At 55.8% G+C, this 102918-nt stretch carries 90 protein-coding genes, 2 tRNA genes and 2 rRNA genes (1 of these 94 cut by a window edge); 51 read left to right on the top strand and 43 right to left on the bottom strand.

Annotated elements, in window-relative coordinates:
- Positions 1–321: 321 nt before the first annotated feature.
- From ACQY4Z_RS09590 to ptsN, 12 genes are all read left to right on the top strand, one after another.
- Positions 322–3048 (top strand): 23S ribosomal RNA (locus tag ACQY4Z_RS09590).
- A 445-nt stretch (positions 3049–3493) separates the two neighbouring features.
- Positions 3494–3608, top strand: a 5S ribosomal RNA gene (rrf, locus tag ACQY4Z_RS09585).
- 245 nt (positions 3609–3853) lie between these two features.
- Positions 3854–3930, top strand: a tRNA-Met gene (locus ACQY4Z_RS09580).
- A gap of 559 nt (positions 3931–4489) precedes the next feature.
- Positions 4490–4888, top strand: coding sequence for a Cu(I)-responsive transcriptional regulator (gene cueR / locus ACQY4Z_RS09575; RefSeq protein ID WP_428528738.1), 399 nt, complete (start codon positions 4490–4492; stop codon positions 4886–4888).
- 309 nt (positions 4889–5197) lie between these two features.
- On the top strand, positions 5198–5473 hold the full coding sequence (locus ACQY4Z_RS09570; protein ID WP_428529502.1) for a cytochrome c: 276 nt from the start codon (positions 5198–5200) through the stop codon (positions 5471–5473).
- 136 nt (positions 5474–5609) lie between these two features.
- On the top strand, positions 5610–6230 hold the full coding sequence (locus tag ACQY4Z_RS09565; protein ID WP_428528736.1) for a ribonuclease D: 621 nt from the start codon (positions 5610–5612) through the stop codon (positions 6228–6230).
- Positions 6231–6294: 64 nt separating this feature from the next.
- Positions 6295–6942 (top strand): LPS export ABC transporter periplasmic protein LptC, encoded by a 648-nt coding sequence (lptC, locus tag ACQY4Z_RS09560; protein ID WP_428529500.1) that lies wholly within the window; start codon positions 6295–6297, stop codon positions 6940–6942.
- On the top strand, positions 6939–7520 hold the full coding sequence (locus ACQY4Z_RS09555) for an LptA/OstA family protein (protein ID WP_428528734.1): 582 nt from the start codon (positions 6939–6941) through the stop codon (positions 7518–7520). The genes lptC and ACQY4Z_RS09555 overlap by 4 nt, the downstream gene beginning before the upstream one ends.
- Before the next feature lie 97 nt (positions 7521–7617).
- Positions 7618–8400, top strand: a complete 783-nt coding sequence (gene lptB / locus ACQY4Z_RS09550; RefSeq protein WP_428529498.1) for an LPS export ABC transporter ATP-binding protein — start codon at positions 7618–7620, stop codon at positions 8398–8400.
- An 82-nt stretch (positions 8401–8482) separates the two neighbouring features.
- Complete coding sequence (gene rpoN / locus ACQY4Z_RS09545; RefSeq protein ID WP_428528732.1) at positions 8483–10045, top strand: RNA polymerase factor sigma-54; 1563 nt, start codon at positions 8483–8485, stop codon at positions 10043–10045.
- A gap of 302 nt (positions 10046–10347) precedes the next feature.
- Positions 10348–10935, top strand: a complete 588-nt coding sequence (hpf, locus tag ACQY4Z_RS09540) for a ribosome hibernation-promoting factor, HPF/YfiA family (RefSeq protein ID WP_040451389.1) — start codon at positions 10348–10350, stop codon at positions 10933–10935.
- 68 nt (positions 10936–11003) lie between these two features.
- Positions 11004–11471: a PTS IIA-like nitrogen regulatory protein PtsN gene (gene ptsN, locus ACQY4Z_RS09535; RefSeq protein WP_409685860.1), complete on the top strand. Its 468-nt coding sequence runs from the start codon at positions 11004–11006 to the stop codon at positions 11469–11471.
- A gap of 59 nt (positions 11472–11530) precedes the next feature.
- On the opposite strand, the gene mdoH is transcribed toward ptsN, so the two are convergent.
- Positions 11531–13363 (bottom strand): glucans biosynthesis glucosyltransferase MdoH, encoded by a 1833-nt coding sequence (gene mdoH, locus ACQY4Z_RS09530; RefSeq protein WP_428528729.1) that lies wholly within the window; start codon positions 13361–13363, stop codon positions 11531–11533.
- 97 nt (positions 13364–13460) lie between these two features.
- On the opposite strand from mdoH, the gene ACQY4Z_RS09525 reads away from it, so the two are divergent.
- Genes ACQY4Z_RS09525 through ACQY4Z_RS09510 form a run of 4 tightly spaced genes read left to right on the top strand, consistent with a single transcriptional unit; the run spans position 13461 to position 16763 of the window.
- Complete coding sequence (locus tag ACQY4Z_RS09525) at positions 13461–14504, top strand: zinc-dependent alcohol dehydrogenase (RefSeq protein ID WP_428528727.1); 1044 nt, start codon at positions 13461–13463, stop codon at positions 14502–14504.
- Positions 14505–14513: 9 nt separating this feature from the next.
- Entirely contained in the window at positions 14514–14912 is a 399-nt protein-coding gene (locus ACQY4Z_RS09520; RefSeq protein WP_428528725.1) for a 6-pyruvoyl trahydropterin synthase family protein, read from the top strand.
- Position 14913: 1 nt separating this feature from the next.
- Positions 14914–15972: a glycosyltransferase family 4 protein gene (locus ACQY4Z_RS09515; RefSeq protein WP_428528723.1), complete on the top strand. Its 1059-nt coding sequence runs from the start codon at positions 14914–14916 to the stop codon at positions 15970–15972.
- A complete protein-coding gene (locus tag ACQY4Z_RS09510; protein ID WP_428528721.1) occupies positions 15969–16763 on the top strand; it encodes a methyltransferase type 12 in 795 nt (264 codons plus the stop codon). The genes ACQY4Z_RS09515 and ACQY4Z_RS09510 overlap by 4 nt, the downstream gene beginning before the upstream one ends.
- Before the next feature lie 15 nt (positions 16764–16778).
- Here the strand turns inward: ACQY4Z_RS09510 and ACQY4Z_RS09505 are convergent, their stop codons facing one another.
- From ACQY4Z_RS09505 to ACQY4Z_RS09495, 3 genes are all read right to left on the bottom strand, one after another.
- Positions 16779–17837: a glycoside hydrolase family 5 protein gene (locus tag ACQY4Z_RS09505; RefSeq protein ID WP_428528719.1), complete on the bottom strand. Its 1059-nt coding sequence runs from the start codon at positions 17835–17837 to the stop codon at positions 16779–16781.
- A gap of 130 nt (positions 17838–17967) precedes the next feature.
- Positions 17968–18723: a cobalt-precorrin-6A reductase gene (locus ACQY4Z_RS09500; RefSeq protein WP_428528717.1), complete on the bottom strand. Its 756-nt coding sequence runs from the start codon at positions 18721–18723 to the stop codon at positions 17968–17970.
- Complete coding sequence (locus ACQY4Z_RS09495; RefSeq protein WP_428528715.1) at positions 18713–19807, bottom strand: cobalt-precorrin-5B (C(1))-methyltransferase; 1095 nt, start codon at positions 19805–19807, stop codon at positions 18713–18715. The genes ACQY4Z_RS09500 and ACQY4Z_RS09495 overlap by 11 nt, the downstream gene beginning before the upstream one ends.
- Positions 19808–19927: 120 nt before the next feature.
- Here ACQY4Z_RS09495 and cobA point away from each other — a divergent pair, with 120 nt between their 5' ends.
- Positions 19928–20794 (top strand): uroporphyrinogen-III C-methyltransferase, encoded by an 867-nt coding sequence (gene cobA / locus ACQY4Z_RS09490; protein ID WP_428528713.1) that lies wholly within the window; start codon positions 19928–19930, stop codon positions 20792–20794.
- Entirely contained in the window at positions 20784–22121 is a 1338-nt protein-coding gene (locus ACQY4Z_RS09485) for a cobyrinate a,c-diamide synthase (RefSeq protein WP_428528711.1), read from the top strand. The genes cobA and ACQY4Z_RS09485 overlap by 11 nt, the downstream gene beginning before the upstream one ends.
- Here the strand turns inward: ACQY4Z_RS09485 and ACQY4Z_RS09480 are convergent.
- The 9 genes from ACQY4Z_RS09480 to ACQY4Z_RS09440 form a co-directional block, all read right to left on the bottom strand.
- Positions 22094–22723 carry a class I SAM-dependent DNA methyltransferase gene (locus ACQY4Z_RS09480; protein WP_428528709.1) on the bottom strand — a complete coding sequence of 210 codons (630 nt, stop codon included), beginning with the start codon at positions 22721–22723 and terminating at the stop codon, positions 22094–22096. The two genes, ACQY4Z_RS09485 and ACQY4Z_RS09480, sit on opposite strands and share 28 nt — an antisense overlap.
- 72 nt (positions 22724–22795) lie before the next feature.
- Entirely contained in the window at positions 22796–23569 is a 774-nt protein-coding gene (gene cobM / locus ACQY4Z_RS09475) for a precorrin-4 C(11)-methyltransferase (RefSeq protein ID WP_055672999.1), read from the bottom strand.
- A complete protein-coding gene (gene cobJ / locus ACQY4Z_RS09470) occupies positions 23566–25410 on the bottom strand; it encodes a precorrin-3B C(17)-methyltransferase (protein ID WP_428528707.1) in 1845 nt (614 codons plus the stop codon). The genes cobM and cobJ overlap by 4 nt, the downstream gene beginning before the upstream one ends.
- A complete protein-coding gene (gene cobI / locus ACQY4Z_RS09465) occupies positions 25380–26105 on the bottom strand; it encodes a precorrin-2 C(20)-methyltransferase (protein ID WP_428528705.1) in 726 nt (241 codons plus the stop codon). The genes cobJ and cobI overlap by 31 nt, the downstream gene beginning before the upstream one ends.
- A complete protein-coding gene (gene cbiE / locus ACQY4Z_RS09460; RefSeq protein WP_428528703.1) occupies positions 26102–27301 on the bottom strand; it encodes a precorrin-6y C5,15-methyltransferase (decarboxylating) subunit CbiE in 1200 nt (399 codons plus the stop codon). Before cbiE ends, cobI begins: the two co-directional genes overlap by 4 nt.
- Positions 27298–27528: a hypothetical protein gene (locus ACQY4Z_RS09455; protein ID WP_428528701.1), complete on the bottom strand. Its 231-nt coding sequence runs from the start codon at positions 27526–27528 to the stop codon at positions 27298–27300. Before ACQY4Z_RS09455 ends, cbiE begins: the two co-directional genes overlap by 4 nt.
- A 1-nt stretch (position 27529) precedes the next feature.
- Positions 27530–28195: a precorrin-8X methylmutase gene (locus ACQY4Z_RS09450; protein WP_428528699.1), complete on the bottom strand. Its 666-nt coding sequence runs from the start codon at positions 28193–28195 to the stop codon at positions 27530–27532.
- A gap of 90 nt (positions 28196–28285) precedes the next feature.
- Complete coding sequence (locus tag ACQY4Z_RS09445; protein ID WP_428528697.1) at positions 28286–28546, bottom strand: DUF6732 family protein; 261 nt, start codon at positions 28544–28546, stop codon at positions 28286–28288.
- Positions 28547–29001: 455 nt separating this feature from the next.
- The gene (locus ACQY4Z_RS09440) at positions 29002–30564 is read right to left on the bottom strand and encodes a SpoIIE family protein phosphatase (protein WP_428528695.1); all 1563 of its coding nucleotides are present in this window, start codon (positions 30562–30564) and stop codon (positions 29002–29004) included.
- 248 nt (positions 30565–30812) lie between these two features.
- On the opposite strand from ACQY4Z_RS09440, the gene ACQY4Z_RS09435 reads away from it, so the two are divergent.
- The 3 genes from ACQY4Z_RS09435 (at position 30813) to ACQY4Z_RS09425 (ending at position 33328) form a co-directional block, all read left to right on the top strand.
- Complete coding sequence (locus tag ACQY4Z_RS09435) at positions 30813–31331, top strand: glycine cleavage system protein R (RefSeq protein WP_209179072.1); 519 nt, start codon at positions 30813–30815, stop codon at positions 31329–31331.
- Positions 31332–31433: 102 nt separating this feature from the next.
- Positions 31434–31835, top strand: coding sequence for a DUF2946 family protein (locus tag ACQY4Z_RS09430; protein ID WP_428528692.1), 402 nt, complete (start codon positions 31434–31436; stop codon positions 31833–31835).
- Positions 31836–31921: 86 nt separating this feature from the next.
- On the top strand, positions 31922–33328 hold the full coding sequence (locus tag ACQY4Z_RS09425) for a PepSY-associated TM helix domain-containing protein (protein ID WP_428528690.1): 1407 nt from the start codon (positions 31922–31924) through the stop codon (positions 33326–33328).
- A 52-nt stretch (positions 33329–33380) separates the two neighbouring features.
- On the opposite strand, the gene ACQY4Z_RS09420 is transcribed toward ACQY4Z_RS09425, so the two are convergent.
- Positions 33381–34670 (bottom strand): Hsp70 family protein, encoded by a 1290-nt coding sequence (locus tag ACQY4Z_RS09420; protein WP_428528688.1) that lies wholly within the window; start codon positions 34668–34670, stop codon positions 33381–33383.
- A 511-nt stretch (positions 34671–35181) separates the two neighbouring features.
- Between ACQY4Z_RS09420 and ACQY4Z_RS09415 the strand changes: the two genes are divergently transcribed.
- The 3 genes from ACQY4Z_RS09415 to ACQY4Z_RS09405 all read left to right on the top strand — a co-directional run bounded on the left by ACQY4Z_RS09415 (position 35182) and on the right by ACQY4Z_RS09405 (position 40680).
- Positions 35182–37599 carry a hypothetical protein gene (locus ACQY4Z_RS09415; RefSeq protein ID WP_428528686.1) on the top strand — a complete coding sequence of 806 codons (2418 nt, stop codon included), beginning with the start codon at positions 35182–35184 and terminating at the stop codon, positions 37597–37599.
- A 484-nt stretch (positions 37600–38083) separates the two neighbouring features.
- Positions 38084–39313, top strand: a complete 1230-nt coding sequence (locus ACQY4Z_RS09410) for a GNAT family N-acetyltransferase (protein WP_428528684.1) — start codon at positions 38084–38086, stop codon at positions 39311–39313.
- Between the two features lie 5 nt (positions 39314–39318).
- Positions 39319–40680, top strand: a complete 1362-nt coding sequence (locus ACQY4Z_RS09405) for a polysaccharide biosynthesis C-terminal domain-containing protein (protein WP_428528682.1) — start codon at positions 39319–39321, stop codon at positions 40678–40680.
- 66 nt (positions 40681–40746) lie between these two features.
- Here the strand turns inward: ACQY4Z_RS09405 and ACQY4Z_RS09400 are convergent.
- A tRNA-Ser gene (locus ACQY4Z_RS09400) sits at positions 40747–40836 on the bottom strand.
- 489 nt (positions 40837–41325) lie between these two features.
- On the opposite strand from ACQY4Z_RS09400, the gene ACQY4Z_RS09395 reads away from it, so the two are divergent.
- The 5 genes from ACQY4Z_RS09395 to pabB all read left to right on the top strand — a co-directional run bounded on the left by ACQY4Z_RS09395 (position 41326) and on the right by pabB (position 46606).
- Positions 41326–41652 carry a hypothetical protein gene (locus ACQY4Z_RS09395; RefSeq protein ID WP_428528680.1) on the top strand — a complete coding sequence of 109 codons (327 nt, stop codon included), beginning with the start codon at positions 41326–41328 and terminating at the stop codon, positions 41650–41652.
- Positions 41653–41797: 145 nt separating this feature from the next.
- Positions 41798–42463: a peptide-methionine (S)-S-oxide reductase MsrA gene (gene msrA, locus ACQY4Z_RS09390; protein ID WP_428528678.1), complete on the top strand. Its 666-nt coding sequence runs from the start codon at positions 41798–41800 to the stop codon at positions 42461–42463.
- A 244-nt stretch (positions 42464–42707) separates the two neighbouring features.
- Positions 42708–43028: a hypothetical protein gene (locus tag ACQY4Z_RS09385; RefSeq protein ID WP_428528676.1), complete on the top strand. Its 321-nt coding sequence runs from the start codon at positions 42708–42710 to the stop codon at positions 43026–43028.
- Positions 43028–44518 carry a methyl-accepting chemotaxis protein gene (locus ACQY4Z_RS09380; RefSeq protein ID WP_428528674.1) on the top strand — a complete coding sequence of 497 codons (1491 nt, stop codon included), beginning with the start codon at positions 43028–43030 and terminating at the stop codon, positions 44516–44518. The genes ACQY4Z_RS09385 and ACQY4Z_RS09380 overlap by 1 nt, the downstream gene beginning before the upstream one ends.
- Before the next feature lie 228 nt (positions 44519–44746).
- Positions 44747–46606 (top strand): aminodeoxychorismate synthase component I, encoded by a 1860-nt coding sequence (pabB, locus tag ACQY4Z_RS09375; protein WP_428528672.1) that lies wholly within the window; start codon positions 44747–44749, stop codon positions 46604–46606.
- 8 nt (positions 46607–46614) lie between these two features.
- Here pabB and ACQY4Z_RS09370 read toward each other — a convergent pair whose 3' ends face one another.
- Positions 46615–47271: a nucleotidyltransferase family protein gene (locus ACQY4Z_RS09370; RefSeq protein WP_428528670.1), complete on the bottom strand. Its 657-nt coding sequence runs from the start codon at positions 47269–47271 to the stop codon at positions 46615–46617.
- A 195-nt stretch (positions 47272–47466) separates the two neighbouring features.
- Here ACQY4Z_RS09370 and ACQY4Z_RS09365 point away from each other — a divergent pair, with 195 nt between their 5' ends.
- Positions 47467–47805: a hypothetical protein gene (locus tag ACQY4Z_RS09365; protein ID WP_428528668.1), complete on the top strand. Its 339-nt coding sequence runs from the start codon at positions 47467–47469 to the stop codon at positions 47803–47805.
- A 59-nt stretch (positions 47806–47864) separates the two neighbouring features.
- Here ACQY4Z_RS09365 and pheT read toward each other — a convergent pair whose 3' ends face one another.
- From pheT to ACQY4Z_RS09345, 4 genes are all read right to left on the bottom strand, one after another.
- On the bottom strand, positions 47865–50282 hold the full coding sequence (gene pheT, locus ACQY4Z_RS09360) for a phenylalanine--tRNA ligase subunit beta (protein ID WP_428528666.1): 2418 nt from the start codon (positions 50280–50282) through the stop codon (positions 47865–47867).
- Between the two features lie 56 nt (positions 50283–50338).
- Positions 50339–51004: a phenylalanyl-tRNA synthetase subunit alpha gene (locus ACQY4Z_RS09355; protein WP_428528664.1), complete on the bottom strand. Its 666-nt coding sequence runs from the start codon at positions 51002–51004 to the stop codon at positions 50339–50341.
- Positions 51005–51031: 27 nt separating this feature from the next.
- Positions 51032–52114: a phenylalanine--tRNA ligase subunit alpha gene (pheS, locus tag ACQY4Z_RS09350; RefSeq protein ID WP_428528662.1), complete on the bottom strand. Its 1083-nt coding sequence runs from the start codon at positions 52112–52114 to the stop codon at positions 51032–51034.
- A 328-nt stretch (positions 52115–52442) separates the two neighbouring features.
- Positions 52443–53378, bottom strand: a complete 936-nt coding sequence (locus ACQY4Z_RS09345; RefSeq protein WP_428528660.1) for a LysR substrate-binding domain-containing protein — start codon at positions 53376–53378, stop codon at positions 52443–52445.
- Between the two features lie 101 nt (positions 53379–53479).
- On the opposite strand from ACQY4Z_RS09345, the gene ACQY4Z_RS09340 reads away from it, so the two are divergent.
- Positions 53480–53650: a hypothetical protein gene (locus ACQY4Z_RS09340; RefSeq protein ID WP_409685964.1), complete on the top strand. Its 171-nt coding sequence runs from the start codon at positions 53480–53482 to the stop codon at positions 53648–53650.
- 145 nt (positions 53651–53795) lie between these two features.
- Here ACQY4Z_RS09340 and lepA read toward each other — a convergent pair whose 3' ends face one another.
- A complete protein-coding gene (gene lepA, locus ACQY4Z_RS09335) occupies positions 53796–55601 on the bottom strand; it encodes a translation elongation factor 4 (RefSeq protein WP_209172353.1) in 1806 nt (601 codons plus the stop codon).
- 241 nt (positions 55602–55842) lie between these two features.
- On the opposite strand from lepA, the gene ACQY4Z_RS09330 reads away from it, so the two are divergent.
- Complete coding sequence (locus tag ACQY4Z_RS09330; protein WP_428528658.1) at positions 55843–56361, top strand: N-acetyltransferase family protein; 519 nt, start codon at positions 55843–55845, stop codon at positions 56359–56361.
- Positions 56362–56381: 20 nt separating this feature from the next.
- Here the strand turns inward: ACQY4Z_RS09330 and mepA are convergent, their stop codons facing one another.
- Together mepA and ACQY4Z_RS09320 are read right to left on the bottom strand one after the other, a co-directional pair.
- Complete coding sequence (mepA, locus tag ACQY4Z_RS09325) at positions 56382–57386, bottom strand: penicillin-insensitive murein endopeptidase (protein WP_428529496.1); 1005 nt, start codon at positions 57384–57386, stop codon at positions 56382–56384.
- 149 nt (positions 57387–57535) lie between these two features.
- The gene (locus tag ACQY4Z_RS09320) at positions 57536–58621 is read right to left on the bottom strand and encodes a patatin-like phospholipase family protein (RefSeq protein ID WP_306148200.1); all 1086 of its coding nucleotides are present in this window, start codon (positions 58619–58621) and stop codon (positions 57536–57538) included.
- Between the two features lie 286 nt (positions 58622–58907).
- Between ACQY4Z_RS09320 and ACQY4Z_RS09315 the strand changes: the two genes are divergently transcribed.
- Positions 58908–59951, top strand: coding sequence for a M42 family metallopeptidase (locus tag ACQY4Z_RS09315; protein WP_306148201.1), 1044 nt, complete (start codon positions 58908–58910; stop codon positions 59949–59951).
- 59 nt (positions 59952–60010) lie between these two features.
- Here the strand turns inward: ACQY4Z_RS09315 and ACQY4Z_RS09310 are convergent, their stop codons facing one another.
- The 8 genes from ACQY4Z_RS09310 to ACQY4Z_RS09275 all read right to left on the bottom strand — a co-directional run bounded on the left by ACQY4Z_RS09310 (position 60011) and on the right by ACQY4Z_RS09275 (position 66183).
- Entirely contained in the window at positions 60011–60601 is a 591-nt protein-coding gene (locus tag ACQY4Z_RS09310) for a hypothetical protein (RefSeq protein ID WP_428528655.1), read from the bottom strand.
- Positions 60602–60705: 104 nt separating this feature from the next.
- Positions 60706–61374, bottom strand: a complete 669-nt coding sequence (locus ACQY4Z_RS09305) for an alpha/beta hydrolase (protein ID WP_428528653.1) — start codon at positions 61372–61374, stop codon at positions 60706–60708.
- Positions 61371–62639: a TCR/Tet family MFS transporter gene (locus ACQY4Z_RS09300; RefSeq protein WP_428528651.1), complete on the bottom strand. Its 1269-nt coding sequence runs from the start codon at positions 62637–62639 to the stop codon at positions 61371–61373. Before ACQY4Z_RS09300 ends, ACQY4Z_RS09305 begins: the two co-directional genes overlap by 4 nt.
- Before the next feature lie 128 nt (positions 62640–62767).
- Positions 62768–62968 (bottom strand): cold-shock protein, encoded by a 201-nt coding sequence (locus ACQY4Z_RS09295; RefSeq protein ID WP_008195161.1) that lies wholly within the window; start codon positions 62966–62968, stop codon positions 62768–62770.
- Positions 62969–63239: 271 nt separating this feature from the next.
- On the bottom strand, positions 63240–63692 hold the full coding sequence (locus ACQY4Z_RS09290) for a YtoQ family protein (RefSeq protein WP_428529494.1): 453 nt from the start codon (positions 63690–63692) through the stop codon (positions 63240–63242).
- Positions 63693–63772: 80 nt separating this feature from the next.
- Positions 63773–64633 carry an SDR family oxidoreductase gene (locus tag ACQY4Z_RS09285; RefSeq protein WP_428528649.1) on the bottom strand — a complete coding sequence of 287 codons (861 nt, stop codon included), beginning with the start codon at positions 64631–64633 and terminating at the stop codon, positions 63773–63775.
- Positions 64633–65475, bottom strand: a complete 843-nt coding sequence (locus ACQY4Z_RS09280) for a TrmH family RNA methyltransferase (protein WP_209172366.1) — start codon at positions 65473–65475, stop codon at positions 64633–64635. Before ACQY4Z_RS09280 ends, ACQY4Z_RS09285 begins: the two co-directional genes overlap by 1 nt.
- 93 nt (positions 65476–65568) lie before the next feature.
- Entirely contained in the window at positions 65569–66183 is a 615-nt protein-coding gene (locus ACQY4Z_RS09275) for a TetR/AcrR family transcriptional regulator (protein WP_409685984.1), read from the bottom strand.
- 229 nt (positions 66184–66412) lie between these two features.
- On the opposite strand from ACQY4Z_RS09275, the gene ACQY4Z_RS09270 reads away from it, so the two are divergent.
- Positions 66413–67546: an efflux RND transporter periplasmic adaptor subunit gene (locus ACQY4Z_RS09270; protein WP_428528646.1), complete on the top strand. Its 1134-nt coding sequence runs from the start codon at positions 66413–66415 to the stop codon at positions 67544–67546.
- 3 nt (positions 67547–67549) lie between these two features.
- Positions 67550–70705, top strand: coding sequence for an efflux RND transporter permease subunit (locus ACQY4Z_RS09265; RefSeq protein ID WP_428528644.1), 3156 nt, complete (start codon positions 67550–67552; stop codon positions 70703–70705).
- A gap of 3 nt (positions 70706–70708) precedes the next feature.
- Here ACQY4Z_RS09265 and ACQY4Z_RS09260 read toward each other — a convergent pair whose 3' ends face one another.
- The 3 genes from ACQY4Z_RS09260 to ACQY4Z_RS09250 form a co-directional block, all read right to left on the bottom strand.
- Positions 70709–71662 (bottom strand): class I SAM-dependent methyltransferase, encoded by a 954-nt coding sequence (locus ACQY4Z_RS09260; protein WP_428528642.1) that lies wholly within the window; start codon positions 71660–71662, stop codon positions 70709–70711.
- 144 nt (positions 71663–71806) lie between these two features.
- Entirely contained in the window at positions 71807–74242 is a 2436-nt protein-coding gene (locus ACQY4Z_RS09255; RefSeq protein ID WP_428528640.1) for a methyl-accepting chemotaxis protein, read from the bottom strand.
- A 180-nt stretch (positions 74243–74422) separates the two neighbouring features.
- Entirely contained in the window at positions 74423–75181 is a 759-nt protein-coding gene (locus ACQY4Z_RS09250) for an SDR family NAD(P)-dependent oxidoreductase (protein WP_428528638.1), read from the bottom strand.
- A gap of 124 nt (positions 75182–75305) precedes the next feature.
- Here ACQY4Z_RS09250 and ACQY4Z_RS09245 point away from each other — a divergent pair, with 124 nt between their 5' ends.
- On the top strand, positions 75306–75548 hold the full coding sequence (locus ACQY4Z_RS09245) for a (2Fe-2S)-binding protein (RefSeq protein WP_428528636.1): 243 nt from the start codon (positions 75306–75308) through the stop codon (positions 75546–75548).
- A 17-nt stretch (positions 75549–75565) separates the two neighbouring features.
- A complete protein-coding gene (gene bfr / locus ACQY4Z_RS09240) occupies positions 75566–76051 on the top strand; it encodes a bacterioferritin (RefSeq protein WP_428528634.1) in 486 nt (161 codons plus the stop codon).
- Between the two features lie 12 nt (positions 76052–76063).
- On the opposite strand, the gene ACQY4Z_RS09235 is transcribed toward bfr, so the two are convergent.
- From ACQY4Z_RS09235 to ACQY4Z_RS09220, 4 genes are all read right to left on the bottom strand, one after another.
- The gene (locus ACQY4Z_RS09235) at positions 76064–76741 is read right to left on the bottom strand and encodes an ATP-binding cassette domain-containing protein (RefSeq protein WP_428528632.1); all 678 of its coding nucleotides are present in this window, start codon (positions 76739–76741) and stop codon (positions 76064–76066) included.
- 4 nt (positions 76742–76745) lie between these two features.
- Positions 76746–78446 carry an ABC transporter permease gene (locus ACQY4Z_RS09230; RefSeq protein ID WP_428528630.1) on the bottom strand — a complete coding sequence of 567 codons (1701 nt, stop codon included), beginning with the start codon at positions 78444–78446 and terminating at the stop codon, positions 76746–76748.
- Between the two features lie 4 nt (positions 78447–78450).
- Entirely contained in the window at positions 78451–79668 is a 1218-nt protein-coding gene (locus ACQY4Z_RS09225) for an ABC transporter substrate-binding protein (protein WP_428528628.1), read from the bottom strand.
- 96 nt (positions 79669–79764) lie between these two features.
- On the bottom strand, positions 79765–80220 hold the full coding sequence (locus ACQY4Z_RS09220) for an Lrp/AsnC ligand binding domain-containing protein (protein ID WP_055670504.1): 456 nt from the start codon (positions 80218–80220) through the stop codon (positions 79765–79767).
- A gap of 141 nt (positions 80221–80361) precedes the next feature.
- Here ACQY4Z_RS09220 and putA point away from each other — a divergent pair, with 141 nt between their 5' ends.
- On the top strand, positions 80362–83502 hold the full coding sequence (gene putA, locus ACQY4Z_RS09215; protein ID WP_428528626.1) for a bifunctional proline dehydrogenase/L-glutamate gamma-semialdehyde dehydrogenase PutA: 3141 nt from the start codon (positions 80362–80364) through the stop codon (positions 83500–83502).
- Here the strand turns inward: putA and ACQY4Z_RS09210 are convergent.
- The 5 genes from ACQY4Z_RS09210 to ACQY4Z_RS09190 form a co-directional block, all read right to left on the bottom strand.
- Complete coding sequence (locus ACQY4Z_RS09210) at positions 83499–84281, bottom strand: hypothetical protein (protein ID WP_428528624.1); 783 nt, start codon at positions 84279–84281, stop codon at positions 83499–83501. The genes putA and ACQY4Z_RS09210 overlap by 4 nt on opposite strands.
- 41 nt (positions 84282–84322) lie before the next feature.
- Positions 84323–86794: an ATP-dependent helicase HrpB gene (gene hrpB, locus ACQY4Z_RS09205; RefSeq protein ID WP_428528622.1), complete on the bottom strand. Its 2472-nt coding sequence runs from the start codon at positions 86792–86794 to the stop codon at positions 84323–84325.
- A gap of 14 nt (positions 86795–86808) precedes the next feature.
- Entirely contained in the window at positions 86809–87846 is a 1038-nt protein-coding gene (gene glk / locus ACQY4Z_RS09200) for a glucokinase (RefSeq protein ID WP_428528620.1), read from the bottom strand.
- Positions 87843–88274 carry a methylglyoxal synthase gene (locus tag ACQY4Z_RS09195; protein WP_428528618.1) on the bottom strand — a complete coding sequence of 144 codons (432 nt, stop codon included), beginning with the start codon at positions 88272–88274 and terminating at the stop codon, positions 87843–87845. The genes glk and ACQY4Z_RS09195 overlap by 4 nt, the downstream gene beginning before the upstream one ends.
- A gap of 195 nt (positions 88275–88469) precedes the next feature.
- The gene (locus ACQY4Z_RS09190; RefSeq protein ID WP_428528616.1) at positions 88470–89216 is read right to left on the bottom strand and encodes a DUF1194 domain-containing protein; all 747 of its coding nucleotides are present in this window, start codon (positions 89214–89216) and stop codon (positions 88470–88472) included.
- Positions 89217–89874: 658 nt separating this feature from the next.
- Here ACQY4Z_RS09190 and ACQY4Z_RS09185 point away from each other — a divergent pair.
- The 13 genes from ACQY4Z_RS09185 to ACQY4Z_RS09125 form a co-directional block, all read left to right on the top strand.
- Positions 89875–90858 carry a sugar-binding transcriptional regulator gene (locus tag ACQY4Z_RS09185; RefSeq protein ID WP_209002332.1) on the top strand — a complete coding sequence of 328 codons (984 nt, stop codon included), beginning with the start codon at positions 89875–89877 and terminating at the stop codon, positions 90856–90858.
- A 69-nt stretch (positions 90859–90927) separates the two neighbouring features.
- The gene (locus ACQY4Z_RS09180) at positions 90928–91929 is read left to right on the top strand and encodes a BMP family lipoprotein (protein WP_409686016.1); all 1002 of its coding nucleotides are present in this window, start codon (positions 90928–90930) and stop codon (positions 91927–91929) included.
- An 86-nt stretch (positions 91930–92015) separates the two neighbouring features.
- Complete coding sequence (locus tag ACQY4Z_RS09175; RefSeq protein WP_428528613.1) at positions 92016–93008, top strand: BMP family lipoprotein; 993 nt, start codon at positions 92016–92018, stop codon at positions 93006–93008.
- A gap of 70 nt (positions 93009–93078) precedes the next feature.
- Positions 93079–94632 (top strand): ABC transporter ATP-binding protein, encoded by a 1554-nt coding sequence (locus tag ACQY4Z_RS09170; protein ID WP_428528611.1) that lies wholly within the window; start codon positions 93079–93081, stop codon positions 94630–94632.
- Entirely contained in the window at positions 94629–95735 is a 1107-nt protein-coding gene (locus tag ACQY4Z_RS09165) for an ABC transporter permease (RefSeq protein ID WP_428528609.1), read from the top strand. The genes ACQY4Z_RS09170 and ACQY4Z_RS09165 overlap by 4 nt, the downstream gene beginning before the upstream one ends.
- Positions 95736–95737: 2 nt before the next feature.
- On the top strand, positions 95738–96706 hold the full coding sequence (locus tag ACQY4Z_RS09160; RefSeq protein ID WP_133948830.1) for an ABC transporter permease: 969 nt from the start codon (positions 95738–95740) through the stop codon (positions 96704–96706).
- Positions 96703–97101 (top strand): cytidine deaminase, encoded by a 399-nt coding sequence (locus ACQY4Z_RS09155; RefSeq protein WP_133948828.1) that lies wholly within the window; start codon positions 96703–96705, stop codon positions 97099–97101. Before ACQY4Z_RS09160 ends, ACQY4Z_RS09155 begins: the two co-directional genes overlap by 4 nt.
- Positions 97102–97107: 6 nt before the next feature.
- Positions 97108–97917, top strand: a complete 810-nt coding sequence (locus ACQY4Z_RS09150; RefSeq protein ID WP_209172398.1) for a purine-nucleoside phosphorylase — start codon at positions 97108–97110, stop codon at positions 97915–97917.
- Positions 97914–98690, top strand: coding sequence for a deoxyribose-phosphate aldolase (gene deoC / locus ACQY4Z_RS09145; protein ID WP_428528606.1), 777 nt, complete (start codon positions 97914–97916; stop codon positions 98688–98690). The genes ACQY4Z_RS09150 and deoC overlap by 4 nt, the downstream gene beginning before the upstream one ends.
- Before the next feature lie 2 nt (positions 98691–98692).
- A complete protein-coding gene (gene deoA, locus ACQY4Z_RS09140; protein WP_428528604.1) occupies positions 98693–100009 on the top strand; it encodes a thymidine phosphorylase in 1317 nt (438 codons plus the stop codon).
- Positions 100010–100083: 74 nt separating this feature from the next.
- Entirely contained in the window at positions 100084–101304 is a 1221-nt protein-coding gene (locus ACQY4Z_RS09135; RefSeq protein WP_428528602.1) for a phosphopentomutase, read from the top strand.
- Positions 101305–101324: 20 nt separating this feature from the next.
- Positions 101325–102338, top strand: coding sequence for an adenosine deaminase (locus tag ACQY4Z_RS09130; RefSeq protein WP_428528600.1), 1014 nt, complete (start codon positions 101325–101327; stop codon positions 102336–102338).
- Positions 102339–102349: 11 nt separating this feature from the next.
- Positions 102350–102918: the 5' portion of a DUF1688 family protein gene (locus tag ACQY4Z_RS09125; RefSeq protein ID WP_428528598.1), read on the top strand. The gene runs 685 nt beyond the window's last position; the window shows 569 of its 1254 coding nt (coding positions 1–569); the start codon lies at positions 102350–102352; its stop codon lies beyond the right edge, outside the window.

Here is a 102918-nt window from a genome sequence, read left to right as displayed (position 1 = left end):
GGCCATTGGCCTACTTGAGTGCTTTAAAGGGATCTACGATTAAGTAGGTAGTCAGGCCTGACCGCATGACTGTCGGAAAAATCTCGTGAAACTGGTCTTAATTATCAAGATCTGTTTGTGTTTGAGCCTTTGAAGGCTTGGGTTTTTACAAAGGGGCCCATGCTGGATCTGGTTTGAATCAAACGTATTTGTGCCGTTTGTTTTGGTGTTTGTTGAGTGTTTAACGCGCTCAAGTAATGCGAAGCATGGTAGCGCACAAATAAATGATCTTTTTAAGAGCCTTTGAGGCTCTTGAAAAAGATGAACATTGATAATGAGAGTGATCAAGTGTCTTAAGGGCATTCGGTGGATGCCTTGGCGACAAGAGGCGATGAAAGACGTGATACGCTGCGATAAGCTATGGGGAGCTGCGAATAAGCTTTGATCCATGGATTTCTGAATGGGGCAACCCACTCCGTATGGAGTACCCGCAAGGGAGCAAACCCGGGGAACTGAAACATCTAAGTACCCGGAGGAAAGGACATCAACCGAGACTCCGCTAGTAGTGGCGAGCGAACGCGGACCAGGCCAGTGGCTGTAGATTAAGAACTGGAACCGTCTGGAAAGTCGGGCCTTAGTGGGTGATAGCCCCGTACAGGTAGAAAGATCTATAGTCCTCGAGTAGGGCGGGACACGTGAAATCCTGTCTGAACGTGGGGGGACCACCCTCCAAGCCTAAGTACTCCTTGTCGACCGATAGCGAACAAGTACCGTGAGGGAAAGGTGAAAAGTACCCCGACGAGGGGAGTGAAACAGTTCCTGAAACCGGATGCCTACAAACAGTTGGAGGGCTTTGTGCCTGACAGCGTACCTTTTGTATAATGGGTCAGCGACTTAATTTAACGAGCAAGCTTAAGCCGGTAGGTGTAGGCGTAGCGAAAGCGAGTCTGAATAGGGCGTTTTAGTTCGTTGGATTAGACCCGAAACCGAGTGATCTAGCCATGGCCAGGTTGAAGGTGCGGTAACACGCACTGGAGGACCGAACCCACGCCTGTTGAAAAAGTCGGGGATGAGCTGTGGCTAGGGGTGAAAGGCCAATCAAACTCGGAAATAGCTGGTTCTCCGCGAAATCTATTTAGGTAGAGCGTCGGATGAATACTCTCGGGGGTAGAGCACTGGATGGGCTATGGGGGCTTACCGCCTTACTGATCCTAACCAAACTCCGAATACCGAGAAGTACTATCCGGCAGACACACAGTGGGTGCTAACGTCCATTGTGGAGAGGGAAACAACCCTGACCGCCAGTTAAGGTCCCTAAGTTATGGCTAAGTGGGAAAGGATGTAGAGATCCCAAAACAACCAGGATGTTGGCTTAGAAGCAGCCATCATTTAAAGAAAGCGTAACAGCTCACTGGTCTAAATAAGGGTCTCCGCGCCGAAAATGTACCGGGGCTCAAGCCATACACCGAAACTGCGGGTGTGCACTTTAAGTGCATGCGGTAGCGGAGCGTTCTGTAAGTCTGCGAAGGGAGACCCGTGAGGGCTCTTGGAGATATCAGAAGTGCGAATGCTGACATGAGTAACGATAAAGGGAGTGAGAGACTCCCTCGCCGAAAGTCCAAGGGTTCCTGCTCAACGCTAATCGGAGCAGGGTTAGTCGGCCCCTAAGGCGAGGCCGAAAGGCGTAGTCGATGGGAAACAGGTTAATATTCCTGTACTTGGTGGTAGTGACGGATGCCGTGTGTTGTATCTCCTTATTGGATTGGGGGTGCAGCGAAGGTGTTCCAGGAAATAGCTCCACCGTATAAACCGTACCCGAAACCGACACAGGTGGACTGGTAGAGTATACCAAGGCGCTTGAGAGAACTATGCTGAAGGAACTCGGCAAAATGCTCCCGTAAGTTCGCGAGAAGGGAGACCTGTACTTGGGCAACCAGGTATAGGTGGCACAGAAATGGGGGTGGCGACTGTTTATCAAAAACACAGGGCTCTGCGAAGTCGCAAGACGACGTATAGGGTCTGACGCCTGCCCGGTGCTGGAAGGTTAAGAGGAGGTGTGCAAGCACCGAATTGAAGCCCCAGTAAACGGCGGCCGTAACTATAACGGTCCTAAGGTAGCGAAATTCCTTGTCGGGTAAGTTCCGACCTGCACGAATGGCGTAACGACTTCCCCGCTGTCTCCAGCATAGACTCAGTGAAATTGAATTCCCCGTGAAGATGCGGGGTTCCTGCGGTCAGACGGAAAGACCCCGTGCACCTTTACTACAGCTTCACACTGGTATTCGTAATGACATGTGTAGGATAGGTGGTAGACGTTGAAGCCTTTGCGCCAGCAGAGGTGGAGTCATCCTTGAAATACCACCCTTGTCCTTATGGATATCTAACCGCGGCGCAACAACGTCCGGGACCGTGTGTGGCGGGTAGTTTGACTGGGGCGGTCGCCTCCCAAATGGTAACGGAGGCGCGCGAAGGTGGGCTCAGAGCGGTCGGAAATCGCTCGTTGAGTGCAATGGCATAAGCCTGCCTGACTGCGAGACTGACAAGTCGAGCAGAGTCGAAAGACGGCCATAGTGATCCGGTGGTCCCTCGTGGAAGGGCCATCGCTCAACGGATAAAAGGTACGCCGGGGATAACAGGCTGATGATGCCCAAGAGTCCATATCGACGGCATTGTTTGGCACCTCGATGTCGACTCATCACATCCTGGGGCTGGAGCAGGTCCCAAGGGTTTGGCTGTTCGCCAATTAAAGTGGTACGTGAGTTGGGTTCAGAACGTCGCGAGACAGTTCGGTCCCTATCTGCCGTGGGTGTAGGAGAATTGAGAGGATCTGTCCCTAGTACGAGAGGACCGGGATGGACGTACCTCTGGTGGACCTGTTGTGGCGCCAGCCGCATTGCAGGGTAGCTATGTACGGACGGGATAACCGCTGAAAGCATCTAAGCGGGAAACCCACCTCAAAACCAGTTCTCCCTGAAGAGCCGTGGAAGACCACCACGTCGATAGGAAGCGTGTGGAAGTGCAGCAATGCATGAAGCTTAGCTTTACTAATAGCTCGTTCGGCTTGATCCTCTCATTAGTCAATGTTCATCTTTACTTGTGCTACCGGCCTTCGGCCTACTTGAGCACGAGTTTTAAAAGCGCCAAAAGGCGCTTTGAAAAGATAAGTCTTAGTGCACTAACGGCCTTCGGCCTACTTGAGTGCGTTTTGACTTATCAAACGACCAGTTCTCATGGAAAAAGATCACGAACCAATAGGTTCGCAAGCGCAACGCGCGCCAGCCGGACAGGCTGCGCCGTCCGCAGGTCAGGGCGTCAGCCCGCTCAACCGTGAGGACCAAACAAATAAGACCAGTTTAGATTCTCAAGGGAAATGACGTCGAACCGAAAGGTTCGCAAGCACAAGCGTGCGCCGGCCGGTCAGGCCGCGTTCCCGCAGGCCAGCGCAGTCATGCGCGGTGCGGCCGTGAGGGCTAAACAACAAGACCAGTTTTACAATTTATCTGCCCTTCGCCGGCCTGGTGGCTCTAGCGGGGAGCCCCCACCCGATCCCATCCCGAACTCGGCCGTGAAACTCCCCAGCGCTAATGGTACTGCATCTTAAGGTGTGGGAGAGTAGGTCGCTGCCAGGCCTGCAAAGTGCAGATAAATACATCTTCAAAACGATAAAGCGCTCACGGTTGAGCGGGCCAAGAGGCCCTAACCTCCGCGAGGGCCCCCTGACCGGGTGGCGGCCACTTGGCCTTGCCTCAGCTGCGCTTCGGAACTAACGTCCCAAATCGGCGCAAAAACCCGGTCTTCTTGAATTACTGTGCCGTATCCACATGGAAACGGGACGCGCTCAAGCAGCCCGAAGGGCGATAGCGCAAATGAATAACGCGGGATGGAGCAGTCCGGTAGCTCGTCAGGCTCATAACCTGAAGGTCGTAGGTTCAAATCCTACTCCCGCAACCAAATACAAAAATGGCCGCCCAAAAGGGCGGCCTTTTGTGTATTCAGCCGCGGATATGGGGCACACCCTTAGCCAGCACCAGCACCAGCACCAGCACAGCTAGCAGGACTGCCCCAGACGCAAAAGGCAAAAAACACAAAGCCTACGCCCGCAAACACTAATACAACCCGGCCCCAAAGCCGGGTTTTACATTGGTTAAGCGGATACAGAGCTGAATTTGATTTGGGTTCACGGAAGGACGCCTCCGCCCGACGCAACCGGGCTATAAACTCCAAATTCTGACCCCGCAACAAAATCGTAAAACACCAAGCACTGGCACCCAGTTGGCGATGCCATGTTCCTGGAAAAACGAGATCTGGTACGGATGCTGCCTGCATAAAACAGGCCTTTGATCGGGTGCGACCGGTTGCTGCCGCCAGTTCTGTCCGGTATTGCTGGACCCCTCTGCGATGCACTTATCGGGCCTATTGGTAAGATTAAAACCATTACAATGGTGAGGTCACAAGGGTGCGGAAATAGTCGTGAACATTGGAGATGCTGTTAAACAGTAAGGAAACAGCCATGAATATTGGTGACGCTGCAAAACAGTGTGGGCTGCCAACCAAAACGATCCGATACTACGAAGACATCAAACTGGTTGCTCCGTTGCGCTCTGAAAATGGCTACCGGGACTATTCTGAGACGGATGTCCAGCGGTTGGCGTTCATACAGCGATCGCGAGGTCTCGGTTTCACCATTGATCAATGCCGCGAGCTTTTGTCGCTCTATGATGATCGCAATCGGGCGAGTGCCGATGTCAAAGCGATCGCGCGGCTGAAGATCGACGAGATTGATGCCAAGATCAACGAACTCAAATCCTTGAAGAAAACCCTGAAGTCCCTGGTGGCGAGTTGCCAGGGTGATGACCGTCCGGACTGTCCGATCATTGATGATCTGGCGGGATCTATTTCGACCAAATAGCGGGTCCTCTAATATGGCAAACGAGAGACTGCAACTGTCCTCGTTGTGTGAGTCAATGCGTATAGGTTTCATGGAACTCCGCTTGCAAGTGCGCGGGGTAGCAAAGACACCTGAAGGCTCCTAATTAAGATCAGAAATGTAATATCGAGCTCCGCGACGACGCTGGTTGCAATCATCTTGCTGGCATACGCCACGGGGCGCGACGGGTTTTTCCAAAGAGCGGATTGATGCCATGGAAGAGTTCGGCACGAACATGAAGCAAGTTGGGCAGGAGCTCTTCGAGGCCAAACGCCCTGTGATGCGTCGAAAATTGTTAGTGCTGCTGGGATCATCGCGGGCAACATCGGTGGAAATCTGACACGGAAATTTCCGCTGGGGAGCCGGATTTCGCCAACTGAAGCGAGCTCCCTCATTTTGACACAGTGGAAGAAATTTGCGCTCTATGCCAATGACATGGAAACAGCAGCGCTGAATCTTGCCGGCACAGCTCATGGAAGAGCCGATCTTGACCTTATAGCGGCAGCGTTCGGGCGTCTCGCTAAAACCTCTACGACTTGCCACGAGACGTTTCGGGTTAAAAGCTAACGAACGGGATGCTTGTTACGTTTTACTCAGGCACTTGCGCCGGTTCGCGTCATGATTTACGTGACCAGACGTGCCGGGTTATGCGTACATCGATATACGCATCCCGTCCGAGAGAACTCCAGAAGGAAATGGCTATATGACAATCCGCTACCACAAAGGCGACTTGCCAGACCTGAGTGCCTATGAAATGGCATCCGCTGTGGCAGTAGATTCAGAAACACTCGGGCTGAACCCGCATCGCGATCGCTTGTGCGTTGTGCAGTTGTCTCCAGGAGATGGATCTGCCGATGTGGTCCAAATCGCTCGGGGGCAAACCGAAGCGCCAAATCTGACGACGCTCTTTAGCGATCCTTCCAAGCCCAAGATTTTTCATTTTGCACGGTTTGACGTGGCGGTCCTTCGTCACTATCTGGGGATTGAAGTGAAACCGGTTTGGTGCACGAAAATAGCGTCCAAGTTGGTCCGCACATATACCGACCGCCATGGATTGAAAGACATTACCCGCGAGCTTCTGGGGGTTGAACTGTCGAAGCAGCAGCAGAGCTCAGATTGGGCAGCCGAGACACTGTCCGATGCGCAGTTGGCTTATGCTGCATCAGACGTACTACACCTGCATGATCTGAAGGCGAAACTTGAGATGATGTTGGAACGTGAAGAGCGGACACATATCGCTGATGCCTGTTTTGGCTTCCTGCCGGTCCGAGCAGAACTCGATCTTAAGGGTTGGGAAGAAAACGACATTTTTGCTCATTCCTGAGTAAAGGCCGCCGCCGGCACGCTGCGTGACCGGTTTGGGAGTGCTGGAGTTGCCTTTGAGCGCAGTGAACCAACAGTTCGGCGGACTTATCTCCCGCGACATGGAAAGCAGGGTCCAGCGATCCGCACGCCGGCACAGCTCGCTGGTGCGCGTTCTGCGTTTTCTGTTTCCCGCAATTGGGCTGCTCATTTTGGCCGGCATGATCGGCGCTGTGGTGGTGTTCAATGTGCTGGGGTCTTTCGGTGCGGCCAATCTCGTTTTGACCAGCGATGGGATCGTAATGGACCATCCGAAACTGTCCGGCAATGATGGCGAACGCTCCTATCAAGTGACTGCACGCAAGGCGATACAGCGTCTGACGGATCCGAGGATCATCGATTTGGAGGAAATCCGTGCCGATATCGTTCTTGCCCCAGATGAGGGCGCGCGGATAATTTCCCTCAAAGGCATATATAATAACGCTGAGGAAACCCTGCGCCTCTATGAGGGGGTGCAGCTGAACTGGAGCGAAGGCTATACAGTCGATGTTGAGACAGTGGACGTCGATCTGAAAACAGGGGCTTTGTCATCTGACGATCCGATCACGATCGCTTCTGGTGAAGCTCAGTTGACCGCTGGCAAAATCGACTACGACAAAGACAAAGAGATCGTTTGGTTCAAAGAAGGGGTCAATTTGATCCTCTACCGGGCGAGCAAGGACGAAAGCGAATGATGAAATCGGTCTATAGACGCGGCTTGATCGCAAGTTCGGTGTTGATGCTGGCAATTGCACCTGTATCTGCTCAAACTTTTTCCGATTCATTCGCGGGCTTTGGGTCCAGCAATGGCGAGCCGATTGAAATCGAGTCCAATGAACTCAAGGTCGAAGACCAGACGAAAGTTGCGACGTTCATTGGTGATGTTGTGGTGATCCAGGGGGACACCCGTCTTGAGACATCGCAATTGAAGGTGTTCTACGACGGCGATGGTCAAGCTGCTGGGAATGAGAACAGCACTGGGGGAGCTGTTCCGGCCCAACAGGAAATCTCGCGGCTCGAAGCGACGGGTGGCGTTCATATTTCTTCAAAGGACCAGACCGCGACCGGGGACGCTGCAAACTTCGATATGAAAACGGAAGTCATGGTCATGACCGGCAAGGAAGTCGTCTTGAAACAGGGCGGCAATGTTGTTGTTGGCAATCAATTGACCGTGAACCTGAAAACCGGCCAAGCCAACTTGAATGCGCCGGCGGACAGTGGACGGGTCAAGGTGCGCATCCTTCCCAATTCAGTGCCGAATACCCAGCAATGACGCCGGAAAGTCATCGGTAAGACATTTCAGTGTTTAATGACTTTTGTAGATACCGGCAGCGGTACAAACGGATGGAACACCAGTGAATCGGCCCCCTATGGACAATTACGATTTTGAACATGGCCTTTCAGGTGTGACGGCACCGGCGGACGATCTGTCCAACGCACTTGTGGTTGATGGGATCGGAAAAACCTATGGCCGGCGTCAAGTCGTGAAACACGTCGGTTTAATGGTCCGCCCGGGGGAAGCCGTCGGTCTGCTTGGCCCCAATGGCGCCGGCAAGACAACGACCTTTTACATGATCACGGGCTTGATCCGGCCGGACCAGGGCAAGATCTATCTCGAAGGCTTCGATATAACCCGGATGCCGATGTACCGCCGGGCCCGGCTCGGGATTGGTTACTTGCCTCAGGAAGCGTCCATCTTCCGTGGATTGACTGTGGAAGAGAACATACGTGCGGTCCTTGAGGTGATCGAGCCGAACCGGAAACAGCGCAAGGAAGATTTGGATTCCCTTCTGGCGGAGTTCGGGCTGACCCACCTGCGCAAGTCTCCGAGTATCGCGCTGTCTGGCGGTGAGCGCCGGCGCGTGGAGATTGCCCGCGCTCTGGCAAGCCGTCCATCATTTATGCTGCTCGATGAACCGTTTGCGGGGATTGATCCAATTGCTGTCGGTGACATTCAGCAGCTTGTCCGCCATCTCACCAAACGCGGTATCGGCGTCTTGATCACGGATCACAATGTCCGTGAGACGCTCGGGCTGATCGACCGGGCCTATATTATTGCTGCCGGAGAGGTTCTGACCGAAGGGCTTCCGCGCGACATCGTCTCCAATCCAGATGTCCGCCGACTTTATCTTGGTGAGCAGTTTACCCTTTGATGACAAGGCGCGTGCAAGTTTGTATCTTGTGATCATAAGCAAGAAGCAGACCAACCGAACCTGACGAGCGCCCGGGACATCAATGGCAATATCAACCAAATTGGAGATGCGACAGAGCCAGTCGCTTGTCATGACGCCGCAGTTGATGCAGGCGATCAAGCTGCTGCAGATGTCCAATCTCGATCTGGTTGCCTATGTCGAGGCTGAACTGGAACGCAATCCGCTTTTGGAAAAAGGGGAGGCCGATACAGGTGATAGTGCTCCCAGCGATGCCAATACCCAGTCTGAAGCCCCCGGTGATGTCCGCACGGAACGGCCAGAGACGTCTGCGGGCGGCGATAGCGAGCCTGGCAGCGGCGACTGGATGCAGAGCGATTTGGAAACCGGCGCAGAGGCAATTGCCTCGCGGATGGATACAGATCTGAGCAACGTGTTTCCGGATGAGCCTGGAGTGCCGGCCTCTCCGGATCCGGCTCAGCTGAAGGGTGGCGACAGCTACAAGAATGCGGGGTCGAGCGCGGCCTCCGAAGACTACAATCTTGAAGCTTTTGTCGCCGAAGAGGGGTCTCTAACCACTTCTTTAGAGGAGCAGATGAACCTCTCGATATCCGATGAGGTGGACAAGTTGATTGCCGGTCACCTGATCAACTCAGTGGATGAAAACGGATACCTCTATCTCGATTTGGTTGAAGCCGCTGAGCAACTCGGTGTTGAGCCAGAACGTGTTGAGAGTGTTCTGAGTATCCTGCAAACGTTCGAGCCGGCGGGCGTTTTTGCCCGAAACTTGGCTGAGTGTCTCAAGCTCCAGTTGATTGAGAAGAACCGGTATGACCCGGCAATGGAAGCGTTGATCGTCAATATTGAGTTGCTTGCCAAGCGGGAACTTGCGGCGCTTAAAAAAATCTGTGGTGTCGACGAAGAAGACCTCAAGGATATGATCCACGAGATCAGAGCCTTGGATCCAAAACCCGGCTCTGTATTTGGCGGCGCTTTGGTCCAGCCAATGGTTCCAGATGTTTTCGTGCGCCCGGCCAACGACGGCACTTGGGCGGTCGAACTGAACTCCGATACGCTTCCGAAGGTTCTAGTCAATCAGACATATTTTGCGCGTGTCGTGAAAACAGCCCGCAATGAGACCGAGAAAGAATACCTGACGGAGTCTCTGCAAACCGCAAACTGGCTCGCGAAAAGCCTGGACCAGCGGGCCAAGACAATTCTAAAGGTCGCCACCGAGATCGTGCGTCAACAGGATGGTTTCCTGACTTATGGAATTGCGCACCTCCGCCCGCTTAATTTGAAAACGATTGCTGAAGCGATCGAAATGCACGAGTCGACGGTCAGTCGGGTGACGTCCAACAAATACATGGCGACACCGCGTGGCATTTTTGAACTTAAGTACTTTTTCTCCTCGGCAATCTCCGCGACCGTCGGCGATGATGCGCATTCCGCCGAATCTGTGCGCCACAAGATTAAACAGATGATCGACGCGGAAGATCCAAAGGCGATTCTTTCCGATGACACCATCGTGAAGGTCCTCAAAGATGAGGGCGTGGATATTGCGCGCCGCACAGTCGCAAAATATCGCGAGGCCATGAAAATCGGCTCTTCCGTCCAACGGCGGCGGGAAAAGAACGCAAAGATGTAAACGTCCGGGAATTCAGCCGAACTCTTTCTGGTTTTTTTGGTGTGTACTGTAAGAAACATCGGTTTATTTTGCGTTTTTCGCAATATTACCCCGTTTTCTGTATTGGTTTTATCGGATTCTTTCCCATTTCATGAGACGATTGACTCTCATGCAGGCGCCGATTATAGGACCGCCCTTGTGACTATGAGGGGGATGGCACTTTAGCGCTGACTGGTCCATTGTGTAGGTGTGAAACGTTTCTCGTTTCCGCACCGGCGGTTCCGCCGGTGACCTGTCGGTCAATAGAAAAAGAAGAGGTCCCCATGGCTTTGCGGATTTCGGGTAAAAATGTTGATGTTGGTGACGCAATGCGTGTCCATATCACAGACCGAATCGAAGACGCCCTTTCGAAATACTTCACGGGCGGTTTCACTGGCCACGTCACGCTGAGCAGGGAGGGTACGGGTTTTAAATCCGAGTGCACCGTGCATCTGGACACTGGAATTGTGCTGCAAGTTTCAGCTCAGGATCAGGATCCTAGAAACAGCTTTGATCAAGCTGCTGACAAGATCGAAAAACGATTACGCCGTTACAAGCGTAAACTGAAGGATCATCACAGTCACAACGGCAACGGCCGCGAGGCGTTCGAAGCAGCGTCCTACGTGTTGGCCTCGCCGGAGGAAGACGAGGAAGTCCCGGCAGATTTCAATCCGCTGGTCATTGCAGAGACATCTGCAAAAGTGAAAACGATGACCGTAGGCATGGCCGTTATGGAGCTTGATCTGACGGAAGCTCCGGTTGTCATGTTCAAAAATGCGGCAAATGGTGGTGTCAACGTTGTCTACCGCAGGGCGGATGGCAATATAGGGTGGATAGACCCTGCACTGGTGGCAAACGCCGCCGCAGAATAACACTGATGCGCTAGGGTCCGGCTTCCATGTAAGCGGGAAGCCGGCGCCCGAAACGGATAGGCGAAGGAATGGATCTTAGTGATCTTCTGAGCAAAGACGCGGTTATCTCCAGGCTGAAAGCCAAGAGCAAAAAGCAGGCGATCCAGGAGTTGGCAGCCAAGGCGGCTGAACTGACCGGTCTTTCTGAGCGGGAAGTCTTTGATACGTTGCTGCAGCGTGAGCGGCTTGGTTCCACTGGCGTCGGACAAGGTATCGCAATCCCGCACGGCAAGCTTATCCGTCTAGACCGCCTTGTCGGGGTCTTCGCGCGTCTGGACAAGCCGGTCGATTTTGATTCACTCGACGAAGAGCCGGTGGATCTTGTGTTCCTACTTCTGGCGCCAGAAGGCGCCGGAGCTGACCACTTAAAGGCACTTGCCCGCATTGCGCGGCAATTGCGTGATGCGGCGGTCACTGAAGGGATCCGGTCTGCAGCTGAAGCTGAAGACATTTATGAACTTCTCACCCAGCCAATAGCGTCATCTAACGCTGCCTGATAGGCCAAGCGTTGCCACACTGAGATTACTGAAACCTCTGAGCGTGGCTGTGTGCCTGATCAGCGCGCTTCGACGGGTTCAGGTTCGGCGGCAGCTGTCGGCAAGTCCTGCGGCTGAAACTCGGCCCCTCTGCCTTTTTGCAAAGCCGGCAGTTGAAGCTGCAGTAACTCGGCAGGAGGGGCGGTCTCCTCGGGGATCCGCCAGAGTGTGGACCGGATTGCCAAGGTACCTAGCGTTTTCGTCGAGGTCATAACGGCCAGTATCGTGGCAAGCAGTGGCCCCACCGCGACAGGGATGACCGGCCAAACCAGATCAATGGGTTGCTGAACGATCCAGGCAAGGCCAGCTGCACCGAAAAGGGTCTGCGGCCAGAGTTTGGAGACGACTAGCAAGACCGGCAAGCGCGCAACACCACGTGCTTGCGCACCCCAACCAATAGATTTTCCGAAAGCAAGACCAGCCATGAAGACGGTGTGAGCAACCGCCATGATAGGCGCAAGCATGGCCGCATAGACGATCTCAGCCATCACGCTAAGCAGTATTCGGATGGGGCCGCCAAACGCTTTTCGAAGATCCGTGCGTGCAATGATATCCGCGACAGTTGCCAGCTTCGGTGCAAAAACCATTGTCAGCACGGAGAAAAACAAAACAGCGCCGGTATCCGCCCGATAAGGAGCGTAATCCGTGGTCATTCCAAGGGTTGCAGCCCCCACCATAAATCCGATCCAGGCGGGTGACCCGAGAAACATCAGGATGGCGAGGACCAACTGAGCACGGCTGACGGGCTTAAGGCCCTTTAGACCAAGCAGTTTACGGTACTGCAAATTGCCCTGGCACCAGCGAAGATCGCGGCGGATGAACTCTAAGAGGTGTGGCGGATTGGCCTCATAACTCCCGCATTCTTGCGGCAGGACACGGACTTCATATCCGGCGCGGCGCATCAGAACAGCCTCGACTTGGTCATGTGACAAAACCGGACCGCTCAACGGGCCTGTTCCAGGTAGAACTGGCAGCTTGCAATGCTCCTTGAACGGCTTTAGACGTAAGATGGCATTGTGCCCCCAGTAGGGCCCGCAATCTCCCTGCCACCATGCACTGCCGATCGTGTAGGAGCGCATTCCAAGACGCATCCCAAACTGGAAAATCCGTGCAAAGGCGCTATCTGTCGGCAGCCCAACCACGAGGCTTTGAAGGATACCGATCTGCGGATTGACTTCCATGCGCCGTACCAGATCGATGATCGCTGAGGCGGACATGTAGCTGTCCGCATCCAGCACGATCGCAAACTCGTGACGATCTCCCCAACGTTCACAAAAATCTTCGATGTTGCCGGCTTTGAAAGCAGTGTTTTCAGTCCGGCGCCGATAAATGACATCCATTTGTCCAGAAAACCGGGCAGACAGCCGTGCCGACATTTGCTGTTCTTGCTGCGCTGTTTCGTCCCGGGACGTATCGCTTAAAACGTAGAGTGTGAAGTTAGGCCCGGAGCCTGCACGGATCAGATTGCTGGCCATCGCGGTGAGATTGGTCTCCAGCGAGTCGACGTCCTCATCTTTGATACAGGAAAGGAGTGCTGTGGAGCTGGAGATCGGTTGAGACGCGTCTCCATGCGCGATCGGGCATACGGCCGCCACCGGGTCCTTGGAAAACCGCATGACCAGAAGACCGATCACAGCGTTCCAGAAACCAATAATGGTCCACGGAAGTGTGACCATGAAACAGGCAAGGATAAAGAAGTCCAAAGGCGTGTGACCGCCGGGTGATAATGTCACGAACATTAACGCCGACAAGGCAACGAAACTTGCCGCCAACAGGAAGGCGAACAGAACCCGGCGACCGGTCATGGACGTTTTGGACAATGCCGGGTTAGGTTTATCAATGACTTGCAACATTTTTCGGACTTCCAATCCTTGCAAACATGGCATGAATGGGCGTAGCGATAAGTGGATGTGGTGGCAAAAGCGTGTCACGGTTCGGAGAAATTGCAGAATGCCAACTCCCGCTAAAGAAGCTGATCTCCATGAAGCTCATGCCGTTTGGTATGTCGGCGACGGTGGGTGTGCGGTTAGGCCGGCTGTGCTCTCGAAGCCGCAGCAGGGAGAGGTTCTGATCAAAGCCTTGAACAGTGCGATTAGCCGGGGAACCGAAGGGCTTGTTCTCCGCGGTGCGGTTCCGGAAACAGAACGGCATCGCATGCGTGCGCCTTTTCAGGAGGGACAGTTTCCCTTCCCGGTGAAGTACGGCTACGCCAGCGTGGGAACCGTCATTGACGGAGACGCTGAACTTGCAGGTAAGCTCGTCTTTTCGCTGTTTCCGCATCAAGATCTCTACACTCTCCCGTCGGATGCCTGTGTCCCTGTGCCTGCTTCCATTCCGGCCGAGCGGGCGACGCTTGCGGCCAATTTAGAAACCGCTCTCAATGCTTTATGGGATGGAAAGCCATCACCTGGGGATCACATCTGCGTGGTCGGCGGCGGTGTCGTCGGACTCCTGACAGCTTACGTGTGCAACCGTATCCCCGGATCAACGGTGACTTTGGTGGATATCAATCCGGGTCGCGCTGAGATGGCATCCGCCCTTGGTTTTCGTTTTAGCCTTCCAGGGGATGCACCGCGGGACCAGGACCTCGTGTTCCACACCAGTGCGACCGCAGCTGGGCTGACAACGGCGCTTTCCAGCGCCGGTGACAGCGCCTCGGTCATTGAAATGAGCTGGTATGGCGATTTGACCGTCGGGGTGCCGCTCGGAGCAGATTTTCATAGCCGCCGGATCAAATTGATCTCAAGCCAAGTGGGCACTATTCCGGCCGAACGGCAGGCGCGCTGGACTTACCGGCGGCGCATGGAATTGGCGCTTTCCCTACTGGATGATCCACGTCTGGATCTTCTGATCAGCCACAAAATCCCATTTGAAGACGCGGCAGTGCGCGTTCCCGAAATATTGAACAAGGCATCAGATGTCTTGGCTGCGGTCATCGTTTATGACCAAGCCGACAATGCTGACGCCAGCTTGGCAGAAAACTCAGGAACTTAGGATTATAATATGTTTGCTGTAGAAGTTCGCGATCACGTGATGATTGCCCACTCCTTCAAAGGGGAACTATTTGGTCCGGCACAGGCGCTGCACGGAGCGACATTTGTCATAGACGCGGCCTTTTTGTCAGAAGAACTCGATGAAAACGGTGTTGTGATCGATATCGGCCGTGCACATGAAGCGCTCAAGGAAGTGCTGGCGCCGCTCAACTACAAGAACCTTGATGAGGTGCCCGCGTTTGCCGGGATCAATACGACCACGGAATTCCTGACCAAACACATCCATGATCACCTGGCCGAGGCAGCGCGGCAGGACCGGCTTGGCCGCAAGGGCGGCGAGCTTGCGTCCATCCGGGTGACGATCTCTGAATCTCATGTTGCCCGTGCATGGTACGAGGCAAAGATCTGACATGCCGGACAAATGGCTCGTGTTTGCCTATCCCGGTGATCTTCAAACGCTCACGGGCGGATACGGGTATGACCGGCGCGTAATCGCCGGTCTTGCTGCCAACGGCTGGGATGTAAGGCCGCTGTCGTTTGGACCGGGGTTTCCTTTCCCATCAGGAAATACTCTCCAGGCCGTTGGCGCATCTCTTTCTGCTCTCCCGGACGATACTGTGGTCATTATCGATGGCCTGGCCTACGGCGTTATGGATCAGGCCGCTGAAAAGCACGGCAAGAGACTGAGGCTGATCGCCCTTGTTCACCACCCGCTCTGCCGGGAAAATGGCTTGCCTAGCGACGTCGCCGCGCGGCTGCAAGCTAGCGAAAGCGCAGCTCTCAGTCATGCCCGTCATGTGATCGTGACAAGTCCGGCGACGGCGGTTCAAATCGAGGACCTGTTCGGGATCTCAAAGGATGCGATCAGTACTGCTCTTCCGGGCACGGAGCTTCCCACTCAAAGGAGCAAAGCGTCAGCAGGTGCAACGCGGCTCTTGTCCATCGGAACCGTGACACAAAGGAAAGGCTACGATCTTCTTTTTGGGGCGCTAAGCCAATTGAAAGAGATGGATTGGCATCTCGATGTCGTTGGCGGCCTGGAGGCGGATCCGGGCTGTGTCGCGGCCTTAAAGGAACAGATTAAAAGTCTGGAGCTGACCGGCTGCGTCACGTTCCATGGGGCGGTACCGCAGGAAAAGCTGAGCGATTATTATTGCTCGGCGGACGTTTTCGTTCTGGCGAGCCGTTATGAGGGGTACGGCATGGCCTATGCGGAAGCGCTGGCGCATGGTTTGCCGGTGATCGGCAGCGGTGCTGGAGCGGTTAAGGACACCCTCTCGGTCGGGGGGGCGATCTATTGCGGCGTGGAAGATGTGCAGGCTTTAACCGCTGCCCTTACCACTATTATGTCTAATGCCGAGGCTAGGGAACGCCTTGCCACAGAGGCCCGGCAGGCCGCTCATTCCTTGCCAAGCTGGGAGGACGCGGTGAGGGTTTTCGAGACAGTGATTGAGAAGGTGGCGCAGTGAGCGGATTTTCAGCAACTTGGTTGGCCTTGCGCGAGCCTCTGGACCTTGCGGCCCGCAACAATGATGTCGAAGCTGCGTTTTTCGGAGCCTTGTCGGCTGCCCCCCCAAAAATCCTGGACCTTGCAAGCGGTGCAGGTTCGACCGTTGCTTCTTTGGCAGGTGCAAAACCGGACATTCATTGGTTTTTGTCCGACTACGATGCCGATCTTCTGTCGGTGGCGGCTAGCCGTGACTACGCGACAAAACCTGGGTCGCTTCAAACTCGGGAAATCGATCTAGCGGCCAACCTTAAGGAACTCCCGTTTGACGCGGTCGATGCGATCACGACATCTGCATTCCTTGACTTGGTCTCGGAAAAATTTCTGACGCAACTTGTCGAAGCAATCGTCTCATCCAAAAAGCCGTTTTTGGCCTGTCTGACCTATGATGGCCGGACTGGTTTCAGCCCTGCTGAACCGCTCGATCAGGATCTCTGTGATGCGATGAACCGCGACCAGAAGACTGACAAGGGATTTGGTCCGGCGCTTGGCCCCAAAGCTGCCGAACAGGCAATTACGCTCTTTGAAGCCAGGGGATACAGGGTGGTCAGCGGTACATCCGATTGGATGATTGGCCCACAGCATGCGGACTTTCTGGCTGAATTCCTGCCCGGCTGGGTCGGGATTGGCGTGAAACAGGGCGTTGGGAAATCCAAGGCTGATGATTGGCTGGAAAGCCGCCGCTCGCAGATCGCGGACGGCACGTTCACTATGACAGTTGGCCATCTGGATTTTGCCGCGCTGCCCGCCTGAGGCCGTCTCTCAAACCTAGTTTGAAATTGTGCCGCAAGCCGCGCGGGAGCCATCTGAATTGTTTAGAAACGGCTTGAGGACCGTCATTTGCGGGGTATCGATCCCATCCTTTGGTTGGAGGGACAAGACGTAGTCTCCCCACCAGTCACCGGCGGCCCAGGCTGTCCAACCGATCCAGACGTCGCTCTGGTTATTGATGTAAGCCGCCACTTTCGCAAGACCGTTCAGGCAATCGGGCGACGCTGTCCCGCCGAACTCGCCGAGATGCGCCTGAAATCCGGACTGCCGCATCCATATCGTCACCGCTTCAAGGGCCTTCAGGGCATCTTTGGTTCGCGGACAGGTGGCGTTCCTGCCAGAAAAATCCGTGTCCAGATACTGATGAATGTCGAAGGCGAAGTTGTTTGCCGGGTCTGCGATGCCCTTGAAGACGTCAGCATTGGATCCTCCGGGCATAACATCGAACCAATGAGAGGCCCCGGTCCAAATGGTGCCGGGAACAAGGACGAGGTTGTCCGCACCAACGCCCCGGATCGCATGGATTGCTGCTTGGGCGGCCTTGAACCACGTGGTTGCCGTGACACCCTCCGGCTCATTCATCAAAAGATAGAGGACACGCGGGTCACCGGAAAATTCCGAGCCAAGTTTGCGCCAAAAGTCTGCGAAGGCCTCCACCGTCACTGGTTCCTGACCGATTTTCACATCGCGGTATTCAGCAAAATTGTGCGGATCCAGAATGATTGTTAGATCGTGTTGTTTGGCGTTGGTCACCGTCTGCTTGAGGCGGGCGAGCTCGGCGTGATCCAGTGCCGCATGCAGCTCCGGCTGGAGACGTTCCCAGCGGAACGGAAGACGGATTACGGTCATTTTCCGGGAGGCCGCCCACGCTAGTGTTGCATCTGAAGGGTAGATGTAGCTTTGCCCATAGGGCCCTTCATAGCCGCCAAACTCGGCACCGGCGATATTGACACCGCGCAGGCAGGTCCGTTCCTGAGCGCTTGATGCTGTGATAGTGCCGGTCAATATCAAAAGCAGGATCGAGGCAGTGGCCAGGGCGGCATTGAGCGTGTTCATCAAACATCTGCCGATCGCGTGATCTGGTGCCAGGTTATTGGAGTGCAACTAAAGCGCGATTATTGGTTCGCCTGCAAGAAAAACCTGTTGTTTGCAGCTTGCTGTTTCCCTGGAAATCTCGGCCGCGGGATCACGTGTTTAGAAACTTGTCGGTCCAGTCGAGCACGTCGTTGACCGTAGCTGCAGTATCCGTTGACGGCAGTTCGGGCCGGTCCACTATTATGACCGGGAGCTGCATCTGCCGCGCTGCTTCGATTTTTGCATAGGCTCGCGTTCCGCCGCTGTTCTTGGTCACGACGTGGGTAATGCCTTTTTCCTTGAACAGCTCGACTTCTTCTTCAGCCGACTGAGGAGGGCGGGCGAGCACGAGCGACCAGTGATCCGGCAACGGAACGGGAGGTGGTTCGATCATCCGGGCGGTGCCGATGATATCGCCGCGCCGGTAAAACGTTGCGATTTCCTTTCGGCCGACAGCAAGAAAGGCACGAGCCTCGTCGGGAATGGCATCGGCAGCGTCATCCATGGAGGCAACCGGGTTCCAAAGATCATTCGGCATCTGCTGCCAGGCAGGTCGCTCGAGCCGGAGGATAGCAGTGTTCTTGCGCTCCGCTGCATGGAAGGAGTTCCGACTCATTTGAGCTGCGAACGGGTGCGTTGCATCGATGATGAGCGAAACCTTCTCGGTCTGAAGGTATTGGCAAAGCCCCTCAACGCCGCCAAACCCGCCAATGCGCGTCGGAACACCAAGGTCGGGCAGATCTTTCACAGCGCCCGCGAAGGACGCTGTTAGGCGAACCGTTGGAAATCTACCCAGGAGTTTTTTTGCAAGTGCGCGGGCCTCGAATGTCCCGGCCAGTAACAGAACGTGCGTTTGATCAGCTGTCAAATCCGCACTCCCCGATGATGTGCGCTTGACGGTCGACCACAAGCACTTCCACGTCGACAGGCGCATCCCGCAGAACTGTTCGAACCGCTGTTTTTGCACGCTTTGCAAGAGGCGCGCTCAGATTGATCCCCTCTGCCGCCGCCATATCGAGTACTTCCTTCGCCGTATTCGATGTTCCAGCATGGGCGATGAGGCTGGTTGGGGCGCCGGCCTCACGAAGCAAGTCCTGAAGGAACTCAAAACTGACCGAGCTCCGGGCCGAGTGCAGGTCGAGCGCACCTTGGGCAAGCTTGGTGAACTTGGCAAAGCCCCCGGCCATGGTGATTTTCGGGACCGGGTGACTGCGCAGGTATTTCAGGAGCCCGCCGGCAAAATCGCCCATGTCGAGATAGGCGCTGTCGTCGAGGTCATGACGGGATTGCACGGCCTTTTCCGACATAGAGCCTGTTGCGCCCACGACATGCTCAAGCCCGGTTGCACGCGCGACATCGATCCCGCGATGGATGGATGCGATCCACGCTGCGCAGGAGAACGGGCGCACGATCCCGGTTGTTCCGAGAACCGACAATCCGCCAACGATGCCAAGGCGCGGGTTCATGGTTTTCAAAGCCAATTCCTCGCCGCCGGCAATCGAGATTTCGATCTCGACATCGCCAGTGCCGCCGTAAAGGCGGGTCACTTCCTCAATGGCAGTTTGCAACATCTGGCGGGGCACCGGATTGATTGCAGGTTCACCCGGCGGGATCGGTAAGCCGGGCCGGGTAACGGTGCCAACCCCGACCCCGGCCTTGAACTGGACACCGCTTCCCTCTGGCAGAAGCCTGACAGTTGACGTGATTTCGGCGCCATGGGTCACATCCGGATCATCGCCCGCATCTTTCGTAATCGTGGCTAAGCTGCATCCGTCAGCCAATGCGTGGCGGGTCAGAACGAAGTCCGTGGTTCTGCCTTGCGGTAAGGTTATCTCGACTGGATCCGGAAACGTACCCGTGAGCAAAGCCTGGTAGGCAGCCTTCGCCGCCGCCGTGGCACATGCCCCCGTCGTCCAGCCGCGCCGCAATTCTTTGCCGTCAGGTCTGACCATGAATTGTCTATAACCGAGTTTTTCAAAAATGCGCAGATCGAGAGATGAAATGTCGCATTCGAAGAGCTTTATACCGGCGAAGGACTTGGCGCTTTTCTATCCCCGCTGTAAACAAGATTCATGCAGTCTGAACAACACCTGACATTGCCTGCACAGTCTCTGCCGGAATTCGAAGCCGGATGGGTCTGGCTGGCCGGAGCGGGGCCTGGGGATCCTGGCCTTTTGACGCTGCACGCGGTCAATGGGTTGCGGCAGGCGGACGTGGTTGTTTACGACGCGCTTGTGGATCAGAGCATTCTGAGCTGGGCAAGGCCTGGAGCTGTGCTCGATTATGCGGGCAAACGCGGTGGCAAGCCGAGCCCGAAACAGCGGGACATCACCCTCAAACTCATCGACTATGCGCGGGCCGGCAAACGTGTCTTGCGCCTTAAAGGCGGCGATCCTTTTGTGTTTGGGCGGGGCGGGGAAGAAGCGCTTGGACTGGTCGAGGCCGGGGTTCATTTCCGAATCATACCGGGCATTACTGCCGGAATTGGCGGGCTGGCCTATGCCGGTATCCCGGCGACCCACCGGGATTGCAATCAGGCTGTGACGTTTCTTACCGGACATGATCAGACCGGGCTGACGCCTGATGCGATCAACTGGGACGGTATTGCGCAGGGCTCTCCAGTCATCGTGATGTACATGGCAATGAAACATCTTGAGACAATTGCCGGCAAACTGATTGCCGGTGGACGCTCGGTGGATGAGCCTGTGGGAATCGTGTGCAACGGGTCTTTAGCCGGGCAAGAAGTTCTGGAAACGACACTCGGAAACTGCGCAGAAGAAGCAACGCGCGCTGGTCTCAGCCCGCCCGCCATTGTCTGTGTTGGTGAAGTTGTCCGTTTGCGCGCTGGCCTCGACTGGCTGGGCGCCCTGTCTGGGAAGGTTCTGACACCCGATCCACTTGGGCTGCGCGAGGCTACCCGACAGGCCGATGCAGGTTAATCCAGGCGGACCGAAGGGACTTTTGATCGCAGCGCCATCCTCTGGCGCTGGAAAGACGACCGTGACATTGGCCCTGCTGCGGGCTTTCAAAAACGCGGGCCTTTCCGTTGTTTCGGCAAAGTCCGGACCCGATTACATCGATCCCAAGTTCCATGAAGCTGCAAGTGGTGCGCCCTGCATCAACCTTGATGCCTGGGCGATGGACGGAGGAACAATAGGAACGCTGGCCGGTTCCCACTCTGCTGGACACGATCTTCTGATCGCCGAAGGAGCCATGGGCCTGTTCGACGGCGCTGCAAACGGGAAAGGGTCTGCCGCAGATTTGGCAAGCTTGCTTCAACTCCCGGTGGTGTTGGTTGTCGATTGTGCCAAACAGGCGCAGTCGGTTGCTGCGCTCGTCAGTGGCTTCAAACACTTCCGCTCCGATGTGCGGTTGACGGGTGTCATTCTTAACCGCGTCGGCAGTGCGCGCCACGAGCAGATGCTGCGCGCAGCCCTGAGCGGCCTCGATCTTGCCGTCCTTGGGGCTATCCCGCGCAGCAGCGACTTGCTCTTGCCGGAACGCCATCTGGGCTTGGTTCAGGCTCAGGAACATGTAGAACTTGAGGCTTTTCTGGACGAAGCGGCAAGCATTTGTGAAGATCATCTGGATCTCAATGGAATTCGAACGCTGGCGCAAAACATTGCCACGCCTGATGATGAAGTGCGCCGACTTCCATCACCTCTTGGGCAAAGGATCTCAGTCGCCAGGGACATCGCCTTAGCCTTTTCTTATGTTCACCTGCTGGACCATTGGCGGCGTATGGGGGCGGAGATTTCGTTCTTCTCGCCGCTCGCCAACGAAGCGCCGAGGTCTGATGCCGACGCGATCTATCTGCCGGGCGGGTATCCGGAGCTCCATGCTGGCAAAATCACAGAGGCGCAGACGTTCCTTTCCGGCGTGAAGACAGCAGCTGAAAGCGGCGCACTGATCTACGGCGAATGCGGTGGATACATGATCCTCGGCGACGGGCTGGTTGATGCCGACGGATGCCGGCACAAGATGCTCGGGCTTTTACCGCTGGAAACATCATTTCAAACCCGCAAACGGCATCTCGGCTATCGGAAGATCACCCCAAAATATGGTGTACCGTGGTCAGGCTCGCTGGCAGCACACGAGTTTCACTATGCTAGTGTTGTGAATGAGGGCACCGTCGACCGGCTGTTCTCGGCAAGCGATGCTTCCGGGAACAGTCTTCCCGACATGGGGCTGCGCGTAAACAACGTGATGGGGTCGTTTGCGCATGTGATTTCACGCCATCAAACGACTTCCAGCACGCAGAGCTGACAGAAAACGTCTTCCTTTGTGTGATACGGGCTGAGCTGGATATCGACAATCCGCACCACGCCATCAGTTTCAAGATTCTCGATCTTCTGCGCAAAGCCGTCAGTGTCCCATGTGGTGTCCCGTACCGTGAAGACGATTGGAGCACCGGGCTTGGCAATCCGGATCAGTGCATCGAGCCCATCTGGTCCAACATGGCCACTGGTAAAAACGCCTGCGCTGACGATGCCATCATAACTGTCGTCGTCGATCTCATGCAGCGGGCCGCACATGTCGGCTTCATTCAGTTTCCGATAAGCGCCACTTTTTCGTGATGCAGCCAGCATCTCCGGTGTGATATCGATCCCGTCGATGGTGAGCTCATAGTCGAGTTTTAAAAGCTCCAGCGCGACGAGTCCTGTGCCGCAACCCGCATCCAGTACCAATTTGCCGTCACCAAGATGCCGGACCAAAGCCTCAGCAGCGACTTGCGGAGCGACATATCCGATCGCAAGCAGGAGATCCGTATCGTAGGTCTGCACCCAGTTGGCATAGAACTCCCGGATCGCAAGGGGATCGCCGTTCAGCGACAGCGCATGTTCCAGAAGCGGATTTCGTTCAGCCACGCGGCGTCTCCCGTCAAATGTTCCTAAAGAAAACTACGGGATCAGCCGGGCGAAAGGCAATTGTCGAAGCGCTTAGCCTTTGGCCTTTTTCTTCGGTCGTAGGACATGCACGTGATCTGCATCATACAGCGCGCTGTCTCTAAAATCCTGACCGGGCTTCAAGGCGTGACCAACGAAGATCAACGCAGTGCGTGTGATCTTTGCTGCCCGTACCTTTTCCGCAATCGTGGACAACGTCCCGTGAATGAAGGCTTCGTCCGGCCATCCGACACGATAAGCAACGATAACCGGGCAATCTGCACCGTAATGTGGCGCGAGTTGCCGCTCGACTTCGCGCAGGTTCCGAATGGACAGGTGGATTGCAAGCGTTGCGCCGCTTTTCCCAAGCGTGTCGAGGTCCTCGTTGTTGGGCATCGCCGAGGATTTCATGGCCGTCCGGGTCACAATCACGGTTTGCGCAACTTCGGGTATGGTGAGTTCGGTTTTCAGCGCAGCGGCGGCCGCAGCAAAGGCCGGGACGCCTGGCGTTACATCATAGTCGATACCGAGTGCTTCCAGGCGGCGCATCTGTTCGGCCGTCGCGCCGTAGATCGATGGATCGCCGGAGTGGACACGGGCCACATCCTGGCCGTTCTCGTGGGCGGTCTGGATTTCAGCAATGATCTCGTCGAGGGTCATAGGCGCTGTGTCGATCACCCGCGCGCCTTCCGGCGCTGCAGCGACAATCTGCTCCGGCACCAGCGAGCCTGCATAAAGGCAGACCGGGCAGTTCTGAATGAGCCTCAAGCCACGAACGGTGATGAGATCCGGATCGCCGGGACCGGCGCCAATGAAGTGAACGGTCATGCGGTTTCTTCCGATTTCTGGTCTTTCTGGGCGTCGATACGTTTTGCGTAGCCGCGCGGTGTATAGACAAACTTCCTGCCGTCTCCGCGTTTGACCGCCTTCGAATTGGACGACCCGACCATGACTGTCGTCAGCATGTCGACATCATCCACTTCGAGTTCGGCCAATGTCAGCACACGCAATGTTTCTTCCGGACGGCCAAGATTTACACCGAGCACAACCGGCGTTTCTGGCGGCCTATGTTTCAGCAGAATATCCTTGGCAGCGGCCAGCTGTGTCCTACGCCGCTTTGAAACAGGATTGTAGAAAGCAATCACAAAGTCCCCTTCAGCCGCAGCGTTGAGACGCTTTTCGATCGCTTCCCATGGGGTGAGCAGATCGGACAGCGAGATCGCGCAGAAGTCATGGCCGAGGGGTGCGCCGATTTGTGCAGAACACGCCTGAAGGGCGGAGATGCCGGGCGCGTTGGTGATACTGACTCGTTTAGCGGCATCGGACACGCCGCCGTTGTCTGCGTCGCGATCCAGAAGTTCGTAAACAAGGGCTCCCATCGCGTAGATACCAGCATCGCCAGACGAAATCAGCGCGACATTCTTGCCTTTGCCCGCCTCTTCGAGCGCAAACCGCACGCGGTCTTCTTCTGCACCCAGAGGGAAATTGTGGTGGGTCTTGCCCGTGATGTGAGAAGCGACGATTTCAAGGTAAAGCGAGTATCCCACGACATCGCTCGCTGAGGCGAGAAGACGGGTTGCTTGCGGCGTGCGCCAGTCGTCTTTTCCTGGGCCAATGCCAATCACCGACAAGTGCCCGCGGCCACGGCCAACTGTCATTCCGTCAAGCGGTTCCAGCGAGCGTGTGATGGCACATGTGGCGTTTGCGGTTTTTTGTTTCTCGACAACCAGTCGGCCTTCGCGACCAACGGCTGCAAGAGCTGCGCCTTCGGCCACACCGTGGCAGCGCACTTCAGAGTAGACCACTTCAGACGGGTTCTTGAGGCGCGGCTTTTCCAGCTCCAGCGTTTCAGCCGGGAAGAGACGCAAGGGGGCATCCAAATGGGTGGCCAACGCATTCATCGCAGCCTCATCGGCTTTCAAGTCGATGGTTGCAACACAGGCGACAGCGCCCCTTGCAACGCCTTGAACCGCAAGATGTGTATCAACCAGATCAATCAGTTCCTGCGGATCACAGCCGCGAGCACAGCCGACACCAACCACATAACGCTGCGGGTGATAGACAAGCCGAGTTGGCGTCCCATCAACAGGTTCATCAGTGGCCAGCAACGTGAGTTCGGCATCCTCGGAAATGGTCAGCTTGTCCCGCTTCAGCCAGTCGGCGGATCCCAAAACCTGAACCGGTGCGCCTGAAAGGAGTTCGGCCATGACCGGCTTGGCATCATCCGGATTTGCGAGCTTCCAGCCGTTGGGCGGTGCATCCAGCGCAATGCCGAGGGCAGTGTCACCAGCGGTGGTGATCGCCGCGTGGCCGCCGAGGCCCTTTGCCAGAAGGCGCGCCAATTCGTTGGCCCCGCGATGACCGCCAAGCAGCGGAACGATGCTGGAGCCATCTTCGGACACGGCTACAACGGGCGGCTCGGTCCGCTTGTCAGACAGGATCGGAGCCAGGGCCCGGATCAAAATGCCGCTGGCGCAGAAGCCGATGATCGGATGCCCGGCCTTGAACAGCATTTGAATGTGTTCAATCGTCTCGTTGAACTGCGTGTCGGCGGTCGGCACACGGCCTGCAAGGCCATGGATTCGTGCCGTTGAAAACCGCTTTGCGATGTCTTCGGCCGTGTCCAGGCCAGCCTGGTTCAGGACGAGAAGGATGGGGGAAGCGTCCACGCTTCGTCTCCCTTGTAGATGAGGATCATGGAAAAATACGGAGCCTTGTCCGTATCAAGGTCTTGCAGCCGGTAGACCTTCTGTTCCGGTAGGCTGGCGCGTTCTACATAGCCGGCCCGGTCGAGAAGGTTCATGTCATCAAGAAGTGCTTTCAACCGCGGTAAATGCCGGCCCACCTTCATGATGGCAACGGCCTGGGCCTCTTTGATTTTGGCGCGGATATCGACATCAGCCAGTGGGCCTGGAATGACAGTCAGAACGTCATTGCGGGATGTCAGTGGCCGCATCAGCTGCGCTGCGCAAGCAGTCAAGGAAGTCACGCCTGGCACGACTTCACATGGGAAACGTTCGGACAAGCGGTCGAACAGGTACATGAAGGACCCGAAGAAAAATGGATCTCCTTCACACAGGACGACCACATTTTCACCGGTTTCCAGAACCTCTGCGATTTCTAAAGCGGCCTTGTCGTAGATTTCTTGCGCCGGAAAGCGGTCGACACGCATCGGCACGACAATCGGGATCTCCCGGGTGCCTTGCGGGATCGTGTTAGCTGCGATCGACCGCGCAAAACTCTCGCCGTTATCTGGAGCTGGATAGGCAATCACTTTGGCCGATGAAATCAGCCGATGCGCTTTCAAGGTCATCAGTTCCGGGTCACCCGGTCCAAGACCAATTCCATAGAGCTTTCCGCTCATGACTTCACAAAACTCCACTGGGTGACCGGCATTGCCGGCCGCCATCCGGTTAGCCCGCCAACAGCGCTGGCCCGCTGAACGGACAACCGTTTCAAATCGCCGCCATGTTTTTGATAGGCATCGAGGAGAACCGCTTCGCTTTCAAGCGTGACAGCGTTCGCGACCAGGGTTCCCCCGTGTTTTAATGCTGACAGGCAGAATTCAACCATGTTGTCAGCAGTCAGGCCACCGCCGATAAAGATCGCATCTGGCTCAGGTAGATCGAGTAAGCCGTCCGGTGCGGCGGCATCAATCAGGTCAAGATGCGGAACGCCGAGGGAACTCGCATTTTCCGCTGCCATCAATCGACGTTCTTTATGAGGTTCCAGGCCAATTGCTTTCGTACGATCTGCTGCTCGCAGCCATTCGATCGCGACTGACCCGCATCCGGAGCCAACATCCCACAACAGCGCGCCGGGATACGGCTTGAGCGCCGCAAGGGTCACTGCACGTACTTCCTGCTTGGTCATCTTGCCGTCGTGACGGAAAGCCTCATCAGGAAGGCCAGGAATGCGGGAGCGGATGGCGGTGCTGGGAGCCGCAACAACTTCGATGCCTAGGGTGTGAAAGTCAGCGACGTCATTCGACAATTCCTTGGCGATGCCCGAAACAATCCGTTCTTTTTCACCGCCAAGATGCTCAAGGACGGTCATGCGGCTCGCGCCATAACCTTCATCTTCCAGCAGCTTCGCAACGTCGTGCGGCGCATGGCCATTGCTGGTCAGAACCAACAAACGTGCTCCGGGGTAGAGATGACAGCGCAGCCGGTCAACTGGCCGCCCGTGAACCGAAAGGCATTCGCACTCCTGAACCGCCCAACCCAGACGCGCCGCAGCCAGTTGGAACGCTGATGGAGCAGGGAAAACGGTCATTTCCGCGGACGGGAAATACCGCGCGAGGCTGGAGCCAATTCCGTACCACTGCGGATCACCGGTCGCGAGCACGGCCACAGAGTGGCCTTTCAGAGCTGCAAGGTCCTCAAACACCTTGGAAAAAGGCGAAGGCCATAAACGCTTTTCGCCGGATATTCCCGGAACCAGATCAAAGTGGCGGGCACTGCCATAGACGATGTCTGCCTCGTTAAGCGCCGCGCGTGCGGCAGCCGAAAAGGAGCCGTCTTCGCCCAGTCCGATCAGAGTCAGCCAGGGGGTGTTCATGTGTCCCCCAGTTTGTAGGGCTGGATGGCGACTTTGGTGGTCAAGTTTGCTGGTTTTCCCCCATCCGACAGAACCGGCTGTCGTTTGCCGCGAGACATGTTCGGTTTGCCCGAAGATCCATCTTCGGACGGGGCTTGAACGCCCGGCTGGGTTAGAAATCCATGAGAACGCAAGGCTTTTGGTTTGCTGACGGATTTCATTGCGGACTTGCGATCATCGATGGTCATGTCACCCCTCTTCCGGCAAACCGGCGGCAAGGGCGTTTACGGCAGCGGCTGCCATGGCCGATCCGCCCCGGCGGCCCTTGACGGCAAGATAGGGAACGCCAAACGGATTGCTGGTCAGCGCGTCCTTGGATTCTGCAGCGCCGACAAAGCCCACTGGAAAGCCAAGAATGACCGCAGGTTTCGGTCCGCCCGCAGCAATCATCTCAAGAAGATGAAATAGCGCTGTTGGGGCATTACCAATAGCAATCATTGCCCCGTCCAGCCGGTCGCGCCAGAGCTCGACAGCAGCGGCTGACCGGGTGGTTTTGAGCTCAGATGCAAGGCCGCGGACCGAAGGGTCATTCAATGTGCAGATGACTTCGGAGCCTTCCGGGAGACGGTTCTTGATAATGCCGTGCGCCACCATCTCCACATCGCAAAACACCGGAGCTTCCTTTGCGAAAGCTGCTTGTGCTGCTTCTAGAACGTCATCCGACCACGCCAGATCTTGTGGTAGATCGGTCATGCCGCAGGAATGGATCAACCGAATAGCCGTTGGATGCAAAGCCTTTGGCAAATGCGAAAGGTCTGCTTCTTGCCGCACGATGGAAAAGGATTGGCGGTAGATTGCTGCCGGGTCCGTTTCATATGCGTATTGTGGCGTGTCATCGGCTGGCAAAAGCGTCACTCAGGTGTCCGTGTTATCGGGTTGCGCGGTAACTGCAAGGCTAAATTCGGATGCCGCTGAAACAGCAATCCGTATGAGCTTGGTTTTGGATTATGACGCCGGATTTTCCACAGTTTCGCCCGGCTCAACATCCGCTTCTTCGCTGTCAGCTGTGCTATCCTTGTCTTTCCTGCCAGCCCAAGCAGCGACACCAGCTATGAGCGCCGCGCCTGCAAGCGCAGCGACACCTGCCCAATGGGCATGTCCGGCGAGTTCTCCAAGGTGGCCCGCGTGTGCAAATGCAGCGGAGGCGCCGAAAACGCGAACACGGCAGACAGGATTATCCTGTGGGTCATGGTCTCTTCCAATCATAGTGCCGTTTAGGCAAACAAGAATGCGGCTGTCCGGAAAGGAAGAAAGACACGCCGACTCGGCTGCAGCTTCGACTGCATGCGGGGCGATTTGCCTTCAACAGCTCCGGCATTGGCCCCCGGTATGGGTCAGCCGCATCCAGAATCTCTCTCAGTCCCTATTAGGACGCCGTCAGATCGGCGCACAGTACGGGAGGGTCTTGCGGTGATCAAGCATCAAAACGACACGTTATTGACGGGCACCGCCATACCTACTTGGTGAGGTAACTGAGCCCTGCAATCAGTTGCGTCAAACAGCCAATTTACAACGCCTGTTAAAGGCGGTAGGGGTTTTTACGTAGCCTGTGGAGGGGCTCAGGCCGGCGTCTTGCCGGTATTCCAGCGCTCCGATGCGTTTGGGAAACGGCGGGTGGCTGATTTGGTCATCCGCCACTCCTAAGTCCTCTAATTTTTTCCTTATCTGCGGCGGGCGACGAGCAGAGTGATGTCGTCAAACACCGCTGCCGACCCGATATGCGATCTAAGATCGGCAATCATCGCCTCCAACATCCGTGCGGCGTCGTTGTGGCCATGGTCCTTGGTGCTCGCGATCAACCGATCCAATCCGTACATCTCGCCCTTGGTGTTTTCCGCCTCTGTAACACCGTCCGTATAGAGGACAACCGTGTCTCCGCTCTCAAAGGGCATGGGCAGCGGGCGGACGAATTCCGAGATGTTGTCTTCCAATCCAACCGGAAAACCAAGATCCAGCGTGTCGACCGTTTCCACAGCACCTGAGCGCCGCAGCAGTATCAACTCTTCATGCTGGCCAGTCAGCGTCAGTTTGTCGTGCTCAATATCCAGGAAACACAAGGTCAGGTGCTTGTCGGTCTTTGTGCGTTTGATGTTGCGGCAGATCGCATTGTTGAGCGCAACAAGAAATTGTTTGGGGTCGCTCGGGCCCTGTTCTTGAAGGGCGACGGCAACCGACTGCACCATCAGCATGAGGACGCCGCTTTCAAGGCCATGGCCGGTGACATCGCCGATGCCAATTTTGACGCGGTCCCCAAGTTGCAGAACGTCATAGTAGTCTCCGCCAACTTCATCGGCGGGTTCCATGAAGGCGGCGACTTCCAGCTGATCAATCTCACCCAATTCGTTTTGCGTGGGTAGGACCATCATCTGGATCTGCCGCGCAACTTCAATTTCGGCTCCGAGACGGACATTTTCAGAAGCCAGCTGTTCGTTCAGGTGGCTGATTTCAGAGTTCGCCGCTTCCAGGTCGCCGTTCATCTTGTGGAATCGATACGCCTGGCGCCATTGCAAACCGGCAAATGCAATCCCGAAAGCACCAGCGCCTGCGAAATAGGTCAGCAAGTACTTGAAGGACCAAAGATTTTCCGCGATGGGCTGGTCAATTGTGATGGCTTGGATGCCGCGGATATCGCCGACCACCCAGTCCGTTTTTGGGCTCTCAGGATGCGTATTGTGGCAAGCGACACATGAAGCTCCCATGTAGACAGGGGAGGCGATTTGAACCTGGCGGTCGAACAAGGACCCCGTGAAGCCGATCTCCAGGTCCTTGGGATCCCGGGTCTCCCGGAAGTCAGCCAAGGCCTTTTTCTCAAAACCGGTGAGTTCGTAAGGCTCGCGTTCTGTGAACGGCAGATCGGAGACGAACCGGTATTCAAGCGTACCTTGATCGCCGATGACGTCCCCGAGCTCAATTGACAGCGTTGCTGGAATGGGAATTCCGCCATCCCGTTCGTGGTATTCATGCGTTGGTTGAATGTCACCACTTGCGCTTTGCACGCGCCCGACGACATTGCGGGCGTAGTACGTCCGGATCTCGGTGATTGCCTTGTCGAGATCAATGGCTTGAGAGCGGAGAGACTGGTCGGAAATCGTGCGCAGGTCCATCCAAACGGCGACCGGCAACAAAGCGAGCGCCAGCAGAACAACCACTGCGAAGACAAGCGGGCGGTCCATGAATTTGAGCCAGAAGCGATCCAGTGTTTTCAAACTGTTGTGGGTCTGCATTCTGCGTTTACCGCTCTCTGAAATGCCATCTGAATTTGGCTGTTTTGTACATGTCAGCGCCTCGAAATGAATATAGGGGCGCCCTGGTAAATTCTAAATGACCACTGTTGAAACCGCGGATCCCGGGTCGCATCCGAGACGCTATAGAGACGGACGGTATCCTTAGCTATTTTGCACAGTCACTTGTTTTCTCAATCTTGAAATGTCAACAAGAACTGTAACAACCTCGATCAAACGGGTGCCGTATCATGCAAGACCATCTCGTGTTCACAGTCATTGCCGAAGACCGTTCTGGGCTTGTCGAGAAGATCGCTGACGTCATCGCAGGCGCAGGCGGGAATTGGATCGAGAGTTCCATGGCCCGACTTGGTGGCGAGTTTGCCGGCATCGTGCGCATCTCTGTTCCTGCCGAAAATGCCAGCCAGTTGACTGCGGCGCTGGAGGCGCTTGGATCAGACGGGATCGATATCACGCTGCGGTCCGGCCAGGGCAGCGACAACGAAGCGCTTGGAGCGTCCGCCCACCTCGATCTGGTGTCGCAGGATCATCCGGGTATATTGCGCGACATCACCCACATTCTGAGCGAGCACAAGGTCAGCATCGAGCACCTGGAAACGTCTGTTGAAGCGGGATCGATGCAGGGCGGTTTTCTGTTCAAGGCCTCGGCGGATTTGAGGCTTCCAACCGGACTGACACCTGCTCAATTGAGCGACGCACTGCAAGCAACAGCGGCGGATCTGATGGCCGACATCAGCCTTGCCGAGTAAGGCGACAGGCTGGCTGTTCCGGCACATCTGATTTTTAGAATTGTCTTTGCTCGGGATCTACCTTAAGCACTCAGCCGTTCTGAAGTGAGGGGCATCAGGATCTTGGGCGAACTCCGGCAAAACATCCGGAAATTGAATGCAGCAGTGTTTGTGCTGCTGCTGCCATTCCTGCTGTCTGCCCTTTTGCCGCAAGGCTTCATGCCATCGCTGCAAAAGGATCAGGGCTTTACGGTCGTCCTGTGTACACCGGACGGCATGAGAACCATCACCCTAGATGCCGACGGTAAAGAACTGCCGTCTGGACCGATGGGTGATGATGAAGGCAAAGCATCAAACCACTGTGTATTTTCCGGTGTTGGAGCGGTGGTCGTGCCGGTCTTGGCATCGGACAGCGCCTTACCGGTCTTCGCTTCGCTGGCAATTCCGTTCTTTGCCGAAGCGCCACGGACAAGCTCGCTGAACCGCAGCCAGAACGGGGCCCGCGCTCCGCCTCTTGGGATCTGATCTTCCCGAAATCCATTTTGAAATTGATATGAACCGGACCGCCTCCAACTGTCTTTGAATGGTGGGGCATCCGGTATGGAGATCCCATGAGTGATATCTCACATGACGTTCGAAGTGCATCCGCACCGAACGCGTTCTATCGTGCTGCCTGGCGTTGGCACTTTTATGCCGGATTGTTTGTCGTACCCTTCCTTATGATCCTCGCGGTCACAGGCATGATGATGATGTACATCGGTTACATTGATGGCCGTGACGGCGAAAATATTACCGTGTCTGTCCCTCAAGATGGTCAGCCGCTGAGTGTGTCCGAACAAGCGAGCCAAGCCCTGAAGCAACATCCAAACGGGGTTGTTGTGGAGTGGCTCAAGGGGCGCGCTGACAACAACGTTTCTGTTTTCCGCGTCAAAGCCGACGGTGTTCAGTCGATGGTCGCTGTCGATCCTTACACTGGAGACGTGGTTGAGAGCTGGGACCGGCGCAAGGGCTGGTATGACTTTGCTGACGGCATCCACAGTGATCTCCTGCTTGGAACACCCGGCGACCGTCTTCTGGAGATTGCAGCCGGATTGTCGATCGTGTTGGTGGTAACGGGTCTTTACCTTTGGTGGCCGCGTGACCGGTCCTTTGTCCAGTCCGTCGTTCCAAACTTGACCGCCAGGGGACGCGACTTCTGGAAGGGGCTTCATTCCTGTATCGGGATGTATGTGTCAGTTGTTTTGCTGGCGTTCTTGATCACCGGCATGGCCTGGACCGGTATTTGGGGAAGCAAGATCGTTCAGGCTTGGAACACGTTTCCTGCGGAAAAATGGAACAATGTTCCCTTGTCCGACAGCACACACGCTGCAATGAACCACGGTCCCGTTGGTGAAGTGCCCTGGGCTCTGGAGCAGACACCAATGCCGGCTTCCGGCTCAGGATCCGGGGTTTCCGGAACGCCCGAGGGCGTTCCTGTGACGATCGACAGCATCGCGGATTTGGCGGCGGCAATCGGCTTCAATGCCCGATACCGTATTTCCTCTCCCCAAGGAGACACGGGTGTGTGGACCATCAATCAGGACACAATGAGTTCTGATGCTGAAGATCCCTTCTCAGATCGCACTGTCCACATTGATCAGTATACCGGCAAGATTCTGGCGTCTGTTGGGTTTGCCGACTATTCGCTTGCCGCAAAAGCAATGGCTGTTGGCATACCCCTGCATATGGGATTGGTGGGACTTTGGAACCTGGTGCTCAACACACTCGCGTGCCTGTCAGTGATCTTCCTGTGTGTGAGTGGTGTTGTCATGTGGTGGATGCGCCGTCCGAAAGGTGCTGCGCTTCGGATCATTGCACCCAAGACACCGGAGAACATGCCGCATTGGCGTGGCGCCATGATCTTGATGTTGTTCCTGTCGCTGGCGTTTCCGCTTGCCGGAGTGACCCTTTTGACAGTCCTGGCGCTGGATTATGTGTTGGTCAAGCGCATACCGGTTCTCAGAAAGGCCTTTGGCTAATTGATGGACCGGGCTTTCTTCTGAGAGCCCGGTCTGTCTTGATCAGACCGTTTTATGCTGCCACCGACCAATCTGCCGCATCCTGTCGGGCGCCGATGAGAGCAAGGCCGTTGGCCACTGATGTCAGTTCATTGCCGCCTGAAATCCGGTCAGCACCAAAACGGTCTGCGAACATCTTCCGCACCGCAGGCACGAAAGACGTGCCGCCGGTCATGAACACCCGGTCGATGTCGTCTTCGCTCAACTTGGCGCGTTCCAGTGTGCTGTCGAGTGCGCGATTCATCTTCAAGAGATCCGGAGCGATCCAGCTCTCAAAGTCCTTCCGCGCAACGCTTGCTTTGAAATCAGGGCCGAGTGGTTTGAAGGTAAGTTCGGCCTCTTCGTTTGCTGAAAGAAGTGCCTTTGTCTCCGAAACCGATTTGTAGAGCGGATAGCCTTGATCTTCTTCGACAAGCTCAATGAACAACTCGATCTGGTCTGGGTCGAGGCACCAGCGGAGCAGCTTTTTCATCTCCTTGAAATCATCGGATGTCTTGAAGATGGACAGCATGTGCCAGCGGGCAAAATTTGAAAAAAGGTTGGGTGGAATGTCCAGTGTCTTGCCCATGCTTTTGTATTGAGACCCTTTGCCGAGTTTCGGCAGTACGACGTTATCAATGATCCGGTAGTCAAAGGTGTCTCCCGCGATGCCTATGCCGCCACGCCCCAGCGGGTGCGCGTGCATGTGACCAGCTGAGGTCTCAAACCGCATGAGCGAATAGTCTGTGGTGCCGCCGCCAAGGTCCGCCACTAGAATGGTCGTATCCTGCTTGAGGGACTGAGCATAGGAAAATGCAGCGCCAACAGGTTCCATGACAAAAAGGATGTCGTCGTAGCCGAGTTTGCGGAAAGCTGAGCGATACCGCTTCATCGCGAGCTGTTCATCCGGATTGTGACCGGCGAACTCAACGGGCCGACCAACCACCAATCGGGTTTGAGACGGATTGATCTGAGGATGAGCGCGCTCAAAAGCGGCCGTCAAGAACGTCGCCATCAGGCTTTCAAAGTCAAACGGAACGCCAAAAATGCCCGTTCCTTTAAAGGCCGCGCTCGCCGCAAAGGTTTTAAGTGACTGAATGAAACGAACATCACCGAAACTTTCAAGGAACTGACGGATTGCCCAGGGGCCGACTTCAGGGTGGGGCGCTTTTGCGGCCCCCTTGTCGAGAAAGCTCAGGACGGATGGCAACGAGGTCACGGTTTCCCGGTCGCCGAGAAATGTTACCGCTTCTGCAGTCCCAGACGTGGAAGCTGTCATTGCCACGGTGTTCGATGTGCCGAAATCAAGTCCAATGGTTTGCATGAAAACGGTGTCCTTCTGAAACGCGTAATGAAGACCGATCGCGATAATGACGATCAGTTGCGCAGTCTTCGTGTCAGTAATGTGGGCCGTGCGGAGTACGCTTGTTTGATGCGAAAGGCAAGCGAGGCGTTAACACGTCAATCGGGCACTATGCAGGAGTTGGCGCCGCATAGGCTTTGGCTTTCTAAAAGCCAGTTCTGGTGAAGGATCAAAACATGATTACAACGCCAAAAAAGCCGAATAGATTCGAATATTCGAAATAATAATTGATTTATATTTTGAAATATTCAGAAAAGAACCCGAGAAAATTTTTAGCTAATGTGAATGTGATCGCTTTTGTTCGGGCGCGTTTACGAAGTTGTTCAAAATATTTCGCGTTAACTGAAATTTTTAGCCGTTTAATGGGTTGTTAAGGTTATAAAAGCCCTAACCGCATAGGGACGATGCGGCTCAAATTGGGACTAAGCGAAACCCGGCAGGGGGTAATCGTGTCGAATAACAAAGGAAAAAAATGTCTATCGCGTTCAACGAAGCGTACTACCTTGCGAACAATCCGGATGTAGCTGCCGCAGTCGATGCGGGCCTGTTCCAGTCCGCAGAAGAACACTACAACTTGTTCGGATGGTCAGAAGGGCGTGACCCAAACGAAAATTTCGATACATCGTTCTACCTGTCGGAAAATCCGGACGTGGCCGCCGCTGACGTCAATCCGCTGGACCATTTTTGGGCTTACGGCGCGGCTGAGGGACGCATCCCGAACCAAACAATTGATACATTGTTGGGCCAACCCGAGATTGGTGGTGGCGACGATGCCTTCGATTCAGCGACGTATCTTGCTGCCAATCCGGACGTACAGGCGGCTGTCGATGCCGGATCGTTCACGGCCTATCAGCATTGGGTGCTTTACGGTCAATTTGAGAACAGGGATGGCGCACAAACCTTAAGCGGGACGGATCTGTCGTCCGTAGTACTCGACACGCCTTTGGGGAGCGATGGCGATCCCGATGATGGTGATACTGGTGGCAGTACCGGCAGTGGCGGTGGCGGCGGAGGAGGCGGTGGCAGCAGCCCGACCGGCAATACGATCATTCTCGAAGCCGGAGCATCTGAAGTGTTGGTCGGCGGCGTGCCGGTGAATGCAACAAACTCCGCAACGGATTTGAACGACACGATTTACAGCACATTCGACAACGCGGATCTGAGTGTTATCGACGCCGGAGATGGTGAGGACACACTCATCATTACCGGCTTCAACACTTTCATAATCGACGATGTCCGGACGGACGACGCAACTGACGTGTCCGACCAACTTGATATGAGCTTGACCTCCGTTGAAAACATTATCTTTGAGGATGTGATCGGTGAGGTCGACATCGAGGATAAACACAACGGTGAAAACATAGAAGTTCAGGGCGAATCCGGTGCCTTGGAAGCTCTTACGAAAGCCGATGGCCAGACTTTTCTTGTCCAGAACACGGACGGAAGTTACTATTCCGAGATTTTTCTCTCAGACCATTCCAACCTATCCGTGACGCTTGGGGCGAGTGATGATTTGGTACATGATCTTCAAACGTCCGATGCCTATGTAGACTCCGGCGGCGGAGACGATGAAATTACCGTAATTTCTGAAGCAGCAGAAACCGCGACGATTATCGGCGGCGCTGGAAGTAAAGATGCACTGGTTATCAAAGCTGATATTGATGTCGACACACACTATGTCTTCACCAATGTGAGCGGCATCGAATACCTCGACATTTATGAGGACGATTCCAATTTGACATCAGTCGATCTTTTCGACGGCATCCGGGGTATCGGTATATTGTGCGATGGAATAGGAACAGAAGAAACTAGGGTCTACGGCACCGCAGACCAATGGAACAACATCTTCGAAAACTTTTTCCAAGACACAGGAAATGCAAAAACCCTCGTGCTGTCGGCTGAAGGGGACATCGATTTCACAAGATACGATGTTGATCTTTCCGGTCTGGGCGACGGTGGCAAAGGAGGCGTGTTGCTGTCTTCCGGGAACGATTCGCTGACCTTAGGCGCGGAGAATGCCTTTAATGTCGCCTTTGACGGCGGTCTGATTGATGGCGGCGATGGGAATGACACTCTTGTAATGGTCGATACACTGTTTGAAGCATTCGGTGTGAACGTAGTGGATCTGGATGCTGTCCGAAATTTTGAGACCATCGTTTTGGGAGGTGGTTCTCAGGAACTTGACATTATCGATGAGACCACAGCAGCGGGACAGACCACAACGATTGACGCATCTGGGTTGACCGGAGAATTGGTATTTGACGGCACGTTGGAGCTCGACGGGTCATTGATCCTCATTGGCTCAGACAGTGCTGACACTATGACCCTTGGCGGTGGCGAAGATGTTGTTCGCGTTTTGGAAGTTCAAGACGGCGCACCTGCCTTTGACGCAGACACGATCAACGGCTTTTCTGTCGGCATTAATGCCAGCTCCGGAGATGCGATGTCGTTCTCCATCGGAGACTTGGATGCAAGTGCCGGAGAATTAAGTCTCTCGACTATTAACAGTGTTGGAGCAAATTCCGATATTTCGGCGACGGTCGATCGGGGTGTCGTGTCGGTGTTGAATGTCGCCGTCGATGCAGGTCCTGTAGCTGATCCGGGCGAACACCATGTCATCAACCTCACCGAGACCGGTGCGGCAAGCTTCGCGGACGCAATCGGGACCGGGACCGTCAATGTGAACAATGGTGGGGCACTCACCGCAGACACAGCGGTCCTCATTACGTATTTTGATGCGGCCGAAAACTCGGCAATCGTCGGCTATATCGATGATCTTGGGATCAACAACCTCCTGGACGCCGCTGACACCGTCAACATAATTGCAAGTGTCGGTATGACGGCAGCAGATTATGCCAACTTCGCAGAGCACTCATTGATGTTTGCTTAGGCGGAAAATCGTTGCCCGTCAGGCACCCATGACCTGGCGGGCAAATTCCATTTTTTCTACATTGCAAAGCATGGAGGCCGTCATTGCCGCGGTGTTCGATGTGCCGAAATCAAGACCGATGGCGTTCATGAAAGCGGTGTCCTTTTGAAATGCGTATTCAAACCGATCGCGGCTATGGCGTGCCGCTGCGAAGTCTTCGTGTCAATGGTGTCGGCCGTGCAGGAAGTGCTTGTTTTATGCGAAAGGCAAGTCAAGAGCTCTGTCGTAAGACCGGTGGCCCGGTTCCTCAAAAACGCCATCACATTTCAGTTTAGGTCTCCGATGGAGGCAAAATCGGGCGGCGCGAAATCCTGCAATTCTTTATTGGCATTTGTACTGATTTAAGACTCTCTCTGGTACAAGAGCCCAGACCTTTTCCCGAAGGTGGTCTCAATAAACGGATGGAGGGAGCGCACCTGCCTTCGGTCGCTCAATGACAAATCGCATGAACGGATTTGTACATCAGCATAGGAATATCGATGCCTACGCATCAACTGAAGATGCGGTACCTGTTAGGGAACGTTGCCAACAGAGCCTTGAGGTTGAGCTGCGTGAGCTCTCCAAATGTGAGGATGTTTTAAGCGACTGGCTCCGTCTTTGTGACAGGGCGAAGGATCCAAACCCATACTATTGCCCATCCTTTTTATTCGCGAGTGCCGAACATCTGGTCCGCGGGCTTCAGTGCCACGTTGTTCTGGTTTGGGAAGGCAAGTTCCCCAGAACTCTTGTTGGCCTCTTTCCTGTCGCCATCAAAGGATTGCGGCACGGATACATCCAGCCAATCTGCGAATTGTGGAACGACTGCGTTACTGGGATCAGTGTGCCACTCATTTCCGGTGAGAACGTTGATGCGGTCTGGTCAAGCTTTTTGAAGTTTGTTTCCAATCATCCCAAGTTTCCGGACATCGTACATTGTCCGCAAATCTGCCCGCACAGCCACTCCGGGCAGGCTTTGCAATCACTGGGCCACTGCCAGGAGCTGATCAATGTTGTCGATGAGACCCATGAGCGGGCAATTGCAAGGCCTGTTGCCAGCTACAGGGCCTATGCCAAGCGTTGGTCCAAAAAACGCCAAGTCAACATCAGGACTGCAAAGCGGAAACTCACAGACCGGGGGACTCTCAGTCTTGAAACTGTTTATCCAGGCGAGAAGACCTTTTCCGACGACTTGGACGAGTTGCTGAGGCTGGAAGCATCGGGATGGAAGGGAAAACGAAGGACTGCGTTCAACAGCCGCCCGGAATCGAGAAAGTTTGCCCTAAATGCCTTCAATCCAGAGGGTCTGCCGAGTGCTGCGCAGTTGACGGTTTTGCGTTTTAATGGACAGATTATTGCCGGTCTGTTCAACCTGACATCGCAGGGGCATGTTTTTGGGGTGCGATCCGGTTTTGACGAAGCCTATTCAGCCTTCAGCCCGGGCATTCTTGCCTACGTCGGGTTGCTTGAACATCTTCTGGAATATGACGGGCATCGTGAACTCGATTCCTGCACTGACGGATCCCATCTGCTCAACAAGTACTGGCTCGAACGCAAGACAATTGAGGGCGTCTATGTTACCGCCGAAGTTGAGAGCGGGGCCAGACGCATCGAACGCGTTTTGTCCCTTAGGAATGCTGTCAAACGGGGGCGCGACCACTGTGAGGTTCTTTTGAACCGCATGCGCCAAAAAGGCTAAAGCGGTTGGCAGGCCAAAGTGCGAAGAAAATACTGCAACTGATCCGGCGGTTCTCAGAACGGTTTGGAGCGATCGGAACAAGCGCTGAGTTACATAAAGCTGCGCTCATTGCGCTTGCAGTGAAAATCGCGGCAGCAGCCCTTGGATTTGGAAGCCAGATATTGCTCGCTCAGATCCTTGGTGCGCAGCAGTATGGTCTTTATTCCTACTTCTGGGTCTGGATCATGATCGGTGGTTTGGTCACCAGCTTCGGGCTCGGTGAGGCAGCCATGCGGTTTATTGCCGAATACCGGGACACCGATCGGCCAGGCTTGGCGTGGGGTTACATCTGGAACGCCCTTGCTCTTACCCTGATTGTCGCCACAAGTCTGTCTGCTCTCGGCCTTGGGTGGATGGCCGTTTTTCATGGAGCCCTGCCGGAAGGCTATCGGTTGTTGCTTGTACTGGCATTGTTATGCCTGCCGTTGATGGCTCTGCAGGAATTGATGGAAGGTTATGCTTTGTCTTTTTCCTGGACGGGGCTTGGCCACATCCCGCCTTACGTCCTGCGCCAGGCCCTGATCATGATCTTTGCGGTTGGTGTTGTGTTTGCTGGAATGTCAGCAACGGCATCCACGGCACTTTTGTGCGTATTGATGGCTCTGCTGGTGTCGGCAGGGATCCAGACATTACTTTTTTTCCGAAGAGCAAGAAGTGTTCTCCCGGCGGACCCGGTTCAGACCGCAAGAAAGCAGTGGTTGAAGACGGCGTTTCCGATGTTGCTTGCCAGCGGTTTCCAGCTTTGCCTGACTTTTAGTGACATCATACTCTTGGGTCTGTTTTTGGACAGTTTCGCGGTCGCGCTATATTTCGCGGCAACACGGATCACATCCCAGATCTCTGCTGTTCAATTTGCGGTTCTGAGCGCTGTCGCTCAAAAAATGGCATCCTTCAAGGCGACAGACAATCCAGAAGCCTTGCACGCGCTGATCCGCAATTCGGTCCAATGGATATTTTGGCCGACGCTGGCGATTACCCTGGGTATTCTCGCAATTGGATGGCCGCTTCTTTGGCTTTTCGGCCCGGAATTCCCGGCAGCCTATTCCCTTTTGCCTATCCTGGCGGCAGGGATCCTGGCCCGTGCAAGCACGGGAGGGGCAGAGGACGTTTTAAAGATGGTGGGTCACGAGTACGCCGAGTTTCGGGCGAAGGGCGTATCTACCGGGCTCAATCTTGCGCTCAATGTCTGTCTCATACCATGGCTTGGTATGCATGGGGCAGCGCTTGCAACAACCCTGTCTCTGATTGCGTATTCGGTGATGATAGAGCTGGCCGTGCGACGGTACGTAGGGACGTCCTCTTTCATCGGAACCCTGAACAAAATCTGACGCGCCATTGGTTGTTACCGTGGCTCCAAGGAAAAACGGTTTAACGCGGCAATTGTCATGAGAGAATGGCGGACAGAGAGGGATTCGAACCCTCGATACGGTTGCCCGTATACACGCGTTCCAGGCGTGCGCCTTCAGCCACTCGGCCACCTGTCCGTTGCAAGCAGTGTCCCGCTTGAGTGGGCGCAATATACTGATGCGGCGGATGAAGGCAAGCACCTGACGAAGTTTTTTTTATCCAATTTGCCGGCGGTTGGGGAAAGCCGGTTTGAACGCAGTGAAATGTTTGAATTTATGCCGAAAACTGCCAGTTTCATGATTTGAGTTCAGACACAATAGCGGGGTTATACCCGCTGTAAAAAGCCGTTGATCTAACGCGTCCGGGATTTTGTCTTCGAGGTGATTTGACCGATACCCACTGAGAGTGTCCCGTTAACTTGAGCTCATTAGAGATTAGTGCGGGCCGCGCGGTCAGTGGTGAAGCGGAATACACAAAAGTGTTAGCTGACAATACTTGATCAAGAAATTAACGATAATATCTAGAGCTTGTTCACATTTTGAGCGGGTTTCTCTCTCGTAGTGCGCAAGATTAAGTCCAAAAAAGTGGAACGGAAACAGCAGAAATAGTCACATAACGGTGCGGCAATGATTGGTATTGTGAAGTTTTTATTACGCGTGTCAGGTTTTGGTTTGCTTGCAATTGCGATCCTTGTCGGTATTGCGGACGCCAGCCGTTCGATTGCGGAATCGGAAGTTATGCTCAAACCGCTTGGACAACTTTGGTTCGAAATGTCTCCGGAAACGCTAAACCTGTCTCAGGCAGTGATTCAGCGGTATGTCCATCCAGCGGTTTGGGATCCGATGCTTCAAACAGTATTGACGTGGCCGGCATGGGCCGTCTTTGCAGGTGTCGGGGTGCTGTTTTTGCTTTTGGGGGGACGGCGGCAAAAACGGCGTTTTCGCTATGCTTGAACTTTCAAGCTGCGTAGGCAGCGTCCAGCGTTAAGCCTCCCCATAGACAAGCGACAAAATAGGTCCACATAATCAGTCAATCGGTCGTCATTTGCACCTCCTCGAGGATGCCGACATGATGCTGTTCAGAACCTGGAGCTTGAAAATGTCTTTCATGACAATGCTGAGTAAAAAATTCTCTTTGCCGACGTCTGCGGAGGCGCTTCCAGGCCGCCAAGAGGCCATCGTGCCGGGAGAGGCGCATTTTGTGAACGGGAAATCGATGGTGGGCCCCTATCCGGAAGGGTTGGAAACCGTTCTTTTCGGGATGGGGTGCTTCTGGGGTGCTGAACGCTTGTTTTGGACGCTGCCCGGTGTTCATGTGACAGCGGTCGGATATGCGGGCGGGATCACGCCAAATCCTACCTACCATGAAACCTGCACAGGCCGGACAGGACATACAGAAGCTGTACTGGTTGTATACGATCCCGCTCAGATCAGCTTTGGGGATCTTTTGAAGGTTTTCTGGGAAAATCACGACCCGACCCAGGGTATGAGGCAGGGAAATGATACCGGTACCCAGTACCGTTCGGCGGTTTATGTGCCGGCGGAGGCGGCGCTGGAAGAGGCAAAGGCGTCCATGGCAGCGTATCAGGAGGCGCTTCGTGAAAGCGGCATCAACAACGCGATCACGACGGAAATCAAAAATCTCGACGAGTTCTATTTCGCCGAAGACTACCATCAACAGTATCTTGCGAAGAATCCCGGAGGATATTGCGGTATCGGCGGGACGGGTGTTGCGTGTCCGGTTGGTCTTTCCACCTACAACTAGTGTAAACAGCTTGATCAAGACGGATATTCTGGGGCTATTGTCGAGCAATTCGGCGCTTGGTCCCAAGATATTTTATTGTTACACGGCCTAACAGAATTGTCGGGCCGTTTTCAATTACCGGAATACAATTATTGGTTGATTTGCGCAGTTTGTTCAGCCTGCCAACAAAGTTCCGAAATTTCAGATTTTATTAAATTGCCGCAAGGATAATTACGCCAAAACGTATTGGTGATTTGGCGAGAAATTGAGCAACTCCACAAAGCGATTTGTGGCTCTGTATTTCCTGGGCAGCTGTTTGATCGTGCTTCTCGGGACATCGGTGCCATCTGGGAACGGTCCGGTGGTCGTTTTTGCGAAGCCATGGGGCGCATCCGCCCTTGAGGTTGTCGCGAAAGCGGAAGGCCGAATCATGGCGGCGCCAACTGCAACCTGGTTCGTCTTGAGCCAAAGCGCAGACAGTGATTTTGTTCAGCGCCTTTATCGATCGGGCGCCGGGTTCGTTGCGTCCTCTGCTGTTGCTTATGCCTGTGCACGAATAACTGGCACACCCATGGAGACCTTGTAATGAATAACATGGTAGCGGTCGCTTCTGGCCTGGATGTTTTGCGGGAAAAGTTCGCCCGGATCGTGATCTACTTCACGTGGTTTAACGTCTTTCTGGTCATGGGGACCTCTTGGGCGGTCGGAAGTGTCTCCTTTGTGACCATGTGCGGCGGTGCACTTCTGCTGGGCGTTGCGGCAACAGCCACATGGATCAAGTTTGGTATCGGCGTAGAAACACGATTGGCAACCGCCATGTCGCTCGCAGGCCTCGTGGCTCTGTTCGTAGCAGCACTTCACACACCAAACGTCGAAGCCTCCTACCAACTTGACGGGCACATGTATTTCTTTGCCGTTCTGGCGGTGTTGACGGGTTGGGTCGATTGGCGCGCTCTAGTGGCCTACGCAGGCGTAGTCGCCGTGCACCACCTGGGTCTGAACTTTGCACTGCCTTGGGCGGTGTTTCCGGCGGGGGCTGATTTCGGCCGGGTGGTCTTCCATGCCATTATCGTTGTTGCCGAGGTGGCTGCGCTTTGGTGGATCACAGATTTCATCGCAAAGGCATTCGCAGCATCGGATGAAGCTCGCGAGGAAGCCGAAGCCGCGCAAGCCGAAACCCTATCTCTGCAAACGCAGGACGAGCAACGCGCCGAAGTTGAGCGTGCCAAGCAGGTCGCAGTAACCGAGCGTATCGGGCAGTTCCAGTCCGAGATTGCTGCCAAACTGAACGGTGTAACTGCTAAAGTGGAAGAAATGCGCGGTTCAGCGCAGGAGCTTGGTCAGATTTCGGAAGACACAACAGTTCGCGCCACCTCTGTTTCTGATGCCTCCGAGACGGCTTCGTCCAATGTTCAGACGGTGGCTTCGGCGGCGGAAGAGTTGAGCAGTTCGATCAGCGAAATTTCGCGTCAGGTTGAACAAACAACCGGTATCGTAATGAAGGCGACGGAAAACGCACAGACCAGCAACCAGAAAGTTGCCGGGCTCGCGGAAGCTGCGAACCGGATTGGCGAGGTTGTGACCCTCATTCAGGCGATCGCTGAGCAAACAAACTTGCTGGCGCTCAATGCTACGATCGAGGCCGCACGTGCTGGCGAGGCGGGCAAGGGCTTTGCTGTTGTTGCGGCTGAAGTCAAGGAACTGGCAACTCAGACGTCCAAAGCAACGGAAGAAATCGGCGCCCAGATTTCCGCCATCCAGGAGGAAACCAAAGGTGCCGTTGAATCCATCGGGGCCATCGCGTCCACAATGGATGAGGTTAACAGCTACACTGCGGCCATCGCGGCCGCGGTTGAGCAGCAAGGTGGCGCTACACAAGAGATTTCGCGCAATGTTGCGGAAGCTGCAGACGGCACCGGCCGGGTGGCGACCAACATTGGCGATGTTCGAGAATCGGCAGAACGTACGGGCGCTTCGGCGCGCTTGATGGTTGATGCAACCCAGATGCTCAACGAAGAAGCTGATGATGTGAAGCGCGCGATTGATACCTTCTTGAAGGACGTTGCCGCGGCCTAAACCGCAACGGACTAATTTGGTCTGACTGCAGCGGCTTATATCCAGTTGCGAGTGAAACAATTAGATGGCCGGCAAAGAGTTTTGCCGGTCATTTTCGTATTTCCGGGACGAAAGACTTGACCACATGACGCATGAGTGCAATGTGCCGCCTCTTATGGACCGTTAGCCTTCGCTCAGTTCGGTCTAATTGACGGCATAAACCACCCTCTCGAACCTCGGCGTCAGCAGATGTCAACGCGCACTATGAAAACCGGATCAGTCTTGCTGCTCGACGTTTTGAAGCGCCGGACGGCGACCCTGTTCGAAGCGCCGGTCGACGTGGTGAGCTGCGCGCGTTTGGAAGAGGTCGACGGCTGTCTAAGGCAGATGGAGCGTGCGCAAAAGGACGGATACCATTGTGCTGGTTATCTGGCGTATGAACTCGGGTTTGCCTTTGAGGAAAAACTAAAAAAGCGCTTTGAAGAAACCGGCGAGCCGCTTCTATGGTTTGGCCTGTATGAAGAGCGCCAGGATCTCACTCTCGATGAGGCTTTTGACGTCCTGAACGCGGACACCGCGGATGCTCCGCGAAGCTTCAACAAGCCATCTTTCGATATGGCGATCGAAGACTACGAACGTGCGTTTGCACAGGTCCAGGATCACCTTTCAAAAGGCGATATCTATCAGGTCAATCTGACGCTTCGGGCCAAATTCGACCATCAAGGCGCCCCGGCGCTCTTGTTCCAGGACCTTTTGAAACGCCAGCCGGTGGAGTTTGCAGCTTATTTGAAGCTGGAAGACCAGACCGTATTGTCATTGTCTCCGGAGCTCTTCTTGGAGCGCACAGGGACCACGCTGCGGACACGGCCCATGAAAGGCACAGAGCCGCGCGGCAGGTTCGCATCTGAAGATGCCCGCATTGCACGAGACCTTGCTCAGGATCCCAAGCAGCGATCTGAGAACATCATGATCGTTGACCTGATGCGCAATGATCTTTCCAGAATTGCAGAAACAGGATCCGTCAAGGTCACGAAACTATGCGATGTTGAGCGGTATCAGAGCGTCCAGCAGATGACGTCGACCATCGAGGCTCAGGTTCCGGCGACAACCGGATTTTCCGATATCGTCCGGCATCTGTTTCCGTGTGGTTCCATCACAGGCGCACCCAAACTAAGCGCCATGCAGATCGCTCATAACCTGGAAACGGCACCGCGCGGGGTTTACACCGGTTCGATCGGATTTCTCGCACCAACTGGTGATTTCTGCTTGAACGTGGCGATCCGCACACTGGTTCTGCGGCAAGATGGAACGGGAGAAATTGGGACCGGATCCGGCGTTGTGTTTGATTCCAAGGCTCAGCACGAATACGACGAATGTGCTTTGAAATTGAAATTCATGACGGAAGATCTGCCCGAGTTCGATCTCATCGAGACCATGGCGTATGATCCAGACGTTGGGTACCTGCTGCTTGAGCGTCATATGCAGCGGCTGCAAAAGTCCTCAGAATACTTTGGGTTTCAGTTTGACCTGCAAACCGTTCTCGATCGTCTGGAGACCGCCGGCGAAATCTATCGCGGCCCGCAGCGTGTCCGGCTGTTGTTGAGCCGTTCAGGCGGCATTTCCATCTCTACAACGGAGTTGCCGCCGGCGGACCGCGGATCTGTTTTTAATTTGGTGCTCGCAACAGAAACCACGCGCTCCAGTGATCGGTTCCTCTATCACAAGACGACCAACCGGTCCTTCTACGACGAGACCCGCACCCGGTATCAAGCCGAAACAGGGTGCCAGGAAGTTATTTTCTTGAATGAAGGCGGCTATCTCACGGAAGGGTCCTATACAACACTGTTCCTCAAGGTCGACGGCAAGCTGCTGACACCGGCGCTGGAACACGGCGTATTACCAGGAACCTTTCGTGAGGGGGTGCTGGAGGCCGGTTATGCCGTTGAGGCCGATCTGACTCCGGAAGATTTGGAAAGAGCCGAGGCGGTGTTTGTCGGAAACTCTGTCCGCGGTTTGGTCAGAGCTCGCATGATTGCAGCCGAGAAAATCGAACCGTCATCGCCGGCACTTGAGGGCATTCCGGTGCAAGAGACGCGGCGCTTGGGATAATTCTGCTGTCAGCCTGATGCTGCTGATACATCCCACGGGATAACGTCGAGCTCAGGCCATAGCGCCTTCATTCGTGCCGCCTTCTCCGCGTAGGTTTCCGGATTGGGTTGGCTGTAGTTTGGGACCAGCCGCATCGCGAAAATGTTAGCAAGTCCAAATGGGGCGCGAATGCAAATCTGACCGTCTTTGCCGAGTTGCGCAGCAACGGCATGGGTACGAGCAGCGTAAGTCGTAAGCGAATCCATCGCACAGTCGAGCGGCCTGTAGGGCCTTCCGAATCTCTGTTCATACCAGAGATGGACACGGGCCTGATTGCGGACTTCTACGAGTTCTCCAAGGTCCGGAAGTGCGGACTGCACCTGTTGGATCACCGCATCCTCACCTTCGTAAGAAAGGTCGCGTGCATCGAAATAGATGACGTCATAGTCCTTAATTCCGTGATCTAAAGGACGGTCTGTGATGACGTTCCAGATGGTCTGGTAAATGCCGCCCGATACAAGCCAGCCATCGCGAATCTGGAGGTCCCTGATGCATCGGAGAATATCCATAACACGCGGTATTTCCTGAAGAATATCGGCCAACGCTTCGACGCGCTCGAGCTCCGTTGTTTCGGCAATATCCGCAAGAAGACAAAAGTCTCTTGTGCACGTTTCGGAAGGGAGCATGCGATGTCCTTACGCGAGAAAGGCATCCATCGTTAGGCGATTCTCGCCTGCCTGTCTTCACGCAGGCTTGTGCGCGCCAGCTACCAAACCTGCTTTTACGCAGTGGCAGAGCGGTTAAAATTGACGCGGTGTTTCAACTTGATCTGATTGGCCACGGCGCCAATGTTGTTTCATCTTGATTTTGAGGAGGCGCCTATGGCACGGCAATTCAGAAGTAAATCTAAGCGGTTTTGGTCCGGGGCCGTTCCCGCAGTAACAGCGTTGGTCGCAACAGCAATCCTGACCCTTCCGGCAGATGCACAGAGCCGGCGCACGAATTCTACATCATTGACTTGCGCGCAAGCGCAATCTTTGATTGCTCAGCGCGGCGCTGTGCTGATGAACACCGGTCCGAACACATTTGACCGTTACGTCAATGATCGTGGGTCTTGTCAGGTCAACGAGTATGCGAAAACCGACTTCATTCCTACGAAGGACAAAAAGAAGTGCGCGGTGAAACGCTGCGAAAGCATTACACCATTCTCTGTTCCGTAAGACTGGAGCCAAACAATTTGCGCTGCCGCTACAACCTACGTGCGGCAGCGCGATAATTGTTAGCCGCGCAGCGTGCCGCCGGTGGCTTTCTCGACGTTGGCGATCACCTTCTTGGCAACCGCGTCGATTTCTTCATCCGTCAGCGTCTTTTTGCGGGGTTGGAGAACAACGTCGATCGCAACAGACTTTTGCCCTTCTGGAACACCGGCCCCTTCGTAGATATCGAAGAGTGTAATGTCTTCGATGAGGCTCTTGTCGGCCCCGCGGGCAGCCTTGAGGATCTTGTCGGCGGTGACCGCGCTATCTACGAGGAACGCAAAATCGCGGCGAACCGGCATCAAATCGGAAGCATTCAGGGACCCCTTGGAGCGGCCTGCCTTGGCTTTTGGCTGCGGCAAAGCATCAAGATGGATTTCGAAAGCAACGAGCGGCCCTTCGATGTCCATCTTCTGCAAAATGCGCGGATGGACTTCACCGAACACGGCAAGCGTGTTCTTTGGACCAAGCTTCAAACACCCGGAGCGGCCAGGGTGAAATGTATCCGGAGCATCGGTGAATACCTGGAGTTTGTCGACTGGCGCGCCAATTGCAGCCAGCGCCGCTTCCGCGTCCGCTTTGGCATCAAAGACATCAACTGCGGCTGATGTGCCAGACCAATGGCGTCCGCTTCCAGACATCTTTGCGGTTCCACGGCGCACGCCAGCAGCCACGATCTTCTGTCCCTCTGGGGCATCGGATTCGAAGACCTGGCCGATTTCGAAGAGGGCAACATCACCATAGCCGCGATCGGCATTGCGCTGCGCTGCCATGAAAAGGCCAGGCAGCAGGCTCGGACGCATGTCTGACATCTCGGGTGAGATCGGATTGGCCAAAGCGAGCGTTTCGTTGCCGCCACCGAACAGAACGGCATGGTCTTTCGGAATGAAGGACCATGTAACGGATTCATTGAACCCGCGTGCGGCCAAGGCACGGCGCGCCTTGTTGCGGCGGATCTGACTTGGTGTCAGCACGGTCTTGGCGACAGTGCCCAGGCGTGGCAGAGGCGTTGACGGGACACGATCCAGGCCGACGATCCGGGTCACTTCTTCAACCAGATCGGCCTTGCCTTCAATATCCGGGCGCCAGCTCGGTGCGGCCACTTTGACCGTGTCTCCGGATCCGGAAATCCAGAAACCAAGGGCTTTCAAGGTGACATTTGCCTCAGCTGGTGTGAGGTCGATACCAGACAGCCGTTTGATTTCGGAATATGGGAAGTCGATGATGTTGGTGCTGTCTGGGATGTCACCGGTGCGAATGGCTTCGGACGGCTCACCTCCGCACAGGTCCAGCACCATGCGGGTCGCGTACTCGAGACCAGGCATCATGTAGTCCGGATCGACACCGCGCTCAAAGCGGTAGCGGGCATCTGTATTGACGCCCAGTTTCCGGCCGGTGGCCGCAATATCATCCTCGTCCCAAAGCGCAGACTCGATCAGTACATTGACAGTTTCCTCAGTACAGCCGGAAGGTTCGCCGCCCAGGATGCCCCCAAGGCTTTCCACGCCATTGTCATCCGCAATCACGCAAACTGTGCCGTCGACTTCATAGGATTTTGCATTGAGGCCGTCGATCTTTTCGCCAGTTTTGCCCCGGCGCACAACAAGGTTGCCGTGCACTTTGTCCGCATCGAAAACGTGAAGCGGGCGACCCTGGTCGAAGGTGATGTAGTTGGTGATGTCGACCAAGATGTTGATCGGCCGCAAGCCGATCGCCACCAGGCGGTCCTGAAGCCACTGTGGTGACGGGCCGTTCTTGACGCCTTTGACCATCCGCAGACCGAAAGCCTTGCACATTGGCTTGGTGTCGCCGAAGTCGAATGTCACGTCGACGGGGCAGGGGTAAGCGCCGCGGATCTGCTCGTGAGACCGTTCTTTTAGTTTTCCGAGCCCAGCTGCCGCCAGATCGCGCGCTATGCCATAAACGCCGGTACAATCCGGACGGTTCGGCGTCAGGCCGATCTCGATCACAGGTTCGTCCAGGCCTGCCCATTCGGCATAGTTCACACCAACAGGGGCATCGTCTGGCAAATCGATGATGCCGTCATGTTCGTCGGACAGCTCCAACTCGCGCTCCGAGCACATCATCCCGAAGCTTTCCACATCGCGGATCTTGCCGACGGATAGCGTAACATCCAGGCCGGGTACATAGTCGCCAGGTTTTCCAAGAACACCGACGAGGCCTGCACGGGCGTTGGGCGCACCGCAGACAACCTGAACCGGGTCGCCGTCCCCGGTATCGACCTTCAAGACGCGCAGACGGTCTGCGTTCGGATGTTGTTCGGCTTCCAGGACTTTCGCGATCTTGAAAGGCTTGAGGCGGTCGGCGCGGTTCGTAACCTCTTCCACCTCCAGGCCGATCATGTTCAAGCGGTCCAAGATGTCCTCAAGGCTGGCATCCGTGTCCAGATAGTCCTTGAGCCAGGACAGAGTGAATTTCATAACAAGTCTCTTTATCAATCATGCGGCGCAGGCCGCGAATTTTGTTCAAGAAGCGCTTACTGGCTAAAGCGGTCCACTTCCGGGATAACCGTTGCTTCGCCGTAGTTCTCCGCAAACCGGCGCCCGATTGCGGACAGGTCGCGTGTCCAGTCGGTTACCATTGCCGGTGTGATTTGCTGACCAGTTGCGATCGATTGGGCTGCTTCCGTTTCGATCCGGTCACGCAAAATGCCAAGCTCGACTTGCGCAGCGTATTCGGCCCGATACTTACCGAGCCAGCCCATGGCAACGATGATCACCATCACAAGCAAAGCGGCTGTGCTGGTCAGGCTTGCCCACTTTGCAGTGCCGCCAATACGGCGTTCACTCGCAATCAGCACGATCGAGGCGATCGTCAGGAACGCCACGATATAGATCGCTTGCAGAAAGCTCTCGTACTTATCGGCAGAACTGGTTTCGTGAGAAGCCCGCAGACGTGTGATCCGGTCTCTGAGGTACAGCAGCGCGTCAGCTTCAGTTCCGAGCTTGTCGCGAAAATAGGTGTCACAGAAACGAAGTCGGCCACGTTCTTCGATCTTCTCGGCACAGGCCTCCAGGAACGACGTGGGTGCAGCGACGCGCGCGTCACGATCAGACGTTTGGCTTTCTGTCTGTGCGGCCGCCGGCAGAAGGCTTGCGACAATCAAAACAGTTGCGACACAAAGACGGGTCAGGACTGACATGAAGAATGCCCCTTTAAAGATCCCAATTTAGCTGGACAGCCCGCCGAACAAGGTCGGCAAGTCGAGTGGCCGGAAACCGTAGTGCTGGATCCAGCGGACATCTGCGTCGAAGAAGGCGCGCAGATCGGGCATACCGTATTTCAGCATGGCGATCCGGTCGATTCCCATGCCCCAGGCAAAACCCTGGTAAACGTCTGGGTCCAGTCCGCAGTTGCGGATCACGTTCGGATGCACCATGCCGCAGCCGAGGATTTCTAGCCAATCATCGCCCTGGCCGATTTTGACTTCGCCGCCGGACCGGTCGCACTGGATGTCGATTTCCATGGACGGTTCGGTGAACGGGAAGAAACTCGGGCGCAAGCGCATTTTGATGTCGTCGACTTCGAAAAACGCCTTGCAGAATTCTTCCAGAATCCACTTCAGGTGACCGAGGTGGCTTTCCTTGTCGATCACGAGGCCTTCGACCTGGTGGAACATTGGCGTATGCGTTTGATCGCTGTCACAGCGGTAGGTCCGGCCGGGAATGATCACACGGATCGGCGGTTCCTCGGTGCGCATGGTGCGGATCTGAACCGGCGATGTGTGGGTTCTCAAAAGCAGGCGCTCACCGTCGTCCTTTTCATTGAAGAAGAAGGTATCGTGCATTTCCCTTGCAGGGTGGCCTTCCGGAAAATTGAGAGCCGTGAAATTGAGTTCATCCGTCTCAATGTCCGGACCTTCCGCAATCGAAAAGCCCATATCGGCGAAAATTGCGGTCAGTTCGTCGATGACCTGGCTAACCGGGTGAATGCGTCCGGTGTCGGTCGGGGACGGCCGCATCGGCAATGTGACATCGACTGTCTCGCTTGCCAGCCGGGCTTCCAGCGCGGCTTCCGCAAGGACGTCTTTGCGGGTTGCGACGGCATCAGTGATTTTCGCCTTGAGGCCATTCAGCGCCGGGCCCATCACCTGGCGTTCTTCCGGCGTCATCTTACCGAGCGTCTTCATTTGCTCAGAGATGCTGCCCTTCTTGCCAAGCGCGGCGACCCGCACTTCTTCCAGGGCGGATTCGGAGCCGGCGTTTTCAATGGCTGCGAGGAGTTCAGATTCTAGAGTATCGAGATTGGACATGCGTGCTCAGGTCGGTTCGCGCGCGGTGCGCGGTGTCTTCGAAACAGAAAGTCGGGGTCTTTTAGCGAATAATGGCGCACAATGCCACGGCTTCAAACGCATTATTGCGGGAGCCCCAAGGATGACGTTCGCGCTGGAGAAATCTGGCGCGTCAGCGCGTAAATCGCCCGCAAGCGGGACCCTGGCACTCGGCAAACCGCCGCCTCCCCGATGCGTCGGCAATCGGAGCGCATAAATGCCAAGCAGATGCGTCTGTGTGGACCAGATAAATCATGCGATCAGCATAAGCGGATGCTTGATCAAAACAAGAAGAAACGTAAGCGGGGGATCAGTCGGGGTCCTGGCGTTGCGCCGGGGCCACATCGCTTCCCTTGGGGCGGCCAATCGATCGCTGCAATTCGCTCGTAAGCCAGGAGCCGAATGCATCCTTTGCTCGTGTCCGAGGCACATTCTTGCCGCTGATCAGCCAATAGCCGAGACCCGTGGCTGGCCGTTCAGGAAACGGTGCGATCACCTGCCCGGAATTGACGGCGTAAACGGCTAATGTTTCCCATGCGAGGAAAACCCCTTGGCCCGCGATTGCAGCGTCCATGCATAAAGAGCCGTCGGAAAAACTGGGGCCATCCTGCAGTATGCTTTCGTCAAGGTCAAAGAGGTCCAACCAGGTCTTCCAGGTAAACATCTGGCCGGGGTCGCGAATAATGGGCAGCTTGCCAATGTCTTCAGGGCGTTTGATCTGTTCCGCCAGCGCAGGGCTGCAGACCGGGAAGACCCGTTGATTGAGTAGTTTTTCCGCATTCACGCCCGGGTAGGGGCCGTTGCCCACGCGGATGCAAAGATCGACATCACTTGTGTTCGGGTCCACGAGATCGACGGTTGCTTCCACGCGGACCCGAATGCCCGGGTGCATTTTGTTGAAGTGTTTCAGATGCCAGACGAGCCACTTACCGGCGAAAACCGGCGCGACAGAAATCGTCAATGAATCCTCGCGCCCGCGCTGGGTAATCGCAACGGCCGTTGAGAGGGAGGACATGCCGGACGTCAGATGGGGCTGCATTGCCTGAAGATGCGGGGTGGGAACGAGCAGTCTGTTCTTCCGCTCAAACAGCTGAACGCCCAACTGGGCTTCTGTTTTCTGGATCTGCTGGCTGACCGCTCCGACGGTCACGCCCAGCAGGTCTGCTGCCGCTTTGACAGAGCCCAGGCGCCCGGCCGCTTCCACAGCGCGTAGGCCTGACAAATGCACCTGATTGAGTGTTTTCATATTAGAAAATCTAAACTGAAAATCAGAATAAGTCAATTTTTAAATGGGAAACATGCGCCTATATATAGTCATGCTAAATTCAAAAATTAAGGAATTTGGCCATGAGAAAAACAACAAGAAGGAAAATAATGATCATGTTGAATTTGTTCAAACGCCGTCATTTGACTGCTCAATCTGGAAACAGCCTTGACCGCCGCGACCCGCTGGCGCACCCGGCAATCCAGCGCATGAGTCCGCGTGAACTGGCAGATCTGCCGTTTAACCGGCGCTAAGCCAACCGGCCGGTTTTCGAACCGGCCTCAAGACTTCTGATCGGCCATGGCCGGTCGGCAACAACGGGAAAAATAGAAAACGGCGCCGCGGTAGATACCCGGCGCCGTTTCTGTATTTATTCTATAGAATTGGAAATGGATCCGCTCACTCATCCATCTTAAGGGCTTGAATGAACGCTTCTTGCGGGATTTCCACCTTGCCGAACTGGCGCATCTTTTTCTTACCCGCCTTCTGCTTTTCCAGAAGCTTCCGCTTACGCGTCGCATCACCACCATAACATTTGGCGGTCACATCCTTGCGCAGCGCAGACAGGGTTTCACGGGCAATGACCTTGCCGCCGATGGCCGCCTGGATCGGAATCTTGAACATGTGCCGTGGGATTAGCTCTTTTAGCTTCTCCACCATCGCCCGGCCGCGGCGCTCAGCTTGCGAGCGGTGAACCAGAACGGACAAGGCATCGACGGGTTCTTCATTGACGAGGATCGACATCTTGACGAGATCGCCCGCGCGATAGTCTGAGATCTGGTAGTCGAAGGACGCGTAGCCCTTGGAGATCGACTTGAGCCGATCGTAGAAATCAAAGACCACTTCGTTGAGCGGCAGATCGTAAGCAACCAGCGCACGGCTGCCCACATAGGAAAGATCCACCTGGATGCCGCGCCGTTCTTGGCACAGTTTCAAAATTCCGCCGAGATATTCGTCCGGCGTCATAATGGACGCGCGGATCCACGGTTCCCGAATTTCAGAGATCTTCACCACTTCCGGCATGTCGGCCGGGTTATGCAGATCAATGTCGGTGCCGTCCGTCATGGTCATTTCGTAGACCACTGATGGCGCTGTCGCGATCAGATCGAGATTAAACTCACGGGACAGACGTTCCTGAATGATCTCAAGGTGCAAGAGGCCGAGGAAACCGCACCGGAAGCCAAAGCCGAGCGCTGCCGATGTTTCCATTTCATAGGAGAAGCTGGCGTCATTGAGACGAAGCTTGCCCATCGCCGCCCGCAGGTCTTCAAAGTCGTTGGCATCAACGGGGAAGAGGCCGCAGAAGACCACCGGCTGGGCAGGTTTGAAGCCGGGAAGTGCTTCGGTGCAAGGTTTCTTTTCAAGGGTGATGGTGTCGCCGACGCGTGTGTCGGCCACTTCCTTGATGGACCCGGTGATCACACCGATCTCGCCGGCCTTCAGTTCGTCAACCTGCATGAATTTCGGTGTCATGACACCGACCCGGTCGACGTCATAGGCAGCGCCAGTGCCCATCATCTTGATCTTCTGGCCCCTTTTGAGCGAGCCATTGATCACGCGCACCAGAACCATCACGCCGAGATAGGTGTCATACCAGCTGTCAACCAGCATCGCCTTCAGCGTGTCGTCCGGGTCACCTTGCGGGGCTGGCAGTTTTTCGACGATTGCTTCCAGAACCGTTTCGACACCGAGCCCGGTCTTGGCCGAAATCATGCAAGCTTCAGACGCGTCGATACCGATCACATCCTCGATTTGCTCCTGGATCCGTTCCGGCTCTGCCGCTGGCAGGTCGACCTTGTTCAGGACCGGAACGATTTCGTGGTCGTTGTCGATTGCCTGATAAACGTTTGCAAGGGTCTGCGCTTCCACACCCTGGGAGGCATCGACCACAAGCAAGGAGCCTTCACAGGCCGCCAGCGAGCGAGACACTTCGTAGGCAAAGTCCACGTGACCCGGGGTGTCGATCAGGTTCAGGATATACTGCTGCCCGTCCTTGGCATCGTAGATCAGCCGCACGGTCTGCGCCTTGATTGTGATGCCGCGCTCACGCTCGATGTCCATCGAATCGAGGAGCTGCTCGGTCATTTCCCGATCGGTCACGGTGCCTGTCATCTGGATCAGCCGGTCAGCAAGGGTCGATTTGCCGTGATCGATGTGGGCAACGATTGAGAAATTGCGGATGTTGGAAAGCGTCTTCGTCGTCATGGCGCCCATTTACCACCGCAATCCCGTTTCTACCAGAGGATTGCGGCGCGTTACTGCGGAAAAGCGAAGGAATAATTATGCTGGATTCTGTTTTCAGGCTCGGCACTTCGTTTAAGGTGCGCGTATTGGCCGCGGATGCCTGACATTATTGCGTAATTTCCGCTCGACCAGTACGATCAGGCACGAAACATGTGGCCGTCGGTATTCTGCCGTGCGCCTTTACAAAAAAGATGATCGTTTTATGCCGCTCAGAGATGCCGAGCCGGGCGATATACCGGCGATTCTTGCGCTTTATAATCAGGCCGTCCGGGAAACAACAGCGGCTTGGACGTCACAAGAAGAAACTCTGGATGAGCGCATTACCTGGTTCGAAACGCGTCAGAACGCAGGCTGGCCGGTCATCGTCGCGATCAGCCCGGAAGACAAAGTGATTGGCTTTGCCAGCTATGGAGCGTTTCGCCCGCGTGAAGGATATCGCAAGACCCTCGAACACACAGTCTATGTTGATCCCAAGTTCCAAGGGCAGGGGATCGGCGCAAAGCTTTTGCAACAGCTCATCGATAAGGCGCAGACACAAGAGGTGCATGTGCTTGTTGGTGTGGTCGATGGAGACAACGCCGCATCAATTGCTCTTCACAAGAAGCTTGGATTTCAAGTCGCCGGCAGGTTGCCGGAGGCTGGAACAAAGTTTGGTCGCTGGCTTGATCTGGTCTTCTTGACGAAAATCGTCACGCCCGGCTTCGATAGTCCTGACGTGTGAAGGGGAGCATTCTGCCCCTATCAGTTCGCAGTCAGAACACTTTGACAGGCCGTTGGTAACGCTGCCAGGGCCATTGGGCGTTTCTTGACGATTTTCGGTTTTTCACCGGCTTTGGGCGGGTTTTTTGGAACCCAAGGCTCATCTGAGAGCCAGTAGGTCAGGTGGTCACCGCATCCATCGCCCGGCGGCGGCGGGTTTTGGTTTTTGCAGCCGCCGTTTCCTGACGGGCAGGAGAGCCGCACATGGAAGTGGTAATGATGTCCCCACCATGGGCGCACCTTGCGAAGCCAGGCCCGGTCTCTGCTGGTTTCAAACTCGCATAGTGCCTTTTTGATGGTCGGGTTCACGAAGATCCGGGCAACACGTTTGTCTGATGCAGCGCGCCGGATCAGCCGTGCATGTATATCGGTCCATTTCTTCGGATCGACGCTGCGGTCCGCCCCTTTCACATCAAGGCGGCCTTTCAGCATTGAGATTGCCGAAATCTGTTCCCGCTCTTCGGGTGTCAGCCGCCGTTGCGGCATCTCGGTCAGCCAGATATCGGCATCCAGACCAATCTGGTGGCTGGCATGTCCCGACACCATGGGGCCACCGCGCGGCTGTGCAAGGTCACCCACGAGAAGTCCGTTCCAGCCTAGGCCCGGTGCGTCCTTGGCAAGGTCTTTAAGAAAATCGATTAACTCCGGATGGCCCCAGTTGCGATTGCGTGACAAGCGCATTGCTTGCCAAGTCGGTCCATCGGTCGGCAGCATGGCCCCGCCGGCAAGACATCCCTTTGCATAAGAGCCAATGGCACGGGCTTTCAAAGGGGCTGGACCGTTCACATAGCCAAAATAGTCCTTGGCGGGCTGACTGCCACGCAACACGAGTTTGGGCTTGGACGGTTGATACCCCTCCGGTACGGCCCGCTTTTCAGCCGGGATTGGAATCCCGGCGACCTTCTGGACCGCTGAAGCCGCCGGTGGATTGACCGTGCCGGGTTTTGCAGACGGAACGGGTTCTGCCGCAACAGCTATCAAAGGCACCAAGGGCAGCGCGCCAAAAGCAAAGACGATTGCCTTAAGTGTGGTTTTCTTCAGGCTTGCGAAGTTGCGATGCGTCACGGCGGACCTCATGCTCTGTGGCCGAAACCAAGTGCACAAAGATGCTGGCTCCTGAGGTTTCGGGCGGCCTTTTATGCAGCATGCCCCAAAACGGCATCGCTGGCATCTTTTTCGCGCGTTTCCACGTGATCCTTCAACAGATCTGCAAGGTTATCCAGAAGCACGGTATTGTCGCGGATCATGCGATCGGCCGCACCGTTCAAGGTCAAAATGTTGCCCGGTCGTGCGTTGTCGAAGTCTTCAGCGCTCGCCTCAAGCTCCCCTTCGATCCGGTGATAGGTGACATTGGGCAACTCATTGAACAAGTGGGTCGCCTGATAGGACGCTGTCTGTGTTTGGCCATCGGAGAAGATGGAAAGGATAGGCACGCCCTTTGACGGCTGCATCCAACCAAGAGCTCCCCAACCAACGGCCTCCTGGTAGGAGAAGGTTCGTTCCTGAGCCCGTCCCGTCCCGAGTGAAATGATGACCAGTTCTTCAGTATCCCAACCCAGTTTGCGCGCTTCCAGATAGGCCGCAATGGTCGGGTCGTTCATGAAGACGCCGCCGTCCACCATGGGTTCTTCGCGCTTGCGGGTCAGGTTTTCGATTTTTGCCGGTTCGAAGTAGGAGGGGGCTGCGGTTGTCGCCCGTACGGCCTGCCAGAAATAATAATCGTCAGGCCGGCTGCCGTTTTGCTCCAGTCCATTGGTCATGAAAACGGCTTTGCGCTGCTCAATGTCGTAGGCGGTGAGAACCAGCTTGCACAGGCCGCTTGCCATGGAGGTCCACCCGAATTGCTCCTTCAGGATCTTTTCGAGAGGACGGGCATCATACGTTTCATCGAACAGACCAAGTGGATTGGTGAATGCACGGGCAAGGCGTGCACTTAGCGAATATGAAAAAACCTCGCGGGCATCGCGCTCATAAAATGTCCTAAGTTCTGAGATCGTTGCTGCGGCTTCCCCCTTGTTGCCGCCAGGCCTCGGGGCGGAGAGACCGGCTGCAATCAAACCGCCGGTCGAGGTGCCGGCCATGAGATCGAAGAGCTCGTGCATCGGCTGCGTGACGCCACGGTGCACGAGGCGGCTCTCCAGGGACTCCAGAATGCGCAACGGGATCAGACCCCGGACACCACCACCATCTATGGAGAGTATGAAGCGCTTCTTCTGGGTCATGAAAAATCCCCTTGTTCAATTGATGGGTTTCCAGTCGATCTGCCGTAACGTCGTCTGAATGCCTTGTTATACCAAAATCAATTATTTGACGGGAATTGCGTCACAGCAATGGCAGTTGGTGAGATTCAGCCGCAAAATGCCGACATAACTTGATTTTGGTAAATCACTGCGCGGTATTTGGCGCTTTTTTGCCGCGAGAGCAGGTGGCATGTTTCCACTCAGCCTTTGTCCAGGCTGAAATTTCAGATTAGGATCGCGGCGATTTTCTTACCAAACAGGACATTCCATGAATATCGATCTGCTTCGTCGTCTTTGTGAAACCCCAGGTGTGCCGGGTCATGAGCATCGGGTTCGGGATTTGATCAAATCCGAAATCGAAGGGCTCTTTGATGAGGTTACAACGGACCCCATGGGCTCGCTGCTTTGCCGCCGGAACTCTCGCAAGAAGCCGAAGAAAGGGGATCCGAAGAAGGTCATGTTGCTGTGTCACATGGACGAGATCGGTTTTTTGGTTTCGCATGTGACCGACAAGGGGTTTGTGCATGTTCAGCCGGTTGGTGGCTTTGACGCGCGCAACCTGTTCTCTCGCCGCGTGCTCGTCTCGACGGACGATGGCGACTATAAGGGTGTCATGAATCCGGGCGGCAAGCCGATCCATATTTCTTCTCCCGAGGAACGCAAGAAGGTTCCGGAGCCCAAAGACTTTGTCGTGGACTTGGGTCTTGGAGAGAGCACCAAGGATCTCATCAAGGTCGGTGATATGGTCACCATGGATGAGCCTTTGATCGAAATCGGCGAAAAGATCGTGTCAAAGGCGCTGGACAACCGGATCGCTTGCTGGCTCGGGATCGAGGCCATCAAGGCGCTGGGCAAGTCCAAGCACGAATGTGAAATCCATGTCGCCTTCACCTGCCAGGAGGAGGTCGGTCTGCGGGGTGCACGCACCGCGTCCTTCGCTATCAAACCGGATATCGGACTGGGCATCGACGTAACACTGGCCTGCGATACGCCGGGAGTTCCGGAACAGGATCGCACCACGGTGCAGGGCGAGGGGTTCGGCCTCCATGTCAAGGACTCTAGCTTCATCGCCGACCGTGATCTGGTGAAGGAGATTGAAGCGCTGGCTGAGAAGGAAGAGATTTCGTATCAGCGTACAATGCTGGCAGCAGGTGGTCAGGACGGTGCGGCTGCTCAGCAGGCGGCGGCAGGTGCGAAAGCTGTCGGGATCGTGGTCGGCACCCGCTACATCCACACGGTTACCGAGATGATCCACAAGTCCGACCTTCAGGCAGCCCTCGACATTCTTGCCGCGTATCTGAAAAAAGCTTGATGATGTTTCAGCTCAGGGCGCGTTTGGTGCCCTGGGCGCTTTGCTCGGTGTCTTTGGTATTAAGCGGTCAGACCGGCGAGATTGGAAATCTGTGACCCTGTACCAGCGTAGAGCTCGCTGACTGCGGCGCTTTGATAACTGAAGGATCCGTTGTCAAAATCGCCCTCAATGGTGGAAGCGTTTGCAGAGCGCACCGAGAGCCCGGTCTCGGAATTGAAGGACACCCGTTCGAACGAGACAAACTGAGCAGAGAGGGTTTCCCCGTCGATCTCGGCTTCAATCGTTGTTGTCGAGATTGTCGCGCTTTCATAGGCGAGGGAAGCACTGGAGGCACTGCCATCTTCGCCGAGTGCCGATTTCAACTGACCAGCCGTTTTCTGATAATCCTCGACGGTAGCCAGTGCGCCGTCTTTCTCGTCTTCGTCGCCCTCTTTGCCGTCTTCAACGGCTTCACGAAGGGCTGCAATCACAACGGCGTCTTCTTCCGCCTTCTGCGAGGCAGCCTCCAATAGGCTGACGGCCGTGTCCTTGGGCGGTTGTCCTGGCTTTCCGTCTTCAGCCTCCGTCTTTGCAGACGGGTTTCCGGAGCCTTGAAACGACGCGGACAACAGGCTGGTGCTTTGTGTTGTGGTTTCAATCGAGATTTGCATGACGCGCTCCGGAAAGTCTCCAGTTAACAAGGAGACACTTCACTTAGAAACTGGACCAAAACCGTTAAGAAGCCATTAACCAATTGCCGGGGCTTATGTGACGGTTAGAGGAATGCCTTTTCAAGAAATTGACGCCCCAAAATGAGCCCGCGCTCGTCAATGCCATGTCCCAAATCATCCAGGCAATGCGCTTCGACTTTTACACCAGCCTGCGCTAGTGCGGTTCGTGCGGCTTCCAGATGATAGGCAGGAACGACATCATCATCTGCGCCATGCACGATTAAGGTTGGAGGAGGTGCTGGGAGGACCGGGAGCGCCGCAACTCCCGGCAAAAGACCTGAATAGGCCATAAGACAGGCGGGCGGTGTTTTCCGGCGCAGACCCGCTTGAAACGTCATCATGGCTCCCTGACTGAACCCAACCAATGCAAGAGCTGCATCGTTGAGACCCAAGGAGCTCAGTTCGGCATCAAGGAACCGGTCGAGCGCTGGTTGAGCCGCTTGCGCACCGATTTCGTACTCCCGCGGTGTCCGCTCTTCCAGGGCAAACCACTGCCGCCCTCCAAAGGCTTCAAATGGCAAGGGCTCAGGAGCATTGGGCGCAACGAAAGCTGCGTTGGGAAGAGCCTGTTGCCAAGCCCGGCCGAGATCTATCAGGTCGGTGCCGTCAGCGCCATAACCATGGAGGATGACGACCAGTTGTTCTGCAGCACCTCCGGAGAGCGGTGCAAGACGAGGCCCGTCAAGCGACGGGTTGAACGAAGATGATGTCATTCTTTCACCGGCGTTTGCGAAAGGTCCGTTTGTGTGTTGGCCAAGGTGATCCGTTGGTTTTTGAGGAACGGGAGTGCGATTAAGCCAGATAATGAGATAAGCACTGCGGCAATCACAAACGGGATGCCTGGGAAGTAAAGGTCTGTCCCGGCCATCGTAAAAAAGGAAAAGCTCTGGGTCATGACAAAGGGGCTGATGATCATGGCAAGCCCGGCTGCACTCGCGATCAGACCCTGCAATTCGCCTTGTGCATTGTCGGGAACCCGGTTGGACATCAAGCCGGTAAATGCGGGTGTCGCAAGCGCGCCCATGACGGCAAAACCAATGAATGCGTAAGCGACCCAACCGCTTTCGGCGACAGAGAGCGCAACAAATGCAATCAGGTTGCAGGTGAGGCCAATCATCAGAATGGCGCCGATCCCGATCCGGCGGTCCAGAACGCGGATCAGATATCCTTGCACGAATGCATAACCGAACCCGACCACGGCAAGGGACAAGCCGATATCGGCTGGGGTCCAGGCAAAGACTTCTGCAGTGAAATAGCTCCAGACAGCCGGATAAACGTAGTGGGCAATGTCAAACAGAAGAAGCGCCAGTAGGAGCACACGCACCTCCTTGTTGGAAGAGATGTGTTTTAAGGCGCCGAATGGATTGGCGCGCTTCCAAGTGAAGGCGCGACGGTTTTCCAGTTTCAGTGTTTCCGGCAGCACAAAATAGCCAAAGAGGAAGTTGACGAAGGATAATGCAGCACCGGCGTAGAACGGGGCTCGGGATCCATACTCCCCGAGCAGTCCTCCAATGACCGGTCCCAGCACGAAGCCGACGCCAAAAGCCGCACCAAGCAGGCCGAAATTCTTCGCCCGGTCTTCCTTCTCCGAGATATCTGCAATGTAAGCCGCTCCCGCAGAGTAGGTGGCACCGGCAATCCCGGAGATCATTCGGGCAATGAACAGCACCGCAAGGTTCCAGGACAGAGCAATCAGGAGGTAATCTGCCGCCACGGTCAGCGTCGAAATAAGTAAAACGGGCCGGCGTCCGAACCTGTCTGACAGACTGCCAAGCGTTGGACCGAACAAAAACTGCATCAAGGCAAAGACGACACTCAGCCATCCGCCCCATAGTGCAGCTTCACCGACAGGCAGGCTGGTGAGTTCGGTCAATAAGCTCGGCATCACCGGCATCATGAGACCGATGCCCATCGCATTGATGGTCAAGGTAATGAAGATGAAGATAAGCGCGTTGGATCGCTTCGGGCGGCCGGGCAAAGAATTGTTCCTTCAATACAACTTGAAGGAAACGCGCAAAACCAGTTTCAGGCAAGAGTGTTTCTGGGGATTGGCCAACAAAAAAGGGCGGTGAAACCGCCCTTCCATACCGCAAGTGCCGATTGGCCTTACAGGACTTTGAGGTCTTCGGCGACCATCTGGCCACGGCGCCACTCAAGATCGAATGCCACGAGTTGGCCTTCCTTCAGCGAGTCGATGCCGGACCGGCGCAAAGCCGTGATGTCAACGAGGATGTCGTCCCCGTCTTCGGGTTCGATCGTGCCGACACCGCGGCCCTTATCAAACCATTTTACGTTTCCATGTAGCATGGAGTCTTCTTTCCAATTTCTTGCATCAAAGCATCAGCGCACTTGTCTAGCGCAGCATTTCAAAGCTTTGATGACAGTTCTTTATTGTAATACTAAAATACAAGTCTGCAGCGGGAGGCTTGTCTGGCGCTTGTTCCAATTAGGAAGAAAATACAAGCGGCCCAAAACCAAAAACTACAGCCGGTCTGAGCAGTCTTCGTATGAACTCAGACCACTTAGACTGACTTGATATGGTTGCTCAATCGTTAAATACAAGGTTGGGCGGTTGAGCTTAAAGTTCTGCGTTGATGACGTAGTTGAGGATTTTGACGATCTGGTCCGGGGTTTCCGCGACAGCAAGAGCTGCAGCATCAATTTCCTTCAGAGGATGGGTCAAGGACGGATCGTGAAGTATGATCAATGACTTGCCAAGGGCTGAAGCGTAGCCGGCATCGAAGGCTGCATTCCATTGCTTGTACTTGTCGCCGAACCGGACAACGACGATATCGGCCTTTTCGATCAGTGTCCGGGTGCGGATGGCATTCACCTTAGCGCCTTTGTGATCGTACCAGAACTTCTTGTCTTCGCCGCCAAGTATCGCTGCGCCGCAATCGTCGCTGGCCTCGTGGTTGGTGACCGGTGCAGAAAAACTGACCGGCAATCCGGCGGCCTCCGTTGCGCTAACGATCTGTTCGCGCCAGTCGGTGTGAATCTCACCGGAGAGATAAACGCGCCATTCACTCATGTTCTTGCCTTTCTGGGTCGAGGGATGCGGGCAGTGTGCCGCATCCGTTGGCCAGAAACTGGAAAACCGGTTGGCAGGTGTCAACCATAGTTCTGGACAAGAGTGTTTAAGGCAATCCGATAATCCGGGTAGCGGAAAGTATAGCCGAGTTCGTCTTTGACGCGTTGGTTCGAAACCCGTTTGTTCTCACCATAAAATGACCGGGCCATTGGTGTGAGGTCCGCTGTTTCGAAGGCAACTTCCGGCGGTGGTGTCACACCCAAAAGTTCAGCAGCGTATGTCACAACATCTTGCGGCGGCGCAGGCTGGTCATCCGTGACATTGAAAACGCGTGTCTTTGGCGACTGCATGGCAATTGAAACCGCGCCTGCAATGTCCGCGACATGGATCCGGTTGAACACCTGACCGGGCTTGATCAAACGCCGGGCGCGGCCCTTTTTGAAGTTCTCGAACGTGTTGCGGCCTGGCCCGTAAATTCCGGAGAGCCTAAAAATCTGAACAGGCACCGAGGTTCGCTCTGCGAAAGAAAGCCAGGCCTCTTCAGCGGCGACGCGTTGGACCGAGCGTTTGGACACCGGTTTGCAAACGGTGGTTTCGTCCACCCAAGCCCCGTCGTGGTTTCCATAAACGCCGACAGTCGACAGGTAGCCGACCCATTTCGGAGAGGCTGCGGCAATATCCGCGCCGTGTTGGTTGAGAACCGGGTCGCCGGCCTCACTCGGGGCAATGGACACAAGCACATGGGTTGCTGTTGAAAGCGCGGCCGCAATCCCGTCGCCAGGAGTTTCGCCATCGAAGATAAACGGCTCAATACCGTTTTCGCGGAGAGCGCTGGCCTTTTCCGCAGACCGTGTCGTGCCGCCGATCCAATCAAAGCGATCTCGCACTTCTTCGATAATCGCCTTTGAAGAATACCCGACACCAAAAACAAACAGGCGCATCACGACAGCTCCAAATGATTGCGGCGGATTTCATAAAGCGAGATGCCGGTGGCAACAGCAAGGTTCAGACTGTCGGCTTCCCCCACTTGCGGGATCCGGATCAAGGTCCGGCAGGCCTCGGCCATATCGTCCTCCAGCCCCTTTTGTTCATTCCCCATGACGAGCAGGGCCGGTTGTTTGTAGTCCGGTGTGCGGTAGTCGACTGACCCTTTCAAATGCGTCGCGGCAACGGTTCCGGGCCAGTCTTTTGCAAGCGCCTTGAACTCGTCCTTAGTCATCTTCGCAAGGGGTACATGGAACAGCGACCCCATCGTGGCGCGCACGGCTTCGACGGCAAATGGATCCGTGCAATCGCCAACCAGCATCACGCCACTGCCGCCGACTGCATCCACGGTCCGGATGATTGTTCCGAGATTTCCAGGATCTCTTACCCGATCCAGCGCGACCCAGACGGTGGTTCCTTGCGGATCAATGTCCCGGGCGCTGAGGATGTTTTGCTCGTAAACACCCACAACCATCTGGGGATTGTCCTTGCGGGTCATGGCGCTCATGACTGCAGTCGAGACTTCAAGAATGAGTGCGCCGCGTGCCTTGGCCGTCGCCGCGGCTTTTTGGGCAACCGGGTTGTCGCGCGCCTCTGGGCCAAGGGCGAGGTAGCGGACGCCCCAGCCGGCAGCCATGGCATCGGTCGCCAATTTGAGTCCCTCGGCGACAAACAGGCCAGACTGGGTGCGGTGCTTGCGCTGGGCTACAAGCCCTTTGATTTCCTTGACGATCGGATTCGAATGGCTCGTGATCTGTTTGACCGCGCCGATTTTTTGAGGTTTGCCGGTCTGCGGCATGCGGGAGCTCCAAGGGCTCTTCTTGAGCCAGCTGAATTCTAAAGACAGTTTGGATTGGCTTAGTCCCCGCGACCGACCGGGTCAAGAAGCGACCTACGGCACGGGTGGAAGCAGCCGTTCTGTCGCGATCAGAATAGAGTCTTCAATATCGACCGGAAACTCCGTCACATCCAGCTTGCCATCGATGGCGAGGAACGACAGCCCGTGGACTTGTGTCCACAAGGGGAAGGATGTGCGGAGTACCGTTTCATTTATGTCCGGCTCGCCGAGATAGTCTGCGACTTCTCGGAGCAAGACACCATAGGATCCGCGGCCAACCTGCTTAAGCTCATCAATTCGGTCATGGTGAGACATTGTGCTGAACATAAGCCGGAACGTGTGCGGCTCGCGTCTTGCGAACGCAACATAGGCGCGCCCCATCGCGGCAATCGACTGAACAGTGCCGCGCGCCTGCTTGGAGGCTCGGGCTTCCATATCGATTCCAAGGCGACTAAGGCCGTCTTTTGCGATCTCGCTCAAAAGATCTTGTTTGGATGAAAAATGCCGGTAAGGCGCAGCCGTACTCACACCGGCAAGACGGCAAGCATCCGACATGGAAAACCCATCCGGCCCATGTTCTTCAATAAGTTGGCGCGCTGCGGCGATCAATTCGCCGCGCAAGTCACCGTGGTGATAGCCCGCTTTTTTGTGAATTTCTGTTTTGGCCATGTAAGGCGTTTCCGAATTTTTTCTTGTTGTGTCTCTTGCCGAAGTTAATTCCGCTAACATATGTTAGCAACGGTAACATAGTTAGTGCTGCTTACATTGGGAAGATGATGCTCCCCGAAATCGCACCAGCAGCCAGCGGACAAGGTGAGAATGTGCCATGTCGAAGGATCATCAGACCCCTCAGCCAAAGACGACCGGCAGTAAAAGCAGGCTCCGGCGTTTTGGTAGAATGGCGCTGAGTACGGCGACCTTTTCCATCAATGTCGGTCTTGCCGCCGCTGCGGTGATGATCGGGGTCACCACCATCCAGATGCGTGCAGAAGAAAAGCCATCCGTTGAACCCTCGCCCCTGGCCGTTGTGGATGTATTCACACCGGATTGGGAGACCGGCTATGATGTCGAGCGCAGTTTTGTGGGCAGGCTTGAACCCGCACGCAGCACGGACCTGGCCTTCGAGCTCTCCGGAACAGTTCGCGATATTCGGGTGGATGAGGGGGATCTTGTCCAGGAGGGCGACGTCATTGCTGTTCTCGACACACGGACACTTGAGGCGGACCGCCGGCGCCAGGTCGCCAATCGTCAAGCGGCTGAAAGTGATCGGGAACTGGCCTCGCTGACGTTGAACCGCCGTCAGCTGCTGAAGGACAATGGTCATGTCAGTGCGCAGGTGCTCGACGAGGCCCGCCTAACCCTCAGCCGATTGGACGCCACGATCGCTCAGATTGATGCTGCGATCGACAACATCGATATCAATCTTGATAAGGCGGTTTTGAAAGCGCCGTTTTCGGGCCGGGTTGGAGAACGCCTTTTGGATGACGGCGCAACTGCGTCTCCGTCAACGCCCGTTCTGCAGTTGCTGGAGAGTTCACGGCCAACTGTCCGCATCGGTTTGTCGCCGGAAGTGGTCGACCGGCTGGATCAGTCGCACAGCTATGACATCGAGATCTCGGGTCGGACGTTTAAGGCCGGCTTGGCAGCGCTTCGTCCAGACCTCCAAACCCGCACCCGGACGATCGAAACCTTGTTTGAACTCGATACACCGGAGGCAACACCCGCTTTTGGACGATTGGCGGAACTGTCAGTAGTTGAGCGCGTGGAGACGGAAGGCGCCTGGATCCCGGTTTCGGCATTGAAAGAAGGTCCGCGCGGTCTCTGGACCGTGCTGACTGTTGCCGAGGATGTCGATCAGGCGTCGCCCACCTCGGCATACGTTGTCGTGCGAGAAGCGGTGGAAGTCTTGCATGCGGAAGAGGGGCGGGCGTTTGTCCGCGGGACCTTAACGCCAGAAAGCCGGATCGTTCGGGATGGCGTTCACCGGGTTGTCGTTGGTCAGGCTGTGGACCTTGCGAAGGCCGGAGGCTGAGGCATGGAAACCCTGTTCTTTCGCCAACCCCGTCTGGTGGTCCTGACCCTCCTCGTGATCATTGCAGCCGGGGCAACAGCCCTGATCGGCATTGGCCGGCAGGAAGATCCGACGATCACCAACCTTTTTGCAACGGTCACGACCGTTTATCCCGGTGCGGATCCGGGCCGTGTCGAGGCTTTGGTCACGGAAAAGATCGAGGAAGAGCTCCGTGAAGTCGAAGAGATTGATGTCATTGAATCGACGTCGGCCTCCTCGATTTCGATTATTCAGATCGAGCTACTCGACACGTTGACCGAAGAGGTGATTGAACAGGCGTGGTCGGAGCTCCGGGACAAGATCGGCGACGCCACGCGCGAATTTCCCCAAGGTGTTCTGGAGCCGGAGTTCAGCACTGACGGTGCTGGTGCTTTCGCATCTATCAGCGCACTTGTTCCCGAGCATGACTCGGTTTCTCAGGCCGTCATGCTTCGCTATGCCGAGGTTTTGTCTGATACACTCCGGAATGTGCCCGGCACAAAGTCCGTCGAGATTTTCGGCGAGCTGGAAGAAGAGATTCTGGTTCGCATAGATCCGGCAACGCTCATTTCCTTATCTCTGACTGTGGATCAGGTCGCCTCTGCCATACAAAACGCCGATGCCAAGGTCCGTGCAGGCCGCCTGCGCAGTCCGGACCGCGAATTTCTGATCGAGGTGTCTGGAGAAATTGCCGCGATTGACCGGATCCGCACCATCCCTGTGACAACTGCAAGCAATGGACTGGTGACCCGCGTTGGCGATGTTGCCACCGTCACGAAGGGCATCCGCCAACCCGCTGAAGAGCTCGCCTTCTCAGGAGGGCGTCCGGCAATACTCGTTGCTGCGAAGATTGCAGATGGCCTTCAGGTGGACACCTGGATGACCCGTGTTCGTGACCGGATTGCTGCCTTTGAAACGGATATGCCGCATTCAATTCAGCATCAACTCGTGTTCGATCAAAGCCGCTACACGATCGACCGTCTGACAGATGTTGGCGCCAACATAGCCATCGGTATGGCCTTGGTGATTGGCGTGCTGCTTGTCACGATGGGGCCGCGGTCGGCAGTGATCGTTGCAATGGTGTTGCCTGTGGTCACTCTGGCGTCCTTTGCAACAATGAGCATGATCGGTCTGCCGCTCCACCAGATGTCGCTTACCGGACTGATCGTGGCTCTCGGCCTATTGGTTGATGCCGGTATCGTCATGACCGATGAAATCGGTCAGGCTCTGGCGCGCGGAGAAGAACGGCGTGATGCCGTGCGCAAAGCCGTCCGCCGCCTATTTGCACCACTGCTGGCATCGACCGCAACCACGGCCCTGTCCTTCTTGCCCATGGTTCTGCTGCCGGGACCAGCTGGTGACTTTGTCGGGGCGATTGCAATCGCCGTGATCATCATGCTTGTCTGGTCGTTCCTGGTTGCCGTGACCTTGACGGCGGCAATTGCCGGATGGCTGCTGCCCGAAACCAACTCCCAGCCCCAAAGGCGCTCTTTCCAATCCGGTAAATTGGTGTCCGTACCCTTCCGGTTTTCGCTGCAGCTCGCCATGAGAAACCCGGCAAGTTCGGTTGCCTTTGCACTGGTCTTGCCCGTGATCGGTTTCATGAGCATGCCAACTCTGACTGCACAGTTTTTCCCGGGCGTAGACCGGGATCAGTTCCATATTGAAGTGGAACTTTCTGACGGTACTGCGATTGCCGAAACATCCGAGGTGGTGCGTGCCATGGATGGGTTCCTGTCCGATCAGGAGGGCATCGAAAAAGTGGTTTGGGTTGCGGGGAAGAGCGCTCCGGCCTTCTACTACAACATTGTCGGCAACCAGGACCGCGCTCCGGCTTTCGCTCAGGCACTTGTTACCACCAGTTCACCGGATACGACAGCAGATCTGGTGCCGCGGCTGCAAGGCGAACTGACCGCCCGGTATCCGAACGCGCGTATTCTTGTGCGGGATCTTGTTCAGGGGCCGCCGGTGGATGCGCCGGTCGAGTTGCGCCTAGTCGGCCCGTCTTTGGACGTCTTGCGCGAACGCGGGGATGCCTTGCGCCAACTTGCTTCCGGCATCGAGGAAGTGACCGTTGTGAGGACAACGCTGGAAAGCGGCGCACCGCAACTGAAATTTTCCGTCGATGAGGACAAGGCACGGCTTGTCGGGCTGAGCCTGGCGGATGTTGCCCGTCAACTCGAGGCAATCCTGGAAGGGGCTGTCGGGGGCAGTCTGATTGAAGGCACAGAAGAACTGCCGGTGCGTGTCCGGATCGGCGATGCTGCCCGCAGCGACTTGTCTGACATTGCGAGCCTGCCGTTGTTGCCCGCGATCGGAGCCGCCGGAACAGCTGGTTATGACGGGGTGCCGTTGTCTGCGATCACGGATATTCGTCTGGAGCCCTCTGAGGGTGAAATCAATCGCCGGAATGGAGAACGCACCAACACGGTTCAGGCATTCGTCCAATATGGTGTTTTGCCGGAAGAAGCCCTGAAGAAGCTCCAAAACGAGATGGACCTTGCCGGCTTCGCAATGCCGGACGGCTACCGTATCGAAACCGGCGGCGACTCCGATGCGCGTTCTGACACGTTGAACAATCTGATCGGCTCGCTTGGATTGATCGTGCCATTGTCGATCGCCGCGATCGTTTTGACCTTCAACTCGTTCCGATTGTCCGCTGTCACGCTGGTCGTGTCTGGGCTGTCGGCGGGCCTCAGCATTCTGGCGTTGGCGATCTTCCAGTACCCGTTCGGCATCAACGCCATCATCGGCGTGATCGGCTCGATCGGCGTGTCCATCAACGCAGCCATCATCATCCTGACCGGTCTGCAGCAAAACAGCCGGGCGGTCGACGGTGATCGGGAGGCGATGGTCGACGTGGTAATGGGATCGGGCCGGCACATCATCTCCACAACGCTGACGACCTTCGGAGGGTTTTTACCGTTGATCCTGGCCGGAGGTGGGTTCTGGCCACCGTTCGCCATGTCGATCGCCGGCGGCGTGTTGCTGTCGACCGTGATCTCGTTCTACTTCGCACCGCCCATGTTCGCATTGGTCTATGCACGGCGGAGCAAGGCGAAAGCCGAAGACACCCCAAGTCAAAATGACGATACAGATTGGTCGAACGACAATCGCCCCATAGCACTCGCAGCCGAGTAGGCTTTAGCGTCTGCTCCAGCGGGAAAAGAGGGATGTCGAAAGGGCCCGCGTGCCGTCCTCTTCACGGATAACCAACTCGCCGGATTCCAGTCGTCCGCCTTGCCTGGACAAGGTCTCGGCCATCAACTCGTGGATCGAGACAAAGCTGGAGCGGATCGCATAAGCGGTGAGGATCATGAAGAGAGCGTCTTTTGCCAGCAGCTGCTGCAAGTCTTTCAGCATGCCGGGCAAGCTGGTGTAGATGTCCCAAACCTCGCCTTTTGGGCCGCGCCCATATTTTGGCGGATCCAGAATAATGCCGTCATAGGTGTTGCCGCGACGAAATTCGCGAGCCACAAACTTGGACGCATCTTCACAGATCCATCGGATCGGGAGATCTTCCAATCCGGAAAGAGCTTGGTTTTCCCGTGCGTAGCCGATCGCCTTCTTGGAGGCGTCGACATGCGTGACTTGTGCGCCTTCGGTCGCTGGTAGGAGCGATGCCAAGCCGGTATAGCCGAAGAGATTGAGGATCTTCAGCGGCTTCTCAGGGTTTTTCTTCTTCTCGGCCCGGATCCTGGAGTTGACCCAATCCCAATGCGCGGCCTGTTCCGGAAAAACGCCAACGTGGCGGAACGACATGAACCGGCCATTGTAGGTGACCGGTCCGTAGGACATCGGCCAGGTTTCCGAGACGTTGCCGGAGTATTTCCAGCGGCCGGGCCCTTCCTCGTCCGTGTCACCTGAGAAGACCGCATTGGCGCGGTCCCAAGCAGCGTTCTTCAGGCGGCGGCGGCCCATGGCCTGGGGTTCCGGCCGAACGATCGTGTAGCGTCCGTAGCGTTCCAGTTTTTGACCCTCGCCCATGTCCAGAAGGCGGTAGTCCTTCCAGCCAGGGGTCTCAAGGATCACGGGCCACGCCTGCACGGGCGGTTGTCCGGGTTTTGCAAATTCTGGCGCGTCGGTTTTTTCCGCCACGGTGGTCTCTCTCGTCTGTCACGAAGGGTTTGGATCACGCCTTAGTGCCATGCCGCTTTAAGGTCAACGTTGAGGCACGGGTAGACAAAGAAAAAGGCGGGGTGCCCAACACGCCCGCCTTTTTGATTTTCATGTATTTGCCGATCAGGCAGCAGCCACTTCCGAGAGGAAAGTCTCAACTTCGGACTTCAACTGGTCGGTCTTTTCATTCAGCTCGCCAGAGGCTGCCAGAACCATATCGGCTGAAGAAGATGTCTGATCGACCGCCTGCGACAGCTGAGTCATGGACGAGGAAACGGCACCAGTTGCCTCAGCAGCCCGCTGAACGTTCTGCGAGATCTCCGCGGTTGCCGCACCTTGCTGCTCCACAGCGGAGGCGATGGCCGTTGTGTAGCTGTTGACCTCTGTCATGGTCTCGGCGATCTCTCCGATCGCAACAACTGAATCCTTGGTTGCTGTCTGGATTGCAGTGATCTGCGAACCGATCTCTTCGGTCGCCTTGGAGGTCTGCGTGGCCAGTTCCTTGACCTCCGCGGCAACAACCGCAAAGCCCTTGCCAGCTTCACCAGCCCGCGCTGCCTCGATCGTTGCGTTCAGGGCGAGCAAGTTTGTTTGTTCGGCAATGGCCTGGATGAGCGTGACCACTTCGCCAATTTTTGTCGCCGCTTCTGCCAGGCCTTCGACCTTTTGGTTCGTGATACGGGTGCCGGTCGTGGCACGTTCAACGATATCGGTTGTCTGGGAGACTTGGCGGGAAATTTCGCCGATGGACGCCGCAAGCTCTTCTGCCGCGCTGGCGACAGTTTGGACATTGTTGGTGGTTTCGTTCGACGACGACTGTGTTTCGCTCGCATGCCCAGCACTGTCGCGCGCAATATCCGTCAAAGCGCGAGCGGTTGAATCAAGGCCGTTGGCTGTGGATTCCACAGAGCCAATTGCCTCTTCGGCTGTTGCACGGAAACCCTGGATCAGGTTTTCGATCCGCTGTTGACGCTCCTGTCGCGCGGCTTCTTCTTGCGCATTGCGTTCCTGCAGGTTCGCCCGCTCGATTGCGTTGTCACGGAAGACTTGAACCGTGCGGCTCATGTCGCCGATCTCATCACCGCGGTCGATGCCCGGGATTGCAACTTCGTTGTTGCCACCGGCCAGGCTGTTCATCACATCCGTTATCGTTTTGATCGGCCGGGTAATGGCAAGGTTCAGCACAATTGCCAGACCAACTCCGCCCAGAATAGACAGCAGGACCGTCATGGCGATCTGAAGTTCAGCGGCTGTTGCAGCAGAACTGGCCGCCTCGGACTGGGCCTGCGAGATACCAGCGATTTCGGCATTGACTTGTTTGGTCAGTGCGTCGAGCTGTTGGCGCTTTGCTTGTAGATCTGATTTTGTTGTCAGCATTTCCTGAAAGGCGCGGTCAAAACTCACGATCGAGACCGGAATGCTATTGATGGCATCAGCGGTGCTGGGTAGGACATCTGCGTAGCCGACGAGTTTTTCTTCCAGTTTTACAAGATCTGCGATTTGAGCTTTTACCCCATTCGGATCACTAATCCCGAAATTGCCAAACAACGCCAGGGTTTCAGCTTCCGCACGCAAAGCGTGTTCACCGAGGGCATTCGCCTCAATCAGCACAGTCTTGATGCTGCCGAGCCGCGTATTGGCGGTCAGAACAGTAGCTTTTGACTTGCTCACCGCAGAGATCGCCTGTTCACGTATCTGATAAGCAAACTCGGTGATGGTATCCAGAATGGTGCCGACAGAAGTTCTCGCCTCGTAAGCCTCTGCGAAGCCGAGATCTTCCTTCAATCGCGCAATCGCCTTTTCCAGTTTTTTTGCCTGGCCTGCGAGTTTGCTGACGGTTTTCCGCTCAATTCCCTCGATCTGCCGGTATCTCATCTCCCGGGTCCGGTCGACGATTTCAGCGGCGATTTTCAGGCTGTTTTCCAAGTCATCCCCGTCCAGAGACCCGTTGCTTTTCAGGTAGGCGAACTGAATTTTGGAAACATCATCCTGAAGGTCAAAAACACCCCTAAGCATAAGGTTTGCATCTTCCAACGTGCCGTTGGCAGAGAACACATCTGCGCTGACTTTTTTCTCTTCCGCGAGAACCGCTGCAGCGATAGACACCGCCAGGTTTTCGAGTTCTTGAACACTGGTCTTCAGCGTTGCCAAACCTTCCGCCTGTTGCTGGGTCTGATTGACAACTTCCTCAAAAGTCGTTCCAAACTCGTCAACCGCAGATATAGCGGTACTCACTTGAGCTGCGGCCGTCGGGTCTCCGGCAACATCATCTGCGAGCGCCTGAAGCGAAGAGTTGAGGCCTGAGATCTCCTGACGAGTCGCTTCTGCGAATTCCGCAGATGGTGCATTCAGATAATTCTCGCGCACCAACGAGGTGCTTTGAACTTTTCGACCGACTTCGGCTGATTGGTCAGCCACTTCAAATCTCGCGGAAAGCGTCGAGATGGCAAAATACCCAACACCACCGACAATCGCAGTCAACAGCAAAATTGCTGCAAAACCGCCGCTGACTTTCAAGCCAAACTTCAGGTCAACCAACCACTTCAAGGCACGTTTCATCGAATCCCCGCAACACCGGAAAACTGTGATTACTATCCAAGGTATGCGGGAGAGCGATGAAGATTAGGTAAAAATGCATAAAATTACTAAGCAGAATTATAAATATAAACGTGATGACATTAACAAATTTACGTAAGAGAAAAAACGGATAGGTGTTTGGATGTGAGTATTGAGTTTTGATTAGACGTGTTGACCGCCGTTGATATGAATTTCTGACCCCGTCACGTAGGACGATGTCTCGCTGCACAAGTAATAAATTGTTTCGGCAACCTCATTAGGTTGACCCAGACGGCGGAGTGGGATGTCTTCAATCATGTTTTCAGTGCCGGGAGACAGGATGGATGTATCGATTTCGCCTGGCGCGATCGCATTGACCCGAACGCCATGCGGTCCAAAGTCTGCAGCCATTTCCCGCGTAAGGGACGCGAGCGCAGCCTTTGATGTGGCATAGGCTGTGCCCGCAAACGGGTGAACCCTGACACCCGCAATGGAAGTGACGTTCACCACCGAGCCAGTGGCCGCCTTTAGTTCGCTGAACAATCCTTTTGCGAGCAAAATGGGGGCAAAGAAATTCACCTGAAAGACATTCCGCCATTCATGCATCGGAGTGTTCAGCGAGTTGAGCCGTTCCCCGCCGTTTCCTTTCGGACTGATCCCTGCATTGTTCACCAACGCATGGAGCCGGGATCCGTTAGGCTCGAGCCGCTTCCGGATTTCCTGGATCGCAAACCCCATGTTTTCCGGATCTGAGAGATCGACCTGGATATGATCTTCCGGTCCCATCGGCCAGGGACACTTGTCGGAAAAGGCTTGACGGGAACATGTAATGACACGCCAGTTTTCCGCGGAGAACTTTTTGACTGTCGCGTGCCCGATTCCACGGCTGGCTCCGGTGAGAACCAGTGTCCGCCGTTCGTCAGTCGGTTTGCCATTGTTCATTTGCTGATCCGCCAGGTGCTAAGTATGCTCTAAAAAGTTGACTTTTATAGTACGGTTTCTGTATTCCGCTTCCATCTGTCAAACACTATATGCGATGAAGTCCCCATAACGGCCAGACCCCAGTATGCTCATTTGCTCCTGTAATGTATTATCAGACAAGCAATTACGCGAAGCTGCGGCAGAGATGCGTGACGATCCGAATGGTAAAATCCCAACGCCCGGATCTGTCTTCCGCCATTTGGGGTGCCGGCCGCGTTGCGGTGGATGTTTTCCAAGTGTCATTGACATTATTCACGAAAACACACCAGAGAATGAGAAACCTAACCAGCGGCGGGCGTCTTCCGGGCGCAAAGCCGAGAACCGTTGAGCTTTTAAGAGGGACTGATGAAGGGCGACGCGCGGGTCATTGACTACTTGAACAAGGCTCTCCGGCACGAGTTGACAGCGGTCAACCAGTATTGGCTGCATGGCCGCTTGCTAGCGGATTCGGGTTTCGGAAAACTCGCTGCCAAAGAATTGGAAGAGGCGGAAGAGGAACGTCGGCACGCACAGGATCTGATGGACCGGATCTTGTTCCTGGAGGGGTTCCCGAACCTGCAAACGCTGGACCCTCTGCGGATCGGCCAATCGGTGAAAGAATGCCTCGAAGGCGATCTGGCAGCTGAGTACGCAGCCCGCTCCCTCTACCACGAAGCGCGCGAAGTTTGCCGTGAGCAGGGCGACTATGTCTCAATGAAACTGTTCGAGACCCTGCTCTCCGATGAAGAAAGCCATATCGATTTTCTTGAGACCCAGTTGGCTCTGATCGAGCGCATCGGGATCGACAATTATTCACTGTTGCAAGCCCAGTCAGCAGATACGCCAGAGTAGCTGCAGCCCAGATTATTGCGGTTCAGTCGCCGGACTTTCCAACCTGTAGACTGGGCCGCCTGCCACTTCAGCATCCTCGAAATCATGCGTGACCAGAAGAACGGGCAGGGCGCGTTCTCTGGCGATCGAGAACACTTTTTGCCGGACGTCAGCGCGTCTCGACTGATCGAGGCTGGAAAAAGGTTCGTCGAGCAAAAGGGCTTTGGGTCTGGCCAAAAGAGTTCGCATCAAGGCCACCCTCGTTTGCTGCCCGCCTGAAAGCTTAGCCGGATCCTTGGGTCCAAACCCTTCAAGGTTTACGGCCTCAAGGGCTTCCGCAGCTAACCTTTGCCGTTCTGTCCGGTTATTGATCCCGGAAGGAATTGCAAACATAAGATTTTGCGCGACAGACATGTGCGGGAACAAAAGCGGCGATTGAAACATCAAGCCGATATGGCGCTCTTGCGCAGGAACGGTGGTGACGTCGGTTCCGTCCAGGATGACGCGGCCTGTAGCTTTGAAGTCGGGTTTCAAAAAACCTCCGATGAAGTCAAGAAGGCTTGATTTCCCGCTGCCGCTTTCCCCCATCACGGTGAGCACCGTCCCAGGTTCAATCGTTTTATCAAGCTCCAACAGAGTGCGGCCATCAAGCTGGATGGACACATTCTCCAGGATGAGGCCCTTCTGATTTTGGAGAGTGCAGGCGTTCATTGACTTAAGCATCCAGGCGCAATGCGGTTCTGTTTTTGAATAGAACAGCTGGGATCGCAGCAGCAACGGCGAAACCGGCAAACGGGATAAGCAATTGCAGCAAGGCGTAGACGGCTGTGATTTGCCTGTTTCCACCACTAGCGAGCGCAACGCTCTCTGTTGTCACGGTGACGACCCTGCCAGCTCCGATCATGAGTGTAGGGAGGTACTGCCCGACTGATACAGCAAGGGCAACAGCCAATGTCACGAGGACCGGGCGTGTCGCCATCGGCAATTGCACCCTGAAGAATATCCTAGCTCTGCTGGCGCCCATGGAAGCTGCCACGCGGGCATAGCGCGGGTCCTGCCGCTGCCACGGGTCGCTGAGCGCAAGAAAGGCGTAGGGCAAGACGAAAACCAGATGTGCAAGAAGCACAGCTGTGAAACTTCCATCCAGACCAATCATCAAGAACAACATCTTGAGGCCGAACAGGAACGTAATTTGCGGCAGGAGAAGGGGCACAAAGATGAGTGTTCTCAGTCGATGATCTACAGGCTCCGCGGCGTTTGTTTTTGTTTCCAGCAGCCAAAGCGTCAACGAGGTGCTGATAAGCGCTGCCAGCACACCAAGCGAGACCGTCGTGCCGAGGATTTGAGGTGTTTGCATCAAGGCCATTGAAAGCGCCGATCCGGACCAAGTGTGTGGCAGCGGTGCCGGATACCACCAGGACTTGGCAAAACTCCAGATCACTAGGACAAACAGTGACAGGCACATGGCTGACACAATGAATACCATTGTACCGAGCGCTGCCATCCGGCCTGCACCATCTGACTTTATGCGGTGTCCAAGCGCCAAACGGGTGGAGCTCAGCTTGGTGACACTAGCTTCGAACAACAAATATACAAGAATTGCTCCAGCGCTAATTCCAAGCTGAAGCAAGGCACCGGCTGACGCGGCAAGACGCAAGCTGAGATCCGGATCATTCATCCAAACCACTAGCCGCGCAGCCAACGGTGCCGGTGTTGTGGGCCCCAATATCACGGCTACATCCACCACGGAGGTTGAGTAAGCGATCACAGCCAGCACCGGCAGTCGGAGGAGCGGATAAATCTGGGGCAGGATGACTTTGAAGAAGCCTGACATCCGGCCATAGCCGAGACTGGTTGCCACCTTGGTGTAGGACTTGATCTCAGGCCGGTTCAAAGCGGCCAGTGTCATCAAAAACAGAAAAGGGACCTCTTTTGCGACGAGACCCAGGGTCATGGCGACCCCGTAGGAGTCGTTGACTAGCAACAAATCCGGCGGACGCTCCCACCCAGTTGCCCAAGGCGACAAAAGCCGGGCAAGGAAGCCGGACGGGGCGGTCAGAAAGGCGAGACCGATTGCGGCCGCAGCGTGCGGTACTGACAAAAGCGGCGACAGGAAACGGCTGACGCGTTGAAAGGTTTGGGTACCGCTCCATGAGGCTGAAAAACAAAGAACAATCGCAAGCGAAACCAGTGACGCAACAAGGCCTGTCCAAAAACTCAGCGCCGTTGATTGCAGCAGACCCGGCATTGAGAAAAGTTGAGTGAAAGGCTCAAGCGTCAGCTCTCGCGCTCCAAGAACAGGGAGGTAGCCGAAAGCCGGCAGAACGGTTCCTGCAAGACCGGCCAGAACCGGTCCCGCCAACAGCAACACAACGATCAGCGAGGGTAACTTCGAGCCTGGCCGGAATATGGCCAAGGGTTTATTGGCCCCCTGCGCCGTAACGTGTTGCCCAAGCCTGTTCCAGGGCAGTGACCCAGCTCGGATGCGGTTCTGGGAGAGTTGGGCCAAGTTCTTCAGGTGTCAGGGTCGCAGGTCCAAGGTCTTGGGTATCGAACAAAGCTTTTTCATTGGCTGGAAGGCCAGCCACGTTCAACACGGTCGGGTCGCCCCAAATTTCCGGGTCCTGTTTGCGCATCTGGGCCATTGGTGACAGCAAATGGTTCGCGAAAACCTGTGCGCCTTCCTGAGCCGAACTGTTGAACGGAATGGCGACAAAGTGAGTATTGCCGACTGTGCCGCCATCAAAAACGAATGTACGTACAGTTGGTGGCAGTTCGCCATTCACAATTGCTCCGGATGCATCACCCGGATTGAATGAAAAGGCGATGTCGATTTCACTGTCCGCAAGGAGTTGACGCATATGGGCCGCGTTCTTCGGGAAAGCTTGTCCCTGACGCCAGAGATGCGGATGCAGCTCATCCAGGAAATTGAACAACGGCGCCGTCTGCGCCTCGAATTCGTTCGGTTCGACCGGAGCAGACAGCACGGCTGTATCCGCGATGGTGTTGAGGAGTGCTTGCTTCAGGAAGGTCGTTCCATAGAAATTCGGCGGTTGCGGGTAGGAGAAACGGCCCGGATTGGACTTCGCATATGCGAGCAGCGCGTTGAGCGACGCTGGAGGTGTATCGAGCCGTGCAGTGTCATACATGAAGACCAGCTTGGCCATGCCCCAAGGACTTTCTTGTCCGTCTGTTGGAACGGTAAAGTCGACCAGGACTGTCGGTTTGTTTTCCGTGTCGACATACGTCCAGTTCGGCAGGCTTTGTGCCCAATTGGGTCCTGCGAGCAAGCCACTTGTTTTCATGGCGGCAAAGTTTTCGCCGTTGATCCAGACGAGGTCGACGCCGCCACCGCTCGTCTTGCCGACTGACTTCTCTGCGAGTACCTGGGAGACGACACTCGCAGTGTCGCTGACCTTCACATGAACAACCCGGACATCATAGAGGTTTTCAACTTCCCGCGCGGCCCATTGGATGTAGGCGTTGATCCGCGGCTCGCCGCCCCATGCATGGAAGTAAACCGTCTGTCCCTTGGCTTCGTCCAGAACATCTTGCCAGTCGCTGTCTTGTGCCGACACCGGCTGTAACGTGAAAAGACCGGAGATAAGGGCAGCGGCAGCGATAAGCAGACGTTTCATTTCAATCCTCATGGTGCGGGAATGTTCTCCCTCGCTTATGGCAATGGACACAGTCAAGACAAGGCTTTGTGATTAGCCTGCGCATCCGGACTGGGCTCAGACCGGCAGGATATGCGTGTCCTTTATTTCTTCCATGACCGCATAAGTATGCGTTTCCCGGACGCCGGGAAGGGCCAGCACCACATCAGACAGGAACGCCCGGTAGGCCTCCATGTCCTTGACCCGGCTTTTCATCAGGTAATCGTATCCCCCGGCAACCATGTGGCATTCCAGAATATCTGGCGATCGTTCGACGGCGCGCTTGAAGGCATCAAAGATCTCCGGTGATGTGCGTTCCAGCCGGATTTCGACAAAAACCAAAAGCCCCCGGTCCACCTTCTTCGGGTCCAGGCTTGCCGAAAAATGTTCGATATATTTTTCCCGTGTCAAACGTTTGACGCGCTCGGCCGTTGCTGTCGGAGATAGCCGGACTTTTTCCGAAAGGTCAGTGTTGGTGATCCGGCCGTCTTCCTGAAGTACCTTGAGAATTCGTCGGTCCGTTGCGTCGAGCATGTGGATTTTGTCCGAATATATGATTTCTGAAGGTATATACTTCGTATATTTGGTAAAAAATAGAGAAAAACACAGCCAGTTGAGGGTTATCATAGGCGAATGTATCGTTTGGCCTTGCTTGGGCCACTTTGGGAGGTGCCTATGTCCGCAACTGCTGCCGTTTTGCCGGGCGTTAGTGAAAAAGATCTGCAACCGTTTCGCGCCGATTATGCGCCGAGCGACAAGCCCCTTGTGGAAGCGCTTTTGAAAGAAGCTGCCGGGGACCCGGTCGTTGAAAAGCTGATTGATCAGCGGGCCCGCGGATACATCGATGACATGCGGTCAGTTCAGGTTGGTCTTGGCGGTGTGGAAGACTTCATGCGGGAGTTTGGGCTGACCACCCGCGAGGGTCTTGCCATGATGGTGTTGGCCGAAGCCTTGCTTCGGGTTCCGGATGCTGAAACGGCAGACAAGCTGATCGAGGACAAGCTGGCTGCAGCCAAGTTTGATGATCCGAGCGGGCCGAAATCGGACACCTGGCTTGTTTCGGCGTCATCCTGGGCGCTGGGCGTCACCTCCCGTCTTTTGCATCCAGGGGACACGCCGCAGAACATTCTTTCCAGCCTGGTCAAGCGCATGGGTATGCCGACGGTCCGGCTCGCCACTCGCAAAGCCATGCAACTGCTCGGGCATCAGTTTGTTCTGGGCGAAACCATCACAAAGGCTTTGGAACGCGCGAAGACCCAGGAAGCCAAGGGCTACCGCTACTCCTATGATATGCTGGGCGAAGGGGCTCGGACCGAAAAGGATGCCGAGCGCTATTTCCAATCCTATGCCACTGCGATCGAAGCGATCGGCAAATCTGCCGGCGACAAAAAGCTTCCTGATCGTCCCGGTATTTCGGTGAAGCTTTCCGCTCTGCATCCGCGGTATGAGGCCATCAAAGGCGCCCGTGTTCAGGAAGAGTTGCTGCCACGCCTCACAAAACTCGTGCAGATGGCGCGCGAGCGGGATCTTAACTTCACCGTCGATGCAGAGGAGGCAGATCGCCTCGAAATATCCCTGGACGTCATCGCGGCACTTTTGTCTGACCCGGTCACAGAAGGTTGGGACGGATTTGGCCTTGCCGTTCAGGCCTATCAGAAAAGAGCCGTCCATGTGATCGACTGGCTGGTGGATGCTGCGCGCAAAACCGATCGCAAGTTGATGGTGCGTCTTGTAAAAGGCGCGTACTGGGATACGGAGATCAAACACGCCCAGGAGAATGGCGCGGACGGCTATCCGGTCTTCACCCGAAAGGCGGCAACGGACCTATCCTATTTGTGTTGCGCCAAACGGATGCTTGCTGCACGCGATGTTCTTTATCCGCAATTTGCGACTCACAACGCGTTGACGGTCGCGCAGATCGTGGAATTGGCGGGCGGAAATGCGGATGGCTACGAGTTCCAGCGCCTCCACGGCATGGGCGAAAGCCTGTTCAAATCCGTCTGCGAGCGGGATGGGTTCCCGACCCGGATTTATGCTCCGGTGGGCGGGCATAAGGATCTGCTGGCTTATTTGGTCCGCCGTCTCTTGGAAAACGGCGCCAACTCGTCCTTTGTGACGATTGTTGGCGATACATCCGTCCCCGTCGAAGCCATGTTGGAACGGCCGCGCGAAATTCTTGATGGTGGCCACCACGCCGCAAACCGTTCCATCCCGATGCCGGATGATCTGTATGGGGCTAGCCGGAAAAACTCGGATGGCGTCGAGTTCGGTTGGGCCGAAGAGCGCAACATTCTTGTTCGCGGAATGGCAGAGACCACAGCTCCGTTCACGGTTGCGACGCCGCTTGGTAAAGGGCTTCCAGCGAACGGCGAACCGAACCCGATCTTTTCTCCAATGGACGGGACAACCAAGGCGGGGACAGTTTCATTTGCCGACAAGGCAACTGCAGAAAAAGCAATGGATGTTGCTCAGGCCGGGTTCGAGCGCTGGTCACGCCGCCCCGTGGAAGAGCGCGCGGACATCCTGGCAAAAGTCGGGGATCTTCTGGAAGACAACCGCGACCGTCTGATGACCATTCTGTCAGTTGAGGCCGGCAAGTGTTTGCCGGACGGGATCGCTGAGATCCGGGAGGCCGTTGATTTCTGTCGCTACTATGCGCAAGAAGCGCGCACCCAGTTTGGCGATGGGCGCTTGATGCCGGGACCAACCGGCGAAGAGAACCGGTATCGTCATCGTGGCCGGGGCGTGTTCGTTTGCATCTCACCCTGGAATTTCCCGCTTGCGATTTTCCTTGGCCAGATCAGCGCCGCCCTACTTGCCGGAAATGCGGTCATCGCAAAGCCTGCAGAACAAACGCCACTTATCGCCTATGAGACCGCAAAGCTGCTCTATGAAGCTGGGGTGCCGGAGGACGTGTTTCTGCTCTTGCCTGGCGATGGCGAGGTCGGGGCTGCCTTGACCGCGCATCCGAAGGTCGCCGGCGTTGCCTTCACTGGTTCAACGGAAACCGCTTGGGCGATCAACCGGACACTTGCCATGAAACGCGGTCCAATCGTGCCGCTCATTGCAGAAACCGGTGGCATCAATGCCATGCTGGTCGATGCGACGGCCTTGCCGGAACAGGTCTGCGATGACGTCATGATGTCCGCCTTCCGGTCCGCCGGTCAACGCTGCTCCGCTCTGCGCTTGCTCTATGTTCAGGAAGATGTGGCAGATACCCTGTTGGCCATGCTGGAAGGCGCTGCAAAGGAACTGGAGCTTGGCGATCCCCGTCTTCCATCAACCGACATTGGCCCGGTGATTGACGATGAAGCCAAGGCAAACATTCAGGCGCATATCGACGAAATGCAGGAAAACCAGACGCTGCGCTTTGCCGGGAAAACGCCGGAGGGAAGCCTATCTAACGGGTCTTGGATCGCGCCGCACATCATTGAACTGGACAAGGCGGAAGCGCTCACCCGCGAAGTGTTTGGGCCAGTGCTCCACGTCGTCCGCTACAAGGCCAAGGATATCGACAAGGTCCTCGATCAGATCGCCGCGACTGGCTACGGCTTGACACTCGGTGTTCACAGCCGGATTGACGCCACCGTGAAGAAAGTCGTCGACCGCTTGTCAGTCGGCAATGTTTACGTCAATCGGAATACAATCGGCGCCGTTGTGGGAACCCAGCCGTTCGGTGGCTCCGGATTGTCCGGCACCGGACCCAAAGCCGGTGGACCTGCTTATCTGACCCGCTTTGCTTTGGAGCAGGTGGTTTCGATCAATACGGCTGCTGCCGGTGGCAACGCAAGTCTGGTTGCTGCGTCCGACGACTAGAGCGGTTTTTGAGATTGGGGCGAATTGACGAAACAATCGCCCCAGTCCCCTTCGCCTTCGCCGAACGGAATGTAGCCGCGTGCCTTTAAGAACTCAGGTAGGTCCGTGTTCGATTGTGCTTCGGTAAGGGCGGTTTCAAAACCATCAAATTCTCTGGCTGCCAAGTTATCATCCTCCGCCAGGATGCGTCCCGAGGAGACAGCGTCCCGAGCCAGAGGCATAAGCTCCGAGTATCCGAGATCGGCGATCGCTATCAACCAGCCGCTCCAGATCTGGTCGTCCGGTAGCGGGGCAGCTTCCGATTTCAGGAAGCCCCGAAGTCTGCGTTCCGCGGCGACGGCATTGACCCTGCCCATAAGCGCCTCGTAGGTCCAAGCCCTCAAAAACGCATCCCGGATCATGAAATCCAGCGTGTTGTTCTGAAAGCCTTGCCAAAGATCCGTTGCCTTTCCACGACTGAGGCACATCAGGACACGGGAAAAAGTCTGGCCCAATCCAGCTTCTCCAAGAAGGTCCGCAAGTAGCAGAGGCTGCTGGGTCGCAAGTCTATAAACGCCGTCAAATGTGTTTGGTATTTGAAGGACGGCGAGGATGTGAAGGCCGAGGTAAAAAGACCGCTTCTCCAATGCGTCCAATTCCGTGCCGTTTGCGGCCTTACCAAGGATTGGCAGAAAGATAGCAGCTGAGCGATCCGGGTTTTTCAGACAGTAGGCGAGCATCTCAGCCGGATAAGTTTCCGGATCCGCCAGGTTATTCAAGATGTCACGACGATCGAGCATAAAACCTCCGGCGAAACTCTATCACAGGTAGAAAGGGAAATTCAGCTTCCCTTTGGCTTTGCCCGCCGTGTGGCTTCAGCTGAAGTCGGATCATCAGGCCACGGATGTTTGGGATACCGACCTTTCATGTCGGCTTTCACGTCGGACCAGGACCCCGCCCAAAAGCCCGGCAGATCCTTGGTTATCTGGATGGGTCTCTGGGCGGGAGAAAGAAGCTCCAGAAGCAGCGGCAAACGCCCGTTGCAAACAACTGGGTGATCACTGAGGCCGAACAACTCCTGCACACGGATCGACATAGTCGGCCCTGCCGCCGCACCATAGTCGATCGGTACCCGGCTCCCAGTCGGGGCCGTGAAATGGGACGGTGCGATGGCTTCAAGTTTCTCAGTCGCATCGTAAGGAAGTTTTGCGGCGAGCGCGGTCCCGAGTACGGAGGCATCAATCGCGGCCAAGCTGGTCAGGCCAGCGAGAAACGGTGCAAGCCAGTCCTCGAGGCTGCCGGTGAGCGCATGATCTGACAGGTCCGGTAGATCATTTGCACCGTTTTCCCGCGCATAGCCTAGACGCTTGCGCAGACGGTCCTGTTCCTTGCTCCAGGGGAGGCGGGAAATCCCGCGCCGCCGGACCTCTGACAAGAGGGCCTTCTCGATAGCTGCCGGATCGGGTGAGGTTATGTTTCGCGATTGCAACTCGACGGCCTTGTACCGCAAGACACGCCGTGCCTTCAGGGTACCTTCTTTGGTCAGTTGCACCTCATCGTCTTCAATGATGTCGTTGGAAAACAAATCCTCGATTTCATCACGGCTTATGGGCGCGCAAAGCTGGATCCTGCCACTCGCTGCTTTGCCTTGAATATCCGCTACAGTCAGGAATGGTTCTGATGCCAAGCCATGCTCTGCGGGCAATTCGGCACCGCGGCCATTGGCGAGACGAAAACGCCCCGTTGCGCCCCGTGCCTGGGCGACGCGATCTGGATAGGCGAGGGCGAGCAGCATGCCGCCGCTTTCGATATCGATTTCCGAGCCGCTGCCGCCGGCAAGTTTCAACCAACGCGCTGCTAGCGCTTTGCCGTCCTTTGCGCGTTGGCCTCTGTCGTTCTTCAACGCCTGCAAGCGCGCGCGCAGATCGGGATCGCGTCCTCCGAGCCCAGGTTCAGAAAGCAACAAGGCGATGAGCGCTGCCGTATAGCCCAGATCCCGCGCCGCACCCTCCATCACCATGTGGGCGAGCCGCGGATGCAAAGGAAGCTTTGCGAGGCTTTTTCCCTCCGCTGTCAACCGCCCGGAACTGTCGAGCGCATTTAAGTCCGCCAATAGCGCGACCGCTTCGTTCCAGGGAGCTGTTGGTGGTGGATCTGGAAACGTGAGAGATGCCGGATCCGAGGTGCCCCAGGCCGCAAGATCCAGCACGAGGCCGGTGAGATCGGCTTCCAGAATTTCCGGTGTCTCGGCTGCGGGCAATGAAACAGTTTGCGCTTCGTCCCAAAGCCGGTAACACACACCTGGTTCCGTTCGCCCGGCACGCCCCCGTCTTTGGTCAGCAGAAGCTCTCGAAACCCGCACTGTCTCCAAACGTGTGAGGCCCGTTTGCGGCTCATATCTGGGAACGCGCGCCAGGCCGCTGTCGATGACGACACGGACCCCCTCAATTGTGAGGGAGGTCTGGGCAATGGCGCTGGCGAGCACGATCTTGCGATTGCCATCGTTGGCTGGCCGGATGGCTGCGTCCTGCGCCTTGCTGTCCAGGCCGCCATAAAGTGGGGTGATTTGGCAGTTTGGGGCAACTTTTCCGGCAAGCAGATCCGCCGTCCCTTTGATTTCGCCCTGACCGGGCAGGAAAACAAGAACAGAACCGCTTTCTTCGCGGATCGCCTGTTGAACAGCTCTCGAGATCTGATGTTCGATCCGCTCATTTTGAGCGCGGCCAAGGTAACGCGTTTCAACCGGAAAACTGCGGCCTTTGCTTTCGATCACAGGAGCGTTGCCGAGCAACTGGGCGATGCCGGATGCGTCAATCGTCGCAGACATCGGGACGAGCCGAAGGTCATCTCGCAAGGCGCCTTGTACGTCCAGGCTTAGGGCGAGTCCCAGATCTCCATCGAGCGACCGCTCGTGGAATTCATCAAAGAGGATTGCGGCAACACCGTTCAATTCCGGATCATCGAGAACCATGCGGGTGAACACACCTTCGGTAACAACCTCGATCCGTGTTTGAGCGCTTACCTTGGTTTCCATGCGCACGCGGTAACCAACTGTTTCGCCGGGACGTTCGCCAAGTTCACTTGCCATACGCCGGGCGGCGGCTCGCGCGGCAAGGCGCCGTGGTTCCAGGACCAGTATCTTGCCGTCGCCCCGCCAAGAAGCATTCAGAAGCGCGAGCGGTACGCGTGTCGTTTTGCCAGCGCCTGGTTCTGCAACAAGAACAGCGTTGGTGTTTGTCTCTAGCGCTGAGAGCAGTTCCGGCAGAACCCCGTCAATTGGTAACGACGTTTTAAACTCTGGTGTCTTTGCCACGGATGATCGGGGCCTCACGCCGGGATTGTTGCCGGATTGACTATCCATTCGCGCCCGCGCCGATCGACCGCAAATTGTTCGGGTTGTCGGGCATAGGCCGCCAAACCCTCCAGCGCAGGGTCCGGATGACGCACAATAAAGGTCGGGATTTTGTGCATCAGCTGTTCATGAGGCGCCTTTGCTTCAAAGGCAGCGCGGAAATTTCCGTCCGTCAAGAACTGCGGGATGCGCGGCGTGATGCCGCCGGTCAGATACACACCGCCGCGAGCGAGGGTCGTCAACGCAAAGTCCCCTGCAACACGGCCAAGAGCCCTTGCAAAAACCTGGAGCGTTTTCAGAGCAACGGGGTCGTTCTCTTCTGCTGCCTTCGTGATCATCGCGGGCGTCGTAAAGTCCCGGGTCATATCCATCCACGTGGAAACGGCTCTGGCGAGGCGCGGAAGCCCTGTGCCACTCAAAACCTCCTCGGCACCGATTCGGCCATTGCGCTTGATTATGAAAGGCCAAATCTCAAAGTCTTCGGAAGTTACGGGCCCCAGTTCCACATGCCCGCCCTCTCCGGGAACCGGTACCCAGGTGTCAGCAGCATAGATCATCGACGCCGCTCCAAGGCCAGTGCCGGGCCCAAGAACAAATTTTGTTGCGTTTGGCCGGGCCTCACCCTTACCAACCTGCTCAATATCCGCACCTTGATATCCAGGCAAGGCAAGGGCTTGCGCTTCGAAGTCGTTGAGGACAATGACTCGGTCAACGCCGAGGTCCGAGATCATCCTCAACGGTTCGATCACCCATGCTGCATTCGTCAGAGGTATCTTGTCGCCGGTGACCGGGCCTGCCACCGCAATGATGGCAGTCCTCGGATGTTCCGAAGTGTTTGGCAATACGGTTTGCCGAATGGCTGAGGAAATGTCTGCATGATCTGCGGTTGCTGTCTTGCCGCACATCCGGGTGGGTGCCGTCTCATTCTCGACCATCGCGAAACGCGCATTCGTGCCGCCGATATCGGCAACCAAGACCGGATAGGAAAAGGGGGCTTGGGATTGGAACGTCATTGGGCAGCCACACCCACTTCCGGTGTGTTGGACGTCGTTGTCAATCCGGTCAGCCGGGACGAACGAAGAAGAATGCCGGCTGTTGATGGGTTCAATGCCATCGGCATGTCATAAACGACAGCAAGCCGCATAAGGGCTTTTACATCGACATCGTGAGGCATTGGGGACAGCGGATCGACAAAGAAAATCAAGCCATGCAGGCGCCCTTCCGCAATCATTGCGCCAATCTGTTGATCGCCGCCCAAAGGGCCGCTTTTAAATCGATTGATATTCAGGCTGGGGCAGGCTTCTTGAATGCGACCACCTGTGGTGCCGGTCGCGACCAGATCGAATGAAGTCAGTTTGTCTTCATGGCGCTTTGCAAACTCGACCATGGCATCTTTTTTGGCATCGTGGGCCACCAGGGCAAGGATTGGTTTGGCGGGCATGACAGACGTCCTTTGAGAACGGATTGGAAATTGTTTTTGTGTTTAGCGCCAAAGGCGGCCGTGCGCAAAGAAAGATCCCAATTCGCCGAGACTGCATGGTTCTGCCAAACCGAGAAACCGAAGACTATGGGAAAAAAAGTTACGCACCTGCCGGAGCAGGTGCGCTTAAACACACTTGATGGAGACGTGGCTTATTCAGTCGAACAAATTACAACGCACCGGTTCACGTGCGGAGACAGTGTGGAAGTAATTGTCCGGTTCTGGCATCGAAATTCCGGCAATCTCCATGACAAGTTTCATGCGGATTGCATCCGCAAAGCCTTCTTTCGATCGAACAGGGATTGCAAATGAACCCGGGCCACCGATCACGCAGTCTTCGTAATAATGGTCGAGGTTCAACATGGCTTGCCAGGTGTTTTTGTTTGATTTCATCATCAACGGAAGGCCGTTGATGGTCACACCGGCGTTTACCATGCGGTCACGCATGGCAGTCACTGAGCCGCCCTGGTTGTTCGGGCCATCGCCCGAAATGTCGATGACCTGCCGCAAACCCGTGTACTTGTTGTTCTGAACCATCCAGACCGATTTCTCCAGTGCGGAGGAAATCGACGTTCGTTGTACCTGCCGTAACGGAGCTTCAGAAACCTTGGAAGCGAAATGCGCCGCCGAAGCCGCATCTTGGACAACTGTCCAGTCGGCGACGACGAAATGTTCGTCAACACCGCCCCATTCCATGTACATGATTGCGATTTTGCCGATGGGACCGACCTGAATCGCATCCAGAAACTCTTGAGATGTCAGAGCCGAGATATATCCAGCGCGCTGGATCTCCTGCTCTTCGGTATCCATGGATTGGGAAATGTCGACAGCGAGCACCAGCTCAACGTCTACTTCGTTGGCAGGATCATAGCTGTATTGCGCTGAAACAAGTGGCGACCTCAAAAAGTCGCGTGCTTGAGTTTGCGTGGAAAATACGGTGGCCACGCAGAGGAAGAAAAGTAACTTAAACGCTTTCAGTGCACAGTTTTGTGTTGAGTCGAGACGCATTGGTTTCTCCATCTTTCGGTCGTCTGACCAGGTCGCCACGTCTCCCCTTTTTGTTATTTTGTTATGTAATTTCTTATCTTTTCGTTTCTCGCGAATCCTACTTAGGTACTTTGACTCATTTGGTTGCTGCCCGTGATTTACTGAGCAAACAGTGTGCCAACTGTACTAGATTTATAATTAACCGGCAAAATCAAATGCGCACAGAGTGCATTTATTCCACAGAAGGGAAATAAGTGCCGGTTTGCTCGGCAAAAATTGCCACTTGCTCTTAAGATGCGAAAATGATGCGGCATTTTTTGCCGTTCGCGTCTCCGCCGGAAAAACGTCGCTTTGATCAAAAATGCGGCAGTTTGCTGTAATTTTGTGACGCTTTTTTATTGACGCAAAGCTCTTGAAGCGACATGATCTGCAGAAATTCTCACTATGTGAAGAATTTTTCAAAAAGCTTTTGCGGCGATCAGTAAATGGTCGTGGCAATGGCGGATCAGGCTGGTTCGAGGGGGGCACTTGATCAAACGTGTTTGAGATATAACTCTTGGGAGCGGGTTTCTCGATGGCGGTACGCGGCGACGATTTGACATCTCACATGGCCATCCGGGCTGCGTGGCTGTCGTTTGTCGGTGGGCGGACGCAAGGTGAGATCGCCGCTCAGCTAGGTGTCTCTCCCGCCAAAGTCCATCGTCTGATCGCGCACGCTCAAAAAGCCGGGCACGTCAAGTTTCAGATCGATGGAAGGCCGATGGAGTGTCTTCAGCTCGAGCGGGAGCTAACGTCTCATTTCGGTCTGTCCAATTGCATCATTGCCCCGGATGTCGGCAGCGGCGATGAAGATGCAGCCTTGCGGGCAGTGGCTGTTTCCGCCGCGCAGTTCTTATCGGGCCTTCTTGGTGGTGCTGGTGTCAAGCGGTTGGGCGTTGGCATGGGGCGCACGTTGACGGCATCAGTTGAGGCCTTGCCGAAGATCCAGCGCAGCGATCTTGAGATCATGTCGATCTGCGGATCCTTGACGCGCACATTGGCTGCCAACCCTTACGACATCGTCCAGAAGATGCAGGAGCGGACTGGTGGCGTCGGATACTATCTGCCGGTGCCGTACTTTGCCGAAAATCAGGACGAAAAGTCGATGTTTTTGACCCAGCGCAGCGTTCAGGATCTGATGAGCCGCGCGCGTCAGTCCGACGCTTTCCTGATTGGGTTGGGTTCGGTTGAAAATGAAGGGCACCTCGTGCAGCGCGGCATGATCTCCAAGCAGGAGCAGGAAAACCTAATGTCCGGCGGCGCCGTTTGTGATTTGATGGGGCGCTTCTTGACGATTGACGGAGAATTGGCTCCCGACCCGCTCGGAGATTGTGCGGTCGGCCTTCATTTTGATGAAGTGCGGGGGAGTCGTGTGATTGCGCTGGTGGGGGGTGAAAGCAAGGTGGATGCAACACTTGCTGCACTGCGTACCGGTGTCATTACCGATCTGGTTGCGGATGAGAGCCTTGCAAAAGCTCTCAGCGCGCGGGTCGGGTTACAGTTGGCACAGTCTGCATAAAGCAGCTGGGTCTCTCGAGGGGAAATGGGCCCGCCGACGGCAGGCCCCCGCATGTCGGAGGACATATACGTGAAGAAAATTCTGACCATCAGCACCGCTTTGGCGGGTCTGGCGTTTTCGGTGGCCGGTGCAATGGCTGCCGACATCAAGCCGGCCGTGCTCTATGATTTGGGCGGCCGTTTCGACAAGTCTTTCAACGAAGCAGCCTACACTGGTGCAGAGCAGTTCAAGGCTGACACCGGCACAGAGTATCGTGATTTCGAGATCCAGAATGACAGCCAGCGTGAGCAGGCTCTAAGGAACTTTGCAAAACGTGGTATGAACCCGATCGTTGCAATTGGCTTCTCCCAGGCCAATGCGGTCGAAAAGGTGGCGCAGGAGTTCCCTGACACCCAGTTCGCAATCGTCGATATGGTCGTCGATCTTCCGAACGTTCGCTCGATCTTGTTCAAGGAGCACGAAGGGTCCTACATCGTCGGCATGCTGGCTGCGATGGCCTCCGAAAGCGATAAAGTCGGCTTCGTGGGTGGTATGGACATCCCGCTGATCCGGAAATTTGCTTGCGGTTACAAGCAGGGTGTCATGGCGACAGCGCCGGACGCTGAAGTCTTTGAAAACATGACCGGCACGACAGGGGCCGCATGGAACGACCCGGTCAAGGGCGGTGAGCTGGCAAAGTCCCAGTTCGACAGCGGCGCTGACGTTGTCTACCACGCAGCAGGCGCTACCGGTATCGGTGTTCTCCAAGCTGCTGCAGATGCCGGCAAGCTTGGCATCGGCGTCGATAGCAACCAGAACGGCCTGCATCCGGGTTCTGTTTTGACGTCGATGCTGAAGCGCGTTGACATTGCCGTTTACCAGGCATTCGAAGACGCTGCCAACGACTCCTGGTCTTCAGGCTTTGAAGTGCTCGGCCTGAAAGAAGGTGGTGTCGATTGGGCACTGGACGACAACAATGCCGAACTCGTTAGCGATGAAATGAAGGCTGCTGTTGAAGAAGCATCCAACAAGATCATTTCCGGCGAAATCGTCGTTCACGACTACATGTCTGATCAGAATTGCCCAGTCTAATCTGATTTGTCTTGGCATCCCGCGCGGTTCTGTGTGCGGGATGCGTTTCTTTGGGTTTTCCCGGTTCGCGGTCTAGCGGGGATCTGATGGTCCGTTTTCGTACAGGAATAGTGTCTGTCGTTTTAGGCAGCTTGGCAGCCTTTGCTGCGCAAGCCGAGCCGGCGATTGTGTATTCGGTCGGCGGCAAATTTGATGGCTCGTTCAACGAAAGCGCTTATGACGGCGTGAAACGTTTCACGGATGAAACCGGCCAGGCTGTGCGGGAGTTTGAGCTGGAACGCGATGCGCAGAGCCTTCAAGCACTGCGGAACTTTGCCAGCCGCGGCAGTGAACCAATTGTTGCCATCGGGTTCAACCAGGCAAATGCGCTGGGCCAGGTGGCGTCGGAGTTTCCGGAAGAAGATTTTGCCATCGTCGATATGGTGGTCGAGCAGCCAAATGTCCGTTCCTACATCTTCAAGGAGCAGGAAGGCGCCTACATTGGTGGCTTGTTGGCGGCCATGGCCTCAAAAACCGGGACGATCGGATTTGTCGGCGGTATGGATATTCCGATCATTCAGCGTTTCTTGTGTGGTTATAAGCAAGGTGCACTTGCGGCAAACCAGCAAACCAAGGTCCTGTCGAATATGACCGGTGACACGCCAGCCGCGTTTGCCGATCCGGTCCGCGGTGCGGAGCTGGCGCGCGGGCAGATCAATCGCGGCGCGGATGTGGTTATCCAGGCAGCGGGTGGGACCGGGATTGGGGTCTTGCAAGCGGCGGCAGATGCCGGGGTCCTCGGACTTGGGACAGACAGCAATCAGAACAGTTTGCATCCGGGCAAGGTTTTGACGTCTATCCGGAAGCGCGTGGACAATGCGGTCTACGACAGTTTCACATCCGCAGTGGATGGGTCCTTCGCGCCTGGTATCCAGGTCTTGGGCCTGAAAGAAGGCGGAATGGACTGGGTGCTGGATGAGAACAATCAGGCCCTGATTTCAGAAGACATGAAAACGGCTGCAGATGCAGCGGTCGACGCAATCTCCAAAGGTGAGATTGTGGTCCATGATGTGGTGGCGGATGGGCCGTGCCCTTTTTGAAGACCTGCCCGAACGTCGAACGGGACACAGCAAGAATGACAAAAAGTAATCGTCACGCCTGGGGGATGGCATGAGCGAAAAACCTGCAATTGAGCTGCGCAAGATCAACAAAAGCTTTGGGGCGGTCCATGCCAACAAAGACATCGACCTTGTAGTAAAGAAGGGATCAATCCACGGCATTATCGGTGAAAATGGCGCGGGCAAGTCGACCTTGATGTCAATCCTTTACGGCTTTTACCAGGCCGACACGGGAGACATTCTTGTCAACGGCAACAAGGTCACGATCTCGGACTCAAAAGCCGCGATCGGGATGGGGATCGGCATGGTTCACCAGCACTTCATGCTGGTCGACAATTTCACCGTTCTGGAAAATGTCGTTCTTGGCGCTGAAGACAGTGCGCTTCTGGCCGGCGGTCTAAACCGGGCCCGATCCGAACTGCATCGTCTGGAAACCGAATATGAGCTCCGGGTTGATCCGGAAGCAATCACCGGTGAGCTGCCGGTCGGACTTCAGCAGCGTGTCGAAATTCTGAAAGCACTCTATCGCAGCGCCGAAGTCCTGATCTTGGATGAACCGACCGGCGTTTTGACGCCTGCTGAGGCGGACCACCTATTCAAGATCCTGGAAGTTCTGAAGAACGAAGGCAAAACCATTCTACTGATCACGCACAAACTGCGCGAGATCATGGCGGCGACCGACACGGTGTCGGTTATGCGACGGGGAGAAATGGTGGCGACCCGCGAAACCAAGAACACGTCCATGGAAGAGCTTGCCGAGCTGATGGTCGGGCGCAGCGTCTTGTTGCGTGTCGACAAGAAACCTGCTGAACCCAAGGCGTCCGTTCTTGAGGTGGAAAATCTCACGGTGACAGACAGCCGCGGCGTTGAAGTTGTGAAGGATGTTTCGTTTAAGGTGCATGCCGGCGAAATAGTTGGCATTGCCGGTGTGTCCGGGAACGGGCAGTCAGAACTGCTTGAAACTCTTTCCGGCATTCGACGCGCAACCCGGGGCACGCTGAAAATCAACGGTGAGACGATTGATCTGGCAAACCGGGCACCGGACGCCGCCGATATGCGCGCAAAGAGCATGGGCCATGTTCCAGAAGATCGGCACCGTATGGGGCTGATCAACAGTTTCGCCGAGTATGAGAACTCCATTCTGGGGTATCACCGGGATCCGGCCTATTCGAAAGGCCTTCTGCTGGATCTGCCGGCGATCAAGAAAAATGCGGTCGATGAAATCGAGAAATACGATATCCGACCGCCCAACCCGATGCTCAAAACTGCGAACTTCTCAGGTGGCAACCAGCAGAAGGTAGTGTTGGCTCGGGAAATCGAACGGGATCCGGACATCCTGTTGGTCGGCCAGCCGACCCGCGGCGTGGATATCGGTGCAATCGAATTCATTCACAAGCGGCTCATTGAATTGCGGGATGCGGGTAAGGGCATCCTTTTGGTTTCCGTTGAACTAGATGAAATCCGTGGCATGTCCGATCGTGTGCTTGTGATGTTCGACGGTAAGATCGTGGGCGAACGCGGCGCAAATGCGGAAGAAAGCGATCTTGGCCTGCTGATGGCTGGGGTTGAGGACAAAAAGATCGCCGTTGAAGGAGACGTCCAATGAGTGGCGGCCAGCTACCCCGGTGGGTCGATTACGGCCTGATCCCGTTCCTGAATCTTGCGGCCGCATTTCTGGTCTCCGGTCTTGTGGTGATCTTGATCGGTGAAAACCCCATCGATGCTGTCAAAGTCCTGATCTGGGGCTCTCTCGGTTACACGGAAGGCTTCGGATACACACTCTTTTATGCGACCAACTTCATCTTCACCGGGCTCGCGGTGGCGGTCGCGTTTCACGCAGGCCTCTTCAACATTGGCGGTGAAGGGCAGGCGTACCTGGGCGGTCTAGGCGTGGCCTTTGCATGTCTGGCGTTGGACCATTACGTGCCGTGGTACGTGACATTGCCGTTCGCGATCATCGGGTCCGCCTTGATGGGTGCGGCATGGGCCTTGATCCCGGCCTGGCTTCAGGCAACGCGCGGGAGCCACGTGGTTATTACCACCATCATGTTCAACTTCATTGCCGCCTCCCTGATGGTTTATCTGCTCAATGGATTTTTGAAAAAGCCGGGCTCCATGCAGAACGAGACCCGGACCTTTGAAGATGGCGGCCGCTTGCCGTTCCTGAACGACATCTTCCCGTCCTTTGGCTTCGGTTTCGCGCCGGTCAATCTGGCGCTGTTTGTTGCTTTGGCAGCCTGTGTCTTGGTTTGGTTGTTGATCTGGCGGACTAAGCTGGGATTTGAAATCCGCTCCTTTGGCGCCAACGCGACAGCGGCAGTTTATGCAGGTATTTCGCCTGTCCGCATCACAGTTGTGACCATGCTGATTTCCGGCGGTCTTGCTGGCATGATGGCGATCAACGAGATCATGGGATCCCAGCATCGCTTGTTGATCGATTTCGTGACCGGATACGGTTTTGTTGGGATCGCTGTTGCGCTGATGGGCCGGGCGCACCCGGTCGGTATCCTGCTGGCGTCAATCCTGTTCGGGATGCTGTACCAGGGCGGTGCGGAGCTCTCGTTTGAGATGCCAAACATCACGCGAGATATGATCATCGTGATCCAGGGTTTGGTCATCCTGTTTGCCGGTGCGCTTGAGCATATGTTCCGGCCTGCCATTGCCCAGTTCTTTACGCCCGCCCGGGCCAAAACGGCGCAGGAGGCTTGATCATGTTTGAGACGTTGATCCTGACACTTGATTCCACGGTCCGCCTGTCAACGCCGCTCCTGCTTGCCTGTCTGGCAGGGCTTTATTCCGAACGTTCGGGGATCGTCGACATTGGCCTGGAAGGCAAAATGCTTGGCGCGGCCTTCGGCGCCGGTGCGGTCGCCTATATCACCGGCAACGCCTGGATTGGGCTGATGGCGGGCATTGCCGTATCGATTGGCCTGGCGCTCATCCACGGATTTGCGTCCATCACCAACCGGGGCAACCAGATTGTCTCCGGCGTTGCCATCAACTTCCTGGCGGCCGGTTTGACGGCCCTGCTCGGACAAACCTGGTTCAGCCAGGGAGGGCGGACGCCGTCGCTTCAAGGGGATGGCCGCTTCCGCGACATCGTCTTGCCGGGCGCTGAGCAAGTGCGCGATGTGCCGATTATCGGCCCGATCTATGCCGAGCTTTTGTCCGGTCATAACATCCTGGTCTATGCCGCCTTTGTTGCCGTGCCTGTGACATGGTGGGTGCTGTTCCGCACGCGTTTCGGTTTGCGACTTCGTGCGGTGGGTGAAAATCCGGCCGCCGTGGACACGGCCGGTATTTCGGTGACCTGGCTTCGCTACCGGGCCGTGATTGCGTGCGGCATTCTCTGCGGGCTTGCGGGCAGTTATCTTTCGATCGCTCAGTCTGCCGGTTTCATCAAGGATATGACCGCCGGTAAGGGCTTTATTGCGCTTGCAGCGCTGATCTTCGCCAAGTGGCGGCCGGCGAGCGCGATGTTCGCTTGCCTGCTCTTTGGGTTCCTCGATGCAACGGCGATCCGCATGCAAGGACAAGAGGTTCCGGGCATTGGCGAGATCCCGGTCCAGTTCTTCCAGGCGCTACCATACATCCTGACGGTGATCTTGCTTGCGGGCTTCATCGGGAAAGCGATCCCGCCGAAAGCTGCTGGTATTCCGTATCTGAAGGAGCGGTCATGAGCGATCTGGACAAGCTGTTCGAAGCCGCCAAGGCGGTGCGCGAAAAGGCATATGCTCCTTATTCCAACTTTCTGGTCGGGGCAGCATTCCGCACTCCGGATGGGACGATTTTCACCGGCTGCAATGTGGAGAATGCATCCTATCCTGTCAGCGTATGCGCTGAAGGTGGGGCAGCCAGCGCCATGATCGCCGCCGGTTACCGGGAAATCGAAGAAGCGGTCGTGATTGGCGATGCGGCCCTTTGCACTCCATGCGGCATGTGCCGTCAGCGGTTTGCGGAGTTCGGAACTGAAAATCTTGTGGTCCATGTTGCGGACCTCAATGGCATTCGCCGCAGCTTCACACTTGATGAATTGCTGCCGGCGGCATTTGAACTAGAAGACAAGAAGGACTGACCCACCATGAGTGGTTATGGCCGTGAGTGCGCGGATATTGTGCGCGCCGCCCGCGAGGGCTCCTACAAAATTGGTATGATTCTGGGATCTGGGCTCGGAACCCTGGCCGAAGAGGTCGAGGATGCAGTCCGCATTCCGTATGCCCATCTGACCGAGTTTCCGGTGTCCACGGTAACATCGCATTCCAGCGAGCTGGTTGCCGGCACACTTGCCGGGGTTCCGGTGGTCATCTTGTCTGGCCGCGCGCACTATTACGAAGGTGGCGATCCGACCGTCATGCGGACACCAGTTGAAACCTTGAAGGAGCTCGGCTGCGACATCCTGCTTGCGACCAATGCAGCCGGATCCTTGCGCGAAGATGTCGCTCCCGGCAGTCCGATGGTCATTTCGGATCATATCAATTGGTCGGGCAAAAACCCGTTGATCGGCGAAGAAGACGAGAAGCGGTTCCTCGATATGAGCGCGGCTTATGATCAGGATCTCCGGGCGGCAATGAAAAAAGTTGCCGAGGAAACCGGCGATCCTGTCGCAGAAGGTGTCTACATGTGGTTCTCCGGCCCGTCATTTGAGACGCCTGCCGAAATCCGCATGGCCAAGATGCTGGGCGCAGATGCGGTCGGAATGTCGACCGTCCCGGAAGTCATCATGGCCCGGTTCCTGGGGATGCGCGTCGCAGCGATGTCCATCATCACCAACTATGGTGCTGGCATGCAAACCCATGCCTTGTCGCACGACGAAACCAAGTCCGTTGCGCTTACTGGCATGGAACGGATGAAGCAGCTCGTCCGCGCATTTGTGAAAGAGGTCGGCCAATGACCGATATGATTGAAACCGCCAAACGGGCCCTTGGCCTGGTGGATTTGACCAACCTGAATGACGATTGCACGGCTAAAGATATTACGGCTTTGACAAATCGCACGGTAACTCCGCATGGCGCCGTCGCTGCCGTATGCGTGTGGCCCCGTTTCGTAGCGCAGGCTGTCAAGGAACTCGCCGGCACTGGGGTCAAAGTTGCGACAGTCGTTAACTTCCCGGCTGGCGGTGAAGACACGCAAGCCGTGGTGGCTGAAACGCGCCAGGCGATTGCCGATGGTGCGGATGAGATTGATCTCGTCATGCCTTACCGGACCTTTGTTGAGGGCCGTAAAGGGTTCGCAGAAGAGCAGATCATTCAGGTCAAGGCCGCGATCCCAGAACCCGCCATCCTGAAGGTTATTCTCGAGACAGGCGAGATCAAGGATCCGCTGCTAATCCATGCCGCTTCCAATGTCGCGATTGCAGCGGGTGCGGACTTCATCAAGACCTCGACCGGTAAGGTTGCTGTCAACGCCACTTTGGAAGCTGCCGAAATCATGCTGACAGCCATCGAAGAAGCGCGGCGGGACAACGCTGAGCGTGTCATCGGCTTCAAACCCGCCGGTGGGATCAAAACCACCGCGGATGCGGCTGCCTACCTCGCGCTTGCAGACAAGATCATGGGACACAACTGGGTGTCCGCTTCAACCTTCCGTTTTGGCGCGAGTGGGTTGCTCGACGCCCTCACGGCAACGATAGACGGCAAGGACGCCGCAGTGGGCGAAGGATACTAAGAATGCTGCCACAAGAGCTCATCCGGAAAAAACGGGACGGCGGTGCGCTGTCCTCTGAAGAGATAGCGTTCTTCGTAAAAGGGCTTGCCGACGGTTCTGTCACCGAAGGTCAAGTTTCCGCCCTTGCCATGGCGGTCTTTTTCAAGGGTCTCACCATTGATGAGCGTGTCGCTCTGACGCTGGCGATGCGCGACAGCGGCGATGTTTTGGACTGGTCCGACATTGAAGCTCCGGTCCTTGATAAACACTCCACTGGGGGGGTGGGTGACAACGTTTCGCTGATGCTGGCTCCGGCACTTGCGGCTTGCGGTGCAGCCGTCCCGATGATCTCCGGCCGTGGCCTCGGTCATACCGGCGGGACGCTCGACAAGTTCGACAGCATTCCGGGCTACAAGACCCAGCCGGACAATGCGCTTTTCAAGAAGGTCGTGAAGGAAGTCGGCTGTGCCGTGATCGGTCAGACTGGCAATCTCGCTCCAGCCGACAAACGTTTTTATGGCATCCGGGATGTGACCGCGACGGTCGAAAGCATTGACCTGATCACCGCGTCCATTTTGTCCAAGAAACTGGCAGCGGGTCTTCAAGGGCTTGTGCTCGATGTGAAGTGGGGCAGCGGCGCGTTTATGGCAACGCTGGACGAAGCGCGCGCGCTCGCCGAAAGCCTTGTCTTGGTCGCCAACGGCGCTGGCCTCAAAACCACCGCTCTGCTCACCGATATGAATGAGCCGTTGGCCTCTGCTGCGGGCAATGCAATCGAGATGCAGAACGCTGTCGATTTCCTGAAAGGGACTGCTATCGACAACCGGCTTTGGGACGTCACCGTCGCGCAAGGCGGTGAGCTACTCGCAAGCGGCGGCCTCGCACCTGATGCCGAGGCTGGGTGTGATATGATGCGGACAGCTTTTGAGAGTGGCAAGGCGGCAGAGAAGTTCGCCGAGATGGTGAGCGCGCTTGGTGGGCCTGCCGACTTCATGGAGAGGCCGGAACTCTATCTTGCGAAAGCCAATTTCGAGGCACCGGTCTATCCGTTTGAGGACGGCGTCGTCACGGAAATCGACGCACGTGGTGTCGGTGTTGCGGTTGTTGCGCTTGGCGGCGGACGTAAAGCGGCTGCCGATGTGATCGACCCATCCGTTGGTTTCACAAACCTTGCAGGCGTGGGGAATTCGGTTGACGCAGACAGTCCACTTGCGATCGTGCATGCCCGCAATGAAGAAGAAGCAGAAGCGGCTGCGATCGCATTGCGTGCAGCCTACACCGTCGGTTCAGCAAAGGACGTCATGGATCGTCCGAGTGTTGTAGAGCGCATCGCGCCGTAACCGCGGCTGGGGCCGGGAGCAAAACTCGGCCCTCTCCGGCAGAACCTGTCGGCAACAATAATGAGGAGATGCTCATGCCCCGTGCGATCTTGTGCGTACTGGACAGTTTCGGGATTGGCGGCGCGGCGGATGCGGACGCCTTTGGCGATGTGGGATCGGATACCCTTGGCCACATTGCGCAGCATTGCGCAGCGGGGAAGGGCGACAAGGACGGCCTTCGCTCTGGTCCATTGTCGGTCCCGAATATGGACAGGCTCGGGCTTGGTGCGGCCGGTCGTCTGTCGACCGGTGAAGAGGTCCCGGGTCTGACCTATTCTGGAGATCCGGAAGGGCTTTGGGGCTATGCGGCCGAGGTCTCGAACGGTAAGGACACCCCGTCCGGGCATTGGGAAATCGCGGGCGTGCCGGTCCGGTTCGACTGGGGCTACTTCCCGGAAACAATCCCGACTTTTCCGAAAGAGCTGATTTCCAAGATCAGCGAAAAAGCCGGATTGAATGGAATTCTGGGCGACAAACATGCTTCCGGGACCGAAATCATTGCAGAACTCGGTGAGGAGCATATCAAGACCGGGAAGCCGATTTTCTACACCTCGGCAGACTCGGTTATTCAGATCGCCGCCCACGAAGAGCATTACGGTCTGGAGAAGCTCTATGACCTTTGCGAAATCACGCGCGAATTCGCGGACCCGTACAACATCGGCCGCGTGATTGCGCGACCCTTTCTCGGCGACAGCGCTGATACCTTTGAGCGCACGGCCAACCGCCGCGATTATTCCGTTTTGCCGCCTGAGCCGACGTTGCTTGATCGGCTGACTGCTCATGGTCGGACGGTCTATGGCATTGGAAAAATCTCCGACATCTTTGCGCATCAGGGTGTTGCCAAGGTTCTTAAGGGGGCTGGCAATGATCAGCTTTTTGACAAGACCCTTGAAGCCATGGATCTGGCGCAAGATGGCGACATGATCTTCGCCAATTTCATCGACTTCGACTCCCTTTATGGGCATCGCCGCGATGTTCCGGGATATGCAGCGGCACTGGAGCACTTTGACGGACGTCTTCCGGAAATGATTGCCAAAATGCGGGAGGGTGACCTCCTAATCCTGACGGCTGATCACGGATGCGACCCGACCTGGCGCGGGACGGATCATACCCGCGAACATGTTCCTGTGATCGCCACGGGACCGGGCATTGCGGGCAAGGGTATTGGCGGGCGTAAGACCTACGCCGATATTGGGGAGAGCGTTGCGGATCATCTTGGGATCGACCAAGGCCCGCATGGAACCAGTTTCCTGTAAGAGAAGGACAGCGGACGACTGTGGCCCCAAAAGGTAAGGACGAGACCCTCGCGGTCCCAAAGGTCGAACTTCACTGCCACATTGAGGGGGCCGCTCCTCCGCGTCTCGTTCGTCAACTCGCTGATCAGCATGGCGTCGATGTCTCAGAGGTGATCGACGGCAAGGGGCAGTACGTCTGGTCCGATTTTACCTCTTTCCTAAAAGCCTATGACACGGCCAGTTCCGTCTTCAAGACACCGGCTGACTATGCCCTCCTTGCCGAGACTTATTTCCGGATGCTTGCAGCGGAAGGGGCGATCTACGGCGAGATTTTCATTTCGCCCGATCATGCTCAAGCCGCCGGTCTTTCCTACCGGTCCTATGTGGAGGGCCTCGCTGCCGGGATCGAACGGGCAAAAATCGATACGGCCATAGACGGCCGGATGATCGCAATCGGTGTGCGGCACTTCGGGACGGCCTCCGTCGAAAGAGTCGTGAAGGAAGTGATTGGCAATCCACATCCCCTGGTCACCGGATTTGGCCTCGCAGGAGATGAACGCTCCGGACATCCCGCAAACTTTTCCAAAGCGTTCCGTATGGCAGCCGATGCCGGGTTGGGAACGACAGCCCATGCGGGGGAGTTTGGCGGACCGGAAAGCATTACCGCAGCTCTGGAGTTCTTGCGGGTTAAACGTCTTGGCCATGGCGTCCGGGCCATTGAAGATCGGGATCTTGTGAAACGGCTCGTCGACGAAGACGTTGTCTTGGAAGTGTGTCCGGGATCGAACATCGCGCTTGGCGTTTATTCCGTCTTGCGCTTTCACCCGGTGAACATGCTTCGAAAAGAAGGCGTCAAGATCACCTTGAATTCCGATGATCCGCCTTTCTTTGGCACAACGCTGGGCAAAGAGTATTCGTCTGTTGCGGAGACGTTTGGCTGGACAAGAGACGATCAAATGGAGATCAGCCGGACGGCCATCATGGCCGCGTTTTGTGACGACAGCACCCGCAAACGGTTGCTGACCCGGCTCGACAGCGCAAAGATTGGCAGCTAAGTACGCCGACCATGACCACCAAAGCCCAAAACGACAACGGCCTGTTGGAAACCTTCAAGGCCGAACGCGTTCGCTTAGTCGCGAACAACCTTCTGGATCGTGCGCTCGCTGATAAATTGGATCATGTGAGCGTGGACATCAGCAAACTGGATCAAGCCTTGATCCAGGTTCTTGAAATCACCAAGCAGACCTATCCCGATTTCCAGATCCCGCCCTACGGCGTCTGGCGTTTGTTTGAAGCAGGGGGCGTTGATCGGTGGAGCGCACTTGCGTCGGCGCGAAACTTTCAGTCGGCGGATGAGCTTCTTGCAGCGGCATCGGACTTGGCAATTGTCGCGGCCTACATGGATGTGCACACACCTCAGGGCTGGTCCTACGAAGACACGATGGCTGGAACCGAAGTCAAAGGCCGTGAGGCCGCGGCATTGGCGGTCATCAACATGTTCGCCGCAGGATCGTTTTCCGCCGATCCTGTCGATCCTTTCCGGGTTGATGCAGACGCTTTGATCCGTCTTGAAATCGAAGAACTGGCCAACGGACTTCAGCTTAGCGTCGAGCAGGAAGGTGATTTCTTTAAACT

Source organism: Roseibium sp. (assembly GCF_965276855.1).
Taxonomy (GTDB): domain Bacteria; phylum Pseudomonadota; class Alphaproteobacteria; order Rhizobiales; family Stappiaceae; genus Roseibium.
This window is presented reverse-complemented; position numbering and strand designations above follow the sequence as displayed.

What these genes read in the sequence shown, in the direction of transcription:
- ACQY4Z_RS09175 (WP_428528613.1), top strand. Translation starts at nt 92,016, where the DNA reads ATGGTCCGTTTTCGTACAGGAATAGTGTCTGTCGTTTTAGGCAGCTTG.
- ACQY4Z_RS09435 (WP_209179072.1), top strand. Translation starts at nt 30,813, where the DNA reads ATGCAAGACCATCTCGTGTTCACAGTCATTGCCGAAGACCGTTCTGGG.
- ACQY4Z_RS09285 (WP_428528649.1), bottom strand. Translation starts at nt 64,633, where the DNA reads ATGCGCCTGTTTGTTTTTGGTGTCGGGTATTCTTCAAAGGCGATTATC.
- cobM (WP_055672999.1), bottom strand. Translation starts at nt 23,569, where the DNA reads ATGACCGTTCACTTCATTGGCGCCGGTCCCGGCGATCCGGATCTCATC.
- cobI (WP_428528705.1), bottom strand. Translation starts at nt 26,105, where the DNA reads ATGAGCGGAAAGCTCTATGGAATTGGTCTTGGACCGGGTGACCCGGAA.
- ACQY4Z_RS09135 (WP_428528602.1), top strand. Translation starts at nt 100,084, where the DNA reads ATGCCCCGTGCGATCTTGTGCGTACTGGACAGTTTCGGGATTGGCGGC.
- ACQY4Z_RS09445 (WP_428528697.1), bottom strand. Translation starts at nt 28,546, where the DNA reads ATGATTGGAAGAGACCATGACCCACAGGATAATCCTGTCTGCCGTGTT.
- ACQY4Z_RS09355 (WP_428528664.1), bottom strand. Translation starts at nt 51,004, where the DNA reads ATGTCAGTCCTGACCCGTCTTTGTGTCGCAACTGTTTTGATTGTCGCA.
- ACQY4Z_RS09345 (WP_428528660.1), bottom strand. Translation starts at nt 53,378, where the DNA reads ATGAAAACACTCAATCAGGTGCATTTGTCAGGCCTACGCGCTGTGGAA.
- pheS (WP_428528662.1), bottom strand. Translation starts at nt 52,114, where the DNA reads ATGTCCAATCTCGATACTCTAGAATCTGAACTCCTCGCAGCCATTGAA.
- ACQY4Z_RS09185 (WP_209002332.1), top strand. Translation starts at nt 89,875, where the DNA reads ATGGCGGTACGCGGCGACGATTTGACATCTCACATGGCCATCCGGGCT.
- pabB (WP_428528672.1), top strand. Translation starts at nt 44,747, where the DNA reads ATGTCAACGCGCACTATGAAAACCGGATCAGTCTTGCTGCTCGACGTT.
- ACQY4Z_RS09305 (WP_428528653.1), bottom strand. Translation starts at nt 61,374, where the DNA reads ATGACATCATCTTCGTTCAACCCGTCGCTTGACGGGCCTCGTCTTGCA.
- cueR (WP_428528738.1), top strand. Translation starts at nt 4,490, where the DNA reads ATGAATATTGGTGACGCTGCAAAACAGTGTGGGCTGCCAACCAAAACG.
- ACQY4Z_RS09155 (WP_133948828.1), top strand. Translation starts at nt 96,703, where the DNA reads ATGAGCGATCTGGACAAGCTGTTCGAAGCCGCCAAGGCGGTGCGCGAA.
- ACQY4Z_RS09520 (WP_428528725.1), top strand. Translation starts at nt 14,514, where the DNA reads ATGTTTGCTGTAGAAGTTCGCGATCACGTGATGATTGCCCACTCCTTC.
- ACQY4Z_RS09210 (WP_428528624.1), bottom strand. Translation starts at nt 84,281, where the DNA reads ATGCTCGATCGTCGTGACATCTTGAATAACCTGGCGGATCCGGAAACT.
- ACQY4Z_RS09275 (WP_409685984.1), bottom strand. Translation starts at nt 66,183, where the DNA reads ATGGCCAAAACAGAAATTCACAAAAAAGCGGGCTATCACCACGGTGAC.
- ACQY4Z_RS09220 (WP_055670504.1), bottom strand. Translation starts at nt 80,220, where the DNA reads ATGCTCGACGCAACGGACCGACGAATTCTCAAGGTACTTCAGGAAGAC.
- ACQY4Z_RS09420 (WP_428528688.1), bottom strand. Translation starts at nt 34,670, where the DNA reads ATGCAAACCATTGGACTTGATTTCGGCACATCGAACACCGTGGCAATG.
- ACQY4Z_RS09295 (WP_008195161.1), bottom strand. Translation starts at nt 62,968, where the DNA reads ATGCTACATGGAAACGTAAAATGGTTTGATAAGGGCCGCGGTGTCGGC.
- ACQY4Z_RS09265 (WP_428528644.1), top strand. Translation starts at nt 67,550, where the DNA reads ATGGAAACCCTGTTCTTTCGCCAACCCCGTCTGGTGGTCCTGACCCTC.
- bfr (WP_428528634.1), top strand. Translation starts at nt 75,566, where the DNA reads ATGAAGGGCGACGCGCGGGTCATTGACTACTTGAACAAGGCTCTCCGG.
- ACQY4Z_RS09415 (WP_428528686.1), top strand. Translation starts at nt 35,182, where the DNA reads ATGTCTATCGCGTTCAACGAAGCGTACTACCTTGCGAACAATCCGGAT.
- ACQY4Z_RS09455 (WP_428528701.1), bottom strand. Translation starts at nt 27,528, where the DNA reads ATGACCATCGATGATCGCAAGTCCGCAATGAAATCCGTCAGCAAACCA.
- rpoN (WP_428528732.1), top strand. Translation starts at nt 8,483, where the DNA reads ATGGCAATATCAACCAAATTGGAGATGCGACAGAGCCAGTCGCTTGTC.
- ACQY4Z_RS09320 (WP_306148200.1), bottom strand. Translation starts at nt 58,621, where the DNA reads ATGACCCAGAAGAAGCGCTTCATACTCTCCATAGATGGTGGTGGTGTC.
- ACQY4Z_RS09485 (WP_428528711.1), top strand. Translation starts at nt 20,784, where the DNA reads ATGCAGGTTAATCCAGGCGGACCGAAGGGACTTTTGATCGCAGCGCCA.
- ACQY4Z_RS09315 (WP_306148201.1), top strand. Translation starts at nt 58,908, where the DNA reads ATGAATATCGATCTGCTTCGTCGTCTTTGTGAAACCCCAGGTGTGCCG.
- ACQY4Z_RS09280 (WP_209172366.1), bottom strand. Translation starts at nt 65,475, where the DNA reads ATGCCGCAGACCGGCAAACCTCAAAAAATCGGCGCGGTCAAACAGATC.
- pheT (WP_428528666.1), bottom strand. Translation starts at nt 50,282, where the DNA reads ATGAAATTCACTCTGTCCTGGCTCAAGGACTATCTGGACACGGATGCC.
- ACQY4Z_RS09255 (WP_428528640.1), bottom strand. Translation starts at nt 74,242, where the DNA reads ATGAAACGTGCCTTGAAGTGGTTGGTTGACCTGAAGTTTGGCTTGAAA.
- ACQY4Z_RS09440 (WP_428528695.1), bottom strand. Translation starts at nt 30,564, where the DNA reads ATGCAGACCCACAACAGTTTGAAAACACTGGATCGCTTCTGGCTCAAA.
- ACQY4Z_RS09525 (WP_428528727.1), top strand. Translation starts at nt 13,461, where the DNA reads ATGCCAACTCCCGCTAAAGAAGCTGATCTCCATGAAGCTCATGCCGTT.
- ACQY4Z_RS09370 (WP_428528670.1), bottom strand. Translation starts at nt 47,271, where the DNA reads ATGCTCCCTTCCGAAACGTGCACAAGAGACTTTTGTCTTCTTGCGGAT.
- lepA (WP_209172353.1), bottom strand. Translation starts at nt 55,601, where the DNA reads ATGACGACGAAGACGCTTTCCAACATCCGCAATTTCTCAATCGTTGCC.
- ACQY4Z_RS09555 (WP_428528734.1), top strand. Translation starts at nt 6,939, where the DNA reads ATGATGAAATCGGTCTATAGACGCGGCTTGATCGCAAGTTCGGTGTTG.
- ACQY4Z_RS09270 (WP_428528646.1), top strand. Translation starts at nt 66,413, where the DNA reads ATGGCGCTGAGTACGGCGACCTTTTCCATCAATGTCGGTCTTGCCGCC.
- ACQY4Z_RS09380 (WP_428528674.1), top strand. Translation starts at nt 43,028, where the DNA reads ATGAATAACATGGTAGCGGTCGCTTCTGGCCTGGATGTTTTGCGGGAA.
- ACQY4Z_RS09310 (WP_428528655.1), bottom strand. Translation starts at nt 60,601, where the DNA reads ATGCAAATCTCGATTGAAACCACAACACAAAGCACCAGCCTGTTGTCC.
- ACQY4Z_RS09225 (WP_428528628.1), bottom strand. Translation starts at nt 79,668, where the DNA reads ATGAAACGTCTGCTTATCGCTGCCGCTGCCCTTATCTCCGGTCTTTTC.
- ACQY4Z_RS09165 (WP_428528609.1), top strand. Translation starts at nt 94,629, where the DNA reads ATGAGTGGCGGCCAGCTACCCCGGTGGGTCGATTACGGCCTGATCCCG.
- deoC (WP_428528606.1), top strand. Translation starts at nt 97,914, where the DNA reads ATGACCGATATGATTGAAACCGCCAAACGGGCCCTTGGCCTGGTGGAT.
- deoA (WP_428528604.1), top strand. Translation starts at nt 98,693, where the DNA reads ATGCTGCCACAAGAGCTCATCCGGAAAAAACGGGACGGCGGTGCGCTG.
- glk (WP_428528620.1), bottom strand. Translation starts at nt 87,846, where the DNA reads ATGACGTTCCAATCCCAAGCCCCCTTTTCCTATCCGGTCTTGGTTGCC.
- ACQY4Z_RS09365 (WP_428528668.1), top strand. Translation starts at nt 47,467, where the DNA reads ATGGCACGGCAATTCAGAAGTAAATCTAAGCGGTTTTGGTCCGGGGCC.
- ACQY4Z_RS09245 (WP_428528636.1), top strand. Translation starts at nt 75,306, where the DNA reads ATGCTCATTTGCTCCTGTAATGTATTATCAGACAAGCAATTACGCGAA.
- ACQY4Z_RS09565 (WP_428528736.1), top strand. Translation starts at nt 5,610, where the DNA reads ATGACAATCCGCTACCACAAAGGCGACTTGCCAGACCTGAGTGCCTAT.
- ACQY4Z_RS09425 (WP_428528690.1), top strand. Translation starts at nt 31,922, where the DNA reads ATGAGTGATATCTCACATGACGTTCGAAGTGCATCCGCACCGAACGCG.
- putA (WP_428528626.1), top strand. Translation starts at nt 80,362, where the DNA reads ATGTCCGCAACTGCTGCCGTTTTGCCGGGCGTTAGTGAAAAAGATCTG.
- ACQY4Z_RS09150 (WP_209172398.1), top strand. Translation starts at nt 97,108, where the DNA reads ATGAGTGGTTATGGCCGTGAGTGCGCGGATATTGTGCGCGCCGCCCGC.
- ACQY4Z_RS09235 (WP_428528632.1), bottom strand. Translation starts at nt 76,741, where the DNA reads ATGAACGCCTGCACTCTCCAAAATCAGAAGGGCCTCATCCTGGAGAAT.
- cbiE (WP_428528703.1), bottom strand. Translation starts at nt 27,301, where the DNA reads ATGAACACCCCCTGGCTGACTCTGATCGGACTGGGCGAAGACGGCTCC.
- mdoH (WP_428528729.1), bottom strand. Translation starts at nt 13,363, where the DNA reads ATGTTGCAAGTCATTGATAAACCTAACCCGGCATTGTCCAAAACGTCC.
- ACQY4Z_RS09330 (WP_428528658.1), top strand. Translation starts at nt 55,843, where the DNA reads ATGCCGCTCAGAGATGCCGAGCCGGGCGATATACCGGCGATTCTTGCG.
- ACQY4Z_RS09515 (WP_428528723.1), top strand. Translation starts at nt 14,914, where the DNA reads ATGCCGGACAAATGGCTCGTGTTTGCCTATCCCGGTGATCTTCAAACG.
- ACQY4Z_RS09250 (WP_428528638.1), bottom strand. Translation starts at nt 75,181, where the DNA reads ATGAACAATGGCAAACCGACTGACGAACGGCGGACACTGGTTCTCACC.
- cobA (WP_428528713.1), top strand. Translation starts at nt 19,928, where the DNA reads ATGCAGTCTGAACAACACCTGACATTGCCTGCACAGTCTCTGCCGGAA.
- ptsN (WP_409685860.1), top strand. Translation starts at nt 11,004, where the DNA reads ATGGATCTTAGTGATCTTCTGAGCAAAGACGCGGTTATCTCCAGGCTG.
- ACQY4Z_RS09340 (WP_409685964.1), top strand. Translation starts at nt 53,480, where the DNA reads ATGAGAAAAACAACAAGAAGGAAAATAATGATCATGTTGAATTTGTTC.
- msrA (WP_428528678.1), top strand. Translation starts at nt 41,798, where the DNA reads ATGTCTTTCATGACAATGCTGAGTAAAAAATTCTCTTTGCCGACGTCT.
- hpf (WP_040451389.1), top strand. Translation starts at nt 10,348, where the DNA reads ATGGCTTTGCGGATTTCGGGTAAAAATGTTGATGTTGGTGACGCAATG.
- ACQY4Z_RS09395 (WP_428528680.1), top strand. Translation starts at nt 41,326, where the DNA reads ATGATTGGTATTGTGAAGTTTTTATTACGCGTGTCAGGTTTTGGTTTG.
- lptB (WP_428529498.1), top strand. Translation starts at nt 7,618, where the DNA reads ATGGACAATTACGATTTTGAACATGGCCTTTCAGGTGTGACGGCACCG.
- ACQY4Z_RS09160 (WP_133948830.1), top strand. Translation starts at nt 95,738, where the DNA reads ATGTTTGAGACGTTGATCCTGACACTTGATTCCACGGTCCGCCTGTCA.
- ACQY4Z_RS09495 (WP_428528715.1), bottom strand. Translation starts at nt 19,807, where the DNA reads ATGGTCAGACCTGACGGCAAAGAATTGCGGCGCGGCTGGACGACGGGG.
- ACQY4Z_RS09170 (WP_428528611.1), top strand. Translation starts at nt 93,079, where the DNA reads ATGAGCGAAAAACCTGCAATTGAGCTGCGCAAGATCAACAAAAGCTTT.
- ACQY4Z_RS09195 (WP_428528618.1), bottom strand. Translation starts at nt 88,274, where the DNA reads ATGCCCGCCAAACCAATCCTTGCCCTGGTGGCCCACGATGCCAAAAAA.
- ACQY4Z_RS09505 (WP_428528719.1), bottom strand. Translation starts at nt 17,837, where the DNA reads ATGAACACGCTCAATGCCGCCCTGGCCACTGCCTCGATCCTGCTTTTG.
- ACQY4Z_RS09410 (WP_428528684.1), top strand. Translation starts at nt 38,084, where the DNA reads ATGAACGGATTTGTACATCAGCATAGGAATATCGATGCCTACGCATCA.
- ACQY4Z_RS09290 (WP_428529494.1), bottom strand. Translation starts at nt 63,692, where the DNA reads ATGAGTGAATGGCGCGTTTATCTCTCCGGTGAGATTCACACCGACTGG.